This window comes from Micromonospora chalcea (assembly GCF_028768405.1).
Classification (GTDB): domain Bacteria; phylum Actinomycetota; class Actinomycetes; order Mycobacteriales; family Micromonosporaceae; genus Micromonospora; species Micromonospora chalcea.
Genome location: NZ_CP118233.1, coordinates 4450095 through 4545000, shown reverse-complemented (window position 1 = coordinate 4545000; position 94906 = coordinate 4450095). Strand labels below are relative to the sequence as shown.

Here is a 94906-nt window from a genome sequence, read left to right as displayed (position 1 = left end):
GGCATGGCCTGGTCTCGCAAACCGTGGCCACGTGGTGGTTGCAGGTGTGGGGCTGTGGGTTGTGGGTTGGTTGTTTGTTGAGAATTGCACAGTGGACGCGAGCATCTTTGTGGTCAAGTTGTCAAGGGCGAACGGTGGATGCCTTGGCACCAGGAGCCGATGAAGGACGTGGGAGGCCGCGATAGGCCTGGGGGAGCTGTCAACCAAGCTGTGATCCCAGGGTGTCCGAATGGGGAAACCCGGCATCAGTCATGTGATGTCACCCGCACCTGAACACATAGGGTGTGTGGGGGGAACGCGGGGAAGTGAAACATCTCAGTACCCGTAGGAAGAGAAAACAATTTAGTGATTCCGTGAGTAGTGGCGAGCGAAAGCGGATTGAGGCTAAACCGGCTGCGTGTGATACCTGTCAGGGGTTGCGTGGTCGGGGTTGTGGGACCCTGCTGAGCAAGCTGACACTTGTTCGAGAAGTTACAAAGCCAGTGGTTAGTCGAACAGTCTGGAATGGCTGACCGTAGACGGTGATAGTCCGGTAGGTGAAAGTTGCTGGTCTTCTGTGGGTGTTCCCGAGTAGCGGCGGACTCCTGAAATCTGCCGTGAATCTGCCAGGACCACCTGGTAAGCCTAAATACTTCCTGGTGACCGATAGCGGACGAGTACCGTGAGGGAATGGTGAAAAGTACCCCGGGAGGGGAGTGAAATAGTACCTGAAACCGTTCGCCTACAATCCGTCGGAGCCTTGCGGGGTGACGGCGTGCCTTTTGAAGAATGAGCCTGCGAGTTAGTGGCATGTGGCGAGGTTAACCCGTGTGGGGGAGCCGTAGCGAAAGCGAGTCTGAATAGGGCGTTTTTAGTCGCATGCTCTAGACCCGAAGCGGAGTGATCTAGCCATGGGCAGGCTGAAGCGCGGGTAAGACCGCGTGGAGGGCCGAACCCACCAACGTTGAAAAGTTGGGGGATGACCTGTGGTTAGGGGTGAAAGGCCAATCAAACTCCGTGATAGCTGGTTCTCCCCGAAATGCATTTAGGTGCAGCGTCGCGTGTTTCTTGCCGGAGGTAGAGCACTGGATGGTCTAGGGGGCCCACAAGCTTACCGAAATCAGCCAAACTCCGAATGCCGGTAAGTGAGAGCGCGGCAGTGAGACTGCGGGGGATAAGCTTCGTAGTCGAGAGGGAAACAGCCCAGATCACCAGCTAAGGCCCCTAAGCGTGTGCTAAGTGGAAAAGGATGTGGGGTCGCATAGACAACCAGGAGGTTGGCTTAGAAGCAGCCACCCTTTAAAGAGTGCGTAATAGCTCACTGGTCAAGTGGTTCCGCGCCGACAATGTAGCGGGGCTCAAGCACACCGCCGAAGCTGTGGCATTCACATTTTAACTTCGCCTGGCCTTGATGCCAGGTGCAGGTGTGTGGATGGGTAGGGGAGCGTCGTGCCGGGGGTGAAGCAGCGGGGTGACCCAGTTGTGGACGCGGCACGAGTGAGAATGCAGGCATGAGTAGCGAAAGAAGGGTGAGAAACCCTTCCGCCGGATGACCAAGGGTTCCAGGGCCAGGCTAATCCGCCCTGGGTGAGTCGGGACCTAAGGCGAGGCCGAGAGGCGTAGTCGATGGACAACGGGTTGATATTCCCGTACCCGCGAAAGAGCGACCCTGACGAACCTCGTTGTGCTAACCACCCGAACTGCCGGCGGTCTTCGGACCAAAGGTGGGGAGCGTGGGAACCTGGCGGGTAGTAGTCAAGCGATGGGGTGACGCAGGAAGGTAGCTGAGCCCGGCCGGTGGTTGTGCCGGGGTAAGCGTGTAGGCCGTGTCGTAGGCAAATCCGCGACACATGGGGCTGAGACGTGATGCCGAGCCGATTCAGGTGAAGTCAGTGATCCTATGCTGCCGAGAAAAGCCTCTAGCGAGTTCTTAGCGGCCCGTACCCCAAACCGACACAGGTGGTCAGGTAGAGAATACCGAGGCGATCGGGCGAACTGTGGTTAAGGAACTCGGCAAATTGCCCCCGTAACTTAGGGAGAAGGGGGGCCGGAGACGTGAAGCCCCGCGCGGGTGGAGCGTTGTATGGCCGCAGAGAGCAGGGGGAAGCGACTGTTTACTAAAAACACAGGTCCATGCGAAGAAGTAATTCGATGTATATGGACTGACGCCTGCCCGGTGCTGGAACGTTAAGGGGACCTGTTAGCTCTTCGGGGCGAAGCGGAGAACTTAAGCGCCAGTAAACGGCGGTGGTAACTATAACCATCCTAAGGTAGCGAAATTCCTTGTCGGGTAAGTTCCGACCTGCACGAATGGCGTAACGACTTCCCCACTGTCTCAACCACAGGCCCGGCGAAATTGCAGTACGAGTAAAGATGCTCGTTACGCGCGGCAGGACGGAAAGACCCCGGGACCTTTACTATAGCTTGACATTGGTATCTGAATTAGCTTGTGTAGGATAGGTGGGAGCCGGTGAAGCCTATACGCCAGTATGGGTGGAGGCAATCTTGAAATACCACTCTGGTTGATTTGGGTATCTAACTTCGGACCGTTATCCGGTTCAGGGACAGTGTCTGGTGGGTAGTTTAACTGGGGCGGTTGCCTCCTAAAGGGTAACGGAGGCGCCCAAAGGTTCCCTCAGCCTGGTTGGCAATCAGGTGTTGAGTGCAAGTGCACAAGGGAGCTTGACTGTGAGACTGACAGGTCGAGCAGGGACGAAAGTCGGGACTAGTGATCCGGCACTGGCATGTGGAAGCGGTGTCGCTCAACGGATAAAAGGTACCCCGGGGATAACAGGCTGATCTTCCCCAAGAGTCCATATCGACGGGATGGTTTGGCACCTCGATGTCGGCTCGTCGCATCCTGGGGCTGTAGCAGGTCCCAAGGGTTGGGCTGTTCGCCCATTAAAGCGGTACGCGAGCTGGGTTTAGAACGTCGTGAGACAGTTCGGTCCCTATCCGCCGTGCGCGTAGGATACTTGAGAAGGGCTGTCCCTAGTACGAGAGGACCGGGACGGACGAACCTCTGGTGTGCCAGTTGTCCCGCCAGGGGCACGGCTGGTTAGCTACGTTCGGAAGGGATAACCGCTGAAAGCATCTAAGCGGGAAGCTCGCTTCAAGATGAGGTATCCCACCCACTTTGTGGGGTAAGGCCCCCAGCTAGACGACTGGGTTGATAGGCCGGAAATGTAAGCCCGGTAACGGGTTCAGTTGACCGGTACTAATAGGCCGAGGACTTGACTACCAAGCTGCTACGCGTCCACTGTGCAACTCTGAACAAACGATCACCCACAGGGTTGGTTGACATGTTCATAGAGTTACGGCGGTCATGGCGGAGGGGAAACGCCCGGTCACATTCCGAACCCGGAAGCTAAGCCCTCCAGCGCCGATGGTACTGCACTCGGGAGGGTGTGGGAGAGTAGGACACCGCCGGACAAACATTCGATTCAGGGCCACCCCCGTGAGGGGGTGGCCCTGAAACGCGTCCACCCCGAAAACCGGTCCTCATGCCGGCGCGCGTGAACGGTGGACCACCCGCCACTTCCCCGAACCGCCGAACCGGCCACCACACCGCCTGGATTCGGGCCGGCCGACGGGAATCACCACGTCGGCCGCGTCAGTCTCGTACCGTCGAGCCGGGACCTCTGACAACGGCCACGCCGGTGGGCCGAAACGTGACATGGCGTACGTCGGGACCGTGATCGGGGCCGACCGCACGGGGTACAGGAGTGGACATGGAGATTGGAATCATCGGGTCGGGGCACATCGGGGGCACCCTCACCCGTCGTCTGCGTTCACTCGGCCACGACGTCGCGGTGGCCAACTCCCGCGGGCCGCAGAGCCTCGCCGACCTGGCCGCCGAGACCGGCGCCCGGGCGGTGTCGGTGGAGGAGGCCGTGCAGGGCGCCGAGCTGGTGGTCATCGCGATCCCGCTGAAGGCGGTGCCGCAGCTTCCGGCGGCGCTGTTCGACGGCAAGCTGGTGGTCGACGCCAACAACTACTACCCCCAGCGGGACGGCGACATCGCCGAGCTGCTCGACCGCAGCCTCAGCTCCAGTCGCTGGACCGCTGACCACCTCAAGGGCGCCCGGGTGGTGAAGGTCTTCAACAACATCCAGGCGGCGCACCTGATGGACGAGGGCAAGCCGGCGGGTACGGCGGGCCGGATCGCTTTGCCGGTGGCCGGCGACGACGCGGACGCCAAGCGGATCGTGATGGGCCTCGTGGACGATCTGGGCTTCGACCCGGTCGACGCGGGCACCCTGGACGAGAGCTGGCGGCAGCAGCCGGACACGCCCGTCTACGGCACCGACCGGGACGCCGACGGCGTACGCGAAGGGCTGGCCGCGGCGCGGCCGTGACAAGCATGGGAAGGCCCCGCCGGATGCGTCCGGCGGGGCCTTTCCGTGTGTCGTGGATCAGTCGTCGCCCGGCTTCGGGGCGCAGATGAAGCGCGGCTCGGCGTCGTAGCGCCAGCTGAACTTCTCCCGCTTGACGACCTTGCCGTCCTTCTTGATGACCCGGAAGGCGTCCTGGGCGAACCCGACGGCGCCCGCGGCGGGGATGCAGGACGGCCCCGGGGTCAGGTACACGGTCTTCGGCTGGGTGATGTTGCGGCGGGGGCCGTACTCCGTCTTGACGCTGTCGTAGATCTTGGTGCTCCAGATCGAGACGGTGATCGAGCTGGACGTGTACGAGGTGTCGATGAGCACGCCGTGGGGCGTGTTGTTGCGGAACTTGAAGTCGAGCTGCGGCCAGTAGATGGTCGACTCGATCACGGCCGGGTAGCGGCTGAAGTAGAACGAGTGCGGCTTGTGCTCCACGTCCTCCAGCCCGGCGTAGTAGGTGGCGTTGAACAGCGTGGTGGTGAACTGGGAGACGCCGCCACCGACGCCCGGCACCAGCTTGCCGTTCACGATCGTGGGCGCGTCCTTGTATCCCTGGTCGTAGCCGCGTTCGCCGGTGTGCCCGTTGAGCGAGAACGTCTCACCCGGCTTCACGAGCGTGCCGTCCACGTCCTTCGCCGCGCGGACGATGTTCTGGCTGCGCGGGGAGGAGAGGCCGCCGGTGAAGTGGGTGGTGAAGGTCGACACCCGCTCCTTGATGCCCAGCTTCGCCAGCTCCGCCTCGGTCAGCTCGGGCGCGGCCGGCTTGAGCTCGGCGGACACCGTACGGCCCTCGGACTTGGGCAGCACCGCGAGCAGGGCCGGGCCGAGCGCGGCGGCGTCGACCTGGCGGCCGGCCTTGCTGGGCACCACCTTCGGCTTGCCGCCGCTGATGGTCAGCCCGGCGTCCTGCGGCTCGACCTCCAGCTTCGTCAGCCGGTCGCCGAGCGCGGCGCGGAGCCGCTTGACGTCGACCTTCGGGGTGAGCGTGCCGGCGTCGTCGGCGGAGAAGCGCAGTGCCCGGGCGATGGCGGCGGGCGGGATGGTGACCGAACCGCCGTCGGTGGTGAGCGTCACCGGCGCGGCGACGGCGGGCCGGGCCAGCTCGGCGACGAGGCGGTCGACCTCCTCACGGGTGGTGGCGGGCCACTTCTCGACGAGCGGCACGGTGATCGGCTCGGCGGCCAGCCAGCCGGCCTTCACCACACCGGTGGCGCCGTCGGTGTCGACGGTGAGCGCCGGCTTCGGGTAGACCGGCTTCGGGGTGGTGCCGGTCCAGATGATCGCCGGCATCGTCATCTCGCGCCCCTGCGAGCCCATCACCTTCCGCAGGGCGGCCTCCAGCTTGGGCCGGTCGACGGTGACCACCGGCTCGACCGTACGGGAACCGACGAGCCGGCTCACCGCGTGCGCGTCGGCCTTCGCGGCGGCCGCCACAGTGGCGTCCACGTCGATGGCGAGCCCCACGTCGGACGGCTTCAGCTCGGCCTTCTTCTCACCGACGGTGACCGCCAGCGGGGCGTTCAACGCCTCGGCCCGGCGCTCCAGCTCGGCGCGGAGCGCCGCCGCCGCCTCCGCGCGGCTGCGCCCGCCCAGCTCGGTGCCGAGCACCGTGGTGCCGCGGGGCACGTCACCGGCGTACGCGTAGGCGCCCAGGCCGACGCCGCCGGCGAGCACGGCCGCGACGATCCCCCCGGCCAGCAGCAGCCGGGCCCGTCGCGACCGCCCCGGCCGGCCCGTGTCGCCTCCGGGCGGTGTGGCGACCGGCTCCATCTCGACGCCGGGCCAGCTCACCGCCGCCACCTTGATGGTGGGCCGGTCGTCGGCAGCCGGCACCTTTTCGCCGTACATCGTCACTGCAACCTCGATCGGAAGTACACGCGGGGACCGCTTCCCCCGCGGGAGACACCTACGGTAACCAACGCCCGGGCGCGCCGGGAGTCTCCGGCCCGGCGTCGTGTCGGGGGTTCGGCGGTGTCGGCCCGATCACCCGATTCGGGGCCGCGCCCGGGCGCGGATCGTGGCACGGTGAGCGGGTGCTGGCGTACGGCGGTGGGTGGCTCGACCGGGCGGCGGCGCTGCGCGGTGACGCGGAGTGGCTGGCCGGGCGGCTGGCCGATCCGGTGAGCGTGGTGTTGCCGCTGTGGCGGGACCGCTGCCTGGTCGACGCGGCCGGTCCGGTCCGGCTCACCGGCGAGCACGCGTCCCGCGTCCGGTCGGCCGCCGGGGAGACCGTCTTCCTGGGGCTCGACGACGACGTCGCGGTGTTCGCGGCCGATCTCTCCGCGCTCGGCGAGCGGGCCGCCGTCGAGTTGGCCGCCGCGACGCGCGCTGTCGACGTCCGGACGCTCGTGGGCCGGCTCGACCCGGCCGGGGCGGCGGTGCAGGCGTACGCCCGGGGGTTGCTGCTCTGGCACCGGCAGCAGCGGCACTGCGGCGCGTGCGGCGCCCGGGCCGTGGCCGGTGGCGGCGGGCACATGCGGACCTGTAGCGGTGGGGAGTGCGGGCGGCTGTGGTTCCCCCGGATCGAGCCGGCCGTGATCGTGCTGGTCGAGGCGCCCGGCCGGACCGGGCGGTGCCTGCTGGCCCGGCACGCGGGCGCGGCCGAGGGCAGCTATTCGACGCTGGCCGGCTTTGTCGAGGTCGGCGAGAGCCTGGAGGACGCGGTCCGCCGGGAGCTGGCCGAGGAGGCGGGCGTCACCGTCACCGACGTGGTCTACCAGGGGTCGCAGGCGTGGCCGTTTCCCGCCGGGCTGATGGCGGGTTTCCGGGCTGTCGCCGTGTCCGAGGAGGTCCGGGTCGACGGGGTGGAGTTGCTGGCGGCGCGCTGGTTCAGCCGGGCGGAGCTGCGGGCGCGGGTCGCGGCAGGGCGGCCGCTGGGCCGGGTGGACTCGATCGATCACCGGCTGCTGGGCGACTGGCTCGCGGAGGGTTGAACACCATCACCAGCGCGGTTCCCGCGGCGGTGGCGAGCGCGCACCACATGATGCCCTGGAACGTGCGGGGCGCGACGGTGGTGGTGAGCACGGCCAGGACGGCCGCGGCGACCCAGAGCGGCGCGGACGGCCAGCGCGCGCCCGCCGCGATCTTCGCGTTGACGGCCGCGAAGATCAGTGCGTAGAGCGCGCCGGTGGCGGCGAAGAACGGGGCGTACCTCCCCAGGGACGTGTAGTCCTCGCCGCCCACCAGCCGGAACGCGAACCCGCCGGCCAGGGCCGAGGCGGCGACGAGCACGACGCCGCAGCCGGCGACGATGGCGAGCACGACGGTACGGACCCGGTTGTCTCCCACGGCGAGCCGGGGCAGCGCCAGCACCACGATCACCTGGGGGGCCCAGAGCGCGCCCTTGGTGAGCACGGTTCCGACCGCGTACGCCCCGGAGTCGGCGGGCGAGAGCAGCTGGCGGGCGAAGATCAGGTCGGCGTACGACACCGCGAGCATCGCCAGCGCGGCGGTGCCGGCGCTCGCCACCTGCCGGATCCGCATGGTGGCGGCGACGTCGTTCCCGGCGGGCCGGTCGGGGCGGGCGATCCAGGCCAGCGCCGGCAGCACGAGCCAGGCGGTGAGCATGCCGGCGAGCAGGGTGACCACGACGTCGGCGCCGAGGACCAGCGCGACGATCATGCCGCCGTACCGCCCGAGCGCCACCACCCCCATCGCCCAGGCGAGACGGACGAAGCGTTGCTCACCCTGCAGTTCGCCGAGCCACCGGGCGGCCAGGACGACAGCGACAGTGGTGCCGGCGACCAGCGCCACGACGGTCGACGACAGCCGCAGACCGGTGATCATCAGCGGCGCGGCCACGACGACGGCGCCGCCGGCGACCGCCGTGGTGACGAGGCTGACCCGGTGCGTCGGCGCGCCGGGGTGGCGGGCCCGGTGCACAGCGACCGCCATCTGCAGCCCCACGCCGGCGACGCCGGCGATCGCGACGAGGGCCAGCGTCGTGGCGAGGACGCTCAGCTCCTCGACCGGCAGGTACCGGGCGCCGAGCATGGGCAGCAGGTAGGCGAGCCCGTTCGTCGCCATCGCGGCGACCGCGACGGCCGCGCCGGCGGTTCCCAGGCGGCTCGCGCCGGGCCCTGCCGTGGTCTCTGTCATCGCGCCTCATGTCGGTGTCGCCGGTGGAACGGGTTCGCCTCGAACCTCGCGTCGTCGTCGCGGCTCGCTCGTCGACGTCGTGAGGCAAGCTACCGTCCGTACTCGCCCTGTGCCTAGAGTGCTGTCCGGAGTCCCGGGTGCGACGTCGGGCCCGCTTCCGTCCAGGTTCATGGGGGTCCGTGTGCGTCGAGCGTCACCGAGCTTCGGTCCGGCGCTGTCGCGGGCGGCCTCCGCGCTGCGCCGCTGGTGGCCGGAGACGGCGCTCGGTGTCGGCGTGGTCGTCGCGATCCTCGGCCCGGTGCTGCGCCGTGGCTTCGTCCTCCGGTACGACCTGGTGTTCGTGCCGGACCCGCCGTTCGGCGCGGTGGTCTGGGGCAGCGGCTCCGAACTGCCGCGTGCGGTACCGAGCGAGCTGCTCGCGGTCGGGCTGTCGCAGGTCGTCCCGGCCGACGTGGCCCAGAAGGTGCTCCTGGCCGGCTGTCTCGTCCTGGCCGCGGTGGGCGCGGCGCAGCTGGCGCCCGTCGGTCATCCGCTGGCGCGGGTCGCCGCCGGGCTCGCGTACGTCTGGAACCCCTGGGTGTACGGGCGGCTGCACCTCGGGCAGTGGGCGGTGGTGGCGGGGTTCGCGGCGTTGCCCTGGGCGTTCGCCTGGGTGCTGGGGGTGCTCCGGCCGCCGCCCGAGGGCACCGGCCCGGGGCGGCGTTCCGCAGTGGCCGGAGGGGCCGCGGTGGTGCTGGGCGGCCCGGCGATGGTGCTGGCGGCGGTGTTCGCCTGTGCCCCGGCGCTGGCTCTGGCGCGCCGGTGGCGGGCGTTTGTGGCGGGGGCGGCGACGTTGGCCGGCCTGACCGCTCCGTGGTGGCTCGCGCTGGTGAGCCGGGGCGGCGCCGTCGACGTCGACGAGCGGGGGGTGGCCGCGTTCGCGGTCCGCGCGGACACGCCACTCGGCGTGCTCGGCAGCGTCGCGACTCTGGGCGGCGTGTGGAGCCGGAACGCCGTGCCGGTCGGCCGGGACCAGTGGGCGGTCGCCCTGATCGCGCTGGCGCTGGCCGGCGCGGCGCTGTGGGGGTACGTGCTTACCCGTCGCCGCTGGCCGTCGGCGGCCTGGTGGGGTCTGCTCGCCGGCGCGGTCCTGGGCACTGTGGTCGCCGTGGCGCCGGCGTGGTCGCTGGGCGCGCAGTGGATGGCCGCGCTGGTCGAGCACGTTCCGCTGGCCGGCGCGGTCCGGGACGGCACCCGGCTGCTCGCTCCGCTGGCACTGGTGCAGGCGGTGGGTCTCGGGATGCTCGTGGAGTCGCTCGTGACGACCGGCGCCCGGGCGCTGGCCCCGCTGCTGGTGGTCGCTCCGGTGCTGCTCATGCCCGGTCTGGCGTGGGGTCTCGGTGGTCAGTTCGACACGGTGCGGTACCCGGCGGAGTGGGCGGCGGTGCGCGCCGAGGTGAACCGGGATCCGGCCGGGGGCACCCTGGTGTCGCTGCCCTGGTCCTCGTTCCGGGCCTATCCGTGGGCGGGGAACGTGCCGGTGCTCGATCCGGCCTCGCGGGCGTTCCGCCGGTCGGTGGTCGGGGACCAGGACGTGCTTGTCGGCCAGGACCGGATCCGTGGGGAGAGCCGGGAGGCGGACCGGGTGGCGGCGGCGTTGGCGGCGCCGGGTGATCCGGGACCGGCGCTGCGTCGGCTCGGGGTGCGGTATGTGCTCGTGCAGACGGACCAACCGGACGCCGCACAGGTGGAGGGCCGGTTCGTGAGCGCCGAGCTGGTCCGGCGGGACGGGGCATTGACGCTGTTGCGTCTGCCGGATTCCGATTTCTCCGGCTCGTCCGGTCGCATCGGCATAATGCCGGTCCTGGGGTATTCGGTACTGGGGGCCACCCTGATGATCGCCCTTTCGCACCGGGTCAAGCGGCAGTGACGCATGTTACTCTTCGGTACCTTTTTCCGAAGGGATCATCGATGAAGGCATCCTTCAATCCCCTCCTCACCGCGGTAGTCGCCGCGGCGGTGGGTGCCGTGCTGGGAATTCTGGCCGTCTCGATCGGGGCGTCCACCCTCGGCAACAGCAACAGCAAGCCAGCGAGCGTGGAGCAGCCCATCATCGTGTACGGCGAGCGCTGACGGTGCGGCATGGAGGTCCCCCCTCCTGACGTCTCGTCAGAACTGGTCGTACTCGACGTCGTGGTGCCCGCGTACAACGAGGCGCTCCGGCTGCCCGACACCCTGGTCCTGCTCCGGGCGGCGCTGGCCGAACTCGGTGTGCCCTGCCGGGTCACCGTGGTGGACAACGCCAGCGACGACGGGACGAGCGCCGTGGTGGTGAACGCGCCGCCCGGCCCGGTTCCGGTCCGCCTGCTCTGGTGCGGCGAACCGGGCAAGGGCTTCGCGGTGCGTCGGGGTGTGCTGGCCAGCGACGCCCGTTACGTAGGCTTCTGTGACGCCGATCTGGCCACCGCGCCGGCCGCTCTCGCCCAGGTGCTCAATCTCCTGTACGACGGTGCGGACGCGGTGGTCGGGTCGCGGGCCCACCCCGAGTCGGTCGTCGAGGAGCGGCACAGCGTGCTGCGACGCTGGGGCGCGGTGGCGTTCCGGGGCGCGGTGCGGCAGGTGGTGCGCGGCGTCAGCGAGACGCAGTGCGGGTTCAAGTTCTTCCGCAACGACGTCGCCCGGCGGGTCTTCGCGCCCCTGCGGTGCGGTGGATTCGCGTTCGACGTCGAGGTGCTGGGCCGCGCCGAGCGGGCGGGCGCCCGCCTGGTGGAGATTCCGGTCAGCTGGGTGGACGTACCCGGCTCCCGCTTCTCACCGGTCCGGCACGGCTGGCAGAGCTTCGTGGACGTCGCGAAGATCAACTGGTGGCTCCGTGGCGCCGACGTCGCCCCGGTGATGCCACTCGTCACGCTTCCGGTCACGCCGGACGTCACCGGCGGCACGGCCGCCGTTGGAATGCGGCCGTGAGTGTCGGAACACCCTCTACCGACGCGGCACCCACCACCGACGCCACCGTGGTGGGCCGCCGGGTCGTGGTGCTCAACTGGAAGGACCCCTGGCATCCTGACGCCGGGGGCGCCGAGGTGTACGCCTGGCAGGTCGCCCGCGACCTGGTGACCGCCGGCGCGGAGGTCACCTTCGTCACCGCGCGCCCGAACGGGCAGCCCGGCGACGAGGTCCGCGAGGGCATCCGGATCGTCCGTACCGGCGGCCGGTGGACCATCTACCCCCGGGTGCTGGGCTGGCTGGCGCGCCACCGCCGGCAGTTCGACGCGGTGGTGGACTGCCAGAACGGCATCCCGTTCTTCAGTCCGGCGGTCCTGCCGGCGGCCGTGCCGGTGATCTGCGTGATCCACCACGTGCACGACCGGCAGTTCCGGTTGTACTTCGGCCCGGTCGTGGGTCGCTTCGGCGCCTGGCTGGAGGGACCGGTCGCCCGGCGCGTCTACCGCCGCGCGGTGACGCTCGCGGTCTCCCCCTCGACGGCGGTGGCGATCCGGGAGCGGCTGCGCTGGACCGGCCCGGTGGTCGTGGCGCCCAACGGCGCCGACGCGTCCCGGCCGGCCGCCGCGGGCGTGACCCGCGCCGACCGGCCACGTGTCGTCTGCGTCGGCCGGGTGACCCGGCACAAGCGGGTGGACCTGGTGGTCGACGCCGTGGCCCGGCTCCGGGCGCAACGGCCCGACCTGCGTCTGGACATCGTCGGCGGTGGGCCGGACGCGGCGAGCGTCCGCCGGCTGGTCGACGAGCGCGGGTTGAACGACATGGTCACCGTGCACGGCCACCTGCCCGCCGCCGAGCGGGACGCCCTGCTGGCCGCCGCCTGGTTGCACGTCTCCGCCTCGTGGGGTGAGGGCTGGGGTCTCGTGGTGGTGGAGGCGGCCGCCGCCGGGCTGCCCACTGTCGCCTTCGACGTGGACGGGCTGCGCGACGCGGTCCGGCCGGGCCGTACCGGATGGTTGGTCGACGAGGGTGAGGATCCGGCGCAGAACCTGGCCGCCGGCCTCGACCGTGCGCTGGACTCCCTGGCGACGCCCGGAGAGCCGGAACGGATGGCCGCGGAGTGCCGGCGGTGGAGCGACTCGTTCCGCTGGACCGACACCGGCCGGCGGGTGCGTGCGGTCCTCGGGGATCTGCTGACGCCGCGCCCGCTGCCCTGGGCCGCCGGGAACACGTCGGTGGTGGTCCGGACCGACCAGCCGGAACGCCTTCTGGCCCGGGTGGCGCCGCTCCTGCCGCGTACCCGGCACGTCGCGATCGACGGGCAGAACCTGCTGCTCCTGGTGCCGGCCGCCGAGCCGGCCGCCGTCCGGCAGGCGCTGCTGCGGGCCGGGGTCGCAGCCGACGACATCGACGAGCGGAACGCCGGAGCGGACGAACTGCTCACCGGCGTTCCGGTACGGCAGTGCTGACCGCCTGGTCGACCGCTCGCCGCACCCCCGGAATTCCGAGCGCCACGGTGTCTCTGGCGGTGTGGCGCCTGCGCGAGCTGCTGGTCTGTCTCGCGCTGATCGGTCTCTGCGTCACCCAGGAGCCCGGGCTCATCGTGCCCGAGACGAAGCTGGACATGGCCCTGGACCCGGGCGGTTTCCTCGCCCGCGCGGCTCACCTGTGGACCGGGGACTGGCAGTTCGGCACGCTCCAGAACCAGGCCGTCGGCTACTTCTTCCCGATGGGCCCGTTCTTCCTGCTCGGTGAGGCGGTGGGCCTGCCGGCCTGGCTGGTCCAGCGGCTCTGGATGGCGACCCTGCTCTGCGTCGCCCTCACCGGCGTGGTGCGCCTGGCGCGCGCCCTCGACCTCGGCGGTCCGGGATCGCGTCTGGTGGCCGGCGCGATCTTCGCGCTGTCCCCCCGGGCGCTGTCCCTGGTCGGCACGGTCTCGCTGGAACTGCTGCCGTACTGCGTCGCCCCCTGGGTCCTGCTGCCACTGGTCAAGGGGGCCGCGGGCGGTTCGTTGCGGCGGGCCGCGGCGCTCAGCGGGCTCGCCGTGGTCTGCATGGGCGGCGCGAACGGCGCGGCCGTCGCGTGCGCCGTGCTGCCCGCGTTCCTGTACGTGGTGACCCGTGCGCCCGGCCGGCGGCGGATCCGCCTGCTGGCGTGGTGGACGGTGGCGATGGTGGCGGCCACCTTCTGGTGGCTGGTGCCGCTGCTGTTGCTGCAGCGCTACGGGTTCCCGTTCCTCCCGTACACCGAGAGCGCGGCGGTCACGACCAGCGTGACGTCGCTCCCGTCGGCGGTACGCGGCAGCACCCACTGGGTGGGTTACCTGGCCGTCGACGGCGTGCCGTGGTGGCGCGCGGGATGGGCGCTGGTCACCACCCCGTGGATGATCGTACTCACCGCCCTGATCGCCTGCGTCGGCCTGGCCGGGCTCGCCCGTCGGGACCTGCCGGAGCGGCGGTTCCTGCTCGTCGGCGCGCTGGTCGGCCTGCTGGCCCTGACCGCGGGGAACCTGTCGACCGGGGGCGCCGCGTTCGCGTCGCCGATGCGTGAACTGCTCGACGGTCCGCTCGCCGCCCTCCGCAACCTGCACAAGTTCGACGTCGTGATCCGCCTGCCGCTGGCGCTGGCCGCCGCGCACATGCTGGACACGGTCGGCCGGATCGCGCTCATCCGCCGCTTCACGCGCCCCACGAACATGGCGCCCCGGCGGGTGGCGCTGGGCGCGACCGCCGTCGCGCTCGTGGCGGTGACCAGCGGCGCCGGGATGGCGGGACTCGCTCCGGGCGGCGGCTTCCACGCGCTGCCCGAGCACTGGCGGCAGGCGACCGGGTGGCTCGACCGGCACGCCGGGCCGGGCACCACCCTGCTGGTTCCCGGCTCCAACTTCGCCGAGTACAACTGGGGACGTCCGCTGGACGAGCCGGTGCAGCCGCTGCTGGACTCGCCGTGGGCGGTGCGGGCGCTGGTGCCGGGCGGATCGGCTGGCAACTCGCGGCTGCTCTCCGCCATCGACGAGCGGCTCGCCTCGGGCACCGCCTCGCCCGGACTGGCCGACGTGCTCAGCCGGCTCGGCGTGCGCTACCTGCTCGTCCGCAACGACCTCCGCCAGCCGGTCGGCGGCATCGCCTGGCCGGTCCTGGTACACCGCACGCTTGACAGCGCACCGGGCCTGTTCCGGGTCGCCGCGTTCGGCCCGGCGTCCGGGGTGAAGCCCGACCTGAACGGGGCGTGGGACTACGGCCTGCACGAGCCGTACCCGGCGGTGGAGATCTACGAGGTGGACCGGCCGACGCCCCGGGCCACGCTGACCGACGCCGCGCTGCCGCTCAACCTGGTCGGCGCGCCGGAGACGTTGCTGGACCTCAGCGACGCCGGTGTGCTGGGCAACCGGCCGGTGATCCTCGACGGCGATCCCCCGCTGGTCAGCGACGGCGGCACCGTGCTCGCCGACAGCCTCCGGGACCGGGAGGTCGACTTCGGTCTGGTCCGGGGCAACACCTCGCGGACCCTGACCGAGCAGGACCCGACCCAGTTGGAGCGCCTGGAGCACGACATCCTCGACCCGGCGTGGCGGTCGTCGATCACCTCCTCGGCGTACGCCGGGGTGGACGACGTCCGGGCGTCGTCCAGCGCGGCGGACGTCACCGGTCCGGCCGGGCTGCGCGACCCGTCGGCCACACCCTTCGCCGCGGTCGACGGCGACATCGGCACCGCGTGGTTGTCCGACGGCGCGCGCAAACCGGTGGGCCAGTGGGTCGAGCTGCGCTTCGCCGACCCGATCGAGGCCGACTCGGTGGAGGTGCAGGTGATGGGCGACGAGGTGATCGGCGCGCCGGTCACCTCGGTACGGGTCAGCACCGAGGGCGGTTCCCAGGTGCACCCGGTGACCGGCGCGGGCCGGTCGACGGCGCGGCTGCCGCTGCCCGCCGGCCGGAGCAGTTGGCTGCGGGTGACAGTCGAGAGTGTCGCGGACGCCGACGTTCCGGGCCGCCGGGCGGGTATCCGGGAGCTGAGTGTCGCCGGGGTGACGCCCGAGCGCTACCTGCGACTGCCGGAGGTGCCCGCCGACGCCGTCGCGCCCGAGGTGGTCGCGCTGGCCCGCAAGGCCACCGATCGATCCGCCTGCGCGGTCGCCGGTGACCACTACCTGTGCGCTCCCGACCTGATCCGGCAGGGCGAGGAGACCGGGCTGGTGCCCCGGCGCTTCGACCTGCCGGACGCGATCCCCACCCAGCTCACCGGCCTGGCCCGGGCCACGCCCGCCACTGCGCTCGCGACGTACGACGAGATGACGGGCGGCGAGACGTTCACGACGTCGAGTTCGTGGTTCGCCGACCCGGTCGCCTCGTCGAGGTCGCTGGGGGACGGGGACGACGGCACGGCCTGGTGGGCGGATCCGAGCGATCCCCAACCGACAGTGAAGATGCGCTGGGCCACCGCGCGCAAGGTGAGCTGGGTGCGGCTGCGGTTCGCGGAGAGCCTCGTCGCGGCGCCGCCCAGGACGGTCCGGATCACCGGTGACGACGGCATCCGGGAGGTGGCTGTCGACCTGGACGGTGTCGCCCGCTTCCCGGCGCTGCGTACCCGTGGGCTCACCGTTGCAGTGACCTCTACCGTGCCGAGGGTCAGCCGGTCGACGGCGCTGTTCGAGCCGCAGTCGCTGCCGGTCGGTCTCAGCGGCGTGGACGTGCAGGGCGTGCCCGAACTGAACCAGCCGCGCGGCCTCGACCGTGAGGTGACGCTCCCGTGCGGCGCGGGGCCCACCATCGTGGTCAACGGGGTGAAGGTGCCGACGACGGCCACCGGGACGCTGCGCGACCTGCGCGATCTGCGGCCCCTGCGCTACCGCGCCTGCGCTCCCGCCGCGTCGTCGGGCCGGGCCGCGAAGGCGGGCGCGGAGCAGGTCACGCTGCGGGCGGGCGGCAACGAGGTCTCCGCCCCGGCGGACCGGTTCGTCGTGGACAGCGTGATCTTCAGCGGTACGCCGGCCGAACGGCCCGTCGTCGCCGCGTCGCCGCGCCGGGCGTTGAGCGTGGTCGACTGGGACGACCAGCGCCGGTCGATCGAGATCGGTGCGGGTGGCGGCAGCTACCTGATGGTTCCGGAGAACGCCAACGCCGGCTGGCGGGCGACGCTCGACGGGCAGGAGCTGATCGCGGCCCGCCTGGACGGGTGGAAGCAGGGATGGTTCGTGCCGGCCGGTCCCGCCGGCCGCGTCGAGCTGGTCTTCACGCCCGGCGAGCACTACCGGATCGTCCTGTTCGTCGCCGGGGGCCTGTTGGTGCTGCTGATGGTCGGGGCGCTGATTCCCGCGCGCCGCCATCGACCCGCGTACCCGGTGGTGCCGACGATGATGCCGACCGCGCCGCTGCTCGCGGTGGCGGTGCCGGCGCTGCTCGGGGGCCTGGTCGGGCTCGGCTGCGCCGCCGCGGTGGTGGCGCTGCACCGGCGCCGCACGCCCGGCCCGGCATGGATCTGGGTGCCGGCCGCGCTGGGGCTCACCGTCTACGGGACCGAGCGTCTGTGGCTGCCCCGGGTCGGCGCGGAACGGGTGGCGGAGCTACTGGTCCTGTTGCCGACCGGGCTGCTCCTCGTGGCGGTCGCCGCTCTCGTGTTGCGGTTCCGTCGGGTCCGCGGCCGGTACGAGGCGAGTTCCGAGGCCGGCCGGCCCGGCGCCCTGAAGCGCTGGCGCCGGCGTCGCGGCCCGGAGCGGGAGGTCGGGCTCGACGGCCACGGGCCGGCGGCGGCCACCGAGCCGCCGCAGCCGTCGCGCGGGCCGCTCGATGAGGTAGTAGCTGGCCGTCGCGACCGGGACGGTGAGGGCCAGGGTGACGGCGAGGAGAACCCAGAACGAGCTGTTCATCCGGGTGAATCCGAGCAGGCGGAAGCAGACCTCGAGCGCGAGGAGGTGCCAGAGGAAGATGCCGTAGGAGATCCGGCCGAGGAACATGACCGCCCGGTGGCTGAGGAGAGCGCGGGGCACCCCGCCGGACCCCGGCCCGACGAGGGGGGCGATCAGGCACCAGGCGACGAGCAGGAACAGCAGGTGCTCGGTGACCGACTCGACCGGCTTGGCGGGTTCGACCCCGCGCGGGCCGGCGATGGGCGTGCTCGCGATCCAGAGCAGCGCGCCGGCGATGAGCCAGGACGTTCCCGGGGCGAAGGTGAACACGCGCAGGCCGCGCGGCGTGGCGGACCACAGGTCCTCGTCGCCCCGCCCAGACCCGTCACCGGTCAGGCCGGTGAGGAACGGGGTCGAGGTCGTGCCGACGGGCCACGAGGCGAGCACGGCCAGCATGATGCCGATGCCGAACCAGTCGAGAAAGGCGGGCAGCCAGAGCACCGCGAGTCCCGGTAGAGGCGAGTCGGGACCGTGTGCGTACGCATTCCAGATGAGGCCGGCAAGGACGAGTACGGCACCGAACGCCAGTTGGCGCCGGGCTCGCCCGAGCGGGGTACGGCCGCCCATTCGGCGGCCGAGCACCGCTATCAGTGGCAGCGCAAGGTAGAAAGTCGCCTCCGTAGCCAGGCTCCAGGTCTGCTCCATGCCGACCGGGAGTCGCAATGGCTCGTAAATCTGTGCCAGAAGAAAGGGGATCGCCCAGTCCCAGACGGACTTCAGATAGTCGATGTTGAGCCAAGTCAGTGCGACGATCGCCATTGCCCAGTACCCGGGCAGAATGCGCAGCGCGCGGTGCCAGAGGTATCGCCGAACGGATGGTCCTGACTGTCCGTTAATGGCAGCGAGCGCGAATGGCCGATAGAGGAGGAAACCGGACAGCGCAAAGAAGATCGCCACCCCGACATCCAGCCTGGCCAGCACAGCTGCGAGGTGGGCGAAGGAGTTGGTCAGTCCGCTGAGAAAGGAGACATGGTGGACGACCACGCCGATCACCGCCACCGCCCGCAGCCCTTCCAATGCGGGCAACCAACCGTCCGAACGGCCGGTATTAGTTGCGGACAGGATCGCCTGTCCGTTGCTCGAGTCCGGTCTGACGGGTCGGCTCACAGTTCCCTCGACATCCATTTGATCTCGCAGCCCGGTGGCTGCTGCACCCCCGGAGTCAGTACGTCGCGAGAGGTCGCATCGGACCATATCCGAAATCGGCCTCGTCATGTACTGTCAGCCGACTAGTCGAGTCTTTACAAGGGGAGGAGTTTCATGCGACCCACGTCGGGTGCCATCTTGGTGGCGGCAGGCGCGTTCCTGATCGTCGGGGCCGTGGCGACGCCGCTGGCCGTCGCGCCCGCTCTGGTCAAGGTGCCCCTTGACCAGAGTTCGGTAACGGTTTCAGAGGCGAAGAACGCGACCGTTCTTGATTTCAGCACGCTGGCCGAGCGCAGCGGCGTCAACCTGACCGCCCACCGCGCGGTGCGCGGCGACGTCGAGGCCGGCAACGCCGACCGGACGGTCTTCAACGTCGGTGTCCGGGTGATCGACGACGCGGGCAAGGAGATCACGGTCAGCACGGACCGGGTCGCCCTCGACCGGCGTACGGCGGAGTCGGTCGCCTGCTGTGCCGAGGCGGTCAACGGCGCGCCCTTCAAGCACGAGGGGCTCACCTACACCTTCCCGTTCGGTACGGAGAAGAAGACGTACCAGTACTTCGACAACACCGCTCGGAAGGCGTACCCCGCCGAGTACGTGGGCACCGAGAAGCTGCAGGGGCTGACCGTCTACAAGTTCGAGATGACGGCCGAACCGATCAAGATCAGCGAGATCGACGTGCCGGGCAACCTGGTCGGATCGGCCCAGCCCACGGTGACGGCCGGCCGCTTCTACGCCAACACCCGCACCCTCTGGGTGGAGCCGGACAGCGGCGTCATCGTCAAGGGGCAGGAGAAGCAGCTCCAGACCCTGCGTGACGAGACCGGCGCGGACAAGATCAAGATCATCGACGCCACGCTCGTCTTCACCGAGGACACCCAGAAGCAGCAGGCCAAGGCGGCCAAGGACGCGCGTGGGCAGATCAACCTGCTGACCACCGTGCTGCCGATCGTCCTCGGCGTCGTGGGTCTGCTCCTGCTCCTGCTCGGCCTGTTCATCATCGTCCGCGCGGCTCGCCGCCGGCCCGACGCGACGCCGGTGGACGCCGGCGACGGACCGGTGGACGACGTGCCGTCGCAGCGTTCGGCGGAGCCGGTCGACGACGACCCGACCGTGCCCGCCGGCGGACGCCACGCCGCGGACCGCGCGGAGTCCTGAGCGCCAACCCTCGCACCACCACACGAGCAGGCCGGCCGACCCGCCAGGGACGGCCGGCCTGCTCGTGTGCGCGGCAGGTGGCAGGTCAGAGGCGTCGCACCGCGTACCGGGTGCAGATCCAGTCCTCGGTGTACGGCAGGTCGGGCCGCTGCCCGACGATCTCCCCGCCGTTGGCGGCCACCAGCCGGGTCATGTCGGCGTCCGGCACCGCTGTCATCTTCATCGGCGCGGGGTAGTTGAGCAGCCGGCGCTGCGCCCAGCTGATCAGGCGGAACGGCGCGAGCTTCCAGATGACGCCCTTGGCCGTACGGGCCGGCTCGGTCGGCAGGCCCACGACGGCGACCCCGCCGGGGCGCAGGACGCGCAGGAACTCGGCGAGGTAGCTGTCGATCGCCGGGCGCGGCAGGTGCTGCAACACGAGCGCGCTGTAGACCAGGTCGAAGTGCCCGTCGGGGAACTGGCTCAGGTCCGGCGCGTCGTTGAGGACGAAGCGGATGTTCCCGGCGCTGCGGTCCAGGCGCCGGGCGGTCTCCAGCATCGACGGGGCGATGTCGACGGCGACGACCTCGCCGGCGTGCGGCGCGAGCGCCTGCGACAGCCGACCGGCCCCGCATCCGAAGTCCAGCGCGCGGTCCCATCGCGTGGGCAGGCCGAGCCGGCCCAGCCATCCGGTCGTCTCCTCGACGTCGGCGCGGCCGGTGGCCAGGAACTCCTCGACGTCCCACTGCCCGCCGCGCTTACCGGGCTGGACGAGGACGGCCCACAGCGGATCTTCGGCGCCCAGCTTGGTCCAGTCGCGCCGTACGTCGTCGAGATTCACGCCGAAACCCTAGGACATCCGGGGGTGCGGCTGGATCGACCCGGTCATCTGCCGGCTCGGATGTTCGGCCGACGACACTGCCCCGAACGGCCCATCGCGCTCGACGCACTGTACATTTGTTACTTGATTGTAATCCCTCGATGTGTCGTCACTGTGGGTTGATCAGGCGCTCGATGACGGCGCTTTTGCGTCCTTTGACGCCCTTTTCCTGCTCCGGAGCGTCAACGCGTGGTGATGGCGAGCAAGCTTCGTGGCGCGCTCGTGTTACCGCCGGGTACACGAGGGGGTTGTGAGCTGCGCCGCATCGGGTGCACGATCAGGCTCGATCGTTACCCGTCGGTAACAGAGGGCGGGGTCCGGCGCGGGCCACCGGTACGACAACCGGCCGCCGCGCACATTCGCTCGAGGAGGAACCCGTGCAGAATCGGCTCGACAACCAGGGTCGTACCCGGTGGAAGCGGTTCGCCGCCATGATCGTGCCCACCACGGCAGCCGCCGGTGCCATCCTGTTCGGCATGTCGACCGGCGCCATCGCCTCCGACATCACCGTCTCCGGGCAGACCTTCAAGATCGGCGCGGACCGCCTGGAGGGCGAGGGCTTCAAGCAGTACGGCGGCATCGTCCGCGAGAAGGGTGAGGACGGCAAGGCCGGCGCGACGCGCCCGGTCGCGATGGCCGAGATCAGCAGCGCCGACCTGTACAACCTCTGCCAGTCCGTCCGCGCCGACCTGCCCGGCCTGCCGGTGGTGCTCACCATCAACGCCGGCGAGGGCAAGGATCCGGCCCGCGCCAAGGACCTGGTGATCGCGATGGACTCGCTCGAAGGCAACGCGACCTTCACCAACATCCAGATCGGCCGCGACGCCAGCGACCTGAACCCGACGGCCCAGCGCGGCTCGTTCGGCCAGAACTCCGACCGGGTCACCATCCGCGACCTGAAGCAGGTGTCCCGCTACACCACGTCCTCGACGTTCAACCTGGTCGGGCTGCGGCTCAAGGTCAACGTGGGTGACGACGCCAAGGGCAAGGAGTGCTTCTGAGCTGAGCACGGCCCGCGGTGGCCGACCACCGCGGGCCCGCCCCACCGTCCCCGCCCCCGCTCCGCCAGGAGGAGTACGTGACAACCGTCGAACCGTCCCACGCCCGGCTCGGCACCGCGGCCCGGACGTGGCGGACCTTCCGCCGCTGGCAGCGGAGCCGGCCGTTCTGGGGCGGCCTGTTCATCATCCTGGCCGGGGTGGAGATGCTCGCCTCCACCCGGCTGACCCTCAACGGCCTGAGCTTCAGCAGCGGCGCCACCGGCCTGCTCTCGTTGCTGATCCCGGCCATCCTCGGGACCTGCGGCGTGCTGCTCTGGCTCAGTCCGGCGCAGCGGCTGTTCTACTCGATCGTCGCGGCGGTCACGACCGTCTACTCGCTGATCGGGCTCAACCTCGGCGGCTTCTTCCTCGGCCTGCTGCTGGGCATCGTGGGCAGCGCGCTCGCCTTCGCCTGGGTGCCGGTCCGGCCGTCGGAGCCCGCCGCCGAAGAGCGCGACACCGAGGCGGACGACGAGCGCGACACCAGGGTGGACCAGCGGGACGCCGACCTGCTCGACGTCGACGGCCCGGTCGGCGTCGAGCAGGTCGGCGCCGACCAGTCGGTCACCGGCCGGCCGGCCGCCCCGGAACCCGCTGACGAGCAGCCGGCCGGGGAACTGCCGACCGTCGAGGTGCCGGCCGGCGTACGGCCGGCCGTCGAGCAGCCGACTGCCGAGCGGCCGGGCGGGGAGCGGCCGGTCCCTCGGCAGTCGGTGAACGGGCAGGCGGCCGGATCCGACGGCGGCCCGCCCGAGTGGGCGGGCCGTTCGGCGGACCCGCGTGCCTTCGGCATCGTCCTGCTGGTGCTCGGCCTGGCCACCGCCGGCCTGGCCGTGCAGCCGCGCGCGGTACAGGCCGCACCGAGCAGGCCCGCCGCCAGCGCCTGCCCGACGAAGCCCGCCACGCCGTCGAAGGCGCCCTCCGCGACGCCCACCCCGACGCCGAGCGCGAGCCCGACGCGGGAGGGCAACATCATCACCGATTTCTTCGAGGGGATCGGTGACCTGTTCAAGGGCGGCAAGAAGAGCGAGACGCCCTCGCCCACACCGACCGCGAGCGGATCGGCGGCCCCGACGAGCAAGCCGACCACCCGTCCCGGCTCGACCGACTGCCCGACACCGGGCAAGCCGGGCAAGGAGGAACCGGCGAAGCCCGGCAAGGTGGAGCCCGGCAAGCCGCTGCCGCGTATCGCCGCCGACCCGGGCCTGCCGAAGGTGGCCAAGCAGCCGTCGAAGCTCACCGGCTCCAAGGTGACCATGACCGGGCTGCGGTTCGAGGGGATCACCGACCTGCGGACCGAGCAGGGCGCGCTCAAGGTGCTGAAGTTCAGCATGAAGGAAGCCGTGACCGACGACTTCCTGCTGGTCGCCGACGGCCCCAGCGGTCGCACCCAGCGGTACGCGACCGACCGTCTCACCGTCCGCGACGACGTCGCGTTCTACTGCACCCGGTTCGTCGGCAAGCTCGCCGGCATCAAGCTGACGCTGACGCCGGACCTGCCGTTCCCGGACGGCCTGCCGGTCACGCTGCCCATCCCGGTGACGTTCACCGACCCGGTCATCGACCTGGCGTACGTCACCAGCAACACGCTCACCGGCCGGCCGACGCTGAAGGTGACGCTCGGCGCCTGACCGGACGGGTGCCGGCGGAACGCGCCGCCGGCACCCGGAAGCCGGCTCAGAGCCGGGCCAGCGCCTTACGCAGCGGGTCCAGCCCCAGCGAGCCCAGGTCGAGCGCCTGGCGGTGGAACTCCTTGAGGTCGAAGTCGGCGCCCTTGCGGGCCTTCGCGTCCTCCCGGGCCTGCAACCAGATCCGCTCGCCCACCTTGTACGACGGGGCCTGCCCGGGCCAGCCCAGGTAGCGGTTCAGCTCGAAACGCAGGTTCTCGTCCGGCACCCGGCAGTGCGCCCGCATGAACTCCCAGCCCAGCTCCGGCGTCCACCGCTCGCCCGGGTGGAAGCCGAACGGGTTGTCCTTCGGGATCTCCAGCTCCAGGTGCATGCCGATGTCGACGATGACCCGGGCCGCGCGCAGCGCCTGCCCGTCGAGCATGCCGAGCCGGTCACCGGGGTCGCCGAGGTAGCCCAGCTCGTCCATCAGCCGCTCGGAGTAGAGCGCCCAGCCCTCGCCATGCCCGGAGACCCAGCACAACAGCCGCTGCCAGCGGTTGAGCAGGTCGGCCCGGACGGCGGTCTGCGCGACCTGCAGGTGGTGACCCGGCACGCCCTCGTGGTAGACGGTGGTCACCTCCCGCCAGGTGGAGAAGTCGGTGATGCCCTGCGGCACCGCCCACCACATCCGCCCCGGCCGGGAGAAGTCCTCGCTCGGGCCGGTGTAGTAGATGGCGCCGTCGCTCGTCGGCGCGAGGCAGCACTCGATCCGGCGTACCTGCTCGGGGATGTCGAAGTGGGTGCCGTTCAGGTCGCTGACCGCCTGGTCGGCGAGCGCCTGCATCCAGTCCCGGAACGCCTCCTTGCCGCGTACCGTCCGCGCCGGGTCGGCGTCGAGCGCGCGTACCGCGTCGTCGATCGAGGCGCCGGGCCCGGCGATGCGCGCGGACACCGTCCGCATGTCGGCCTCCAGCCGGGCCAGCTCTGCGAAACCCCAGGCGTACGTCTCGTCCAGGTCGACCTTCGCGCCGAGGAAGTACTGCGAGGCCAGTTCGTAGCGCTCCCGCCCGGCGGCCTGCTTCTCCCGCCCGGCCGGCGCCAGCTCGTTGCGCAGGAACTGCCCGAACTCGGCGGTGGCGGCGGTGGCGGCGGCCGCGCCCTTGCGCAGCTCCGCGCCGAGCGCGCCGTCGGCGTCGAGCCGCTCGACCATGCCGTGGAAGAAGTTGTCGCCCTCCGGGTCGACCCAGACGTCGCACTGCTTGGCCACCTCGACGAGCTGCACCTGCGAGCTGACCCGTCCCGCGGCGGCGGCCTCGCGCAGCGTGCGCTTGTAGCCGTCGAGCGCCGACGCGAAGCGGTTGAGCCGGGCCGCCACGTTGGCCTTAGCCTCCTCGCCGTCGGTCGGCATGAGGTCGAAGACCATCCGGATCTCGTGCAGCCCGCTGGAGATGACGTTGACCTCGCTGCCGGTCTCGCCGGCCTCGTACCGGGCCAGCTCCAGGCCGAGGCGCTCCTGCATGGCCTCCTTTGCGGTCCGCTCGGCCTCGGTCTCCGGCTCGGTCACGTCGAGTTCGCCGAGCGTGCGCCGGGCCAGGTCGGCGCGGGCCGCGTAGCCGTCGGGCGACAGGTCGTCGAGCTGGTCGTCGTAGCCGGCGATGCCGACGTAGGTGGCCCCGGTCGGGCTCAGCGGAGCCCACTCGGCCACGTACCGGTTGGCGAGGTCATCGATTCGTCCCACGAGGGGACCCTACGTGACCCCGCAGCCGAATTCCGCACGACATCGTCGTACCCGTGGGGCAAAGTGTCAGGGGTGACAGTCGATTTCACTCCTGACCGCGCGCCGCTGCGGAGCTGGCTGCCGGGGTTCGTCGCGCTTGCCGCCATCTGGGGTTCGAGTTTTCTGTTCATCAAGGTCGGCGTGGCCGAGCTGCACCCCGTGCACCTCACTCTCTACCGGGTGGCCACCGGCGCGGTCACGCTGCTGGTGGTGCTCGCCGTGCTGCGCGACCGGCTGCCCCGCGACCTTCGCGTCTGGGGGCACATGCTCGTGGTGGCCGCGTTCGGCGTCGCGGTGCCGTTCACGCTGTTCGGCTACGGCGAGCAGCGGGTCGAGTCGATGCTCGCCGGCATCTGGAACGCCACCACGCCGCTGATCGTGCTGCCGCTGGCGGTGCTGGTGTTCCGCACCGAGCGGCTGACCGTGCGGCGGGCGGTCGGGCTGGGGCTGGGCTTCGTCGGGGTGCTCGTGGTGCTCGGCGTCTGGGAGGGCGTCGGTGGCGCCCACTTCGTCGGCCAGCTCATGTGCTTCGGCGCGGCTGCCTGCTACGGGCTCGCCATTCCGTACCAGAAGAAGTTCGTCGCGGGCAGCGCGTACTCCGGGCTGTCGCTGTCGGCGGCCCAGCTGCTGGTGGCGACCGCGCAGCTCGCGCTGGTCGCGCCGTTCGTCGGGACGCCGCCGTCCCCGGCCGGGCTCTCGCCGCGCGTGATCGCGAGCGTGCTGGCGCTCGGCGCGCTCGGCACCGGGCTCGCCTTTGTCATCAACATGCGCAACATCCGGCTGGCCGGGGCGAGCACGGCGTCCACAGTGACGTACCTGGTTCCGGTGTTCGCGGTGCTCGTCGGCGCGGTCGTGCTGGGTGAGCGGATGACCTGGCACCAGCCGGTGGGTGCGCTCGTGGTGCTGGCCGGCGTGGCGGTCGCGCAGGGCCTGTTCGGGCGGCGCCGCACGCGCCCGGACGTGGTGGTGCCGGCCCGCACTGTCGAACCGGCTGCCCAGGGCTGACCCTCAGCTACGGCCGGCTGTCCACTTCACCAGGCGGTCGGCCGTCCAGGTGTTCACCACCCGGTTCGCCGGCACCCCGCACAGCGCGGCCCGCTCGCAGCCGAACCGCTGCCAGTCGAGCTGGCCGGGGGCGTGCGCGTCGGTGTCGATGGCGAACCGGCACCCGGCCTCCAGCGCGAGCCGGATCAGCCGCTTCGGCGGGTCCTGCCGTTCCGGCCGGGAGTTGATCTCGACGGCCACGTCGTGCTCGGCGCACGCCGCGAAGACGGCGTCCGCGTCGAACTCGCTCTCCTTGCGGGTACGCGCGCGGTGCCCCTTGTCGCCCGGCCCGGTCACGCCGGCGGGCCGGGAGGAGACCATCCGGCCGGTGCAGTGCCCGAGGATGTCCAGGTGCGGGTTGGCGATCGCGGTCAGCATCCGGCGGGTCATCTTCGCCCGGTCGTCGTTCAGCCCGCTGTGCACCGAGCCGACCACCACGTCCAGGCGGGCCAGCAGGTCCTCGTCCTGGTCCAGCGAGCCGTCGGCGAGGATGTCCACCTCGATGCCGGTGAGCAGGCGGAAGCCCTTCGGCAGCGCCTCGTTCACGGCCGCGACGTGGTCGAGCTGCTTGCGCAGCCGCTCCGCGGTCAGGCCCCGGGCCACCTTCAGCCGGGGCGAGTGGTCGGTGAGCACCAGGTACTCGTGGCCCAGCTCGACCGCCGCGAGCGCCATCTCCTCGATCGGCGAGCCGCCGTCGGACCAGTCCGAGTGGGTGTGGCAGTCGCCGCGCAGCGCGTCCCGCAGCTTCGCCGCCGCCTCGTCCAGGTCGGTGCCCTCGGTCGCCAGCAGCCGGCGCAGGTAGACCGGCTCCTCCCCGGCCAGCGACTCGGCCACGCAGCGGGCGGTGACGTCACCGACGCCGGACAGCTCGGTCAGCTTGCCGGCGCGGGCCCGTTCGGCCACCTCGGCGGCGGGCAGCGCGCCGAGCGTCTTCGCGGCCGACCGGAACGCCCGGACCCGGTAGGTGGCCTCGTTGGCCCGTTCCAGCAGGAACGCGATCCGGCGCAGGTCGGCGATGGGATCCCGGGCACTCATGCCCTGGAACCTACGCGCATCCGCCGCCCGCCGCGCGACCCCGCACCGTCAGCCGCCCGTGGTGGACCGGCCCGGCGACGCCGGGCAGCCGTGCTTGCGCTGCCAGGCGGTGACCTCGGCGACCGGCGAGCGGTTGCCGTCCTTGCGCCACGAGTTCAGGTAGGGCGCCGGCCAGACCACGCCCCGGCGGATCCACCAGTCGTCCTTTCCCGTGCACTTCGGGGAGAGTCCGAAGTGCAGGTGACAGACGTTGTTGGCGTTGCCGGTACGGCCCACCTTGCCGAGCTGCTGCCCGGCCCGGACCCGTACGCCCGGGTCGATGCCGGCCGCGACCGCGCTCAGGTGCGAGCCGTAGTAGCGCACCCCGTCGTCACCGAGCAGCGAGACGGAGAGCCCGCCGTTGTTCGGCCCCTGCGGCCCGCGCTTGTCGAACCGGTCGACCCGGCTCACCTCCAGCACCACGCCGTCGGTGACCGCCACCACCGGCTCGCCGCAGTCGGCGAACACGTCGGTGCCCGGGTAGCCGCCGTGCGTCGGGTGGTAGTCGACGTTGCCGGCGCGGACGGGGAAGACCCGCTTCACGTCCGTGCGGGCCGGCGACGGCGGGGAGGCGGTCGGCGGTGCCGGGCTCGCCGGGTCGGCAGGCTGCGCGCCCGTCGCGATCGGGCTCGGTTCCTGCCACCTGTCGGCGCGCCCGGTGGAGGCGCCACACCCCCCGGCGGCGAGCGCCGCGACGAGCAGCAGGACCGGGTACGCCGGCCGCGTCCGGCGTCCGATCGATGGCGAGCGCATCCGGTCATCCTGACAGACCACTACCGTAGGGACGAACGCCGCGACCGCGTCACACCCGCCGGTCACGGTGCGTGACGCCGACGTGGATCGTTCGGGGAAGGGGGCGGCGGTGACGTACGGGTGGCAGGGCGGACCCGAGGGGACCGGTCCGGGGGCGTTCCCACCTCCGCCGCGTACCCCCTCGGGACTCTTCCCGTCCAACGCGCCGATCCGGCCCAGCTACCGCGAGCCGTACCCGATCACCGGCTCCGGGGTCGCGGTCGGCGCGCTCGTCGCGTTCGCCTGGTTGCTGCTGTTCGGGCTGTTCGGCCGCAACATCGCGGGTTACGCCTGGTGGACTCTGCTGGCCGGCGCCCTGGCCTGGGCGGCGGCTGCGGTGCTGGTCCGCCACGGTGACCGGGGGGTCGCCACCGGGGTCGCGATCGTCACCGCCGGTGGTTGGAGCATCGCCGCCGCGCTGGTCGCGATGCGGTGGGCGCAGACCGGCGACTGGCCGCTCTGGTGACCATGGGTGCCGGTTTCGCTGCGTAGCGAAGGCCACCTTGACGTTCGCGCGGTGACGGTCCACCCTCGGCGGTATGGCCTGGACCACACCGCCGCGGCTCGACCCCGAGCGGAGCCGCCGTCGCCTGCAACTCCTTGCCGAGTTGGCCGGTGCCCGCGCGGTGCAGCAGCGCCAGCGACCACAGCGCGCGCGTACCGAGCGGCTGCGCCAACTCATCGCCACCCGTCGGCGCGTCGTCGGCTGACCGGCTTTCTCTTCAGAACGGCCGGCCCTTACGGGGCGTTGACCGGTCGCCCGCCGACCCGACCGGTTAACGTGCATCGCGTGACCTGTCGGCGTGCTGCCGAGGCCAATTTGGGGGGACCGTGTCGTACTTCGCTGCTGCCGTGGCGCGCGTCGACGGCGGCTGGACCGCGGGCGAGGTGAGCCTGCGGGGCGTCACCGACATCGAGGAGGTGGCGGACCGGCTGCGCGACGTCGAGCCGGACGCCGACCTGTCGCTGCTGTTCGTCGAGGCCGACGACACGTACCTGGTCGTCCTGCGCCTGGACGAGGGGGAGGACCTGCGGGTCTTCGGCTCCGACTCGGCGTTCGCGGAGGAGTCCCGCCTGGGCGCGCTGCTGGTCGGCGATCTGAAGACGTCGGTCACCGGGCTGGAGGAGGTCGACGAGCCGCGCGCCTCCAGCGGCGACGACGACAACGAGCAGCCCGCTGTGGACCCGGAGGCCGACCCGGTCGGTGACGCGGACCTGCTGGCCGACCTGGGCATCCCGGCGCAGAAGCTGCTCGCGCTCTGCGCACACGAGGGTTCCATGCCGGCCGACGTCACCGCCGAGATCTGCCAGGTGCTCGGCTGCGTGGACGAGGTCGAGGAGTTGCGTGAGGTCTGAGCCCGGGGAGTCCCGGACGCCCGGCGCCGCCGAACCCGCCGACGCGACCGATCCGGCGCTGGAGACCGTACGCCCGGGGCAGCCCACCCCCGGCCGGGCCGCGCGCGTCGGTCCCGGCGCGGACGAGGCGCTCGCCGAACCGGGCGCGGTCGGCCGCCGGCAGCGGCACGAGCTGTGGATGCGCCGGGCCCTGGAGGTCGCGGTGACCGGCCCGGACGAGGCGATCCCCGACGCCGACGACGTGCCGGTCGGCGCGGTGCTCTACGGCCCCGACGGCGCCGAACTGGCGATCGGGCGCAACGAGCGGGAGCTGACCGGCGACCCGACCGCGCACGCCGAGGTGCTGGCGCTGCGCCGGGCCGCGCAGCGGCTGGGCCGCTGGCGGCTGGACGACTGCACGCTCGTCGTGACGCTGGAGCCGTGCACCATGTGCGCCGGGGCGATCGCGCTGGCCCGCGTCTCGACAGTGGTGTTCGGCGCGTGGGAACCCAAGACCGGCGCGGTCGGGTCGCTCTGGGACGTGCTGCGCGACCGCCGCGTCACGCACCGCCCCGAGGTGTACGGCGGCGTGCTGGAACGCGAGAGCGCGGCGTTGCTGCGCGCGTTCTTCCGCTGAGGTGTGCTCGGCTCAGGCGCTCGTCGGCGCCGGGCGCAGCAGCGTCGCGGCGACCCCCTGGGCGACCTCGGTCCACGCGGTCGGGCGCAACGTCGCCGGGTCGAGCCGGACGATCGACCGGGTGCCGGTGGCGTGCACGGTGGCGCCGTCGGTCGAGCGGAACTCGAAGGCGTACCGGGCGCTGCTGGTGCCGAAGTGCTCCAGCCAGAAGTGCACAGCCACAGTGCCGACGCCGGTGACCGGCGCGCGGTAGCTGATGGTGAACTCGCGGACCGCGTGGAACACGTCCGGCGCGGCGTGCACGTCGCCGCAGAAGGCGACGCCGCGCTCGGCCCAGTACGGCGTGAGCGCGCGTTCCAGCAGCACCGCGTAGCGGGCGTTGTGCAGCAGGCCCATGGCGTCGAGGTCGTCGAAGTGCACCGGCACGTGCGCGACGTGCCCGAACTCGGCGGCCTGCCGCTCGACTGTGGTGTGGCTCATGACTGGCCTTCCGGTAGCAGGGTCGGATCCGGGCAGAGCGCCCGCAGCCGGGTCAGCAGGCCCTGGCGGGCGTGCCGGTAGGTGGCGTCCGGGTCGAGCAGCCGGGACCGCATCACCGCGCTGATCCCCAGCGCGTCGATCTCGTACGCGAGCAGTGGCACGTCCAGGTCGGCGGGGAGTTCGCCGAGGTCCACCGCCTCCTGGACGAGGCGTTCCAGCAGCGCGGTCCAGCGGGCGAACGCCTCGGCGAGCCGGTCGCGGACCGGGCCGGGGCGGGCGTTGTACTCGAACTCGGTGTTGGCGAAGAAGCAGCCGCCGGGCAGCACCCGGGCGGCGTAGAAGTCGATCCGGGCCTCGTGCAGCGCGCGCAGCCGGCGTACGCCCCGGGGCGCCTCCAGGGCGGGCGCGACGATCATTTCCTGCCACTGCGCGACGGCCCGGTCGACGGTGGCGAGTTGCAGCGCCTCCTTGGAGCGCCAGTGCGCGAAGAGGCCGGACTTGCTCACCTCCAGCCGGTCGGCGAGCTGGGCCAGGGAGAGGCCGTGCAGGCCGACCTCGGTGGCCAGCGCCACGGCGGTGTCCAGCACCGCGGTGCGGGTGCGGTCGCCACGGGCGACGCGGCCGTCGGAGGTCATGCGGGCAGCGTATCGGGAAACAAGCACGACCGGTCGTATTTATTTTTGTGACCCCGGTAACGCGCGACCGCCCCGCCACCTTGCGGTGACGGGGCGGCCCAGGGTCGATCAGGTCAGGCGACGATGGTGTCCAGCGCGATCTCGACCATCTGGCCGAACGTCTGCTCACGCTCCTGCGACGTGGTCTTCTCGCCGGTCTTGATGTGGTCGCTGACGGTCAGGATCGTCAGCGCGCGGGCCTTGAAGCGCGCCGCGATCGTGTAGAGCGCCGCCGACTCCATCTCCACCGCCAGCACGCCGTAGTCGGCGAGCGTGTCGTACAGGTCCGGCCGGTCCGTGTAGAAGGCGTCCGCCGCCAGGATCGGCCCCACCCGCATGCTGATGCCGCGCCGCTCGGCCACCTCGACCGAGGTACGCAGCAACCCGAAGTCGGCCACCGGGGCGTAGTCGATCAGCCCGTCGAAGCGCATCCGGTTCATGTTCGAGTCGGTGGACGAGCCGATCGCCGCCACCACGTCCCGCAGCTGCAGATCCTCGGTCAGCGCGCCGCAGGAGCCGACCCGGATCAGCGACTTCACGCCGTACTCGTTTACCAGCTCGTGGGCGTAGATCGAGGCGGACGGCATGCCCATGCCGGAGCCCTGGACGGACACGTCAACGCCGTTCCACTTGCCGGTGAAGCCCAGCATGCCGCGCACCGTCGTGTAGCAGCGGGCCCCCTCCAGGTAGGTCTCCGCGATCCACTTGGCCCGCAGCGGGTCGCCCGGCATCAGGACCCGCTCGGCGATCTCTCCCGGCTCAGCGCCGATGTGCGTACTCATGGCAAAGATCCTGCCAGGCCGGGCCGAGGGATACCGGTTCGGCGTCCAAGCCGGCGGTCCTGTACCCTCGTCGGCGGTGGCGTGTCCGAGTGGCCTAAGGAGCACGCCTCGAAAGCGTGTGAGGGTTTACGCCCTCCGCGGGTTCAAATCCCGCCGCCACCGCTCGTGAACAGCGAGAACGCCCGGTCGATCCGCGAGGATCGACCGGGCGTTCCGCGTTCCGGGTCAGCTCCCGGCGAAGTCCTCGCCGAGCAGCGCGCGGATCCGGCTCAACGCCCGGGCGTCCCGCATCTTCACGGCCGATACGGAGATGCGCAGGATCTTGGCGACGGTGGCGACGCTCTGGTCCTCCCAGTGCCGCAGCACCACGATCGCCTGGTCCCGGATCGGCAGCGTCGCCAGCGCGGTCATCAACGCGACGTGCAGGTCCGTCGCCGCCGTCGGTTCCGGCCGCTCGGGGAGATCGGCGCAGACCACCTCGGTGCCGCTGCGCCGGCTCCGCTGGTCGAAGACGGCGTTCATGAGCACCCGGCGGCTGTACGCGTCGAGGTTCGCGGCATGCCGGATGCGGGCCCATGAGGCGTACATCCGGGTGAACGTGATCTGGGTCAGGTCCTGGGCGAGGTGCCAGTCCCGGCACATGAGGTAGGCGGTGCGTCTCAACCGGGGCGCGGTCGCCGCGACGAACGCGCTGAAGTCCTCGTCCCGGTTGCTGCGCTCACGGCGACGGGCGGCGCTCCAGCGGGCCAGCGCTCCGGCCGGGCGTTCGGCGGTCGGCGTAGCGCGTACGTCGATCTGCCCGCTGGTCACTCACCCTCCCCGGAGTCCGAGCGCGCCGGGCACGGACCGCCCAGGACCTGATCGACGCCGTCCCGGTCGTGGAAGTTCGCCACGAGTTCGGAGTAGTCCTTCGCCCTCGTCAACGTGACCTGGAAGGACTCGGGCATCTGCTCCGGTTTGACCGCGTGGACCAGATCCGGGCTGTTCCGGTACATCTCCTTGAATCTGGCATACGCCTCGTCCCGGCTCTGGAACGTTACGCTCCGCACGAGCGGATCCGACCGGAGCGCGTCGTGTAGGTCGAGCCGCTGCTGATCAGTGATGTCATGCCGCAGGAAGACGCGGACGTCGACCGGCTCGTCACCTCACTGTCGCTCACAGGTGGCGTCGGCGGAGGGCATCAGCGCGCCGGCCGCCACCACCGGCGGCACCGGTTCCCTCGATGTCGGCGTCAGGTTCAGGGCGACCAGGACAGCGGCGATCGTGACGAGACAGGCCGCCGTGCCTCCCGTGACCAGCCGGCGTCTGCGTCGCAGCGCGGCGCCCCCGGCCATGGCCTCCCGGGCCAGTTCCCCGGTCGGGGGTACGGGTTCCACCTCGAGTGCCCGCTCGAAGAGCACACGCAGTTTCTGGTTCACAACTCGCTCCTGGTGTCCGACGGCGTCCTCTCTTAGGGACCGGTCGAGTCGCCGTATCGGTCACACCGGAGCTCCTGCGGGTTAGTGTCAGCGTCCGCTCAAGGGAGGAATCGCTGTGGTTTTCACGCCTGAACAACCGTTGGCACCCGCCGGACCGGTCATGTCCCGTTCCGGTGGCTCCATTCGGCCGCACCTGATCTGGGAGGCGGTGCTGCTGGCGCTGACCGTCGTCGCCGCGGTGGTGTGGTACTCCCAGGACGGGTCGCGGCTGTCGCCGCTGGTGTTCAACATCGCCTCCGCCGGCCTGTTGGCGACCGCCTTCGCGCTGTCGCTGCGCACCGCCACGCCCAACCTCGCGGTCGTCGCAGTCGGGGCACTCGCCGGCCTGACGTACGCGGAGGTGCTCGACGCCGGCGCCCCGGTCCTCGTCGCGGCGGTCGCCGCGATCGCCGCCGCGGCGTTCTTCGGTCTCGGGATGGGCCTGATCGCCGGGCTGCTGCAGGCGCCCGGGTGGGCGGTGTCGCTGGGCGGGCTTGCCCTGACGCAGGGCATTCTGCTCGCGACCACCGGCAGCGGCGGTCCGCGGCGGCTCGCGAGCGAAGGTTGGATCCGGTCCGACGGTGCCGGGGCCGGGTGGCTGGTGCTGTTTCTCCTGCTGTCGATCGGCGGCGCGGTGGTGTGGTCGGTCCCGGCGGTGCGGCGGGCGCTGAGCGGTAACCGGGTCGTCGCCGGGGAGCCGCCGTCGCCGTTCGGTGCACGGCTGCTGGGCGCGGTCATCGGCCTGGGCGGTTCCAGCCTGATCGCGGGCGCGGCCGGAGTCCTGCTGGCCGGCCGGATCGGTGCCGCAATCCCATCGGCCGACATCGGCCAGCTGACGTTGGTGGCCGGTGCCGTCCTGCTCGGCGGCGTGAGCGTGGCCGGCGGGCGGGGCGGCTTCGCGGGCACCGTGCTGGGGGTCACCCTGCTGTGCCTGGTGCAGATGATCATCCTCGTCGCGGACGGCCCCCGGTGGCTGCCGACTGTCGTCTTCGCGCTGGCGATCCTCGCCGGCCTGGGCGTCAGCCGGGCGCTGGAGGCCCTGCGCCCGGCACTGCCCGCGAGCGTGTCGGGTGCCGGGCCGGCGGAGCCGACGCGGAAGTACTGACCGCTGTCAGCTCGGCCGGGCGTTCTCGCCGCCCGGGGGGTGGTCAGCGCGGTACCGGCGACGAGCACTGCCGGAACATGATCCGCCCGCTTGTGACCTCGGGACCGGTGCACCTCTCCAGCACGAGACCCTGCCCGCCGCCGAATCTGTCCTGGCGGAAGTCGGTGGTCACCTCCACCGTGCCGTCCTCGCCGACGACGTAGAGGGTCGGGATCGGGTCGCCTTCCGTCGTCGGCGAGGTGACGGCGAGGCGGGCGGGGCGATGCGCCTCGACCGCGTCGAGGAAGCAGGTGATCGCGGCTTCCGGTATGCGGTCCATGAGCCCGAGCACGTGATCGCCGCAGTTCACTGTGGCTCCCGTGCCAACAGGGGGCGAGGCGTCCGTACCTCCGTTGTTCGTTGCGGCCACGCCGGCTGACACTGTCGCGACTGTCAGGACCGCGACGAGCGCCACGCCACCTGCCGTCCGTCGTCGACGTAGGCGCTCGCCGCGCGCGCGGACCCGCTCGGGTGGCGCCAGGTTCAGGGCGGCGGTGTCGTCCTCCAGCGCCGCGATGGCCTCACGGATGCGTGCTGACATCGGAGTCCTTCCGCTCGTCGTCGGCATCGAGCAGCGGGGCGAGCGCCGTCCGCGCACGGGACAGGTAGACCTTGACGGTGCCGGCGGGCATCCCGGTGGTCTCGGCGATCTCGCTGATCGGCAGGTCGGAGAGGTAGTGCAGGACCACCACCCGCCGCTGCGACTCCGGTAGCTGCCGGAGCGCCGCCAGGACCGCGACCCGGTCCGGTGACGGCTCGGGCGCTTCTGTGGACGGGCCGAGTCTCGCCCGTGCGGCGAGCCAGCGTCGGACGCTGCGCCACCGGTTGGCGGCCAGCCGCCACGCGACCGTTCGTACCCAGGCTTCTGGCGAGTCGTAGCCGGACAGCGACGACCAGCGCGCCCAGGCGCGGGCGTATGCCTCCTGCACGACGTCCTGTGCCTCGCCGAGATCGCCGCAGACCGCGTAGACCTGGTGCAGGACCCGGGCCGAGGTCGCCGCGTAGAAGGCGTCGAAGTCGTCGCTCGTGCCCATCCGCATCGTCCCTCTCCCTGGCCGTCACACATATACACACCGCCAGGGGGCCACCGGTTACAGCCAGGTGGTCGAGCCGAATGTCAGCAGGGGCCGTAGCCCTCGTCGAAGAGGCGGCGGGCCCAGTCCGCGTACCCGGCGATGATCTCGCGGACGGTGACGCCGTCGTGCAGGAACAGGTACGCGCGGTCGCCGTCGCGGGCGAGCAGCCCGGCGAAGCGGTGACTGCCGGGCGGCGCCGGCAGGTCGGTGGCGCCGGGGTACGCGGCGCGGACCTCGCCGATCGGCGTGCCGGCGCTGATGCCCTCCGGTGTGCTCATCGGGTCGTCCAGCCAGAGCAGGACGAGCCGGTCGTCGACGAAGATCGGGCTGACCGCCCCGTGTCCGACGAGTGCGGGCCCGCATGCCTCCTCGTCGGCGCGCAGCACGCCGCGGCGGGTCAGGTCCGCCTCGGTGGCGCCGAACTCCGCGTCGCGCAGGCCCTCCAGGCTGACCACCTGGGCGGCGCCGACGGGCCGGGCCGGCCACTGTGGATGAACGCCGCTGCCCGCCACTGATGCGGCAGCAAGCAGTACGGCAATAAAGCCGAATTGTCGTAATTTCATGCAATCCCCCAGTCACCAACGGGACCGGGGCGATGAGGTTGCTGGTGCTGGCCGGATTGGCGAAGTTCCCACTCTTCGGCCAGCTCGTCCCAGTAGTCGGCGGACAGCCCGCGCCGACCGTGCGTCAGCCAGCCGTCGGTGTCGCGCTCCAGGTGCAGGCCCAGCTCGGCGAACGGGTCGATCCACGCGCCCGGCTCCGCGCCCAGCCTGGCCAGCGCCGTGTTGATCGGCCACTCGGTACGCGGCCGGTCCAGCGCGGCGTCGTACCGCGGCCCCCAGCTCACCTCGCCGCCGAGCCACACCACCGCCGACTGGTGGCCCAGCCCGCCCGCGAACTCCGCCTCCAGATACGCGATCGGGCCGCTGGTCGACCAGCGGGCCAGCACCTCCGCCAGCGGCGGCGAGAGCACCAGCCGGAACGGACGCTCGGCGCGCGGCTCGTCGGTGGCGAAGTCCGGCAGCCCGCCGGTCAGCTCCTGCACCAGTTGCGGGGTCACCGGCAGCAGCGCGAAGTCCTGACGGAGGGCGGCGAGCACCGCGTGGTCCAGGTCGGCGGTCTGCTCGCGTAGCAGCTCGACGTCGGCGACCACGGCGCTGAGCTGGTAACTCATCCGGTCCTCTCGGCGTCCACAGGCTGTGGATGGAACATGTGTACGACGATCTCAGGTGGCTCCGTTGGTCAGATACCTCGGGCGTCCGTCGCTCAGCGCGGCCACCGCGTGACGCAGCCGATGCCAAACGTACGGGCGAAGCAGCCCCTGCGCATCATCGAGCGCAACGAATCGTGCGTCGGCCAGTTCGCCGTCAGCCGGTTTCAACGGCTCGGCGGGAGGCAGTGCACCGCCGTCGAAGATGAACATCAGGCTGTCGTCCCACGGGCCGTGCGGTGCAACCCAGTCCACCACCAGCAACGGTCCGATGCGCAGTTCGAGACCCAACTCCTCGCGCACCTCCCGCTCGGCGGCCAGGTGCGGCGGCTCGTTCGCCTCCGCCATGCCGCCCGGCAGGTCCCAGTCCGGCTTGTAGCGCGGATCTACCAGCAGGACGTCGCCGTCACCGTTGCGCAGCAGTACGTCGGCTCCCACCCGCTTCCGGGGCTGCCGCGCGTTGCCCTCGGCGAGGTGGGCCTGCCAGGCTGCCGGATCTCGCTCGTACAGGGGACGCTCGTCGGCCATGCCGACGATTGTCGGCCGTCCTCGCGCCGTCGGCAGCGGCCTCGGCGTTCGCGTACGAGAATCGCCTGGTCGATCTCGGCGGAGGTGGTCGGATCGGGGTGGAGGCGTTCGTAGCCGGGGTGACGGCGGCCGACGATAGTAAAAGAGGAACCGATGGCGCAGTACCTGATCTCCGTACTCGACGGCACGACCGGCTCGGCCACCGAGGCGGAGATGGCCGCGATCGGTGAGTTCAACGAGCGGTTGCGCGCCGACGGCCACTGGGTCTTCGCCGGTGGCCTCGCGGCACCGGAGACGGCCACAGTCGTGGACGCGCGGGACGGGAACCCGGTGTTCACCGACGGCCCCTACGTGGAGACGAAGGAGTACGTCGGCGGATTCTGGATCGTCGAGGCGCCGGACTTCGACGTGGCGCTCCCGCTCGCCGCGCTGGCGTCGCAGCGGTGCAACAGGCGGGTCGAGCTGCGGCCGTTCCTGACCGCGTGACAGACATCGGCGAGGCGCTCACCCGGCTCCACCGCGAGGAGTGGGCCCGGGTGGTCGCCACGCTCGCCCGGCGCATCGGCGATCTCGACGTGGCCGAGGAGATGACCGCCGAGGCGTTCGCCGCCGCCGTCGAACGCTGGTCGGCCGACGGCGTACCGCCGAACCCCGGCGCGTGGCTCACCACAGTCGCGTACCGCCGGGCCGTCGACCGGATCCGGCGCGAGAGCCGGCGGGAGGACAAGCACCGGGAGGCGCTGATGCTGACCGACGTGCCGGAACCGCTCGGTGTCATCGACGACGACCGGCTCCGCCTGATCTTCACCTGCTGCCATCCGGCGCTGGCCATGGAAGCGCGGGTGGCGCTGACGCTGCGCCTGGTCGGCGGACTCACAGTGCCGGAGATCGCCCGGGCGTACCTGGTTCAGGAAGCCGCCATGAGCCGGCGGATCACCAGGGCCAAGACGAAGATCAAGGCGGCCGGGATCCCGTACCGGGTGCCGTCCCGCGAGGACCTGCCGGCCCGCGTCACCGGCGTGCTCGCCGTTCTCTATCTGGTCTTCAACGAGGGCTACCTCGCCTCCGACCCCGGCAAGGAGGCGGTCCGCGCCGACCTGACCGGCGAGGCGATCCGGCTCACCCGGCTGGTCCGTACGCTGCTGCCCGACGACCACGAGGTCACCGGCCTCTTGGCGCTGATGCTGCTGACCGAGGCCCGCCGGCCCGCCCGGGTCTCCGCGACCGGCGAACTCGTCGTCCTCGCCGAGCAGGACCGCAGCGCCTGGGACCGCGGCCTCATCGCCGAGGGCCACGCCTTGGTCCGCGCGTGCATCGCCGCCGCACGGCCGCCGGGCCGCTACCAGATCCTCGCCGCGATAAACGCCGTACACACCGACGCCCGCGACGCGCGGGACACCGACTGGTCGCAGGTCGCCGCGCTCTACGACCATTTGGTACGCGTCGACCCGTCGCCGATCGTGCGACTCAACCGGGCCGTGGCGGTCGCCGAACTGGACGGGCCGCAGGTGGCGCTCGCCGAGGTGGACGGGTTGCCGCTGGAGGGATATCACGCGTACCACGCGACGCGGGCCGAGCTGCTGCGGCGGATCGGGCGGGGTGGGGAGGCGCGGGAGGCGTACGAGCGGGCGATCGAGTTGGCGGGGAACAGCGCGGAGACGGCGTATTTGAGGCGGCGCCGGGACCAGTTGGGCTGCCGGTGAGGGACACCGCGGTTCGGGCCGTCACTGATGCGAGCGATACCCCCGTTCAGCAGAATCGGGTGGGGCAGAGCCACCCGGGGATGTTGAAGTCGTCATCGTCGTTGCCCGAACGTGGCGGGAGAGGGGGACGTCCACTGCTGGAGCCCTTCGGCGTCGGCCGTTGCTCCTGATCGCGCACCAGCAGGACGATGAACTGGCCCGGTCGAACCGGTTGCCCTGCCGCCGGGATGCTTCCCACCACGATCGATGATCCTGAATGGGACACCTTCAGCCCGGCCCGTGTCGCCACCTCCTCTGGCGGCTCGTTGCTGTACGGGGAGCAGGGGCGGTCGACGGCGGTAAGCGCACCCTTTTGTGCCATACCTTTGGCGTAGCGGAACAGGACCAACTGCTGCAGACCGGCGAGCGGGCCGTCGTCCTTGGTCGTACTCCCCGCCGCGATGCCCTTCGGGAGCCGGGGCATCGTCGGATGAGCAGCGAACCATGCCGCTTCTTCTGCCCTGAGTACGTGCAGTGAAATGGTTTCGTCCGGCGGGACGACTCTGCCCGGAGGCGGGCTTGTCGCAATGACGGTCCAGCTGGCATCCCACGCCCTCCTGCAGAGAGGCGCGGCGTCTGAGGTCCTCGAACGGAGGTTGAAGGCGGCGATCGAGCTGCGGGCACTGGGGAGGTCAAAGCCCACTACGTCTGGAACGGTCGGCACAACCGGGACGGTGCTCGGCGTGGCGGGCTCTGTTGTTCTTCCGTACAGGGGCGCCGGCCTCCCCTGACCGACGGACTTCGGCCCTGTTTCCGGCGGTGGCGCAACGACCGCAGCGATGGAGATGGCAACGGCCCAGGCGAGGAACGCCAGGCCCACCGTCTTCCATACCCTTGAACCGTGCGCCCGCGACCATGTCCAAGCCGCGACGGCCGCGGTGATCGCCAGGCAGCCGAGGAGCGCGATGCCGTACTCCTGAACCACGCCGCCAAGGACGATCAGTAAGGCGCCGAGCATTGCGGCAATGAGTGCGCCATGGCGCTTCAACCGAAGAAGGACCGGCTCCGGGGCAGCCTTCACGGGACCGAAGGTCTCCAGTGGCACGTCGGCGATGGCGGCAAGCTCGCCTCGCGTCGTCGCCGCGCCCAGCGCAAGCCTCAGGTCGGCGAGCTGATTCAGCTCGTCGTTCGTGATTCCGTTTTCGGACAAGGGCCGGGATGCGATCTCAACCGCGACCTCCCGGTCAGAATCAGTGGCCGGAAGCCGACCGGTGTACTCATGAGCTGCTTGTGCGCGGGCAGCCTTGGCACCCTCATCCATCGGGAAGCGCGGCCGTCTCCCGGCCCGGCGGTCAGCCTCATCCACGCGTCGATTCGCCGCGGAGATCAGGCTAAACAGCCCAACCACGAGGAGAACCGATGCCGCGATCGGCCACCACAGGAAGATCAGCAGGATGTCTGCGACGGGCTTGCCCGTCAGACGAAACATGGCAGACACGGGTCAGCCCGCCCAGCGCGTTCTCTGTCCGGCCGGAGATGCCGGTCTGGAGGTCACTGACCTTCGTGACGATGGGTCCGAGCGGACCCGCGTCGGTGCTGCCGATCGGCGCCGCCGCCCAGCAGGGACCGGTTCGGAACAGGCCAGCTCGATTCCGTCGAAGGTACGTATCAAGATGACCATCGTCGTAGCTTCGTATCCGGCCTCGCGACCGTGCCATCCAGCAATCGGATGATCATGGTGACGCTGGTCGGTGCGGCGGCCTGACGTGCTGGTCCCTCCGTGGATAACCGTCCGGTACCGGCACATGGCCGACCAGGTGCGGCGCGACGCCGCCCAGCTCAGCGGACTGCTCTGGGACACCCGCTGGGGAGTTCGGCGAGGATGACGGCGGCAGGAAGAGGGCAACTGAGACGAGAGCAGCCGCAGAGACGACGAAGGGTCGGCCCCGCACACTCCGCGCCGCATCCCTGCCCCGGCCGGCGGTGACTCGGCCCACGGTGCGCCGGTGCGACGGCCGCCGCGCCCCCGGCTGGCTGCCAGCCCACCAACTTCCCGCTCAACGGCCTGTCGTTCCGCGGCAGCCCTCCGGCTTCCCGCCTCCCGCGCCAGCCGCCGGGCAGACTGATGGGCGCTGTGGCCGAGTCTGTTGCTGCTGGGGGAGGGGCCGGTTGAGCAAGACCGTTGCTGTGATCCTGGACGACGATCACTGGCTTTGGACGTATGATATCAACCTCACGATTTTGGCGGTTGAGGTGCTGCACGTCGCCGATGCCGCAGAGTTGGCCGGCGAACCGTGGTGGGACGCCCTTCGCCGCGACCTCGGCATGGCAGTCAACGCACGGGGAAGCCTAGGGCTCGAAGTCCCGGCTGGCTTGACCGGCCGACAGCGAAAACGACTGCTGGAACTGTTCGCGAGGGCGGCTCAACGACTGAGAGCACGTCCCCACATCACGGCCGCAGACGCAGCCGAGCACTACGTCGTCGAGCAACAAGCGGTGTTCCTGCACGGCGCATCGTCTGTCGACACATCTGCCGTGGCTGACCTCGCTGTAGCCGTATTCAACCTAATTCGGGGCGACCTGCCACCGCCACCGCCCGGCACTACGGCGTGGTTCTACGGAGACGGCCCCCCTCGCGGGCTGTGACCCTCGGTTCCTGGAATGTCGGCTATCCGGCAACCAACTCTTCTGAACGCCTGGCATCATCCTGAATTGAACGATGACCCAGGAACGCGAGCGTGGCAAGGAACCGACGGCGGCTGCCGAGCAGGCGGCCTCTGAGGAGGGGCTCCTGGTCCTGGCTGGCCGTCGGACGGCCCTACCCTTGCCGGAGGCGCTTACCACCTTCCGAGAGCTTGTTTCCGCCGACATGGAATGGGCGGATTCGCGAAAGACACGATTCCGTCGTCGTTCAACCTGGTCCAAAGGGCTGTCGCTCGGTTTGACCGCGCTGTCGACGGTGGTCCTAGGAATCCCACAGATCCCGTTTAATGCATCGATCGCGTTGCCGATGGTCGCAGTGGTAACGCTGCTGGGATCACTCGAACTGTTCCATAACTGGCGATCGCGATGGATTTTGATGGAAGAGACGCGCTACCGCCTCAACCGCCTGCGCGACGAAATCGACTATGTCCTTGTAACTAATCCGGCGGACCAGGTCACCCGTGAACAAATGGATCGCTTCTTTGCCGATCAACAACAGATTTGGGCGGATGTTAGCCGGCAGTGGGTGGAGTTCAGGCGACAGGGCGACACCCAACAGCCCGGCCCGATTTCCCAAGCAACTGTCAGGTAGTCATGCGGTGTCGCGACACTACGTGCCGCCGACAGATGGCCGTCGCTCACCAAGTCATGACTGGCACAACCCCAACCCGGCCTGAGCGTTGACCAGCGAGCAGCGGCCCCTGTGCGACGGGCTGTCAGTGGGGCCAGAGCAGGGCAAGTGAGACGACAACTGAGACGGCAGCGACCGTAGAGACGACTCAGGGCCGGTCCCCGTGGGGGCCGGCCCTGTCGTTTTTCCTGCTCAAGCGAGCGGAGGATACGAGATTCGAACTCGTGAGGGTGTAAACCCAACACGCTTTCCAAGCGTGCGCCCTAGGCCTCTAGGCGAATCCTCCGCGAGCCAGGATACAGGTCCCGCGACGGCGGGCCACCCCACCCTCCCGGAAGATCCACAACCCTTCGGGTAGGCTTGGCGTCACCTCCCGTGCGGCGGTACCTCGTGAACCTCCCCAGGGCCGGAAGGCAGCAAGGATAAGCGAGCTCTGCCGGGTGCACGGGAGGCCTTTCTGTCTCCCGGGCCGGGTAACGTCGCTGCGGGTCGGGTCACGGGGTGGTGGGTGGTCACCCGGGGCCGACCGGCGCAGAATGGCTCGGTCGAGAGGAGGCGGGACGGGTGGCACTGGCCCTTTACCGCAAGTACCGGCCGCGGACGTTCGCCGAGATCATCGGCCAGGATCACGTCACCGAGCCGTTGTCGCAGGCGCTGCGCAGCGGCCGGCTGAACCACGCGTACCTCTTCTCCGGCCCCCGGGGCTGCGGCAAGACCTCCAGCGCCCGGATCCTGGCCCGCTCGCTCAACTGTGAGCAGGGCCCCACGCCCGAGCCGTGCGGGCAGTGCGAGTCCTGCCGTTCGCTCGCGACCGACGGTGCCGGCTCGATCGACGTGATCGAGATCGACGCGGCCAGCCACGGTGGTGTCGACGACGCCCGTGAGCTGCGGGAGAAGGCGTTCTTCGCGCCGGCCCGCAGCCGCTTCAAGATCTACGTCATCGACGAGGCGCACATGGTCTCGTCGGCCGGCTTCAACGCGTTGCTGAAGCTGGTCGAGGAGCCCCCGGAGTACGTCAAGTTCATCTTCGCCACCACCGAACCAGAGAAGGTCCTCGGCACGATCAAGTCGCGGACCCACCACTACCCGTTCCGGCTGATCCCGCCGAAGGTGCTCCGTCCCTACCTTGAGCAGCTCTGCGAGGCCGAGGGCGTCACTGTCGACCCGGCTGTATTCCCGCTGGTGGTCCGCGCCGGTGGCGGCAGCGCCCGGGACAGCCTCTCCGTACTCGACCAGCTCATCGCCGGCGCCGGCCCGGAGGGTGTCGGCTACGCCCGGGCCGCCGCGTTGCTCGGCGTCACCGACTCGGCGCTGATCGACGAGATGTGCGACGCGCTCGCCGCCGGTGACGGCGCCGCCGCGTACGCCACTGTCGACCGGGTCGCCGAGGCCGGCCACGACCCGCGCCGCTTCGCCTCCGACCTGCTGGAACGCCTCCGCGACCTGATCGTGCTCCAGCAGGTGCCGGATGCCGCCGCCAAGGGCCTCATCGACGGCCCGGCCGACCAGATCGAGCGGATGGCCGCCCAGGCGCAGCGCCTCGGCCCGGCCACGCTGTCCCGCTGCGCGGACATCGTGCACAACGGCCTGGTCGAGATGCGCGGCACGACAGCGCCCCGTCTGCTGCTGGAGCTGATCTGCGCCCGGATGCTGCTGCCCGGCGCGGACGACTCGTCCGGCGGCCTGCTCCAGCGCCTGGAGCGGATGGAACGCCGGCTGACGCTGGGCGGCGTCGAGCCGTCGCCGTCCGCGCATCCCACCCAGACCCCTGAGGTACGCCCGGCGGCTCCCGCCCCGGGCGCGGCTGCCGCCGCGGTCCACCCGGATTCCGCCGGCACGCCGGCGGCTCCCGGTGCCCCGACCGGTGCCGCCGCCGCACGTGCCGCCGTAGCCGCCGCTGCCGGTTCCCGCAGCGCCGCGCCCGGTTCCCGCCCGGGCTCTGCCGTCGGGGCTACCGGCTCCCGTCCCGCCCCGGCCGGTGCGGCTGCCGACGCCGGCCCGGCCGCTGCCGATTCCGGCTCGTCGACGACCGAGGCGACAGCGGCTGCCGGAACTCACCCCGGCACGGACGCCGGGTTCTCCGCGTCGGCCTCCGAGCGGTCAACTGCCGGCCCGACGACTTCCGGTCAGGCCGCCGCCCGACGTCCGGTGCCGCCGTCTGCGGTGATGCCCGACCCCGCCACGCCCGAGCCGCCCCGCCCCGGCGCGGCGAATCCGGGGGCGCTCGACGCGGTGGCGGTGCGCCGGGTCTGGCCCGAGGTGGTCGGCAAGGTGAACCGGAGCAACAAGCGGATCGCCGCGCTGATGCGGGACGCAGTGGTGCGCGACCTGGACGGCGACACGCTCGTGCTGACCGTGAAGTCGACGGTGCTGGCGAAGATGATGGCCGACCACGCTGCCGTGCTGACCGACGCGCTCTACGAGGAGTTCGGCGGTCGCTGGCAGATCCGCTGCGAGGTGGCGGGCGAGCGCGGCGCCGCATCGCTCGGCGGCCCGTCCCGCCCGTCCGGCGCGGCACGAGCGCAGACCGACAGCACGCCCGACCGCGCACCGTCCGACAGCGTCCCGGGCCGCCCGGCGTCCGCTCCGACGGCTCCGGGGTCGTCCGACACCTCACCCGGTCGCCCGGCCCCCGGAGTGGCGGCCAATGCTCAGACGCGCTCCGATTCCGGCAGCTCGGGCGACTTCTCCCACTCGACCACACCCGACGCGAGCCGTCCTGGCTCGACGGACGCCGGACCGGGCCGTCCTGACTCCGGTGCTGCCGGTCGTCCGGCATCCGCCGGTCTCGGCGACGCCCTGGGACAGCCGGTGTCCGGCTCGGCCGGTGCCACGGGCAACCGAACCCTCGGCAGTCAGGGCGCGGCCGGGCAGGCCGACGAGGACGACTGGCCGGAGCCGGTGCGGCCCGGTGGCGCGGCGACCGCTGCCGCCTCGGCCGCGAGCGCCGGCGACGCGGAGGACTGGCCGGCGGCGGCACGTCCGGGCGGGGGCACGGCGACCGCTACCGCCCCTGTCGCCGTACCCAAGCCTGCCGCACCCCCGACGGCGCCGGCCGGTGGCGCGAGGCCGGGGGGCGGCGGGCCGAAGAACAGCGCGATCGCGGCGGCGCGTGCCGCAGCGGCGGCTGCTGCCGGCGGTGGTCCCGGCAAGGGGTCGCGCGCGGCGCAGCCGGCGCGGAAGACGGCCGACGCCGAATGGGCGGGCGAGCCGCCCTACGACCCGGACTTCGACGGCCCGGTGCGGGGTGGGCGGGCGCCCGCCGCGGCGCCGGCCTACGAGGGGTTCGACCCGGGCGACGAGCCGCTCGACGACGTGATCGACGAGCGGACGGCCCGGCAGTCGAGCGAGGAGCAGGCGGTTCAGCTGCTGCGTGAGACGTTCGGGGCCGAGAAGATCGACGAGGTGGACGCGCGCTGAGCGCGCGCCGACCGAGAAGGAGCTGCGCCGTGGCCCGACTAGGCTGGGCGCGGCCGAGCAGACGAGTGGAAGAAGGAGCGGTCCGTGCGCCCAGGTGGACAGCCGAACATGCAGCAGATGCTGAAGCAGGCGCAGAAGATGCAGCAGCAGATCGCCAAGGCTCAGGCCGAGCTGGCCGAGGCGGAGCTGACCGGCACCGCCGGCGGTGGCCTGGTCACCGCCACAGTCGCCGGCACCGGTGAGCTGAAGGCGATCAAGATCGACCCGAAGGCGGTCGACCCGGAGGACGTCGAGACGCTCGAGGACCTGGTGGTCGCGGCCGTGCACAACGCCGCCGAGGCGGCCCGCGAGCTGACCGAGAAGAAGATGGGCCCGGTCGCGGGCGGCATGGGCGGCCTCGGCCTGCCCGGGTTCTGAGCCGGCAGATGTACGAGGGTGCCATCCAGGACCTGATCGACGAGCTGGGCCGGCTGCCGGGCGTGGGCCCGAAGAGCGCCCAGCGGATCGCGTTCCATGTGCTGTCGGCGGATCCGGCCGACGTGAACCGGCTGGCCGGCGCGCTGCGCAAGGTCAAGGACCTGGTCCGGTTCTGCACGACCTGCTACAACGTGGCCGAGTCGGAGCAGTGCCGGATCTGCCGCGATCCCCGGCGTACCGACGAGGTGCTCTGCGTGGTCGAGGAGCCCAAGGACGTGGTGGCGATCGAGCGGACCGGGGAGTTCCGCGGGCGCTACCACGTGCTCGGTGGCGCGATCAATCCGCTGGAGGGCATCGGTCCGGACAACCTGCGGATCCGTGAGCTGATGACGCGCCTCGGCAGTGGTTCGGTACGTGAGCTGATCCTGGCCACCGACCCGAACACCGAGGGCGAGGCGACGGCCACCTATCTGGCGCTGATGGTCAAACCGATGGGGATCGCGGTGACCCGGCTGGCGAGTGGGCTGCCGGTCGGCGGCGATCTGGAGTACGCCGACGAGATCACGCTGGGCCGCGCGTTCGAGGGGCGCCGAGCCGTCTGAGTTGTGCCGCGTCGCTTCCGGCGGGTGCCCTGCGGGGTGCCCGCCGGACGCGTTCGCGCGCTGGAACCCGGTGCGCGCCGATCTGACACGAACGTGCGTCCGGGACCGGATCGACGTAATAAATTCGGCCTTCAAACCGACGAAAATTCGGCGCTAGGCAGTGTTCTCCTTCGAATCGAATGCCTCGATCCAGAACAGACACGATTCGATACCAACCCGCCCCCCGCCCGTTTCCGCGCCGTCCACCCGAGGGCTAAGGTCTGCGCACATCGGTGACCCTGTCACCACGTTGTCCGTACCCCCAAGGACGAGGTGAAGCACCATGCGTGCATCCAGGCCGAAGGTCGCAATCGCGGCCGTCGCGGTCGCGGCCCTCGCGGTTGCAGGCTGCGCCGAGAGCGACCGTGAGAGCGGCTCCGGAGGAAATAGCAAGAAGGACACCCTCGTCTTCGGCGTCGCCGGAGACCCGAAGGTGCTCGACCCCAGCTTCGCCAGCGACGGTGAGTCGCTGCGCGTGGCGCGCCAGGTCTTCGAGACGCTGGTCCGTCCGGAGGAGGGCGGCACCAAGGTGACGCCGGGCCTCGCGGAGTCCTGGACGCCGGACGCGGCGGGCACCACCTGGACCTTCAAGCTCCGCTCGGGCGTGAAGTTCCACGACGGCACCGACTTCAACGCCGAGGCCGTCTGCGCCAACTTCGACCGCTGGTACAACGCCAAGGGCCTCATGCAGAGCCCGGACGTGACCGCGTACTGGCAGGACGTCATGGGCGGGTTCGCCAAGAACGAGGACCCGGAGCTGGGGCCGAGCCTCTTCAAGTCCTGCACCGCCAAGGACGCCACCACTGTGGACCTCACGTTCACCCGGGTCTCCAGCAAGATCCCGGCCGCGCTGATGCTGCCGTCGTTCTCGATCCAGAGCCCCAAGGCGATGGAGCAGTACGACGCCAGCAACGTGACCGGCACCGCCGAGGACATCAAGTACCCGGCGTACGCGATGGAGCACCCGACCGGCACCGGTCCGTTCAAGTTCAAGGCGTGGGACATCGCGAACAAGACGCTCACCATCGAGCGCAACGACGACTACCACGGCGAAAAGGCCAAGCTGAAGACCATCATCTTCAAGACGATCTCGGACGAGAACGCCCGCAAGCAGGCGCTCCGCTCGGGTGACATCCAGGGCTACGACCTGGTCGGCCCGGCGGACGTGGAGCCGCTGAAGAAGGAGGGCTTCAACGTCCTCACCCGGCCCGCCTTCAACATCCTCTACCTGGCGATCAACCAGAAGGGGAACCCGAAGCTGGCCGACCTGAAGGTCCGGCAGGCCATCGCGCACGCGCTGAACCGGCAGGCCCTGGTCGACTCGAAGCTCCCCCCGGGCGCCAAGGTCGCGATGAACTTCTTCCCGGACACGGTCGAGGGCTGGAACGGCGACGTCACCAAGTACGACTACGACCCGGCCAAGGCCAAGGCTCTGCTGGCCGAGGCGGGCGCGTCGAACCTGACGCTGCGGTTCCACTACCCGACCGAGGTCACCCGGCCGTACATGCCGAACCCGAAGGACATCTTCGAGCTGCTCTCGGCGGACCTCAAGGCGGTCGGCATCAACGTCCAGGCCATCCCGCTCAAGTGGAGCCCGGACTACCTGAACGCCACCACCTCCGGCAACAAGCACGACCTGCACTTCCTCGGCTGGACCGGTGACTACGGCGACGCGTACAACTTCATCGGCACCTTCTTCGACCGCCAGAAGGACGAGTGGGGCTTCAACAACCCCGCGCTCTTCGCGCAGTTCAAGGACGCCGACACCACCGCCGACGTGGCGGCCCGGACGGAGAAGTACAAGGCGCTGAACAAGACGATCATGGACTTCCTGCCGGGTGTGCCGATCTCGCACTCCCCGCCGGCGATCGTGTTCGGCAAGGACGTGACCGGGGTCAAGGCGAGCCCGCTCACCGACGAGCGGTACTCGAGCGCAGAGTTCAAGTGATCTGAACGCACCGTACGCGGGCGGGCGCTGTGACCACAGCGCCCGCCCGCACCCCTCCGCACCCCCTCCGAGGCGCCCGTGTTCCGGTTCATCGTCAGACGCCTGCTACAGCTGATACCCACGCTGTTCGGGCTCTCCGTTTTGCTGTTCATCTGGCTCCGCCGACTTCCCGGCGGTCCCGAGACCGCGATCCTCGGTGAACGGGGCACGCCCGAGTCGCGCGCCGCGATCCGGCGCAACCTCGGTCTCGACGAGCCGATCCTGGTTCAGTACGCCCGTTTCCTGCGGCGGATGATCCGGCTCGACCTGGGCACGTCGACCGGCACGAAGCGGGCCGTCACCACGGAGTTCCTGGAGCGGTTCCCCGGCACCGTCGAGCTGACCGTCATGGCCATGATCCTCGCGGTCGGCATCGGGATCCCGCTCGGCTACCTCGCCGCCCGCCGCCGCGGCCGGTTCCTCGACCACGCCTCGGTCGGCGGATCGCTCATCGGCATCTGCATCCCGGTCTTCTTCCTGGCGTACGTGCTCAAGGCGATCTTCGCCGAGAACCTGGGCTGGTTCCCCTCCAGTGGCCGGCAGGACCCGACCATCGGGGCGACCCGGGTCACCAACTTCTTCGTCCTCGACGGGATCATGACCCGCGAGTGGGACGCCGCCGCCGACGCGCTCTGGCACCTCGTGCTGCCGGGCATCGCGCTGGCGAGCATCCCGCTCGCGATCATCGTCCGGATCACCCGGGCCAGCGTCCTGGAGGTGCTCAACGAGGACTTCGTCCGGACCGCCGAGGCCAAGGGCCTGACCGAGCGGACCGTCCGTCGCCGGCACGTGCTGCGTAACGCGATGCTGCCGGTGGCCACCTCGATCGGTCTGCAGACCGGTCTCCTGCTCTCCGGCGCGGTGCTCACCGAGACCGTGTTCGCCTTCAGCGGCATCGGCGCGTTCGTCGCCGAGTCGATCAGCCAGCGCGACTATCCGGTGCTGATGGGCTTCATCATGATCATTGCGGTGGTGTACGTGCTGGTGAATCTCCTGGTCGACCTCTCCTACAGCGTGATCGACCCGAGGGTGAGGGTGCGATGACCATCACCGGAGGAAAGAAGCGCGAGAAGATCGACAGGCTCGCCGAACTGTCCGCCCGCGAGGACGAGCAGGGGGTGAGCCTCTGGAAGGAGGCGTTCCGCCGCCTGCGGCGCAACCCGGCGGCCATCATCGGCGTCGTCATCCTGGCCGTCTTCGTCCTGGTCGCGGTGATCGGGCCGTTCTTCGTCCCGTACAGCCCGACGGACTCGATCGGCATCCGGGAAGGGCTGGTCAAATCCGGCCAGGGCATCATCCCGGGCGCCTCCGCCGACCACTGGCTGGGCTTCGACCACCAGGGCCGGGACGAGTTCAGCCGGCTGGTCGTCGGGGCCCGGCAGACGCTGCTCGTCGGCGTGGTCTCCACCCTGATCGGTCTCGCGGTCGGCGCGCTGATCGGCGGCGTCGCCGGCGCGGCGGCCGGGCTGGGCGGACGCTGGGGCCGCTGGATCGACAGCACCCTGATGCGCTTCATCGACATGCTGCTGGCCATGCCGAGCCTGCTGCTCGCGGTGAGCATCGCGGCGCTGCTCGGCGCCAGCCTCACCACCGTGATGATCGCCGTCGGTGTGGTGTCCGTGCCGATCTTCGCCCGGCTGCTGCGCGGCTCGATGATCGCCCAGTCCAACAGCGACTACGTGCTGGCGGCGACGGCGCTCGGCGTGAAGCGGTCGAAGATCGCCCTCACCCACGTGGTGCCGAACTCGATCGCCCCGGTCATCGTCCAGGCCACGCTGACGCTGGCGACCGCGATCATCGAGGCCGCCGCGCTCTCCTTCCTCGGCCTCGGCAACCCCGACTCGGCCATCCCCGAGTGGGGCGTCATGCTCGCCGACGCGCAGCCGTACCTGGGCATCCGGCCGGGCCTGGCGATCTACCCGGCGCTCGGCATCATCATCACCGCGCTCGGCTTCACCCTGCTCGGCGAGGCGATGCGCGAGGCCCTCGACCCGAAGCTGCGGAAGTAGGTCTCTCATGGCACTGCTCGAAGTGGACGACCTCTCCGTCACGTTCGCCCGTCGTGGGCAGCGCACCGTACGCGCGGTGGACGGGGTGTCCTTCTCGGTCGACGCCGGCGAGGTGGTCGGCCTGGTCGGCGAGTCCGGCTGCGGCAAGAGCGTCACGTCGCTGGCGATCATGGGGCTGCTGCCCAAGCAGCCGGGCCTGCGGGTCGGCGGCAAGGCGGTCTTCGACGGCACCGACCTGCTCCAGCTCGACGACCGGTCCCGCCGCGACATCCGCGGCCGGGACGTGGCGATGATCTTCCAGGATCCGCTCTCCTCGCTGAACCCGGTCATCCCGATCGGGCTGCAGGTGACCGAGGTGCTGACCCGCCACCGGGGGATGAAGGGCGAGGCGGCCGCCAAGGAGGCCGCCGAGCTGCTCGACCGGGTGGGCATCCCGGACCCGCGCCGCCGGCTCAAGGAGTACCCGCACCAGCTCTCCGGCGGCATGCGGCAGCGGGCGCTGATCGCCATGGCGGTCGCCTGCCAGCCCCGGCTGCTGATCGCCGACGAGCCGACCACCGCGCTCGACGTCACCATCCAGGCGCAGATCCTGGAGTTGCTGAAGGACCTGGTCCGCGACTCCGGCACCGCGCTGGTGATGATCACCCACGACCTCGGCGTGGTGGCCGGCATGTGCGACACCATCAACGTGCTCTACGCCGGCCGGGTGGTAGAGACGGCCACCCGCCGTCCGCTCTTCCGCCAGCCCCGGCACCCGTACACCGAGGGGTTGCTCGCTTCGGTGCCCCGCCTGGACGCCGGCCGTGGCGAACGGCTCAACCCCATCCCCGGCTCGGTGCGCGACGTGCTGCCCTGGCCGGACGGCTGCGCGTTCGCCCCGCGCTGCGCCCGCCGTGTCGACGAGTGCGTGGGCGAGCCGCCGGAGCTGGTGCTCACCCACGACGCGCGCAGCTACCGCTGCGTCAACCCGGTGCCGATCCCCGGCCTGACCCCGGAGGCGGAGGTCCGGGCCACCGCGCCGACGACCGCCGAGCCGGGTACGGTGCCGGCCCAGGCCGAGCCGGCCGACCCGCCCGCGGCGCCCGGTTTCGGACCGGCGCCGCGCGAGGAGGAGACCCCATGAGCGACAACGACATCCTCGTCGAGGTCCGCGACCTGAAGGTGCACTTCCCGATCCGGCGGGGCGTGCTCTTCGACCGGACCGTCGGGCACGTCAAAGCCGTCGACGGGGTCGACCTGAGCATCCCGCGCGGCAAGACGTACGGGCTGGTGGGCGAGTCGGGCTGTGGCAAGTCCACGCTCGGCCGGGCGCTGCTGCAGCTCACCCCGCCGACCGCCGGCGAGGTGCAGTTCGACGGCGTCGAGCTGACCACGCTGCCGGCCGGCAAGCTGCGGACGATGCGCCGCCGGATGCAGATGATCTTCCAGGACCCGATGTCCAGCCTGGACCCCCGGCAGAACGTCGAGTCGATCCTCACCGAGGGCCTCCAGACCCACGGCATCGGCACCGACCGCAACGACCGGCGGCGGATCATCGGTGAGACGCTGGACGCGGTGGGACTGCCCAAGTGGGCGCTGTCCCGATACCCGCACGAGTTCTCCGGCGGCCAGCGCCAGCGCATCGGCATCGCCCGCGCGCTCGTCCTCGGCCCGGAGCTGATCGTCGCCGACGAGCCGGTCTCCGCGCTCGACGTGTCGATCCAGGCGCAGGTGGTGAACCTGCTGGACGAACTCCAGGACAGCCTCGGCCTGACCTACCTGGTCATCGCGCACGACCTGGCGGTGGTACGGCACATCTCCGACATCGTCGGCGTGATGTACCTGGGCGCGCTGGTCGAGGAGGCGCCGAGCGACCGGCTCTACACCGAGCCGCTGCACCCGTACACCCGGGCGCTGATGTCGGCGGTCCCGGTGCCGGACCCGGACGTGGAGGACCGGCGCGAGCGCATCCTGCTCGCCGGGGACCTGCCGTCGCCGGCCAACCCGCCGTCGGGCTGCCGGTTCCACACCCGCTGCCCGTGGGCGCAGCCGACCCGCTGCGCCGACGAGCGGCCGGAGCTGCGCCAGATCGGCGCCAGCCGGGTGGCCTGCCACTGGGCCGAGCAGATCGCCGCCGGTGAGCTGCGCCCGCACGAGGTGACCGCGAAGATCACCCGGCCGGAGGGCGAGGGTGAGGAGCCGGGCGTGGTCTCCGCGCCCAGCGAGCCCGGCTCGTACGTCTGATCAGACAAAGGCGCGTCCCCACCGGGCCGGGTGGGGACGCGCCTTTTGTCTGTCGGTCAGCCCTCGGGGCGGTTGAGCAGCCCCACCGCGATCGTGTGCACGGCGTCCAGCGCCGCCGGGTCGGCCAGCGGCGCGGAACCGCCGGTGACCGCGTACCACTCGTCGGCGTCCTTGTACTGCACCCGCAGCGTCACCCGGCCGTCGGCGTGCTCGGTGCGCAGCGTCAGCTCGCCGGTCACCACGCCCACCTCGTCGGTCATGACCCCGCCCGGACCGGGGACGATGTCGGTGGTCCGGTCCGCCGGTCCGGCCGGCGCGCCCCCGGCCGGCGCCCCCGGCACCGCGTCGGCGGTCATGCCCGCCCCGGCGACGTCCGCCGACTCCGGCTGCCGGCCGTCCGCCGTCATCCCGGCCGAGGCCGGACCGGCGGGTGCGGCGTCTGTCTCCGGCGTGCCCGCCGGGGCCGGTGTGGCGTCCGGCCCGGTCACGGTTTGCTCGCCCATGTGCAGCCCTCCAGCATGTCGGTGAGAGCGGCCTTCTCGGCACTTGTCACAGTCAGCCGCCAGTAGTGCTTGACCGTCACCCAGTCCGCCGCGTACTGACACCAGGACGACCGGTTCGGCGGCTTCCACTGGGACGGATCCTGGTCACCCTTTGCCCGGTTGGACCGCGCCGAAACCGCGATGAGCTGCGGCCGGGTCAGGTCGTTGGCGAAGTCGCCGCGCTTCGAGTCGTCCCACTCGTCCGCGCCCGACCGCCACGCGGCGGCCAGCGGCACCGTGTGGTCGATGTCCACGCCCGACGGATCGGTCAGCACCACCCCGTCGTAGACGCTCTCCCACCGGCCACCCACCACGTTGCAGCCGGACAGCTTGATGTCCTCGCCGTCGCGCTGCAGCACGCTGTCGCGTACGTCGCAGTTCTTGCCGGTGCCCCGCCAGTGCGGGAAGCGGGAACGGCTGTAGCCCTTCATCGACCCGGCGGTGGCCACTGTCAGCTCACCGAGCTGCTTGTTGACGTTCCCGGCGGCGCTCGGCGGCGCCTCCGGCTCGGTGACCGACACCTCGCAGCCGGCCACGCCGAGGGCGAGCACCGCGCTCAGCGCGGCCGCCAGCCCGGCTCGGGCTCCTGATCTCGTACGCACAGACGACACCTCTCCAGCTTGCGTGCTCCGGGCGAGTCCGCACAGTACCCGGCGGCGGTTTCTGCGATTCGTGGCGTCGAGGATGGGCGGCGGGCAGAGTGGTGAGACGTGACCGCACCCGCACCCGCTCCCGCGCTGCGTACCGGCTCCGCCGCCGGACGCGGCACGCTGCTCGCCGCGATCCTCGCCTCCGGCATGGTGTTCCTCGACAGCACTGTCGTCAACGTCGCGCTGCCGCGCCTCGGCGCGGAGCTGGACGCCACAGTCGCCGGTCTGCAGTGGACCGTGAACGGCTACCTGCTCATGCTTGCCGCGTTCGTGCTGCTCGGCGGCGCGCTCGGGGACCGGTTCGGGCGGCGGCGCATCTTCCTGCTCGGCGTGGTCTGGTTCGCGGTGGCGTCGGTGCTCTGCGGGCTCGCCCAGGACACCGGCTGGCTCATCGCCGCCCGGTTCCTCCAGGGCGCCGGCGGGGCGCTGCTCACCCCCGGGTCGCTGTCGGTGCTCCAGGCCAGCTTCCACCCGGACGACAGAGGCCGGGCCATCGGCACCTGGTCCGGACTGTCCGGCGTGTCCACAGCGCTCGGCCCGCTGCTCGGCGGCTGGCTCATCGACACGCTCTCCTGGCGGTGGATCTTCTTCGTCAACCTGCCGTTGGCCGTGGGCGTGGTGTTCGCCGCGCTGCGCTGGGTGCCGGAGAGCCGCGACGAGGCGGCGTCTCGTACCGGAAAGGGGCGGCGGTTCGACGTGGCCGGTGCGCTGCTCGGCGCGCTCGCGCTCGGCGGAGTCACGTACGCGCTGATCGACGCCCCGGCGCGCGGCGCCTCCCCGGCGGTGCTGGTCGCGGCGGTGCTCGGGGTGGTCGCCGTGGTGGTGTTCGTGCTGGTCGAGCGGCGGCGTGGCGACACCGCGATGCTGCCCACCGGGCTGTTCTCCAGCCGGCTGTTCTCCGTGCTGAACGTCTTCACCGTCGTGGTGTACGCCGCGCTCGGCGGGTTCACCTTCTTCCTCGCCGTCTACCTGCAGAACGTGGTCGGCTGGTCGGCGCTGCTCACCGGCCTGGCCACAGTGCCGATGACGGTGCTGCTGCTGGTCGGCTCGCCGCGCGCGGGCGCGCTGTCGGCCCGCATCGGTCCCCGGCTGCCGCTCACCGTCGGCCCGGTGATCGCCGCCGTGGGTCTGCTGCTGCTGCGCCGGGTCGGGCCTGGTGCGTCGTACTGGGTGGACGTGCTGCCGGGCGTGGCGCTGTTCGGCGCCGGGCTCACGCTCGTGGTCGCGCCGCTGACCACGTCGGTGCTCGGCGCGGTCTCGGACCGGTTCGCCGGGGTGGCGAGCGGCTTCAACAACGCCGCCTCCCGGGCCGGCGGCCTGCTCGCGGTGGCCGCGCTGCCGCTGCTGGTCGGGCTGTCCGGCACCGGGTACGAGCAGAAGGGCGCGCTGGCAGGCGCGTACCGGGGGGCGTTGTCGTGGTGCGCGGGGCTGCTGCTCGCCGGCGCGGTGCTAGCCGCCGTGCTGATCCACCGCCCCGGGCGGAAGCGTTAAGAAGGGCCCCCTCCTATGCAGAATGCGTTAAGAAGGGGCCCTTCCTTACACCTCAGGCGCGGGTGCGGTTCACCGCGCTCGTGACCGCCTTGATCGAGGCGGTGACGATGTTCGCGTCCACCCCGACGCCCCACACCGTACGGCCGTCCACCTCGCACTCCACGTACGCGGCGGCCTGCGCGTCCCCACCGGAGGACAGCGCGTGCTCGTGGTAGTCGAGCACCCGTACCGCCACGCCCAGGGACTGCAGCGCGTTGACGTACGCGTCGATCGGGCCGTTGCCGACGGAGGTCAGCGCGCGGGTCTCCCCGCCGAAGCCGACGCGGGCGTCGATCTCGACCTTGCCGTCGACGGTGCCGATGGTGTACTCGGCCAGCTTCACGGCCGGGTCGACCTGGTGGTCGACCAGGTAGTTGCGGGCGAAGATCTCCCACATCGCGCCCGGCTCGACCTCGCCGCCGTCGTGGTCGGTGACCTGCTGCACCACGCCGGAGAACTCGATCTGGAGGCGGCGCGGCAGGTCGAGCTGGTGCTCGGTCTTCATGATGTACGCGACGCCGCCCTTGCCGGACTGCGAGTTGACCCGGATGACCGCCTCGTAGGTGCGGCCCAGGTCCTTCGGGTCGATCGGCAGGTAGGGCACCGCCCAGGTGAAGTCGTCCACCGGCACCCCGGCCGCCGCCGCGTCGGCGTTCAGCGCGGCGAAGCCCTTGTTGATCGCGTCCTGGTGGGAGCCGGAGAACGCGGTGTAGACCAGGTCGCCCGCGTACGGGTGGCGCTCGTGCACCGGCAGCTGGTTGCAGTACTCGACGGCGCGCTTGATCTCGTCGATGTTCGAGAAGTCGATCATCGGGTCGATGCCCTGGGAGAACATGTTCAGGCCCAGCGTCACCAGGTCGACGTTGCCGGTGCGCTCACCGTTGCCGAACAGGCAGCCCTCGATCCGGTCCGCGCCGGCCAGCAGGCCCAGCTCGGCGGCGGCCACGCCGGTGCCCCGGTCGTTGTGCGGGTGCAGGCTCAGCACCAGGCTGTCCCGCCGGGGCAGACGCCGGTGCATCCACTCGATCGAGTCGGCGTAGACGTTCGGCATCGCCATCTCGACCGTGGCCGGCAGGTTGATGATCAGCTTCCGGTCCGGCGTCGGGTCGATCACGTCGATCACCGCCGAGCAGACCTCCAGCGCGTACTCCAGCTCGGTGCCCGTGTACGACTCCGGCGAGTACTCGTAGTGGATGTCGGTGTCCGGGGTGTGGATCTCCGCGTACTTCTGGCACAGCCGCGCGCCCTGGGTGGCGATGTCGGTGATGCCGTCGCGGTCCAGGCCGAAGACCACCCGGCGCTGCAGCGTCGAGGTGGAGTTGTAGAAGTGCACGATGGCCCGGCGGGCGCCGCGCAGCGACTCGAAGGTCCGCTCGATCAGGTGCTCCCGGCACTGGGTCAGCACCTGGATGGTGACGTCCTCCGGGATCAGGTCCTGCTCGATCAGCTGCCGTACGAAGTCGTAGTCGGTCTGGCTCGCCGACGGGAAGCCGACCTCGATCTCCTTGTAGCCCATCTGCACCAGCAGCTGGAACATCCGCCGCTTGCGCTCGGGCGACATCGGGTCGATCAGCGCCTGGTTGCCGTCGCGGAGGTCGACTGCGCACCAGCGGGGCGCGGCCTCGACGCGGCGGGTGGGCCAGGAGCGGTCCGGCAGGTCGACGCCGAACTCCCTGTCGTACGGGACGTAGCGGTGGACCGGCATCCGGCTGGGGCGCTGGCTGGCGAACGGATCGGTGGCGGTGACAGGTTGAGCCATCTCGGAGTGCTCCCTGGAACATGTGGCGTCAGCAGATCGGAAAGGTGTCGGCGGAATGCCGGGCGACGGTGCGCGGCAGTGCCGAGAAGAAGATCGGATGTGCTGGACGGCGCGTAGCGACTCCGCGACGAGGTGCCGGCCGGTCAGGCCTCGTCGCGGCAGCCAAGGAGAAGGTACGCGCGCCACATGACAAGGTCACCCTACGTGGTGGGACGTGCGGTGGGAAGGCTGGTCCGGACTATGGGACCAGAGTCACGGAGCCGGAGGGCTTCGCCACGTCCGGTAGCCGAGGTGTCCGTTCCGCCCGGGTCACCGCGGGCACGATCGCCAGTCCGACGAGGATGAAGATCGCCGCGGCCGGGTACCAGCCCCAGCCGCCGGTGCTCACGCCGAGCGCGGTCAGCCCGGCCGGAGCGATCAGGAACTGCAACTGGGAGCCGAGCCCGAACGCGCCGACGTACGCGCCGCGCTGGGCGGCGGGTGGCAGCGTGGCGGTGAGTCCCCAGGCGCCCGCCGACTCGATCAGCTCCGCCAGGATGAGCAGCGTCGCGGCGGCCACCAGCGCGACCACGGTGAGCGCTCCCCGGGTCGCGCCGGAAATCGGCAGGACCAGGCAGAACAGGGCGATCAAAACCGCGCCCCGACGGGACGCCCGGGCCGCGCCCGGCGCGTCGTCCGCGCCCCGGCTGGCGCGTACCTGGAACAGCACGATCAGCACGGTGTTGAGCAGCACCAGCCCGGCGATGATCGTCTTCGGCGCGTCGGTGTGGGTGAGGATCCACAGCGGCATCACCGTCAGGTAGAGCGTCTGGTGCGCGGTGAGCAGCCCGGAGAACAGCGCGACGGTCATGAACGGCCGGTCCCGCAGCACCGCCAGCCGGCTCATCGGCTCGGCCGTGCGGGTCACCTCCGGCAGTAGCGGCAGCCGGCGGACGAAACCGGCGGTCACCAGGAAGACCACGGCGATGAACCAGACCATCAGGCGGTACGCCCAGATCGTGTCGACGGCCAGCACCAGGCCGCTGATCAGCGCGCCGATCCCGAAGCCGACGTTCAGCGAGGAGCGCTGGTAGGCCATGGCGGTGACCCGTTCCTCCGGGCACAGCACGTTGATCGAGTAGACCTGGCGGGCCACGCCGGTCGCCGCGCCCGTCACGGCCAGCGCGATCACCACCGCGAGGAACCCGGCGAAGCCGCCGACGAACGGGTACGCCGCGAACAGCGCCGCGTCCAGCAACAGGCAGACGATCCACACCCGCTGCGGCCCGTACCGGTCGGTGAGCCCGCCCAGCGGCACGGTGCCGAGCAGTGACGCGCCGGCGGCGAGGGAGAGGCCGAGACCCACCTGGGCCGGACTCAGCCCGAGCGCCCGGGTGAAGAACACGGCGCTGCCCGCCTGGAACAGTCCGGTGCCGACGGCGTAGACCATCGCCTGCACGGCCAGGGCGCGGGTCAGCCCGGCCGGTGGTACGACGTCGCGGACGGCGGTGCGGATGCTCTCTCTGGCCCCCATGACCGATGAGCAGATCGTGCCCCCCACGTGCCGGTCGAGCCTTTTAGGCTGAGGCGAATCGGGGGGTGCGCATGTCCGAGTTGCGGTTCACGCTGGCCGACGTCGCGGGCGTGCGGTTCGGTGTGTCGCCGGCCAACGAGACGGTCATGAGCCTGTGGGCGCTCGCCGATCCGGCCCGCTATCCGGTGCACCTGCAGTGGATCGACCGGGCCCGGGCGACGCTGCGCCGCCCGGAGGTGGCCGAGCGCGTCGCTCCGCTGGTGCACCTCACCCTGCCGCGCCGCTGGCTGCCCGACTTCCTCACCCCGGCGGCCCGCCCCGGGGTGGAGATGGACGGCCAGCTCGACCAGATCGCCGCGACGCCGCCCGACGTGGTGGTCCGGGACCTGCTGGCGACCACGCCGAGCGGACCGCTACGCCCGTTCGGGCGGGCGTTGCTCGCCGACCCGACCGAGCTGTTGCCGCCGCTCGTCGAGGCGATGCGGGTCTGGTACGACGAGGCGATCGCCCCGGACTGGCCGCGGATGCGAGCGGTGCTCGACGCCGACGTCGCGTACCGGGCGGCCCAGCTCGCCGAGGGCGGGACGGGGAATCTGTTCGAGCGGCTCCACCCTGGCCTGCGGTGGCTCGGCGACCGGGTGGTCAGCGACGACCCGTTCGAGCGGGACTTCGACCTGCGGGGGCGAGGGCTGGCGTTGAACCCGAGCGTGTTCAGCCGCCAGCGGGTGCTGTGGAACCTGCTGGAGGACTCGTTGCCGGCCGCGGCGTACCCGGTTCGGGCGGTCGGGACGCTGTGGGAACGCGGACCTGAACCGGCCGGCGACGCGCTCGCCCGGGTGGTCGGCGGCGGCCGGGCCGCCCTGCTGAACCTGCTCGACGCGGCGACGACCACCACGGACCTCGCCCGGCTCACCGGGCTGTCCGCCGGGAACGTGTCCCAGCACCTCTCCGCGCTGCACGCCGCCGGTCTCGTCACCCGGTCCCGCGCCGGGCGGCACGTGCTCTACCGCAACACCGAGGTCGGTGCCGCGTTGCTCCGCGCCGCGCGTGGCGGCTGAGCGGAACGCGTCACGGCGCTCCCGGGCTCGGGGCGTCCCGGCTCACCGGCTCGCCGTCGGTCACCGCGCCGGCCAGTTCGACGGTGCCCGGCGCGGCGCCGGGCTCGCCGGTCAGCGTCAGCGTGCCGAAGCCGGCCCGGACCGCCGCCGGTGTGCCGTCCTCCCGGAAGCAGTAGATGCCCACGTCCAACGGCGCGTTCAGCGAGGCGGAGGTCGTGTCGACCGAGTAGCACCGGCCGGTGACGCCGGGCAGCGGCGCGGCGGGGGAGACAGCGAGCGGCGCGCGCCTGTCGGTCAGCACCTCCAGCCAGTCGGTGAACGGGTGCTGCACGCGGGGGTCGAGCCGGCGGGGTACCGCGTCGTCGGCGTCGCCGAGCCGGACACAGCTGGCCGCCTGCGTCCAGCCGGCCGAGGGCAGCGCGCACTGGAACAGCCCGTCGGAGGTGGCGGCGAGCGAGACGTCCACCGTCCCGTCCCGCCCCCAGCCGGGCACGTCGACCCGCCAGCTGCCGTCGTTGGCGCTGGTCACCGCCACCGTGCGGGGAGCGCCTTCGGCCGGGGTGAAGGAGTACGCGGCGGTGTGGTGCCGGTCCTGCGCGGCGGCGGCCAGCCCGGCCAGCTCGTCGCGGGCGGCGTCCACCTGCACCGGCACCGGGTCGGCGGAGCCGGTGGGCGCCGTCTCGGGCCGGTCGTTCACACAGGCGGCCAGCAGCGTCGGCAGGATGAGCGCGAGCGCGCCGGTCGCCCGGCGGGCCGCGCGTCGATGAGCGTGCACCGGCTCATTCTGCGTCGTCCGGGCGGCCGCGGACAGCCCACCGTACGGCTGTACCGCTTGGCGTGTCGCGTACTCCCGGGCTGGTGAGCCGCCCCACGCCGGGGCCGGATGGTGGGATCACCCGACCCGGCGTCGCGGGCCGCCCGATAGGCTGAGGCGGTCTGACACGCGCCGCCGGACCGAGAAACCCGGCGGCGTCGGCACGCTCAGGGTCGTCGCTGGGAGGGAGTGCACCGTCGTGGCACTCGTGGTGCAGAAGTACGGCGGGTCCTCCGTCGCCAACGCCGAGCGGATCAAGCGGGTGGCCGAGCGCATCGTGGCCGCGCGCAAGGCCGGCGACGACGTGGTCGTGGTGGTGTCCGCCATGGGCGACACCACCGACGAGCTGCTCGACCTCGCCAACCAGGTCAGCCCGCTGCCGCCCGGCCGCGAGCTGGACATGCTGCTCACCGCCGGGGAGCGGATCTCCATGGCGCTGCTCGCCATGGCCATCCACAACCTGGGGTACGAGGCCCGCTCGTTCACCGGTTCCCAGGCGGGCGTGATCACCACATCGGTGCACGGCCGGGCCCGGATCATCGACGTGACCCCGGGGCGGCTCAAGGGCGCGCTGGACGAGGGCGCGGTGGTCATCGTCGCCGGCTTCCAGGGCGTCTCGCAGGACACCAAGGACGTCACCACACTCGGGCGGGGCGGCTCGGACACCACCGCAGTGGCGCTCGCCGCCGCGCTGGAGGCGGACGTCTGCGAGATCTACACCGATGTGGACGGCATCTTCACCGCCGACCCGCGGATCGTGCCGAACGCCCGGCACATCACCCGGATCACCTACGAGGAGATGCTGGAACTGGCCGCCTGCGGCGCGAAGGTGCTGCATCTGCGCAGCGTCGAGTACGCGCGGCGCGCGGGCTTGCCGATCCACGTCCGTTCGTCATACTCGACCAACACCGGCACGATGGTCACCGGATCGATGGAGGACCTTCCTGTGGAACAGGCACTGATCACCGGGGTCGCCCACGACCGCAGCGAAGCGAAGATCACGATCGTCGGCGTGCCCGACGAGCCGGGCGCCGCCGCGCGCATCTTCGACACGGTCGCCGGCGCGGAGATCAACATCGACATGATCGTGCAGAACGTGTCCACCGAGGGCACCGGCCGCACCGACATCTCGTTCACGCTGCCCAAGGCGGACGGCCCGACCGCGATGACCGCGCTCAGCAAGATCCAGGAGACGGTCAAGTTCAAGGGCCTGCTCTACGACGACCACGTCGGCAAGGTCAGCCTGATCGGCGCCGGCATGCGCTCGCACCCGGGCGTGGCCGCCGGCTTCTTCGCCGCCCTCGGCGCGGCCGGCGTCAACATCGAGATGATCTCCACCTCGGAGATCCGGGTCTCCGTGGTCTGCCGCGACACCGACCTGGACAAGGCGGTCCGCGCCATCCACGACGCCTTCGAGCTGGGTGGTGACACCGAAGCCGTCGTCTACGCCGGCACCGGGCGGTAACGCGCCGTGGCGTCGCTGCCCACCCTCGCCGTGGTCGGGGCGACAGGTGCCGTCGGTACGGTCATGTGCCAGATCCTCTCCTCCCGGCGCAACGTGTGGGGCGAGATCCGGCTGCTCGCCTCCGAGCGGTCGGCCGGCCGGCGCGTGCAGTGCCGGGGCGAGGAGCTGACCGTCCAGGCCCTCACCGCGGACGCTCTCGACGGCGTCGACGTGGCCATGTTCGACGTGCCGGACGACGTCTCGGCGCAGTGGGCCCCGGTCGCCGTCGGGCGCGGCGCGGTGGTGGTGGACAACTCCGGCGCGTTCCGGATGGACCGCGAGGTGCCGCTCGTCGTCCCCGAGATCAACCCCGACCAGGTGCGCAACCGGCCCCGGGGCATCATCGCCAACGCCAACTGCACCACGCTGGCGATGATCGTGGCGATCGCCCCGCTGCACCGCGCGTACGGCCTGCGCGAGCTGGTGCTCGCGTCGTACCAGGCGGTGTCCGGGGCCGGGCAGGCCGGCGTGGACGCGCTGCACCTGCAGCTCGGCAAGATCGCCGGGGACCGGGCGCTCGGCTCCCGCGCCGGTGACGTGCGCCAGGCCGTCGGCGACGAGCTGGGTCCGTTCCCGGCGCCGCTGGCGCTCAACGTCGTACCGTGGGCGGGCTCGCTCGCAGACGACGGCTGGTCGTCGGAGGAGTTGAAGCTCCGCAACGAGTCCCGCAAGATCCTCGGGCTGCCCGATCTCAAGGTCTCCGCCACCTGCGTACGGGTGCCGGTGGTGACCGGTCACTCGGTCGCCGTGCACGCGGTCTTCGCCACCGAGGTGGACGCCGAGGAAGCCCGCGAGGTGCTGCGCAACGCGCCGGGCGTGATCCTGGTCGACGACCCGGCGTCCGGGGAGTTCCCGATGCCGATCGACGCGGTCGGCACCGACCCGTCCTGGGTGGGCCGCATCCGCCGCGCGGTCGACGACCCGAGAGCCCTCGACCTTTTCGTGACCGGCGACAACCTCCGCAAGGGCGCCGCCCTGAACACGGCCCAGATCGCCGAACTCCTCGCCAGGGAACTCACCGCCTAGCCCCGTCGATCTTGCACTTCGCGCCCTGGTATAAGGGGCAAATGCCCCGTGCTTCGGGCCGCAAGTGCAAGATCGCGGGATCGCGGGGGAGAAGGTGGGTCAGGCGGCGGAGAGGTGGACTCCGTCTCGGCCGTGGCGCTTGACCGCGTAGAGGGCCTGGTCGGCTCGGTGCAGGGTGCGTTCGGGGGACTCGCCGGGCCGCGGCAGCGCGATGCCGACGCTGATCGTCCGGCCGGTACGGCGGGCCGCCTCGGTGAGCCGCTCGGCGATCCGGACCGCCTCCTCCGGGCGGCTCACCTCGATCACCGCCACGAACTCGTCCCCGCCGGTCCGGTACAGCTCGTCGCCCTGGCGCAGCGCGCCCTCCAGTGCCCGGGCCAGCCCCACCAGCAACCGGTCGCCGGCCTGGTGGCCGTACGTGTCGTTGACGTCCTTGAACCCGTCCACGTCGATCGCCAGCAGGGCGGTACGCCCCGGCGTGGCGGTGGCGATCCGCTGCCCGAACGGGCCGGTGTGCCGTAGCCCGGTGAGCGGGTCGGAGCTGGCCTGCTCGCGCAGCCGGGCGAGCGTACGCAGCCGGTCCAGGCAGGTCCACGCCTGCCCGGCGAGCAGTTCGATCAGGTTGACAGTGGTCGGGTCGGGGCGCAGGCGCTGCTCGTCGGCGACCAGCAGCACGCCGCCGGCAGCCGGCGTGCCGACCGGCACCGCCACCAGTGTGCGCGCGCCCGCCCGGGTCAGCGGCAGGTACTCCTCGGTGGGCGGGTGCCCCGCCTCGCCCAGCGTGTACGCCGAGCCGTACCGGTGGGCCCGGTCGATCATGCGGTCCAGCGCGGCCGGGCCGGCCTCGGCCAGCTCGGCGCGGATGCGTGTCTCCAACTCGCCGGGGGTGTCGGTGGGCGCGCCGAGGCGTGGGCCGCTCCGCCCGGTGAGGACCAGCACGGCGGCGGAGAGCGCCGACACGTCCCGGGCCGCGGCGAGCGCGGCGGTCATCAGGTCCCAGTCGGTCGGGGCGGCGGTGAACGCGGCGGCGTGCCGGAGCAGCTTCTCGCTGCGGCTCTCGGCCGGTGACCCGCCGAGCGCGGCGATCCGCCCGCCGAGGCGGTCGGCCACCAGTTCGGCGGTCTCCCGCCACGCCGCGAGCGGGACGGGCTCGCACCACTGCAGGTCGAGCACGCCGATGGGCCGGCCGTCCGGGTCACGTACCGGAACGCAGAGTTCGGCGGTGACGTCCGGCCGGACCGGCAGGTAGTCGGGGTCGGCGCTCACGTCGGGCACGACGGCGGTCACCCCGGAGGCGTACACCCGCCGCACCACCGAGGGTTCGGGTCGGTGGCGGGCGGGCGCGTCGGCGGTCGCCGGGACGTGCGAGAAGACCTGCCACGCGCCGGTGGCGGCGACGCAGCGCAGACGGTCGTGGACCCGGAGCAGGACGGCGGCGGTCGCCGGGGTGTGCCGGGCGAGCGCGGCGACCGTCCACTGGCACGCCTCCGGGACGGTGGACGCCGTGGGGAGGCGCACCGTGACGTCGCGGAGTACTCGCTCGTGATCCACGTCGTTCCTGCTCGGAGGGGGTAGGTCGCGATCAAGCGTACTCAGCGCGACCGTCACCGACCTTCGTACACATGTGCTATCCACAGGCTGTGGACGCAGCCTGTGGGCGGGATCGGGCCTGCGCGGGGAGGGCGCGTGGCGATAGCGTGAGGGCCCGGGCACTCCGAGGAGGCGGCCGATGCTCATCGCCCAGCTCAGCGACCCGCACGTGACCACCGGCCCGCTCGCGGCCGACCCGGCGTCCGGGTTGCACCGGGCGCTCGGCACGGTGCTCGCGCTGCGTCCCCGGCCCGACTGCGTGGTGATCACCGGCGACCTGACCGCCAACGGGCGGCCGGACGAATACCTCGCCCTGCGCGAGATCGTCGGCGCGTTCCCGCTGCCGGTGCACCTGGCCACCGGCAACCACGACGACCGCGAGTCGCTGCTCGACACGTTCGGCGGCACCCCCTACCTGGCCGGCGGCTTCTCGGCGCACTACCACGTCGACCTGCCGGACGCGACGCTCGTGGTGCTCGACTCGCTCACCCCGGGCAGCACCGGCGGCCGGCTCGGCGACGAGCAGCTCGCCTGGCTCGACGGGGTGCTCGGCGGGCGTACCGACGCGCCCGCCGTCGTGTGCCTGCACCATCCGCCGGTCGCGGTCGGCGTACCGGGCATGGACGCGATGGGCCTCGCGGACGCCGACGCGCTCGCCGCCGTGGTCGGCCGGCACCCCCATGTCGTACGCGTCGCCGCGGGGCACCTGCACCGCCAGGTGACAAGCGCGTTCGCCGGTACGGTGCTGACCGTCGCGCCGAGCACGTGGATCCAGGTGAGCCTGAGTATGTCCGACGAGGAGGAGCCGGGGTTCGTCGCCGAGCCGACGGCCTTCCTGCTGCACCTGGTCGCCGACGGCGGCTGCGTGACACACACCGTCCAGGCCAGCCACGCCGCCGGGCGCACCTGCTGGTTCTGACGGCGACGCCGATGCTCTGGTACGTCGCGTACGGCTCGAACCTGCACGCCGCCCGGCTCGACTGGTACCTGCGTGGCGGACGCCCACCCGGCGGGCTGCGCACGTACCCCGGCTGCCGGGACTGCCGGCCACCGCGCCGGACCGTCCCGGCGCTGATCCCCGGCGGGGTCTATTTCGCGGGCGAGTCGCGGGCCTGGACCGGCGGCATGGCGTTCTACGACCCGCAGATGCCCGGCCGGGCGGCGGCGCGCGGCTACCTGGTGACCGTCGAGCAGTTCGCCGACATCGCGGCGCAGGAGATGTACCGGCCGCCGGGCGCCGACCTGGCCGGTATCCGCGCGGCGGTCGAGACCGGGCGGGCGAGGCTCGGGCCGGGCCGCTACGAGACGCTGCTGCGGGTCGGCGTCCGCGAAGGGCTGCCGATGCTCACGTTCACCGCGCCGCACCGCGCGGTGGAGGTGCCGTGGACCCGGCCCGCTCCGCTCTATCTCGGGATGCTGGCGCGCGGTCTGCGGGAGGCGCACGGCTGGGACACCGCGCGGATCGTCGGCTACCTGGCGGGCCGTCCGGGAGTCGCCGGGCGGTGGAACCGGCGGGCGTTGCGCGGGCTCGTCGCCGCCACCCACAGCCGGCTTTCGAACCGGCTCTCCGGGGCTTCGGTCGAATTCGGACAGTCCGTTGCGGATGTCGATCCGTCAGACGTGAACGACCGTTCGGCTCGCGATGGGTGTCCGCCAGGCGCTGATTCCGGCGAGGACGGTTGCCAGCGCAAGGAATTGCGCGTGACATGAGCGTCGGCGCCGGCTCCCTGTCCCTGGGAGCCGGCGCCCTTCACGACACGGGCATCGACAGCGAGCGCCGCGCGGAAATTCACCAGACCGTCATGTCCGACTCGTCCGGCGGACCGGTGCGGGTCTCCCACCACGTCGACGATTCCGAATGCCACCCCGGTCGACCTGAGGCCCGGTGGATGAGAAGCTACCCCCGAGCGGGGGTGGCGTTCCCCGATTGCCGCCTTCCACGATCGACCCCTGTCATGGCACGGACCAGGGCCACCGGGCGAACCATCGTCCGGACACCAGCATCGGTATCTCACGAGGAGTTCCATGTCCGTCACCGGGATGCGACGCCGGGCCGTAGTCGGCCTGGCCGCACTCGCCGCGACCGCGTTCACCGCTGTCGCCGTCACCCCCGACCAGGCCGAGGCGCGCCCGAAGCCGGTCGACGTCCAGCTGCTCGCGATCAACGACTTCCACGGCAACCTGGAGCCGCCGAGCGGGTCCAGCGGCACCATCGACGGCCAGCCGGCCGGTGGCGCGGAATACCTGGCCAGCCACCTGAAGTCGATGCGCGCCGAGGCCAAGAAGCAGGGCAAGGGCACCGTCACTGTCGCCGCCGGTGACCTGATCGGCGCCTCGCCGCTGCTGTCCGCCGCGTTCCACGACGAGCCGACCATCGAGGAGATGAACCTCGCCGGGCTGGAGTTCGCGAGCGTCGGCAACCACGAGTTCGACGAGGGTGCGGCCGAGCTGCTGCGCATGCAGCGCGGCGGCTGCCACCCGGTGGACGGCTGCGCCGACGGCACCCCGTTCGGTGGCGCCAAGTTCAAGTACCTCTCGGCGAACGCGTTCAAGACCTCCACCGGCCTGCCCCTGATGCAGCCGTTCGGCATCAAGATCGTCAAGGGTGTGCCGATCGGCTTCATCGGGATGACCCTGGAGGGCACCCCGAACATCGTCAGCCAGCAGGGCGTCGCCGGCCTGCGGTTCAGCGACGAGGCCGACACCGCCAACAAGTACGCCAAGATCCTGCGCCTGCTCGGCGTCAAGAGCATCGTCGTGCTGCTGCACGAGGGCGGCGTGCAGAACGGCGGCGGCATCAACGACTGCACCGGGTTCAGCGGCCCGATCGTCGACATCGCCAACCGGATGGACCCGTCCATCGACGTGATCGTCAGCGGGCACACCCACGCCGCGTACAACTGCAACATCAACGGCAAGCTGGTCACCAGCGCCAGCTCGTTCGGCCGCCTGGTCACCCAGATCGACCTGAAGATCGACCCGCGTACCCGCGACGTGGTGAGCGCGTCCGCGAACAACGTGGTGGTCACCCGGGACGTGGCGCCGGACAAGCCCTCGACCGACCTGATCAACCGGTACAAGACCGCGCTCGGCCCGGTGGCCGACCGGGTCGTCGGCGAGACCACCGCGGCGATCACCAAGACCCAGGAGAACCTGTACCAGACCGGGGTCGACGTCAACGGCAAGCCGACGTACCAGACCGGTGAGTCGCCGCTGGGCAACGTGATCGCCGACGCGCAGCTCGCCGCGACCGACACCGAGCAGAACGCGGTCGCCGCGTTCATGAACCCCGGTGGCGTACGCGCCGACCTCGACGCCGGCCCGGTCACCTACGCCGAGGCGTTCACCGTGCAGCCGTTCGCCAACAACCTGGTGACGCTCGACCTGACCGGCGCGCAGCTCTACTGCATGCTGGAGCAGCAGTTCACAGTGGCGCGCGTGCTCTACGCGTCCTCCACCGTCAACTACGTCGTGGACGTCGACGGCACCACCGCGCCGGCCGGCACGCCGTGCGCCGGCACCCGGGTGGTCCGGGGCAGCCTCACCATCAACGGCACCCCGGTGACGGACACCGCCACCTACCGGGTCACCGTGAACAACTTCCTCGCCGGTGGCGGTGACGGCTTCAGCGTCCTGACCGGCGGCACCAACGCGGTGACCGGCCAGATCGACCTGGACGCCTTCACCGCGTACCTGACCGAGAAGTCGCCGGTCTCCCCGCCGGCGCTGGACCGGATCCGCACCACCACCGAGGTCGCCGCCGGCTGACCGCCGACGCACCGCAGACGGGCCCCGGAGCGAATGCTGCGGGGCCCGTTCGCGTGTCAGGCCGCCGGGGACGTGTCCCGGGTCAGGTCGCCCGCGCGGGCTCGGGCTCCGGCGCCTCGGCGGCCGTCAGGCGGCCGTCCTGCGCGGCGGTGAGCAGCGGACGCAGCGACAGCGCGAGCAGCGAGGCGGCCAGGCAGCCGCCCACCACGACCGCCACCCAGACCCGGCCGTTCGCCGCGCCGATCAGCGGCCCGGCGGTGACCGGGCCGACCACACCGCTGATCCCGAAGATCATCGAGCTCATCGCGTTGTACCGGCCACGCAGCTCGTCGGTGGCGAGCGCGTTCGTGAGCGCGGGCATGACCGGAGACAGCATCGTCTCGCCGAACCCGAAGATCGCCGAGCAGGCCACCACGCCGAGCGCCGCGAGCAGCGCGTTGCCGCTGCCCACCACGCCGGCCGCGCCGAGCACCAGCCACGCGCCGGCGAACACCGCGCCGACGGTGGCCAGGGCACGGGTACGGCTGCGCCCCTCCAGCCGCCGGATCACCAGCAGCTGGGAGAGCACGATCATGACGGTGTTCGCGGCGAGCGCCCACGCCACCACGCGCGGCGTCACCTCGACCACCCGCACCGAGTACGCCGCGAAGCCCACCTCGATCTGCGCGTACCCGCAGGTGGTGAGCACCAGGCCGAAGATGACGAGGCGGCGGAACGGCCGGTCCCGCAGCACCGTGAGGTAGCCGCCGGTCCTCCGATCGGCGGCCGTCGCCCCCGTGGCCGCGACCGGCCGGCGCCCCACGTGCGGCAGCGTCAGCAGGATCAGCGCCGGCGTCAGGTAGCTCACCGCGTCCAGCAGGTAGATCACCTCGAACGTGACCGGACGGGCCACGTCGACCACCGCGCCGGAGATCAGGCCGCCCGTGCCGATACCGAGGTTGAGCAGCGCGAAGTTGAGCCCGAAGACGCGCTGCCGCTCGCCGTCGTCGGTGAGCGAGGCGAGGATCGTGTTCTGCCCGGCCCAGATCGCCGAGCTGCCGACGGCGATGAGCGTCATCACGCCGAACGCCGAGGCGGTCGAGTCGACGAGCGCCAGTGAGCCGACGCCGATCGCCTCGATCACCAGGCAGGGCAACACGACCCGGCGCGCGCCGAAGCGATCGATGAACGTGCCGGCCAGCGGCGAGAGCGCCAGCGTGACCGCGCCGAACCAGCCGATCACCAGCCCGGCCCGGGTGTCGGTCAGGCCGCGTACGTCGGTGAGGTAGATGAACAGGAACGGCAGGGTGAGGCCGCGCCCGACCGCGGAGAACAGCGTGCCGAGCAGGATCCGGCGGGCTTCGGGACGGGCGGGCAGGGCGCGGCGCAGCATGGCAGGGATTCTGTGCTTCGGGTACGACTCTCGCGACCCGTTTACCCCTTACACACGCGGTCGCTGGGCCGGAAGGTGAGCGAACACACGTGCTCTGCCATGCTGACCCGGTGACGACGACCTGGCGGCACCTGCCCGCACCGGCCCGCGAGATCGCCGAGACGGCCACCGACGCGGTGGGCGCCGCGCAGGCCCGCGACGCCGAGGCATACGCCCCGGCCGTCGAGCGGCTGGCCACCGCCGACCGGTCCGGGCTGGTGCTCGGCGGCGTGGTCCGGCTGCTGCTGGAGGAGGGGCATCCGGACGGGCTGGACGGCGACGACGTACGCCAGGTGCTGGAACAGTGCGTCCGGTCGGCGGCGGCCTGGTGGCCCGACGTCGACCCGCACGTGCTGCTGGTGCTGCTGGCCGGCGCGCTCGGCGTCTACGACCCCGGTGACGACGAGAACCCGCCCGGCCCGGCAGCGGTCGCCCGGCACGCCCCGCTGCTCGTGGCCGACCTGCTGGCGGTCACCGGACGACCGTTCGCCGAGTACCTGACCGCCGCGTTCGCCGAGGTGGCGCGCACGGAGACGCACGACTGACGGACCCGTTGGCCGGCGGCTCACCGGCCGGCGGCTGGCGCGTCGGTTTACGGGCCCGCGGCTGGCGCGTCGGCCTACGGGCTCGCGGCCAGGAAGACGAACGCGGCGAGCAGCACCAGGTGCACGCCGCCCTGGAGCACTGTGGCCCGGCCCGGCACGACGGTGAGCACCGCTGTGACAGCGGTCAGCGCCAGCAGCGTCATCTGGGTGCCGCCCAGGCCCAGCATCAGCGGCCCGTCCAGCCAGATCGAGGCGATCGCGATGGCCGGGATGGTCAGGCCGATGCTGGCCATGGCCGAGCCGAGCGCGAGGTTGAGGCTGATCTGCACGCGGTCCCGCCGGGCCGCCCGGGCGGCGGCGAGCGTCTCCGGCAGCAGCACCAGCAGCGCGATGACCACGCCGACGAACGCCTGCGGCAGGTTCGCCGCGCTGACCGCGGTCTCGATCGCCGGAGAGATCGTCTTCGCGTCGCCGACCACCGCGACCAACGCCACCACCAGCAGGGCCAGGCTGGCCAGGGCGGTACGTGTGGACGGCGGCTCGGCGTGGCCGTCGCCGGTCTTGTCCTCGGCGAGGATGCTGCCCTCCTGGGTAACCGGGAGGAAGTAGTCGCGGTGCCGGCCGGTCTGCACCATCACGAACAGCAGATAGAGGGCCAGCGAGGCGACCGCCGCGAAGGCGAGCTGGGCGGGGGAGAACTCCGGGCCCGGCCGGCTCGTGGTGAACGTCGGCACCACCATGCTGAGCGTGGCGAGCGTCGCCACCGTCGCCAGCGCCCCTCCGGTGCCCTCCGGATTGAACACCGCCACCTGCCGGCGCAGCGCGCCGAGCAGCAGCGACAGGCCGAGGATGCCGTTGCAGGTGATCATGACGGCGGCGAAGACGGTGTCCCGCGCCAGCGCCTGCGTCTTGTCCCCACCGCTGATCATCAGCGTGACGATCAGACCGACTTCGATCACGGTGACCGCCACCGCCAGCACGAGCGAGCCGTACGGCTCACCGACCTTGTGCGCCACCACCTCGGCGTGGTGTACGGCCGCCAGCACAGCCGCCGCGAGCAGGGCCGCCACCACGAAGATGAGCGGGCCGGGCAGCTCCCGTCCCCAGGTCATCACGAGCACGAGCACGGCGACCAGGGGCGCGACGGTGGTCCAATCGGTCAGGCGGGATCGGATCATCGGCGGCATGCGCATAACTTTGCCAGGCGGCAGGGTCGACGCCGCGTGGCGGGGTGGCTTCGGGCAGTCCTGTCGATCTATTCGGTCGAGGCCGGTTGCTCCACATGGGTGGGCAGGTCACGGAGGTTCGCGATCACCGGTCCGATCCAGCCGGGATCGGTGTCCTGGTGTTCGGTGGTCCGCAGCACCGTCATGCCGACCGCCGCCGCGCCGGCCAGTTCGCCGTCCGCGCCGTCGCCCACGTAGACGCATTCCGCCGGCGCGACGCCCAGGCGCTGCGCGGCGGTGCGGTAGATCGCCGGGTCCGGCTTGGCCAGCCCGACCGCGCTGGAGAAGACCGCGACGTCGAAGCGCCGGGCGAGTGGGCCGTCCGCCCACGCCTCGGCGGTCTCGGAAGTGGCATTGCTGATCAGGGCCAGCCGGTGGCCGCGCTCGCGCAGCGCGTCGAGCACGTCCAGGGTGCCGACCGGGACGCGGCCCAACACGCGGCGGGCCAGCGCACGCCGATGCGCGGCGGCGCGGCTTACCTGCTCGTCCGTCGGCGAGCCGCCGAGGCGTTCGGCGAGGATGCGGACGGTCTCCTCCGCGCTCCACCGGACGAGCCGGTCCCGCCACGTCGCGTGGTACGCGGCGACGAGCGCCGCCGGAGCCACCCCGACCAGGAGCGCCATCTCGCCGACCACCCGGTCCCGCTCGTCGTCGGCCCCGTGGACCAGGGTGTGGAAGAGGTCGAAGACGACCTACTGCGAGGGTGATCACGGCTGGGGAAACGCAGAGGGCACATCCGATGGATCGGATGTGCCCTCTTACCTCTGGTCGGGGTGGCCGGATTCGAACCGACGACCTCTTCGTCCCGAACGAAGCGCGCTACCAAGCTGCGCCACACCCCGAGGCGTGCCGACAAATAGTAGCCCACCCGCCCGCACGGTCAAACTCGGTACCCCCCGCCCCGCGCGGGCGGCAGATCTTGGTACGAACCGGCCCTCGGAGGGGCGGGCGCGTACCAAGATCTGCCGGGAAGCGGGGACGCCGGGCGGCGGGGTCAGCGGGAGATCAGCGTGAGGATGCTGGCCTCGGGGGGGCAGGCGAAGCGGATGGGGGCGGTGGGGTGGGTGCCGAGGCCGGCGGAGACGTGCAGCCACGAGTCCGAGCCGGGCCAGCGGTGCAGTCCGCGCGCCATCGAGCGGGGCAGCCCGCAGTTGGTCACCAGCGCGCCGTACCCGGGCACGCACACCTGGCCGCCGTGGGTGTGCCCGGCGAGCAGCAGGCCGAAGCCGTCGGCCGCCATCCGGTCCAGCACCGCGGGCTCGGGGGAGTGGGACAGCGCGATCGACAGCGCCGCGTCGCCGCTGACCCGGCCGGCCACGGCGTCGTAGTCGTCCCGTTCGATGTGCGGGTCGTCCACGCCGGCCAGCTCGATCTCCCGCCCGCCTGCTTTGAGCGTGGTGCGGGCGTTGTTCATGTCGACCCAGCCGGCGCCGGTGAGGATGTCGCGTAGTTCCTCGTACGGCAGGGGCGTGCCCTCGGTGTACTCCCGGTCCGGCAGGAAGTAGGTGAAGGGGTTCTTCAGGACCGGGCCGGTGTAGTCGTTGGAGCCGAAGACGAACGCGCCGGGCAGGTCGAGCAGCGGTTGCAGCGCGCGCAGCACGCCCGGCACCGACTCCGGGTGGGCCATGTTGTCGCCGGTGACCACGACCAGGTCCGGGTCGAGCGCGGCCAGCGAGGCCACCCAGTCCTGCTTGCGCCGCTGGGCGGGCATCATGTGCAGGTCCGAGAGGTGCAGCACCCGCAGCGGTTCGGCGTCGGTCGGGAGCACCGGCACGTCGTACCGGCGCAGGGTGAACATGTTGCGCTCGATGAGCGACGCGTACGCGAGGGTGGCCGCCCCGGCGGCGACGGTTCCGGCCGCGAGACGGAATAGTGTGCGCTTTCGCATGGCGTTCAGGGTAGTTTCACCGTCCATGAGCACGCTGAAGGACCGTCTCACCGCCGACATGCGCGCCGCCCTGAAGGCGCGCGACGAGCTGACCACCTCCACGCTTCGCATGGCCCTCGCGGCCGTGGGCAACGCCGAGGTGGCCGGCCGGGAAAAGCGCGAGCTCAGCGACGACGAGGTGCTCGCGGTGCTGGCCAAGGAGGCGAAGAAGCGCCGCGAGGCGGCAGTGGCGTTCGCCGACGCCGGGCGCGCCGAGCAGGCCGGCAAGGAGACCGCCGAGGGTGAGGTGCTGGAGCGCTACCTGCCCAAGCAGCTCTCCGACGAGGAACTGGCCGAGCTGGTCTCGGGGGCGCTCGCCGCGGGCGGCTTCACCGGCAAGGCGCAGATGGGCCCGGCCATGAAGGCCGCCCAGACCGCGGTGGCCGGCCGCGCCGAGGGGGGCCGGGTGGCCGCTGAGGTACGCCGCCAGCTGGGCCTCTGACCGTCCCGTAGACACAAGACGAAGCGACGGCCACCCCCTTCACGGAGGTGGCCGTCGCTTCGTCTGGGATCAGTTCCCCGGTCGTCCTGGTCGGCCGTTACCCGGTCCGCCCGGGCCACCTGGTCGGTCCGGCGTCGCGGTTCCGCCCTGGTCCGAGTCGCCCTTGCCGGAGCTGACCTCGATCATGACGACGCCGCCCTTGATGGTGCGCCCGTTCGGGCTGGTGCCGGCCGCGGTGCCCGCCGGGCAGTCCGACGCCACCTTGTTGCTGGAGACCACCGGCTCGAAGCCGGCGCCCTTGAGCCGGGACTTCGCGCTCTCGATGGACGCGCACTTCACATCCGGGATGGACCGCTGGTCACCCAGGACGATCTTGCCGCTGGGCGGGGTGAAGTTCTTCCGGTCCTTGCCCTTCATGGCGTCCCGCAGCGTCTCGTAGACCGCCGGGTTGATGCCGGTGGGCACGTCGTGGCCCATCTTCTGGTTGGTCTGCGGCCAGTCCGGGTCGGCCATGATGCCGGCGACCGCGTACTGCTTGGTCATGGCGACCAGCGAGGAGGTCTTCTCCGAGTCGGTGGTGCCGGACTTGCCGGCCACCGGCGCGTCGACGATGTTGCGGACGTTGCCGGCGGTGGCGGTGCCGCACTTCGTGGTCGAGGAGCGGTCACCCACCGGGCAGCGGGCGGCGTCCACGGCGGCCCGGGCCACCTCGGTGCTGACCCGCTGCTCGCAGCGCGGGTTCGCGACGTCGAGCTTCTCGCCCTCCGGGCCGCGGATCTCCTGCACCGGGATCGGCTCGCAGTACTTGCCGTCGGCGCCGAGCGTCGCGTACGCGTTCGCCAGCTCCAGCGGGGTGGTCTGCGAGACGCCGAGGCTGAACGCGCCCCACTGGTGCGGGTTGGCGGCAAGTTGCGCGTCGCTCGACGAGCGGAACGAGATGCCGAGCTTCTGCGCCGCCTTCACCACGTTCTCCGCGCCGACCCGCTGCTGCAGGTCGATGAAGAACGTGTTGACCGAGAAGCCGAAGCCGCTCCACATGTTGTGCATGCCGGCCATCGAGGCGTTGGCGTTCTTCGGGCAGTACTTGTTGGTGCCCGGGCAGGCGGCCGGCGAGTTGAACTCGACCGGGTAGTTCGACTTGAACACGGGCTGCGCGTTGATCGGGTAGCTGAGCGGGTAGCCCTTCTCCAGCGCGGCCACCAGCGTGAAGATCTTGAAGGTCGAGCCCGCCTGGTAGCCGGCGATGCCGGGGCCACCGGTGATCAGCGGGTTCACCGTGTTGGGGTAGTTGCCCCGGATCTTCTTCTTGGCCTTCGCCGGGTCGCTGGAGATCTTGTTCTGCGGGTCGTCCGGGTCGTCGAGCTTGAAGTTGCGGTTGACGGCGACGGCGCGTACCCGGCCGGTGCCGGGCTCGACGGCGGCCACCATCCGGGCCGCCTTGCTGCTCTCGCCCAGGTTCTTGCGGACGGCCTTGTCAGCGGCCTTCTGCGCCTGCACGTCGAGCGTGGAGATGATGGTGTAGCCGCCGCTCTTGAGCCGCCGCTCACGGTCGTACGAGGTGGCGCCGAACGTCTCCTGCTGCAGCCACCAGCGGTAGAGGTAGTCGCAGAAGAAGCCCCAGGAGCGGGTGGTGGTCTGGGTGCAGCCGTTCGGGGTGCGCTTGCCCTTGACGACGAGCTTGATCTTCTTGGCGGCGTCCGCCTCCTGCTGGGTGATCGCCCCGATCTGCACCATGTTGTCGATGACGTAGTCGCGTCGGCCGACCGCCTCGGGGTAGCCCGCGGGGGTGGTCGGGTCGAACGCGGTGGGCGCCTTCACCATGCCGGCGAGCATGGCCGACTCCTGGATGTCCAGCTTGCTCGGCGGCTTGTTGAAGTAGACCTGGCTGGCCGCCCAGATGCCGTACGCGCCGTTGCCGAACGCGGCGATGTTCAGGTAGCGCTCCAGGATCTCGTCCTTGGAGAGCTCCTTGTCGATCTGCAGCGCCAGGCTCATCTCGCGCAGCTTGCGGGCGCTGGTGTCCTCGGTGGCGGCGACCACGTCGGCCGGGTGGGTGGCCGAGTAGGAGATGGCCAGCCGGACGTACTGCATGGTCAGCGTCGACGCGCCCTGCCGGGAGGAGCCGGCGGACTGGTTGTTGACGAACGCCCGTGCCACACCGTTGAGGTCCACGCCGTTGTGCTTGTAGAAGTCGTGGTCCTCGGCCGCGATGATGGACTTCTGCATGTGCGGCGAGATGTCCTTGAGCTTGACGTCCTTGCGGTTCTCGTCGTACATCGTGGCCAGCACGGTCTTGCCGTCGGACGCGAGCAGCTTGGTCATCTGCGGCGACCGGGCGACTGTGAGCTCCTTGGGCAGCGCGCCGAATGTCTCCGAGCCGGCCTTCGCGGCCAGTCCGGTCATCGCCACCGCGGGGAAGGCCGCCGCAGCGACCACCACTCCGGCCAACAGGCCGCAGATCAGCAGCGATGCGGCGTTGGTCAGCACGTTGTGGTCACGTTTCCGCATCCAGGTCACCTCGACAGGGTACGCGAGCAGGGATCGGCGGGCGCGCGGGGAACTTTCCCCATTTCCTGCATGCGCCGGCCTCGTTGTGCTAAACGCACGAGCCCTGGTCCTGGGTTGCGTGAGATCCGGCGGAAGTCTCTCTGAAACCCGGGAGGGGCGCAGCGTTTTCACGTACCCGGGCGGGGTAGACGCCGGGCGAAAGCCCGGGAAGCCGGGAGTGTCCGGAATGATGGATTTCGCCGACAACGTTGCGTAATCGGGCGACTACACAGCATGATGGTGGCGGCGAAGGCAGCCGTGCGTCGTTCGTGCCGCCCTGGGGAGGCCGGCGCGGACGACCGGGGGGAGTTCGAGGGCTGCTCGCACGAAGTCGGTAGGTACTGCAAGGGGGGACGTGTACAGATGGGCATGATCACTGACTGGCCGTCACTGGCGGCATGTCAGAACGGAGACCCGGACGCGTTGTTCGTACAGGGCGCCGAACAGAACGTGGCGAAGAGGATCTGCCGGAGCTGCCCAGTTCGGTACGAGTGCCTGGCCGACGCGCTCGACAACCGGATCGAGTTCGGTGTGTGGGGTGGCATGACCGAACGCGAGCGCCGGGCGTTGCTGCGCCGTCACCCGCAGGTGACCAGCTGGCGCAAGATGTTCGAGGCGGCCATGAAGAAGAACGCCAAGGAGAAGGCCGGCAAGGACAAGGTCCTGGTGACCACTGCCACCTGACCGCCAGGTCAGCTCCGGCTGATCGCCTCGCCGATCGTCCGCAGCCCGTCGACGTCGTGCACGTCGGCGGGCTGCGCGGCCACCGACACCGCCGGCACCGCCGGGAACGCCTCGGTGAACCGGGCCGCCACCTGCTCCTCGCGTACCGCCTGCTGGGCCAGCGCGGCATGCGCGCGCAGCACTTCGACGGTGCCCTCGTGCCCGCCCGCCGCGGCCAGCCGCTCCGCGGCGGCCAGGCTCTCCGCCGCGGACAGGTCCGCCGCCGGCCGGTGTACCCGGTTGAGCACCAGCCCGGCCAGCGGCATCTGCTCTTCCCGCAGGCGACCCGCGAAGTAGGCGGCCTCCCGGACCGCGTCCGGCTCCGGGGCCGCGACCAGCAGGAACGCCGTCTCCCGGGCCTGCAGGATCCGGTACGTCTGCTCGGCCCGCTGCCGGAACCCGCCGAACATCGAGTCGAGGGCCGCGACGAAGCCGGACAGGTCGGTGAGCAGTTGGGCGCCGAGCACCTTCTGCACCACCTTGGAGAACATCCCGAAGCTCGCCGTCACCAGGTTGAACATGCTGCGTCCGCCGGTGCGCGCCGGGGCCAGCAGCAGTCGCAGCATGCGGCCGTCGAGGAACCGGGACAGGCGGGCCGGAGCGTCCAGGAAGTCGAGCGCGGACCGCGACGGCGGCGTGTCCACCACGATCAGGTCCCACTCGCCCCGGGCGTGCAACTGGCCCAGCTTCTCCATCGCCATGTACTCCTGCGTGCCGGCGAAGGTGGAACTCATGGCCTGGTAGAACGGGTTGGCGAAGATCTCCGCGGCCTTCGCCGGGTCGGTGTGCTGGAGCACCACGTCGTCGAACGTGCGCTTCATGTCCAGCATCATGGCGTGCAGCTCGCCGCCGCTGGCCTCGACGTCGATGCCCTTGACCTGGCGGGGTGTGTTGTCCAGCTCGGTCAGGCCGAGCGACTGCGCCAGCCGGCGGGCCGGGTCGATGGTGAGCACCACGGTCCGGCGGCCGTGCCGCTCGGCCGCGCGCAGCGCCAGCGCCGCGGCAGTGGTCGTCTTGCCCACGCCGCCCGCCCCGCAGCAGACCACGATCCGTACACCGTCGTCGGCGAGGATCTGGTCGACGTCAAGCGGAGGCGCCGCGTCTTCGGAAGGCACCAATCGAGCGTATCGGTCCCGAGGGGCACTCTGCTCCGTGCCGGTCGCAGGTGTGAGTCAATCCGCCCGGACGAGGGTCTCGGCGAGCGCCTCCAACCCGGCCCGGTCGACTCCTCCGGGCAGCAGCGGCAGTTCGATCATGGGCAGGCCCAGCTCCACCAGGTCGCCCCGGAGCGAGTCCTCCAGCTCTCGGCGTACCTGCTGGTCGTGGGCCTCCTCGACGAGCCCGGCCACGGTCGGGCCGTCGGTCGGCAGGCCGGCGGCGGCCAGCCCGCGCTCCAGCTCGGCCGCGGTCACGGCCCGGCCGGCCGGCACCGGCGGGCGGACGCCGTTGACGATCACCCGGCCGACCGGGAAGCCGAGCTGGGTCAGCTCGGCGACTGCGTCCAGCGTCTCCTGGACCGGCATCTCCTCCAGCAGCGTGACCACGTGCACGGCTGTCATCGGCGACCGGAGCAGCGCGGAGACGCCCTCGCTCTGGGTCTTGATCGGGCCGACCTTGGCCAGCCGGGCGGTCTCCGCTGTCACGTTCAAAAAGCGGCCGATGCGTCCGGTCGGCGGCGCGTCCAGCACGACCGCGTCGTACGTCCGGCGCGAGCCGCTGGTCCGGGTGGTCGCCTCCTTGACCTTGCCGGTGAGCAGCACGTCGCGCAGGCCCGGCGCGATCGTGGTGGCGAAGTCGATCGCGCCGAGCTTGCGCAGCGCCCGGCCGGCCGCGCCGAGCTTGTAGAACATGTCCAGGTATTCCAGGAGCGCCGCCTCGGCGTCGACCGCCAGCGCCCGCACCTCACCGCCGCCGGGCGCGTCGGCGAGGTGCCGCTCCTCGTACGGCAGCGGGTCGGTGCCGAAGAGCTGGGCGATGCCCTGCCGGCCCTCCACCTCGACCAGCAGGGTGCGCCGGCCCCCGGCGGCCAGGCCGAGGGCCAGCGCGGCGGCCACGCTCGTCTTGCCTGTGCCGCCCTTGCCGGTCACCACGTGCAGGCGGGCCGGCCATCTGCCGGCGGACTCGGCCGGCTGCTCACTCGCTGCCACCCGTCGAGCCTAACCAGCCGGCCGGATCAGCCGACCTCGCAGACCCACCAACCCGTCTTCCGCACCACTGTGAAGCGCAGGGACTGCTCGGCGACCTTCTCGTCGGCGGTGGTCATGGTCACCCGGGCGGAGACGGTGGCCCGGTCGCCGGTCTCGTTGTCGACGGTCGGGTTGCTCCAGCGGAACCGGGGGTTCTGGTACTGCTCGGCGTACTTGCGCACCTCGGCGACCTTGGCGGCGATCTTCTCGTCGTCCCGGGCCGCCGAGCAGACGAACGTGGCCGCCTTCTCGGCGTCCCGCTCCTGGTAGACGGCCTTGAGGAAGCCGTCCACCGCGATCTGCGGCTCCTTCGCTCCCTGGCCGTTCTCGGCGTCGCGCAGGACCAGGAACGCGGCAGTGCCCCCACCGCCGCAGAGCAGGACCGCGGCGGCCAGCACCAGCGAGGCGATGAGCAGCGCCGGTCGCTTGCGTGGCGGGCCGCCGGGCGGGCCGGGCGGATACGCCGGTGGCCCGGCGGCGGGAACGGCGCCCGGCGGTGTGCCGCCGCCGGGCGGTGATTGTGGGTGCGGGTCGCCGGGCGTGCCGGTGTCGCCACCGGCGGGCGGTTGGGTCATCTGTCTCCCCCGGGTTGCGGCTCCCGTCGCCGCCCCAGGCGACGGGCACGGGTCGAGGTGGTCGGGCGCGCGTCCGCGCGTGCCCAGTCCGGAAGGGTAGCGGTCGGCGGGGCGCTTGCCAGCCCCGCGTACGCACCGGCGGGAGGCGAGTTCGCGGTCGCGTTCCGGACCAGGCTTGTGTCACATATGTGACTGGTTGTGACGAAGCATGCGCGTCCCGTTGCCGGGACTGGCCGGAGGTCCTACGTTCGTCCCGACACGGAGAGCCGGACCCGCCGGACGGTGCCGAGGCGGATGGCGGTGTCAGTGAGCAGGTACGACGCCCGGAGGCGACGCATGCGCGACGCGGAGAACACCCCCCGAGCCCAGTTCCCCGGCGACCGGTCCGGCCGGCCCGGCGAGGCCGACGTGCCCGCCTCGTTCAACGAGCGGTCGTACCGCCTTCCGGTCGAGGTGGTCCGGACGCCGTCCCGCCCCGGCGCGAAGGGGCGGGACGAGGACGAGCCCGGCTACGTCATCCACCTGCCGGTACGGGTGGCCGACCTCGCCGCGGCCACCGCGCTCGCCGGCACCGTGGCCACCTCGCTGAGCTTCCTGGTGGAGCTGGATGCGGGCGAGACCACCGTCTCCACCGCCGACGACCAGAACAACAGGCACCGGGTCTTCTGCGATCTGCTGCTGCCCGACCGCAGCCGGTGCCCGCAGCGCTTCGAGCACGAGGGCCCGTGTGGCGAGCCGCCCTCCGCGCCGGAGCCGCGTCCCGCGTCCCGTTGACGACGGCGGACCGTAGGCTGTGCCTGACCGAAGTCCAAGTCAGGCAAGGGAGCCCTCCTCCGATGCAGAAGTGGGAATACGCCACGGTGCCGCTGCTGGTCCACGCGACCAAGCAGATCCTCGACAACTGGGGCGAGGACGGCTGGGAACTGGTCTCGGTGGTGCCCGGCCCGAACCCGGAGCAGCTCGTCGCGTACCTGAAGCGCCCGAAGGGCTGACCGGCATGAGCAACGGACCCCACGCGAAGCTCGCCGAACTCGGCCTCGCGCTGCCCGAGGTGGTGCCGCCGGTGGCCAGCTACGTGCCGGCCGTCCAGTCCGGGCAGCACGTCTACGTCTCCGGCCAGCTGCCGATGGCCGAGGGCAAGCTGCTCGCCACCGGCAAGGTCGGCAACGGCGTCTCCGCCGAGCAGGCGAAGGACCTGGCGCAGCGGTGCGCGCTGAACGCGCTGGCCGCGATCGACGCGCTGGTCGGGCTGGAGAACGTGGTGAAGGTCGTGAAGCTGACCGGCTTCGTGGCCAGCGCGCCCGGTTTCACCGGCCAGCCCGGCGTGATCAACGGTGCCTCGGACCTGTTCGGCGCCGTGTTCGGCGAGGCCGGCCGCCACGCCCGCAGCGCGGTGGGCGTGGCCGAACTCCCCCTCGACGCCCCGGTAGAGGTAGAGGTCATCGTCGAGGTCGTCTGACCCGCCCCGCCGAGCCCGCGATCTTGCGGTTACCGCCCTGGCAGAAGCCCCAGACGGGGACAAACCAGCGGCGGGAACTGCAAGATCGCGGGGAGTGGCCGGGGGAGTCGTACGATCGCTGCCATGGGTGGGCGTGTGACCGGGGCCGCTGGGGCGCTTGCAGATGGGCTGCCGGGGTGGGTGACGCTGTTGCGCGCGCCCAATCCGGGGCCGATGACGCTCGACGGGACCAACACGTGGGTGCTGCGGGCCGGGCCGGACGCGCCGGCCCTGGTGGTCGACCCGGGCCCCGCCGACGAGGGGCACCTCGCCGCGATCGCGGCCCAGGGGCCGATCGGCGCGGTGCTGATCACGCACGGGCACCCCGACCACACCGAGTGCGCGCCCCGGCTGCGTGAGCTGCTCGACGGCGTACCCGTGCTCGCCGCCGACCCGGCCCACACCGCCGGCGGTGACCCGCTCACCGCCGACACGCGCCTCGACCTGGGGCTCGACCTGCGGCTGCTGCCCACCCCCGGGCACACCGCCGACTCGGTCTGCCTCCTCGCCGAGCACGACGGCGATCGGGTGGTGCTGACCGGCGACACGATCCTCGGGCGGGGCACCACCGTGGTGGCCCACCCCGACGGGCACCTCGGCGACTATTTGTCGAGCCTGGAACTGCTCTCCACGTACCGGGAGGTCCCGGTGCTCCCGGGCCACGGCCCGGCGCTCGCCGACTGCGGCGCGGCGGCCGACTTCTACCTGGCCCACCGGCGGGCCCGGCTGGACCAGGTGCGCGCCGCCGTGGCCGCGGGCGCCACCACCGCGCCCGAGGTGGTCGCCGTGGTCTACGCCGACGTCGACAGGTCGCTGTGGTGGGCCGCCGAGTGGTCCGTCCGCGCCCAGCTCGAACACCTCGGAGTGGAGCAGCCGTGACCTGCCCGGTGTGCGGGACGGTAGCGGTACCCGGGGCGCGGTTCTGTCACAACTGCGGCGCGGCGCTGCCGGCCGCCGCCACGCTGCCCGCCGCCGAACGCCGCGTGGTGACAGTGCTCTTCGGTGACCTGTCCGACTTCACCTCCTGGTCGGAGGACCTGGACCCGGAACGGGTCGGCGCGGTCACCGACCGGGTGCTCGCCGCCCTCGCGGGCGCGGTCAAGACGTTCGGCGGCCACGTCGACAAGCTCACCGGCGACGGGATCATGGCGGTCTTCGGCGCGCCGGTCGCCCACGAGGACGACGCCGAGCGGGCGGTCCGCGCGGCGCTGTCCATGCAGCGCGCGGTGCGGCGGGTGCTCGACGACGAGCGGGGCGGCGGCGCGCCGCTGGGCCTGCGCGTCGGCCTCAACACCGGGGACGTGATCGCGGGCATCCAGGCGGCGATCGAGTACACGGTCATCGGCGACACGGTGAACACCGCCGCGCGGCTCGCCGACGCCGCCGCGGTCGGCGCGGTCTACGCCGGGGCGCGCACCTCCGCCGCCACCCGGCACGTCGCCTCCTGGCGGGCGCTGCGCCCGCTGCGGCTCAAGGGCAAGCGGGAGCCGGTCGAGGCGTACGAGCTGCTGGGCCTGCTGGACGCGCCCGGCACCCGGTCCGGTCTCGGCGACGAGGCGCCGTTCGTGGGCCGGGAGACGGAGATCGGCCGGGTCGCCGGCCGGCTCGCCGAGGTGATCGACCGGGGCGAGCCCCGGGTGCTGCTGATGACCGCCGAGGCGGGCATCGGCAAGTCCCGGTTCGCGGCCGAGGTGGAACGCCTCGCCGCCGGATACGACGTCGGCGCCGGCCGGTACGCCGCGCACACCGGCGCCCGGGTGCTGTCGGTGCGGTGCGCCGCGTTCGGCGAGCGCCGCCGCCTGGCCCCGCTGGCCGACCTGGTCCGCGCCGCCGTCGGCCTGCCCGGCGACGCGGCCACCGCCGTCACCCGCCCGGCCGTCGAGGAGCGGCTGCGCCGCCTCGGCCAGCGCCTGTCCCGGCTCCCCGGCGACCCGCCACCGATCGCCGTGGACCAGCTCCTGGCCCTGCTCGGGTACGCCGAACTGCCGCCCGCCACGGAGAACGGTGAGTGGAACGCGGCCGGGCCGCCACCGGACGACGAAGCCGTGCCGACCGCTGTCGCGGACCTGCTCACCGCGCTCGCCGTGGAGGCGCCGCTGGTGATCGTGGTGGACGACCTGCACGACGCCACGGCCGAGACGCTCAAGGCGTTGGCGCTGACCCTCAACCGGCTCAGCGGGCCGGTGCTCGTGCTGCTGCTCGGCCGTCCCGAGCTGGTACGGACCGCCGGCGCGCTGACCCGGGTCGCGGACGCCGAGGTGCACGCGCTGCCGCCGCTGCGCGGCGCGGACGCCTCCCGGCTGCTCACCAGCTACCTCGCCGGTGGCCGCATGCCCCAGGCCGACACGGACCGGCTGCTCGCCACCGCCCAGGGCAACCCGTTCTACCTGGCCGAACTCGTGACGCTGCTGATGGAGCGCGGCGCGCTGACCGCCGGGCCCGGCCGCGGCGCGGACGTCGGCTGGCGTCTCGCGCCCGGCTCGCTCGGCAGCCGGCTGCTCTCCCGGGACCTGGCCGCGGTGCTCGCGGCGCGTATCGACGCGCTGCCGCCGGATGCCCGCTCGGCGCTGCGCGACGCCGCGGTGGTGGGCGACACAGTGCCCGCCGGCGCGCTGGAGGCGCTGCGCGAGCAGCGGCTCGGGCAGGACGGCCGGCCCGCCGCGGTGGCCGCCGTCGAGCTGGACCGGGCCGTGGAGGAGCTGCTGCAACGCCGCATGCTGCACCGCACCCGCACCGGGTTCGCCTTCGCCACCCCGCTCATGCGGGAGGCCGCGTACGCCGGGGTGAGCAAGGCCGAGCTGGCCGAACGGCACGCGGCGCTGGCCCGCTGGGCCGCGCCGGAGAGCGTGGACGGGACGGGCGGCGCCCCGGCGGGCGCCTTCACCGAGGCCGCCCGGGACGACTTCGTCGCCGAGCACGTCGAGCGGGCCACAGCGCTCGCCGACGCGGTCAAGCTGCGCCCGGACGCGCCGGCCCGGGCGGTCACCCCGCTGGGCGTGGCCGCGCTGGGCCGGGCCGCCCGCCGGTCACTGCGGTCGGGGGAGCCGGCTCTCGCGGTCGAGTACGCCGAACGCGCGGCCGAGCTGGCCCGCGACGGCGTACCGCCGGCCGACCGGGTGACGCACGCCCGGGCGCTGCTCCAGATCGGCCGCCCGGCCGACGCGCTCGCGTTCGCCGAGAAGATCGCCGCGAACACCGGTGACCCGGCCACCCGGACCGCCGCGCTGCTGCTGGCCGGGCAGGCCCAGCAGACGCTGGGTGACGCCGAGCGGGCCGAGCGCAGCTGGCAGGAGGCGTTGCAGGTGGCCACCGACGCCGACCTGCCCACCATGCGGGCGTCGGCGATGCGGCGGCTCGGCATGGCCGACTTCATCGCCGGCCGGCTCGGGCAGGCGAGCAGCCGGCTGGCCGCGTCCTATCAGGTCAGCCTGGCCGCCCGGGATCCGCGCGGGCAGGCCTGGTCGTTGCAGAACCTGGCCTGGGTGACCACCACCCGGGGCGACTTCGCCGGCACCGACGCGGTGCTCGGGCGGGCCGCCCGGCTCTTCGCCGAGCTGAAGGACCCGTACGGGCGGGCCTGGCTGCGCGGCACCACCGCGTTCGCCCGGCTGCTCGCCGGACGGCTGCGGGAGGCGTGCCGGATGGCGCGGGTGTTCCTGCCGTTCGGGGAGCGGGTCGGCGAGGCGTGGGCGGTCGGCACGCTGCGCGCGGTCGAGGCGTACGCCACCGCCGAGCTGGGCGACCTGGCCGAGGCGGACCGGGCGGCGCGGCGCGCGTACCGGGACTTCGCCGAGGTGGGCGACGACTGGGGACAGGGCTTCGCGCTCGTGGTGCGCGGGGTGGTGGCGCGCGGGCTGGGCGAGCCGGAACACGCCGCCGACCTGTTCACCGACGCGCTCGAGTACGCCGACCGCACCACCCACCCGCTGCTGACCGGCATGGCCGGGACGCTGCGCGGCTTCGTGGCGCTGGACATGGGCGACCACGAGACCGCCGAGCGGGAGGCACGGTCGGTGCTGACCCGGGTGGAGCCGCACAACCCGCAGGCCCCGGCCCAGGTCGCGCCCCGGGTGCTGCTCGCCATGGCCCGCCTCGCGGCCGGTGACCCGGGCACCGCCGTGGGGCTGCTGGCCCCGGTCGCCACCGGCGCGGCGAACGCGCCCTCGCTGCTGTTCTCCCGGCGGCAGACGATGGCCCGGTACGCCGCCGCGCTGCTCGCCCACGGCCAGCGCGAACAGGCGCTCGACTGGGCGCAGCGGTCGATCACGGCGCCGGCCGAGGACGTGCGCAGCCAGGTGGTGGCGCGGCTGGTGCTGGCCGAGGCGCTCGACGCGTGCGGCCGCCGGGCCGAGGCGCTGACCAACGCGGAGGAGGCGGTACGCCTCGCGTACGCCACCGAACAGCGCAGTGAGCGGATGGTCGCCGACGCGTTGCGGGTTCGCCTCTCCGGCGGCTGATCGCCCGCTGTTCTGACGGTTCCGGGGATGTGTTCGTCGGTGGAGCCGGTTAGCGTGGGCGGCGACAGTCGTGGATCGACTGCCGCCTCCCGGTGCGCGCCTGCGTCACCGGCGGACCACGCTGGGGAGGGACGATGAGGCTGCCGCGCTCGGGCGCCGGCTGGACGATCGCGGTCTTCGGGCTCCTCGCGCTGCTCCTCGGCGCGCTCGGCCTGATCTGGCCGGAGACTCAGCTTCGTCTGCTCGGCTTCGAGGTGCCGGCCGAACGCGCCCCGGGCGACTACACCGGCACGTTCCTCACCGCGTCGTCGATGGCCTCGTTCAACATGGGGGTCTACTACCTGCTCGCCGTCGCCACCGAGTGGCGGCCGTTCTACCGCTTCACGGTCTGGTTCCGCCTGGTCACGTTCACCGTCTTCACCATCGCGGTGCTGTCCGACGTCGCGCCGGACCGGTTCTTCGCGGTCGCCGCGTGGGAAGGGCTGGGCGCGGTCGCGACAGCCGTCGGCCTGTGGTGGGACGCGCGCCGGGCGGGCACCGCCACTGACGACTCCGCGCCGGATCCGGTGCCGGCCACCGATGCGGCCCGCTGAGCGGCCGGACCAGTTGGGTATTTTCGAACCGTGACCGAGACCCCGCCCGGCGCCGTGCGGCTGCCAATCGTGCCCGGTCTGACCGATCTGCAGGTGTTCGCCCGGGGCGGCTACGCCACCATCTACCGGGCCACCCAGATCTCGGTGGGGCGCGAGGTGGCGGTCAAGATCGAGAACCGGACGCTGGACAGCGAACGCGACCAGGCCCGCTTCCTGCGCGAGGCCCGCGCCGCCGGGCGGATGTCGTCGCACCCCCACGTGGTCGACCTCTTCGACGTCGGGGTCACCGTCGACCAGCACCCCTACCTGATCATGGAACTGTGCGACGGCTCGTACGCGGAGCGGATGCGCACCTCGCCGCTGGGCCCGGAGGAGACCCGCGACCTCGGCGTGAAGATCGCCGACGCGCTGGCCCACTCGCACGCGGCGGGCGTGCTGCACCGGGACGTCAAGCCGGCCAACATCCTGCACTCCGAGTTCAACTCGGCGGTCCTCGCCGACTTCGGCCTGGCGGTGCTCGCCGAGTTCCGTGACTCCTCGGTCATGCTGGAGGCGCTCACCCCGGCGTACGCGCCGCCCGAGACGTTCAACCACAGCCCGCCCAGCCCGGCCGTCGACGTCTACTCGCTGTGCGCCACCCTCTACGCGGTGATGTACGGCCGGCCGCCGCGCTGGCACTCGGAACGCAACCCGAGTCTGGTGACCGTGCTGGAGATGTTCCAGCAGCCCATCCCCGGGCTGCCCGGGGTGCCCGGCGAGCTGATCGACGTACTCCGGCTGGGGATGTCGAACGACCCGGGCGCGCGTCCCTCCGCGGTCGAGTTGCGCGGCCTGCTCGCCGGGCTGCCGCTGGACGGCGCCCCGGCCGGCGGCGCGCTCTACGACGGCGCCGAGCGCTACCGCCGTAGCGGCGGCCCGAACCCGCGCCCGCCCGCCGACGACGACCACCCGACCGTGGCGTCGCGGGCCCGCCGCTGGCCCAAGCGCTGGTTCCTCGGCGGCGCCGGGGTGCTCGCGCTGGCGGCGTCGGCCGGTGGCGGCTGGCTGGCCGCCGGTCACACGCCCGCCGCTCCGCCGACCCCGGTGACGAGCGGCGTGGCCGGGGGGCCGGTGCCCGGCTGCGCGTCCGCCGACGTGCGGCTCCCGGCCGGCGCGCGGTGCGCTTCCGAGCTGGAGTGCTTCGGTCCGGTACGGCTGCGCCGCGACCGGGCCGAGGCGAGCCGGGTGCCCTGCGACGGCCAGCACACCTGGGAGACGTACGCCGCGGGTGACCTGCCGGCCGGTCTCGCCGGCGCCAAGCACGACGCGGTGGTCGCCGACCCGGCCGTCGGCAAGGTGTGCAACCCCGACACGTTCCGGGTGGTCAGTGGCGCGGACCCGGCGAACGGATGGAACCTCGAGGTGCTGCCGCCGGAGACCGACGCCGACCGCACCTACCGGTGCCTGGCCGGGCGGGGAGTGAACGCGCTCGCCGGGCCCACGCTCACCGGCCGCTGAGCCCTCGGCTCTGCCGCACCGACCTCGGGTCGAGCGTCTCCAGCGTGTCGGCGTCCACCGCGGTCTGCGTCCGCAGGCCGCGTACCGCCCGCGGGTCCAGCGTCTCGAGCGTGTCCGCGTCGACCGGATGGCCGCCGGGGGCGCGCAGGTTCCGTACCGCCCGGGGGTCGATCGCCTCGAGCGTGTCGGCGTCCACTCCGTACCCGGCCTCGGGCAGCCAGGTCTCGGGCGACGGGGTGTGCCCACCACCGCTGACGGGCTGGCGGGCCGCGGTGATCGTCACCCCGGCGATCATGCCCAGCACGACGCAGACCAGGGCCAGCACGACCGACAGGATGCCGGGCGGGCGCCACACCGCGAGGGCCACCACCGCCGCAACCGTCGCCAGGGACGCGACGACGGCCTTCGCCCGCGCATCGGGCTTCGGGAACGATCTCACCCGACAAGCATGGCCCAGCGCGGCAACCTGTCAACCGGCGGGCCGAGACGGCTTCCCGTCAGTCACGCTCCACTTCGGAGCAGCAGAAGCGTCGATCGAGCAAAAATCGTTACATCTGTTGGTCGGCTGCCGTATCGCTCCGGGTTGGGAAGCCGCTACCGTGAGCGTCGATCCGGGAGTGGCGAGGCCGAGGTCTCCTCGACCACACCGCCCAGTGACGGACCCCCGGGGTACGGCAGGTGATCGGGCACCCGCCGTACCCCGGGCCCACCTCGGTCAGTAGGACTTGTCCTGGCCGAGGACGTGCTGGGCGACGAAGTTGAGGATCATCTCGCGGCTGACCGGGGCGATCCGGCCCGCGCGTACCGCGCCGAGCAGCGTCGACACGCCGTACTCGGTGGTCATGCCGGCCCCGCCGAGCGCCTGGACGGCGGTGTCGACGGCGAGCGCGGCGGCCTCACCGGCCGCGTACTTGGCCATGTTGCCGGAGATGCCCGCTTCCAGGTCGCGACCCGCGTCGTACAGCGTCGCCGCCTTGTAGATCATCAGACGGGCCAGCTCGACCTGGACCGCCGCGTGCGCGAGCGGGTGCGCCACGCCCTGGTGCGAGCCGATCGAGTTCCCGCCCCACACCTTGCGGGTGGCGGTGTAGTCGCTCGCCCTGTCGATCGCGTACCGACCGGTGCCGGCGCCCATCGCGGCCACCGTGATGCGCTCCGGGTTGAGCCCGGCGAACAGCGCCGGCAGCCCGGCGTCGAGCGACTCGCCGACGAGCGCGTCGGCGGGCAGCCGGACGTCGTCGAGGAAGAGCAGGAACTGGTTCTCCGGCGACAGGATCTCCATGTCCAGCTTGGACTTCTCCAGGCCCGGCGCGTCGGTCGGCACGATGAACAGCGCCGGCTTCAGCTTCCCGGTGGACGCGTCCTCGGTGCGAGCGACCACGAGGACGTGCCCGGCCTCGTCCACGCCGGAGATGTAGATCTTCCGGCCGCTGAGCAGCCAGTCGTCGCCGTCGCGGCGGGCCACTGTGGACAGCCGGTGGAAGTTCGAACCGGCGTCCGGCTCGGTGATCGCGAAGACGATCTTCTCGGAGCCGTCGGCGAGCCCGGGGAGGTGCTTCTTGCGCTGCTCCTCCGTGCCGTGCTTGCTGATGATCGTGGCGGCGATGGCGGGGGAGACCACCAGGAGCAGCAGCGGGCAGCCGGTCGCGGCCAGCTCCTCGCAGACGAGCGCCAGGTCGGTGATGCCGCCGCCCCCGCCGCCGTACTCGGTGGGGATGTTGACGCCCAGGTAGCCCAGCCGGCCGGCCTCGTGCCACAGCTCGGTGGTGTGCTCGCCGGCCTTGGCCTTCGACACGAAGTAGGAATGGCCGTACTTGCGTCCCAGCTCCCGTACCGCATCGCGGAGCTGGTCCTGTTCGGGGGTGAGGTCGAAGTTCACTGGGGGTCCTCCTCGGGGTCCACGACGGCCAGTACGGCACCCGTCTCGACCTGGCCGCCGGCGGGCACCGGCAGTTCCGTCACCACGCCGTCGGCGGGGGCGAGCACGGGATGTTCGAGCTTCATCGCTTCGAGCGTCAGCAGCAGGTCACCGGCGGCGACGCGCTGACCGACCTCGACGTGCACCCGGGTGACCGCCCCGGGCAGCGGCGCGAGCAGCGACCCGGCCGCCAGCTCCGCGGTGGGCAGGGGCAGGCGGGGCAGCTCGGTGAGGCTCGCCGCCCCGTCCGGGCCGTCCACGAAGACCGACGACCCCACCCGGTGTACGCGGAAGGCCCGCCGAACCCCGTCGACGTCGAGCACCACCCGGTCCGGGGCGGCTGTCACCAGCTCGACCACCGGCAGCTCGGTGTTAACAGGGGACCCTTCCTCTACCGGATCCGTTAAGAGGGGGCCCTTCCTTCCCCACTCGGCGAGGGCGCCGGTGCGGTCCAGGCGGTAGTGGACCTCGATCTCCTCGTCGCCCGGGCCGGTGAACCGGGTGACCTGCGGGAAGGACGGCACGTTGCGCCAACCCGACGGCAGCCCGGCCAGCACCGGGGCGGCGGCCCGGCGTGCGGCGGCAGCGGCCAGCGCGGCGGCCAGCGCCACCACCGGAAGCTGCTCGGCCGGCAGCAGCGGCTCGAACACCTCCGGGTGCCGGTCCAGGAAGCCGGTGTCGACGTCCACGGCGGCGAACTCCGGGCTGCGCAGCACGCGTACCAGCAGGTCCCGGTTGGTGGCCACGCCGTGCAGCTCGGCGCGGGCCAGCGCGCCGGCCAGGGCGCGGGCCGCCTCGGTGCGGGTGGGCGCCCAGGCGACGAGCTTCGCCAGCATCGAGTCGTAGTGCACGCTCACCGTCGAGCCGTCCACCACGCCCGAGTCCAGGCGCAGCCCCCGGGCCGGACCGAACTCGGCGGCGACCCCGGGGATCGCGAACCGGTGCAGCGTGCCGGTGGCCGGACGGAAGCCCTGAGCCGGGTCCTCGGCGCACAGCCGTACCTCGATGGCGTGGCCGTCGGCCGGCGGCGTGGTGGTGACCGGCAGCGGCTCGCCCTCGGCGACGAGCAGTTGCAGCCGTACCAGGTCCAGCCCGGTGGTCAGCTCGGTGACCGGGTGCTCCACCTGGAGGCGGGTGTTCATCTCCAGGAAGTGCACCTGCCCGTCCGGCGCGAGCAGGAACTCCACTGTTCCCGCGCCGACGTAGTCGACGGCCCGCCCGGCGGCCACCGCCGCCTCGTGCAGCGCCGCGCGCACGTCGTCGGGCAGCACGCCGGGCGCCTCCTCGACGATCTTCTGGTGGCGGCGCTGGATCGAGCAGTCGCGTACCCCGAGGGCCACGACGGTGCCGTGGGTGTCGCCGAAGATCTGCACCTCGACGTGGCGGCCGCGTTCCACGTACCGCTCGATGAAGACCGTGCCGTCGCCGAACGCCGCCGCCGCCTCGCGGCGCGCGCCCGCGACGGCCTCGGCCAGCCCGGCCGCGTCGTGGACGATCCGCATGCCCCGGCCGCCGCCACCGGCGGCGGCCTTGACCAGCACCGGGAAGGCGGTGACCTCGGCCGGGTCGGTCCAGGTGGGCAGCATCGGCACGCCCGCGTCGGCGAGCAGCGCCTTGGCCGCCATCTTGTCGCCCATCGCCGCGATCGCCTTCGCGGACGGCCCGACCCAGGTCAGACCCGCGTCGGTCACCGCCGCCGCGAACTCGGCGTTCTCGGCCAGGAAGCCGTAACCGGGGTGGACGGCGTCCGCGCCGGACCGGCGGGCCGCGTCGAGGATGGCGTCGACGCGCAGGTACGTCTCGGCCGGCGTGTTCCCCGGCAGCCGTACCGCCTGGTCGGCGTCGGCGACGAACGGCGCGTCGGCGTCCGCGTCGGAGTGCACGGCGACGGTGGCCACGCCGAGGGCGCGGCAGGTGGCGAAGACCCGGCGGGCGATCTCGCCCCGGTTCGCAACCAGAAGCTTCGTGATCAATTGAGTACGCCCCCTACATCCGGAAGACGCCGAAACCGTCGGCGCCCTTCACCGGTCCGTTGTGGATCGCCGACAGGCACAGCCCGAGGACGGTACGGGTGTCCCGGGGGTCGATCACCCCGTCGTCGTAGAGCCGCCCGGACAGGAACAGCGCGCCGGACTGCGACTCGATCTGCTGCTCGACCATCATCCGCATGGCGGCGTCGGTGTCCTCGTCGTACTCGCGGCCCCGGGCGGCGGCGGCCTGCCGGGCCACGATGGACAGCACCCCGGCGAGCTGCGCCGGGCCCATCACCGCCGACTTCGCGTTCGGCCAGGTGAACAGGAACCGCGGCTCGTACGCCCGGCCGCACATGCCGTAGTTGCCGGCGCCGTAGGAGGCGCCCAGGTTGACGGTCAGGTGCGGCACCTTCGAGTTCGACACCGCGTTGATCATCAGGGCGCCGTGCTTGATGATGCCGCGCTGCTCGTACTCGGTGCCGACCATGTAACCGGTGGTGTTCTGCAGGAAGACCAGCGGTGTGTCCGCCGCGTTGGCGAGCTGGATGAACTGCGCCGCCTTCTGCGCCTCCTCGCTGAACAGCACGCCCCGGGCGTTCGCCAGCACGCCGACCGGGTAGCCGTGCAGCTCACCCCAGCCGGTCACCAGCGCGGTGCCGTAGCCGGGCTTGAACTCGTCGAACGCGCTGTCGTCGAGTACCCGGGCCAGCACCTCGCGCGGGTCGAACGGCACCTTCAGGTCGGCGCTGGCGATGCCGAGCAGCTCATCCGGGTCGTACCGGGGTGGCAGCGGGTGCGGGTTGCGGGGCGGCGGGCCCTGCTTGCGCCAGTTGAGCCGGCGGACGCACTGCCGGGCCAGCCGGATCCCGTCGCGCTCGTCGGAGGCGAGGAAGTCGGCCAGGCCGGACGTGGTGGCGTGCATCGCCGCGCCGCCCAGCGACTCGTCGTCGGTGACCTCGCCGGTGGCCATCTTCACCAGCGGCGGCCCGGCGAGGTAGACCTGCGAGCGGTCCCGGATCATGATGGTGAAGTCCGACATGCCGGGCACGTACGCGCCACCGGCGGTGGCGTTGCCGAAGACCACGCTCACCGTCGGGATCCGCTGCGCCGACAGCCGGGTCAGGTCCCGGAACACCCGGCCGCCCGGAATGAAGATCTCCGCCTGGGTGGGCAGGTCCGCCCCGGCCGACTCGACCAGGTTCACCATCGGCAGCCGGTTCGCCGCCGCGATCTCACCAGCCCGCCGCGTCTTCGCCAGCGACCACGGGTTGATCGCGCCGCCGCGTACCGTCGGGTCGTTCGCCACGATCAGGCACTCGACGCCCTCGACCACGCCGATGCCGGTCACGGTGCTGGCGCCGACCGGGAAGTCGGTGCCGAACGCGGCCACCGACGACAGCTCCAGGAACGGGCTGTCCGGGTCGAGCAGCAGCTCGATCCGCTCCCGCGGGAGCAGCTTGCCGCGACCGTGATGGCGGGTCACGTACTTCTCGCCGCCACCGCCCCGGGCCTGGTCGAGCGCCGCCTCCAGTTCGGCGAGGCGTTCCAGCAGCGCCTCCCGGTTGGCGGTGAAGGCGGGCGCGGACGGGTCGATCGTGCTCTGCAGAACTGTCGTGCTCACAGGCCCATGCCCTTCGCGATGATCTCGTTCATGATCTCGGTGGCGCCGCCGCCGATGCCGAGCAGCCGGGCGTCGCGGTAGTGCCGCTCCACCTCGGCGTCACGCATGTAGCCGAAACCGCCGTGCAGTTGCAGCGCGGCGTCGACGACGAAGTCGCACGCGGACACCGCCACGTTCTTCGCGATCGCCACCTCGGTCACCACCGGCTGCCCGGCGGCGACCCGCTCGGCGACCTCGTGCACGTACGCCCGGGCCGCCTCGGTGCGGGAGTGCATCTCGGCCAGCCGGTGCCGCACCACCTGCCGCGAAACGAGCGGCCGGCCGAACGTCTGACGGTCCCGGCACCACCGCACCGTCAGGTCCACGCAGCGCTGCGCGGTCGCGTACGCCTGCGTGGCGAGCGACAGCCGCTCGGCGGCGAACTGCTGCATGATGGCGAGGAAGCCGGTGTCCTCCGGGCCGACCCGGTTGCGCACCGGCACCCGGACGTCGACGAAGGACAGTTCGGCCGTGTCGGAGCAGTGCCAGCCCAGCTTCTCCAGCCGCCGGCCCACTGTGAACCCCGGCGTGCCCTTGTCGATCACGAGCAGGCTGAGCGAGCCCGACCCGGGGAAGTCGGTGCAGACCGCAGTGGTGACGAAGTCGGCCCGGACCCCGCTGGTGATGTACGTCTTGGCGCCGTTGACCACGTAGTGGTCGCCGTCGCGTACCGCGCAGGTGCGGATGCCCGCCACGTCCGAGCCGCCGTCCGGCTCGGTGATCGCCAGCGCGCCGATCATCGTCCCGGCGAGCGCGGGACGGACGTACTTCTCGATCAGCGCCTCGTCCTGAGCCTGAACCATGTGCGGCAGCGCGATGCCGTGCGTGAACAGCGCGGCGATCAGCCCCGACGACCCGCCCGAGCGGATGATCTCCTCGGTGACCACCATCGAGTCGAGCAGGTCGCCGCCGCTGCCGCCGACCGACTCCGGGAAGCCGATGCCGAGCAGGCCGACCTTCGCGGCGGTCTCGTGCAGCGACCGGGGCAGTTCGCCGGCCCGCTCCCAGTCGGACAGGTGCGGCAGCACCTCCCGGACCACGAACGAGCGGGTCAGCTCGCGTAGCTGCCGGCGTTCCGGCGTGTCCACGATGGTCATGCCGCAACCTCCGTCGGAAGGTCGACCACTCGCGAGCGCAGCAGCTCGCCGAGCG

General features: G+C 71.8%; 82 protein-coding genes, 3 tRNA genes, 2 rRNA genes, 1 other RNA gene and 2 pseudogenes (1 of these 90 running past the window's edge). 49 read left to right on the top strand and 41 right to left on the bottom strand.

Annotated features, from left to right (window positions below):
• Positions 1-111 precede the first annotated feature (111 nt).
• From PVK74_RS20120 to PVK74_RS20110, 3 genes are all read left to right on the top strand, one after another.
• A 23S ribosomal RNA gene (locus PVK74_RS20120) occupies positions 112-3220 on the top strand.
• Positions 3221-3294: 74 nt separating this feature from the next.
• Positions 3295-3411, top strand: a 5S ribosomal RNA gene (rrf, locus tag PVK74_RS20115).
• 299 nt (positions 3412-3710) lie between these two features.
• Positions 3711-4337: an NADPH-dependent F420 reductase gene (locus PVK74_RS20110; protein WP_069089577.1), complete on the top strand. Its 627-nt coding sequence runs from the start codon at positions 3711-3713 to the stop codon at positions 4335-4337.
• Between the two features lie 57 nt (positions 4338-4394).
• On the opposite strand, the gene PVK74_RS20105 is transcribed toward PVK74_RS20110, so the two are convergent.
• Positions 4395-6212 carry a VanW family protein gene (locus PVK74_RS20105; RefSeq protein ID WP_051611320.1) on the bottom strand — a complete coding sequence of 606 codons (1818 nt, stop codon included), beginning with the start codon at positions 6210-6212 and terminating at the stop codon, positions 4395-4397.
• A 185-nt stretch (positions 6213-6397) separates the two neighbouring features.
• Here PVK74_RS20105 and nudC point away from each other — a divergent pair, with 185 nt between their 5' ends.
• A complete protein-coding gene (gene nudC, locus PVK74_RS20100) occupies positions 6398-7297 on the top strand; it encodes an NAD(+) diphosphatase (RefSeq protein ID WP_274477005.1) in 900 nt (299 codons plus the stop codon).
• Here the strand turns inward: nudC and PVK74_RS20095 are convergent.
• Positions 7194-8462: an MATE family efflux transporter gene (locus PVK74_RS20095; protein WP_274477004.1), complete on the bottom strand. Its 1269-nt coding sequence runs from the start codon at positions 8460-8462 to the stop codon at positions 7194-7196. The two genes, nudC and PVK74_RS20095, sit on opposite strands and share 104 nt — an antisense overlap.
• A 169-nt stretch (positions 8463-8631) precedes the next feature.
• On the opposite strand from PVK74_RS20095, the gene PVK74_RS20090 reads away from it, so the two are divergent.
• The 5 genes and pseudogenes from PVK74_RS20090 to PVK74_RS31230 form a co-directional block, all read left to right on the top strand.
• Complete coding sequence (locus tag PVK74_RS20090) at positions 8632-10371, top strand: MmpA family trehalose lipid delivery protein (protein WP_274477003.1); 1740 nt, start codon at positions 8632-8634, stop codon at positions 10369-10371.
• Positions 10372-10412: 41 nt separating this feature from the next.
• Entirely contained in the window at positions 10413-10574 is a 162-nt protein-coding gene (locus PVK74_RS20085) for a hypothetical protein (RefSeq protein WP_157539048.1), read from the top strand.
• 9 nt (positions 10575-10583) lie between these two features.
• The gene (locus PVK74_RS20080) at positions 10584-11408 is read left to right on the top strand and encodes a glycosyltransferase (RefSeq protein WP_064446837.1); all 825 of its coding nucleotides are present in this window, start codon (positions 10584-10586) and stop codon (positions 11406-11408) included.
• Entirely contained in the window at positions 11405-12853 is a 1449-nt protein-coding gene (locus PVK74_RS20075) for a glycosyltransferase family 4 protein (RefSeq protein ID WP_199496065.1), read from the top strand. Before PVK74_RS20080 ends, PVK74_RS20075 begins: the two co-directional genes overlap by 4 nt.
• A 155-nt stretch (positions 12854-13008) precedes the next feature.
• Positions 13009-16020, top strand: a pseudogene (locus tag PVK74_RS31230) (DUF3367 domain-containing protein); the annotation flags it as partial.
• Between the two features lie 924 nt (positions 16021-16944).
• On the opposite strand, the gene PVK74_RS31225 reads toward PVK74_RS31230, so the two are convergent.
• Positions 16945-18411, bottom strand: coding sequence for an acyltransferase family protein (locus tag PVK74_RS31225; protein WP_223201453.1), 1467 nt, complete (start codon positions 18409-18411; stop codon positions 16945-16947).
• Between the two features lie 135 nt (positions 18412-18546).
• On the opposite strand from PVK74_RS31225, the gene pgfA reads away from it, so the two are divergent.
• On the top strand, positions 18547-19590 hold the full coding sequence (gene pgfA, locus PVK74_RS20065; protein ID WP_083297040.1) for a cell envelope lipid trafficking protein PgfA: 1044 nt from the start codon (positions 18547-18549) through the stop codon (positions 19588-19590).
• Between the two features lie 85 nt (positions 19591-19675).
• On the opposite strand, the gene PVK74_RS20060 is transcribed toward pgfA, so the two are convergent.
• Entirely contained in the window at positions 19676-20410 is a 735-nt protein-coding gene (locus PVK74_RS20060) for a class I SAM-dependent methyltransferase (protein ID WP_051611329.1), read from the bottom strand.
• Positions 20411-20826: 416 nt separating this feature from the next.
• Between PVK74_RS20060 and PVK74_RS20055 the strand changes: the two genes are divergently transcribed.
• Both PVK74_RS20055 and PVK74_RS20050 read left to right on the top strand, forming a co-directional pair.
• The gene (locus PVK74_RS20055; protein WP_043327818.1) at positions 20827-21450 is read left to right on the top strand and encodes a DUF6230 family protein; all 624 of its coding nucleotides are present in this window, start codon (positions 20827-20829) and stop codon (positions 21448-21450) included.
• Positions 21451-21527: 77 nt separating this feature from the next.
• The gene (locus PVK74_RS20050) at positions 21528-23120 is read left to right on the top strand and encodes a DUF6114 domain-containing protein (protein ID WP_274477001.1); all 1593 of its coding nucleotides are present in this window, start codon (positions 21528-21530) and stop codon (positions 23118-23120) included.
• Between the two features lie 46 nt (positions 23121-23166).
• Here PVK74_RS20050 and PVK74_RS20045 read toward each other — a convergent pair whose 3' ends face one another.
• Entirely contained in the window at positions 23167-24837 is a 1671-nt protein-coding gene (locus PVK74_RS20045) for a DUF885 domain-containing protein (RefSeq protein WP_043327819.1), read from the bottom strand.
• A 72-nt stretch (positions 24838-24909) separates the two neighbouring features.
• Between PVK74_RS20045 and PVK74_RS20040 the strand changes: the two genes are divergently transcribed.
• Complete coding sequence (locus PVK74_RS20040) at positions 24910-25881, top strand: DMT family transporter (protein WP_043327820.1); 972 nt, start codon at positions 24910-24912, stop codon at positions 25879-25881.
• A gap of 3 nt (positions 25882-25884) precedes the next feature.
• On the opposite strand, the gene PVK74_RS20035 is transcribed toward PVK74_RS20040, so the two are convergent.
• Entirely contained in the window at positions 25885-26955 is a 1071-nt protein-coding gene (locus tag PVK74_RS20035; RefSeq protein WP_274477000.1) for a PHP domain-containing protein, read from the bottom strand.
• Positions 26956-27003: 48 nt separating this feature from the next.
• Entirely contained in the window at positions 27004-27747 is a 744-nt protein-coding gene (locus PVK74_RS20030; protein ID WP_043327822.1) for a M23 family metallopeptidase, read from the bottom strand.
• 109 nt (positions 27748-27856) lie between these two features.
• Between PVK74_RS20030 and PVK74_RS20025 the strand changes: the two genes are divergently transcribed.
• The 4 genes from PVK74_RS20025 to PVK74_RS20010 all read left to right on the top strand — a co-directional run bounded on the left by PVK74_RS20025 (position 27857) and on the right by PVK74_RS20010 (position 29758).
• Positions 27857-28252: a hypothetical protein gene (locus tag PVK74_RS20025; RefSeq protein ID WP_420800500.1), complete on the top strand. Its 396-nt coding sequence runs from the start codon at positions 27857-27859 to the stop codon at positions 28250-28252.
• Positions 28253-28325: 73 nt separating this feature from the next.
• Entirely contained in the window at positions 28326-28496 is a 171-nt protein-coding gene (locus PVK74_RS20020) for a hypothetical protein (protein WP_166457820.1), read from the top strand.
• 121 nt (positions 28497-28617) lie between these two features.
• Positions 28618-29142, top strand: a complete 525-nt coding sequence (locus PVK74_RS20015; protein ID WP_043327823.1) for a tRNA adenosine deaminase-associated protein — start codon at positions 28618-28620, stop codon at positions 29140-29142.
• A gap of 178 nt (positions 29143-29320) precedes the next feature.
• The gene (locus PVK74_RS20010; protein WP_176722830.1) at positions 29321-29758 is read left to right on the top strand and encodes a nucleoside deaminase; all 438 of its coding nucleotides are present in this window, start codon (positions 29321-29323) and stop codon (positions 29756-29758) included.
• Between the two features lie 12 nt (positions 29759-29770).
• Here the strand turns inward: PVK74_RS20010 and PVK74_RS20005 are convergent, their stop codons facing one another.
• The 3 genes from PVK74_RS20005 to deoD form a co-directional block, all read right to left on the bottom strand.
• Positions 29771-30238, bottom strand: coding sequence for an acyl-CoA thioesterase (locus PVK74_RS20005; RefSeq protein WP_274476998.1), 468 nt, complete (start codon positions 30236-30238; stop codon positions 29771-29773).
• A complete protein-coding gene (locus PVK74_RS20000) occupies positions 30235-30873 on the bottom strand; it encodes a TetR/AcrR family transcriptional regulator (protein WP_030502134.1) in 639 nt (212 codons plus the stop codon). Before PVK74_RS20000 ends, PVK74_RS20005 begins: the two co-directional genes overlap by 4 nt.
• A 113-nt stretch (positions 30874-30986) precedes the next feature.
• Positions 30987-31694, bottom strand: a complete 708-nt coding sequence (deoD, locus tag PVK74_RS19995) for a purine-nucleoside phosphorylase (RefSeq protein WP_274476997.1) — start codon at positions 31692-31694, stop codon at positions 30987-30989.
• 75 nt (positions 31695-31769) lie between these two features.
• On the opposite strand from deoD, the gene PVK74_RS19990 reads away from it, so the two are divergent.
• Positions 31770-31856: transfer RNA gene (locus PVK74_RS19990), tRNA-Ser, on the top strand.
• 63 nt (positions 31857-31919) lie between these two features.
• Here PVK74_RS19990 and PVK74_RS19985 read toward each other — a convergent pair.
• Genes PVK74_RS19985 through PVK74_RS19975 form a run of 3 tightly spaced genes read right to left on the bottom strand, consistent with a single transcriptional unit; the run spans position 31920 to position 33112 of the window.
• Positions 31920-32504 (bottom strand): SigE family RNA polymerase sigma factor, encoded by a 585-nt coding sequence (locus tag PVK74_RS19985; protein WP_274476996.1) that lies wholly within the window; start codon positions 32502-32504, stop codon positions 31920-31922.
• A complete protein-coding gene (locus PVK74_RS19980; RefSeq protein ID WP_274479293.1) occupies positions 32501-32797 on the bottom strand; it encodes a permease-like cell division protein FtsX in 297 nt (98 codons plus the stop codon). Before PVK74_RS19980 ends, PVK74_RS19985 begins: the two co-directional genes overlap by 4 nt.
• Positions 32798-32839: 42 nt before the next feature.
• Complete coding sequence (locus tag PVK74_RS19975) at positions 32840-33112, bottom strand: hypothetical protein (RefSeq protein WP_274476995.1); 273 nt, start codon at positions 33110-33112, stop codon at positions 32840-32842.
• 160 nt (positions 33113-33272) lie between these two features.
• Between PVK74_RS19975 and PVK74_RS19970 the strand changes: the two genes are divergently transcribed.
• Entirely contained in the window at positions 33273-34256 is a 984-nt protein-coding gene (locus PVK74_RS19970) for an ABC transporter permease (RefSeq protein WP_274476994.1), read from the top strand.
• Positions 34257-34299: 43 nt separating this feature from the next.
• On the opposite strand, the gene PVK74_RS19965 is transcribed toward PVK74_RS19970, so the two are convergent.
• The 5 genes from PVK74_RS19965 to PVK74_RS19945 all read right to left on the bottom strand — a co-directional run bounded on the left by PVK74_RS19965 (position 34300) and on the right by PVK74_RS19945 (position 37109).
• Positions 34300-34836 carry a DUF4362 domain-containing protein gene (locus PVK74_RS19965; protein WP_157539041.1) on the bottom strand — a complete coding sequence of 179 codons (537 nt, stop codon included), beginning with the start codon at positions 34834-34836 and terminating at the stop codon, positions 34300-34302.
• A complete protein-coding gene (locus PVK74_RS19960; protein ID WP_370446803.1) occupies positions 34817-35335 on the bottom strand; it encodes an RNA polymerase sigma factor in 519 nt (172 codons plus the stop codon). The genes PVK74_RS19965 and PVK74_RS19960 overlap by 20 nt, the downstream gene beginning before the upstream one ends.
• A gap of 77 nt (positions 35336-35412) precedes the next feature.
• Positions 35413-35934 (bottom strand): hypothetical protein, encoded by a 522-nt coding sequence (locus PVK74_RS19955; protein ID WP_043327830.1) that lies wholly within the window; start codon positions 35932-35934, stop codon positions 35413-35415.
• Positions 35931-36545: a hypothetical protein gene (locus tag PVK74_RS19950; protein WP_166457486.1), complete on the bottom strand. Its 615-nt coding sequence runs from the start codon at positions 36543-36545 to the stop codon at positions 35931-35933. The genes PVK74_RS19955 and PVK74_RS19950 overlap by 4 nt, the downstream gene beginning before the upstream one ends.
• A gap of 51 nt (positions 36546-36596) precedes the next feature.
• Complete coding sequence (locus PVK74_RS19945) at positions 36597-37109, bottom strand: NUDIX domain-containing protein (RefSeq protein ID WP_064446822.1); 513 nt, start codon at positions 37107-37109, stop codon at positions 36597-36599.
• Positions 37110-37262: 153 nt separating this feature from the next.
• Between PVK74_RS19945 and PVK74_RS19940 the strand changes: the two genes are divergently transcribed.
• A complete protein-coding gene (locus PVK74_RS19940) occupies positions 37263-37595 on the top strand; it encodes a YciI family protein (RefSeq protein ID WP_274476993.1) in 333 nt (110 codons plus the stop codon).
• Complete coding sequence (locus tag PVK74_RS19935) at positions 37592-38812, top strand: RNA polymerase sigma factor (protein WP_274476992.1); 1221 nt, start codon at positions 37592-37594, stop codon at positions 38810-38812. The genes PVK74_RS19940 and PVK74_RS19935 overlap by 4 nt, the downstream gene beginning before the upstream one ends.
• Positions 38813-38858: 46 nt before the next feature.
• Here PVK74_RS19935 and PVK74_RS19930 read toward each other — a convergent pair whose 3' ends face one another.
• Complete coding sequence (locus PVK74_RS19930; protein ID WP_166457489.1) at positions 38859-40280, bottom strand: PASTA domain-containing protein; 1422 nt, start codon at positions 40278-40280, stop codon at positions 38859-38861.
• 680 nt (positions 40281-40960) lie between these two features.
• Between PVK74_RS19930 and PVK74_RS19925 the strand changes: the two genes are divergently transcribed.
• Positions 40961-41437, top strand: coding sequence for a hypothetical protein (locus PVK74_RS19925; RefSeq protein WP_166457490.1), 477 nt, complete (start codon positions 40961-40963; stop codon positions 41435-41437).
• A 73-nt stretch (positions 41438-41510) separates the two neighbouring features.
• Positions 41511-42086 carry an SLATT domain-containing protein gene (locus PVK74_RS19920; protein WP_166457491.1) on the top strand — a complete coding sequence of 192 codons (576 nt, stop codon included), beginning with the start codon at positions 41511-41513 and terminating at the stop codon, positions 42084-42086.
• Between the two features lie 240 nt (positions 42087-42326).
• Here PVK74_RS19920 and PVK74_RS19915 read toward each other — a convergent pair.
• Positions 42327-42411: transfer RNA gene (locus PVK74_RS19915), tRNA-Ser, on the bottom strand.
• A gap of 81 nt (positions 42412-42492) precedes the next feature.
• Between PVK74_RS19915 and ffs the strand changes: the two genes are divergently transcribed.
• The 9 genes from ffs to PVK74_RS19870 all read left to right on the top strand — a co-directional run bounded on the left by ffs (position 42493) and on the right by PVK74_RS19870 (position 52822).
• Positions 42493-42582: signal recognition particle sRNA small type (ffs, locus tag PVK74_RS19910), an RNA gene on the top strand.
• A 107-nt stretch (positions 42583-42689) separates the two neighbouring features.
• Positions 42690-45545, top strand: coding sequence for a DNA polymerase III subunit gamma and tau (locus PVK74_RS19905; protein WP_274476990.1), 2856 nt, complete (start codon positions 42690-42692; stop codon positions 45543-45545).
• Positions 45546-45653: 108 nt separating this feature from the next.
• Entirely contained in the window at positions 45654-45962 is a 309-nt protein-coding gene (locus tag PVK74_RS19900) for a YbaB/EbfC family nucleoid-associated protein (protein ID WP_030502117.1), read from the top strand.
• Positions 45963-45970: 8 nt separating this feature from the next.
• Positions 45971-46564, top strand: coding sequence for a recombination mediator RecR (recR, locus tag PVK74_RS19895; protein WP_069088852.1), 594 nt, complete (start codon positions 45971-45973; stop codon positions 46562-46564).
• Between the two features lie 322 nt (positions 46565-46886).
• The gene (locus tag PVK74_RS19890; protein WP_104114940.1) at positions 46887-48551 is read left to right on the top strand and encodes an ABC transporter substrate-binding protein; all 1665 of its coding nucleotides are present in this window, start codon (positions 46887-46889) and stop codon (positions 48549-48551) included.
• Positions 48552-48629: 78 nt separating this feature from the next.
• On the top strand, positions 48630-49634 hold the full coding sequence (locus PVK74_RS19885; RefSeq protein WP_069089549.1) for an ABC transporter permease: 1005 nt from the start codon (positions 48630-48632) through the stop codon (positions 49632-49634).
• Positions 49631-50599 carry an ABC transporter permease gene (locus tag PVK74_RS19880; protein ID WP_069089550.1) on the top strand — a complete coding sequence of 323 codons (969 nt, stop codon included), beginning with the start codon at positions 49631-49633 and terminating at the stop codon, positions 50597-50599. Before PVK74_RS19885 ends, PVK74_RS19880 begins: the two co-directional genes overlap by 4 nt.
• 7 nt (positions 50600-50606) lie before the next feature.
• Entirely contained in the window at positions 50607-51722 is a 1116-nt protein-coding gene (locus tag PVK74_RS19875) for an ABC transporter ATP-binding protein (protein ID WP_069089551.1), read from the top strand.
• Positions 51719-52822 carry an ABC transporter ATP-binding protein gene (locus PVK74_RS19870; RefSeq protein WP_104114937.1) on the top strand — a complete coding sequence of 368 codons (1104 nt, stop codon included), beginning with the start codon at positions 51719-51721 and terminating at the stop codon, positions 52820-52822. The genes PVK74_RS19875 and PVK74_RS19870 overlap by 4 nt, the downstream gene beginning before the upstream one ends.
• A 56-nt stretch (positions 52823-52878) precedes the next feature.
• Here PVK74_RS19870 and PVK74_RS19865 read toward each other — a convergent pair whose 3' ends face one another.
• Positions 52879-53325: a hypothetical protein gene (locus PVK74_RS19865; RefSeq protein WP_069089553.1), complete on the bottom strand. Its 447-nt coding sequence runs from the start codon at positions 53323-53325 to the stop codon at positions 52879-52881.
• Positions 53307-53966 (bottom strand): HNH endonuclease family protein, encoded by a 660-nt coding sequence (locus PVK74_RS19860; RefSeq protein WP_069089554.1) that lies wholly within the window; start codon positions 53964-53966, stop codon positions 53307-53309. The genes PVK74_RS19865 and PVK74_RS19860 overlap by 19 nt, the downstream gene beginning before the upstream one ends.
• 108 nt (positions 53967-54074) lie before the next feature.
• On the opposite strand from PVK74_RS19860, the gene PVK74_RS19855 reads away from it, so the two are divergent.
• Positions 54075-55505: an MFS transporter gene (locus PVK74_RS19855; protein ID WP_274476989.1), complete on the top strand. Its 1431-nt coding sequence runs from the start codon at positions 54075-54077 to the stop codon at positions 55503-55505.
• A 52-nt stretch (positions 55506-55557) separates the two neighbouring features.
• Here the strand turns inward: PVK74_RS19855 and leuA are convergent, their stop codons facing one another.
• Together leuA and PVK74_RS19845 are read right to left on the bottom strand one after the other, a co-directional pair.
• Positions 55558-57303 (bottom strand): 2-isopropylmalate synthase, encoded by a 1746-nt coding sequence (gene leuA / locus PVK74_RS19850; protein ID WP_113973603.1) that lies wholly within the window; start codon positions 57301-57303, stop codon positions 55558-55560.
• Positions 57304-57541: 238 nt separating this feature from the next.
• Positions 57542-58816 carry an MFS transporter gene (locus PVK74_RS19845; protein ID WP_274476988.1) on the bottom strand — a complete coding sequence of 425 codons (1275 nt, stop codon included), beginning with the start codon at positions 58814-58816 and terminating at the stop codon, positions 57542-57544.
• 71 nt (positions 58817-58887) lie between these two features.
• Here PVK74_RS19845 and PVK74_RS19840 point away from each other — a divergent pair, with 71 nt between their 5' ends.
• Positions 58888-59874, top strand: a complete 987-nt coding sequence (locus tag PVK74_RS19840; protein ID WP_064446810.1) for a DUF5937 family protein — start codon at positions 58888-58890, stop codon at positions 59872-59874.
• Positions 59875-59884: 10 nt separating this feature from the next.
• Here PVK74_RS19840 and PVK74_RS19835 read toward each other — a convergent pair whose 3' ends face one another.
• Positions 59885-60649, bottom strand: a complete 765-nt coding sequence (locus PVK74_RS19835) for a hypothetical protein (RefSeq protein WP_051611336.1) — start codon at positions 60647-60649, stop codon at positions 59885-59887.
• 238 nt (positions 60650-60887) lie between these two features.
• Here PVK74_RS19835 and PVK74_RS19830 point away from each other — a divergent pair, with 238 nt between their 5' ends.
• Together PVK74_RS19830 and PVK74_RS19825 are read left to right on the top strand one after the other, a co-directional pair.
• Complete coding sequence (locus tag PVK74_RS19830) at positions 60888-62153, top strand: aspartate kinase (RefSeq protein ID WP_030502103.1); 1266 nt, start codon at positions 60888-60890, stop codon at positions 62151-62153.
• 6 nt (positions 62154-62159) lie between these two features.
• Entirely contained in the window at positions 62160-63218 is a 1059-nt protein-coding gene (locus PVK74_RS19825) for an aspartate-semialdehyde dehydrogenase (protein WP_274476987.1), read from the top strand.
• A 99-nt stretch (positions 63219-63317) separates the two neighbouring features.
• Here the strand turns inward: PVK74_RS19825 and PVK74_RS19820 are convergent, their stop codons facing one another.
• Positions 63318-64769, bottom strand: a complete 1452-nt coding sequence (locus PVK74_RS19820; protein ID WP_104114932.1) for a sensor domain-containing diguanylate cyclase — start codon at positions 64767-64769, stop codon at positions 63318-63320.
• A 178-nt stretch (positions 64770-64947) separates the two neighbouring features.
• Here PVK74_RS19820 and PVK74_RS19815 point away from each other — a divergent pair, with 178 nt between their 5' ends.
• The 3 genes from PVK74_RS19815 (at position 64948) to PVK74_RS19805 (ending at position 68576) form a co-directional block, all read left to right on the top strand.
• Entirely contained in the window at positions 64948-65727 is a 780-nt protein-coding gene (locus tag PVK74_RS19815) for a phosphodiesterase (RefSeq protein WP_274476986.1), read from the top strand.
• A gap of 11 nt (positions 65728-65738) precedes the next feature.
• The gene (locus PVK74_RS19810; protein ID WP_274476985.1) at positions 65739-66518 is read left to right on the top strand and encodes a histone deacetylase; all 780 of its coding nucleotides are present in this window, start codon (positions 65739-65741) and stop codon (positions 66516-66518) included.
• A 315-nt stretch (positions 66519-66833) separates the two neighbouring features.
• On the top strand, positions 66834-68576 hold the full coding sequence (locus PVK74_RS19805; RefSeq protein WP_043327851.1) for a bifunctional metallophosphatase/5'-nucleotidase: 1743 nt from the start codon (positions 66834-66836) through the stop codon (positions 68574-68576).
• Positions 68577-68658: 82 nt separating this feature from the next.
• Here the strand turns inward: PVK74_RS19805 and PVK74_RS19800 are convergent, their stop codons facing one another.
• Positions 68659-69948 (bottom strand): MFS transporter, encoded by a 1290-nt coding sequence (locus tag PVK74_RS19800; protein WP_113973599.1) that lies wholly within the window; start codon positions 69946-69948, stop codon positions 68659-68661.
• 110 nt (positions 69949-70058) lie between these two features.
• Between PVK74_RS19800 and PVK74_RS19795 the strand changes: the two genes are divergently transcribed.
• A complete protein-coding gene (locus PVK74_RS19795) occupies positions 70059-70532 on the top strand; it encodes a hypothetical protein (RefSeq protein WP_274476984.1) in 474 nt (157 codons plus the stop codon).
• Positions 70533-70606: 74 nt separating this feature from the next.
• Here the strand turns inward: PVK74_RS19795 and PVK74_RS19790 are convergent, their stop codons facing one another.
• The 4 genes and pseudogenes from PVK74_RS19790 to PVK74_RS19775 all read right to left on the bottom strand — a co-directional run bounded on the left by PVK74_RS19790 (position 70607) and on the right by PVK74_RS19775 (position 73646).
• Positions 70607-71710 carry a calcium:cation antiporter gene (locus PVK74_RS19790; RefSeq protein ID WP_043330855.1) on the bottom strand — a complete coding sequence of 368 codons (1104 nt, stop codon included), beginning with the start codon at positions 71708-71710 and terminating at the stop codon, positions 70607-70609.
• 77 nt (positions 71711-71787) lie between these two features.
• Positions 71788-72438, bottom strand: a pseudogene (locus tag PVK74_RS19785) (HAD family hydrolase); the annotation flags it as partial.
• Positions 72439-72523: 85 nt separating this feature from the next.
• A tRNA-Pro gene (locus PVK74_RS19780) sits at positions 72524-72600 on the bottom strand.
• Between the two features lie 152 nt (positions 72601-72752).
• Positions 72753-73646, bottom strand: coding sequence for a metallophosphoesterase (locus PVK74_RS19775; protein ID WP_274476983.1), 894 nt, complete (start codon positions 73644-73646; stop codon positions 72753-72755).
• 25 nt (positions 73647-73671) lie between these two features.
• On the opposite strand from PVK74_RS19775, the gene PVK74_RS19770 reads away from it, so the two are divergent.
• On the top strand, positions 73672-74127 hold the full coding sequence (locus PVK74_RS19770; protein ID WP_064446806.1) for a GatB/YqeY domain-containing protein: 456 nt from the start codon (positions 73672-73674) through the stop codon (positions 74125-74127).
• Between the two features lie 69 nt (positions 74128-74196).
• Here PVK74_RS19770 and PVK74_RS19765 read toward each other — a convergent pair whose 3' ends face one another.
• The gene (locus tag PVK74_RS19765; protein ID WP_210885046.1) at positions 74197-76635 is read right to left on the bottom strand and encodes a penicillin-binding protein; all 2439 of its coding nucleotides are present in this window, start codon (positions 76633-76635) and stop codon (positions 74197-74199) included.
• Positions 76636-77037: 402 nt separating this feature from the next.
• On the opposite strand from PVK74_RS19765, the gene PVK74_RS19760 reads away from it, so the two are divergent.
• On the top strand, positions 77038-77358 hold the full coding sequence (locus tag PVK74_RS19760; protein ID WP_043327856.1) for a WhiB family transcriptional regulator: 321 nt from the start codon (positions 77038-77040) through the stop codon (positions 77356-77358).
• 8 nt (positions 77359-77366) lie between these two features.
• Here the strand turns inward: PVK74_RS19760 and bagB are convergent, their stop codons facing one another.
• The 3 genes from bagB to PVK74_RS19745 are packed head-to-tail and all read right to left on the bottom strand — an operon-like array spanning position 77367 to position 80158.
• Positions 77367-78515 (bottom strand): ArsA family ATPase, encoded by a 1149-nt coding sequence (gene bagB, locus PVK74_RS19755; RefSeq protein WP_181373731.1) that lies wholly within the window; start codon positions 78513-78515, stop codon positions 77367-77369.
• Positions 78516-78569: 54 nt separating this feature from the next.
• Positions 78570-79544, bottom strand: coding sequence for an ATPase BagA (gene bagA / locus PVK74_RS19750; protein WP_043327858.1), 975 nt, complete (start codon positions 79542-79544; stop codon positions 78570-78572).
• 26 nt (positions 79545-79570) lie between these two features.
• Complete coding sequence (locus tag PVK74_RS19745) at positions 79571-80158, bottom strand: Rv0361 family membrane protein (protein ID WP_069088218.1); 588 nt, start codon at positions 80156-80158, stop codon at positions 79571-79573.
• Between the two features lie 336 nt (positions 80159-80494).
• Here PVK74_RS19745 and PVK74_RS19740 point away from each other — a divergent pair, with 336 nt between their 5' ends.
• From PVK74_RS19740 to PVK74_RS19710, 7 genes are all read left to right on the top strand, one after another.
• Entirely contained in the window at positions 80495-80932 is a 438-nt protein-coding gene (locus tag PVK74_RS19740; RefSeq protein WP_043327859.1) for a hypothetical protein, read from the top strand.
• Between the two features lie 62 nt (positions 80933-80994).
• Entirely contained in the window at positions 80995-81150 is a 156-nt protein-coding gene (locus tag PVK74_RS19735; protein WP_013289021.1) for a Sp36 family protein, read from the top strand.
• A 5-nt stretch (positions 81151-81155) separates the two neighbouring features.
• Positions 81156-81617: a RidA family protein gene (locus PVK74_RS19730; RefSeq protein WP_043327860.1), complete on the top strand. Its 462-nt coding sequence runs from the start codon at positions 81156-81158 to the stop codon at positions 81615-81617.
• Between the two features lie 123 nt (positions 81618-81740).
• Positions 81741-82535: an MBL fold metallo-hydrolase gene (locus PVK74_RS19725; RefSeq protein WP_274476981.1), complete on the top strand. Its 795-nt coding sequence runs from the start codon at positions 81741-81743 to the stop codon at positions 82533-82535.
• Positions 82532-86113, top strand: coding sequence for an adenylate/guanylate cyclase domain-containing protein (locus PVK74_RS19720; RefSeq protein ID WP_064446802.1), 3582 nt, complete (start codon positions 82532-82534; stop codon positions 86111-86113). Before PVK74_RS19725 ends, PVK74_RS19720 begins: the two co-directional genes overlap by 4 nt.
• A gap of 134 nt (positions 86114-86247) precedes the next feature.
• Positions 86248-86706 (top strand): hypothetical protein, encoded by a 459-nt coding sequence (locus tag PVK74_RS19715; protein ID WP_043327862.1) that lies wholly within the window; start codon positions 86248-86250, stop codon positions 86704-86706.
• 30 nt (positions 86707-86736) lie between these two features.
• Positions 86737-88203, top strand: a complete 1467-nt coding sequence (locus tag PVK74_RS19710) for a serine/threonine-protein kinase (RefSeq protein WP_064446801.1) — start codon at positions 86737-86739, stop codon at positions 88201-88203.
• Here PVK74_RS19710 and PVK74_RS19705 read toward each other — a convergent pair.
• From PVK74_RS19705 to PVK74_RS19680, 6 genes are all read right to left on the bottom strand, one after another.
• On the bottom strand, positions 88190-88642 hold the full coding sequence (locus tag PVK74_RS19705) for a hypothetical protein (RefSeq protein WP_043327863.1): 453 nt from the start codon (positions 88640-88642) through the stop codon (positions 88190-88192). The two genes, PVK74_RS19710 and PVK74_RS19705, sit on opposite strands and share 14 nt — an antisense overlap.
• Positions 88643-88918: 276 nt before the next feature.
• A complete protein-coding gene (locus PVK74_RS19700) occupies positions 88919-90082 on the bottom strand; it encodes an acyl-CoA dehydrogenase family protein (protein WP_043327864.1) in 1164 nt (387 codons plus the stop codon).
• Positions 90079-92094, bottom strand: a complete 2016-nt coding sequence (locus tag PVK74_RS19695) for an ATP-binding protein (RefSeq protein ID WP_104114019.1) — start codon at positions 92092-92094, stop codon at positions 90079-90081. The genes PVK74_RS19700 and PVK74_RS19695 overlap by 4 nt, the downstream gene beginning before the upstream one ends.
• A gap of 13 nt (positions 92095-92107) precedes the next feature.
• On the bottom strand, positions 92108-93715 hold the full coding sequence (locus PVK74_RS19690) for an acyl-CoA carboxylase subunit beta (protein ID WP_274476980.1): 1608 nt from the start codon (positions 93713-93715) through the stop codon (positions 92108-92110).
• The gene (locus PVK74_RS19685) at positions 93712-94851 is read right to left on the bottom strand and encodes an acyl-CoA dehydrogenase family protein (RefSeq protein WP_043327867.1); all 1140 of its coding nucleotides are present in this window, start codon (positions 94849-94851) and stop codon (positions 93712-93714) included. The genes PVK74_RS19690 and PVK74_RS19685 overlap by 4 nt, the downstream gene beginning before the upstream one ends.
• A protein-coding gene (locus PVK74_RS19680; protein WP_209963587.1) for an acyclic terpene utilization AtuA family protein crosses the window boundary here: on the bottom strand, positions 94848-94906 show its end. 1618 nt of this gene lie beyond the right edge of the window; only the last 59 of its 1677 coding nucleotides appear in the window; the start codon falls outside the window, past its right edge — the gene reads right to left on this strand; its stop codon occupies positions 94848-94850. Before PVK74_RS19680 ends, PVK74_RS19685 begins: the two co-directional genes overlap by 4 nt.

Bases quoted from the DNA above. Each gene is read 5' to 3' on its own strand.
- PVK74_RS19800 (WP_113973599.1), bottom strand. From the start codon at position 69,948: ATGCTGCGCCGCGCCCTGCCCGCCCGTCCCGAAGCCCGCCGGATCCTG.
- PVK74_RS19940 (WP_274476993.1), top strand. From the start codon at position 37,263: ATGGCGCAGTACCTGATCTCCGTACTCGACGGCACGACCGGCTCGGCC.
- PVK74_RS19945 (WP_064446822.1), bottom strand. From the start codon at position 37,109: ATGGCCGACGAGCGTCCCCTGTACGAGCGAGATCCGGCAGCCTGGCAG.
- PVK74_RS19805 (WP_043327851.1), top strand. From the start codon at position 66,834: ATGTCCGTCACCGGGATGCGACGCCGGGCCGTAGTCGGCCTGGCCGCA.
- PVK74_RS19725 (WP_274476981.1), top strand. From the start codon at position 81,741: ATGGGTGGGCGTGTGACCGGGGCCGCTGGGGCGCTTGCAGATGGGCTG.
- PVK74_RS19760 (WP_043327856.1), top strand. From the start codon at position 77,038: ATGGGCATGATCACTGACTGGCCGTCACTGGCGGCATGTCAGAACGGA.
- PVK74_RS20085 (WP_157539048.1), top strand. From the start codon at position 10,413: ATGAAGGCATCCTTCAATCCCCTCCTCACCGCGGTAGTCGCCGCGGCG.
- leuA (WP_113973603.1), bottom strand. From the start codon at position 57,303: ATGGCTCAACCTGTCACCGCCACCGATCCGTTCGCCAGCCAGCGCCCC.
- PVK74_RS19900 (WP_030502117.1), top strand. From the start codon at position 45,654: ATGCAGCAGATGCTGAAGCAGGCGCAGAAGATGCAGCAGCAGATCGCC.
- PVK74_RS20005 (WP_274476998.1), bottom strand. From the start codon at position 30,238: ATGAGCCACACCACAGTCGAGCGGCAGGCCGCCGAGTTCGGGCACGTC.
- PVK74_RS19930 (WP_166457489.1), bottom strand. From the start codon at position 40,280: ATGTTTCGTCTGACGGGCAAGCCCGTCGCAGACATCCTGCTGATCTTC.
- PVK74_RS19765 (WP_210885046.1), bottom strand. From the start codon at position 76,635: ATGCGGAAACGTGACCACAACGTGCTGACCAACGCCGCATCGCTGCTG.
- PVK74_RS20035 (WP_274477000.1), bottom strand. From the start codon at position 26,955: ATGAGTGCCCGGGATCCCATCGCCGACCTGCGCCGGATCGCGTTCCTG.
- PVK74_RS20090 (WP_274477003.1), top strand. From the start codon at position 8,632: ATGGGGGTCCGTGTGCGTCGAGCGTCACCGAGCTTCGGTCCGGCGCTG.
- PVK74_RS19965 (WP_157539041.1), bottom strand. From the start codon at position 34,836: ATGTCAGCACGCATCCGTGAGGCCATCGCGGCGCTGGAGGACGACACC.
- PVK74_RS19730 (WP_043327860.1), top strand. From the start codon at position 81,156: ATGAGCAACGGACCCCACGCGAAGCTCGCCGAACTCGGCCTCGCGCTG.
- PVK74_RS19955 (WP_043327830.1), bottom strand. From the start codon at position 35,934: ATGAAATTACGACAATTCGGCTTTATTGCCGTACTGCTTGCTGCCGCA.
- PVK74_RS19745 (WP_069088218.1), bottom strand. From the start codon at position 80,158: ATGACCCAACCGCCCGCCGGTGGCGACACCGGCACGCCCGGCGACCCG.
- PVK74_RS19920 (WP_166457491.1), top strand. From the start codon at position 41,511: ATGACCCAGGAACGCGAGCGTGGCAAGGAACCGACGGCGGCTGCCGAG.
- PVK74_RS19960 (WP_370446803.1), bottom strand. From the start codon at position 35,335: ATGCGGATGGGCACGAGCGACGACTTCGACGCCTTCTACGCGGCGACC.
- PVK74_RS19950 (WP_166457486.1), bottom strand. From the start codon at position 36,545: ATGAGTTACCAGCTCAGCGCCGTGGTCGCCGACGTCGAGCTGCTACGC.
- PVK74_RS19740 (WP_043327859.1), top strand. From the start codon at position 80,495: ATGCGCGACGCGGAGAACACCCCCCGAGCCCAGTTCCCCGGCGACCGG.
- PVK74_RS20110 (WP_069089577.1), top strand. From the start codon at position 3,711: ATGGAGATTGGAATCATCGGGTCGGGGCACATCGGGGGCACCCTCACC.
- PVK74_RS19890 (WP_104114940.1), top strand. From the start codon at position 46,887: ATGCGTGCATCCAGGCCGAAGGTCGCAATCGCGGCCGTCGCGGTCGCG.
- PVK74_RS19875 (WP_069089551.1), top strand. From the start codon at position 50,607: ATGGCACTGCTCGAAGTGGACGACCTCTCCGTCACGTTCGCCCGTCGT.
- PVK74_RS19880 (WP_069089550.1), top strand. From the start codon at position 49,631: ATGACCATCACCGGAGGAAAGAAGCGCGAGAAGATCGACAGGCTCGCC.
- PVK74_RS19735 (WP_013289021.1), top strand. From the start codon at position 80,995: ATGCAGAAGTGGGAATACGCCACGGTGCCGCTGCTGGTCCACGCGACC.
- PVK74_RS19770 (WP_064446806.1), top strand. From the start codon at position 73,672: ATGAGCACGCTGAAGGACCGTCTCACCGCCGACATGCGCGCCGCCCTG.
- PVK74_RS19810 (WP_274476985.1), top strand. From the start codon at position 65,739: ATGCTCTGGTACGTCGCGTACGGCTCGAACCTGCACGCCGCCCGGCTC.
- PVK74_RS20095 (WP_274477004.1), bottom strand. From the start codon at position 8,462: ATGACAGAGACCACGGCAGGGCCCGGCGCGAGCCGCCTGGGAACCGCC.
- PVK74_RS20000 (WP_030502134.1), bottom strand. From the start codon at position 30,873: ATGACCTCCGACGGCCGCGTCGCCCGTGGCGACCGCACCCGCACCGCG.
- PVK74_RS31225 (WP_223201453.1), bottom strand. From the start codon at position 18,411: ATGGATGTCGAGGGAACTGTGAGCCGACCCGTCAGACCGGACTCGAGC.
- deoD (WP_274476997.1), bottom strand. From the start codon at position 31,694: ATGAGTACGCACATCGGCGCTGAGCCGGGAGAGATCGCCGAGCGGGTC.
- PVK74_RS19970 (WP_274476994.1), top strand. From the start codon at position 33,273: ATGTCCCGTTCCGGTGGCTCCATTCGGCCGCACCTGATCTGGGAGGCG.
- pgfA (WP_083297040.1), top strand. From the start codon at position 18,547: ATGCGACCCACGTCGGGTGCCATCTTGGTGGCGGCAGGCGCGTTCCTG.
- PVK74_RS20030 (WP_043327822.1), bottom strand. From the start codon at position 27,747: ATGCGCTCGCCATCGATCGGACGCCGGACGCGGCCGGCGTACCCGGTC.
- PVK74_RS19840 (WP_064446810.1), top strand. From the start codon at position 58,888: ATGTCCGAGTTGCGGTTCACGCTGGCCGACGTCGCGGGCGTGCGGTTC.
- PVK74_RS19865 (WP_069089553.1), bottom strand. From the start codon at position 53,325: ATGGGCGAGCAAACCGTGACCGGGCCGGACGCCACACCGGCCCCGGCG.
- PVK74_RS20010 (WP_176722830.1), top strand. From the start codon at position 29,321: ATGCGCCGGGCCCTGGAGGTCGCGGTGACCGGCCCGGACGAGGCGATC.
- PVK74_RS19715 (WP_043327862.1), top strand. From the start codon at position 86,248: ATGAGGCTGCCGCGCTCGGGCGCCGGCTGGACGATCGCGGTCTTCGGG.
- PVK74_RS20020 (WP_166457820.1), top strand. From the start codon at position 28,326: ATGGCCTGGACCACACCGCCGCGGCTCGACCCCGAGCGGAGCCGCCGT.
- PVK74_RS19870 (WP_104114937.1), top strand. From the start codon at position 51,719: ATGAGCGACAACGACATCCTCGTCGAGGTCCGCGACCTGAAGGTGCAC.
- PVK74_RS19685 (WP_043327867.1), bottom strand. From the start codon at position 94,851: ATGACCATCGTGGACACGCCGGAACGCCGGCAGCTACGCGAGCTGACC.
- PVK74_RS20105 (WP_051611320.1), bottom strand. From the start codon at position 6,212: ATGTACGGCGAAAAGGTGCCGGCTGCCGACGACCGGCCCACCATCAAG.
- PVK74_RS19775 (WP_274476983.1), bottom strand. From the start codon at position 73,646: ATGCGAAAGCGCACACTATTCCGTCTCGCGGCCGGAACCGTCGCCGCC.
- PVK74_RS19790 (WP_043330855.1), bottom strand. From the start codon at position 71,710: ATGATCCGATCCCGCCTGACCGATTGGACCACCGTCGCGCCCCTGGTC.
- PVK74_RS19845 (WP_274476988.1), bottom strand. From the start codon at position 58,816: ATGGGGGCCAGAGAGAGCATCCGCACCGCCGTCCGCGACGTCGTACCA.
- PVK74_RS19815 (WP_274476986.1), top strand. From the start codon at position 64,948: ATGCTCATCGCCCAGCTCAGCGACCCGCACGTGACCACCGGCCCGCTC.
- recR (WP_069088852.1), top strand. From the start codon at position 45,971: ATGTACGAGGGTGCCATCCAGGACCTGATCGACGAGCTGGGCCGGCTG.
- PVK74_RS20080 (WP_064446837.1), top strand. From the start codon at position 10,584: ATGGAGGTCCCCCCTCCTGACGTCTCGTCAGAACTGGTCGTACTCGAC.